The organism is Prosthecobacter sp. Pr1 (genome assembly GCF_057652315.1).
The window spans coordinates 1-115,343 of record NZ_JBYFBS010000011.1; the positions used below are offsets into that span (position 1 = coordinate 1).

General features: G+C 59.6%; 93 protein-coding genes, 1 tRNA gene and 2 pseudogenes (1 of these 96 running past the window's edge). 35 read left to right on the forward strand and 61 right to left on the reverse strand.

Annotation, left to right across the window (positions count from 1 at the left end; all coding sequences use genetic code 11):
- Positions 1-178: 178 nt before the first annotated feature.
- The 7 genes from AC24GY_RS17690 to AC24GY_RS17720 form a co-directional block, all read right to left on the reverse strand.
- Positions 179-1,654: a flavin monoamine oxidase family protein gene (locus AC24GY_RS17690; protein WP_487685842.1), complete on the reverse strand. Its 1,476-nt coding sequence runs from the start codon at positions 1,652-1,654 to the stop codon at positions 179-181.
- Positions 1,655-1,689: 35 nt separating this feature from the next.
- Positions 1,690-4,836, reverse strand: a complete 3,147-nt coding sequence (locus tag AC24GY_RS17695; RefSeq protein WP_487685844.1) for a DUF4838 domain-containing protein — start codon at positions 4,834-4,836, stop codon at positions 1,690-1,692.
- Positions 4,833-5,960: a sialidase family protein gene (locus tag AC24GY_RS17700; RefSeq protein ID WP_487685847.1), complete on the reverse strand. Its 1,128-nt coding sequence runs from the start codon at positions 5,958-5,960 to the stop codon at positions 4,833-4,835. The genes AC24GY_RS17695 and AC24GY_RS17700 overlap by 4 nt, the downstream gene beginning before the upstream one ends.
- A 44-nt stretch (positions 5,961-6,004) precedes the next feature.
- Entirely contained in the window at positions 6,005-6,901 is an 897-nt protein-coding gene (locus AC24GY_RS17705; protein ID WP_422317006.1) for a hypothetical protein, read from the reverse strand.
- Between the two features lie 57 nt (positions 6,902-6,958).
- The gene (locus tag AC24GY_RS17710; protein WP_487685850.1) at positions 6,959-7,240 is read right to left on the reverse strand and encodes a hypothetical protein; all 282 of its coding nucleotides are present in this window, start codon (positions 7,238-7,240) and stop codon (positions 6,959-6,961) included.
- A gap of 158 nt (positions 7,241-7,398) precedes the next feature.
- Positions 7,399-8,745, reverse strand: a complete 1,347-nt coding sequence (locus tag AC24GY_RS17715; RefSeq protein ID WP_487685853.1) for an SEL1-like repeat protein — start codon at positions 8,743-8,745, stop codon at positions 7,399-7,401.
- Positions 8,746-9,736: 991 nt separating this feature from the next.
- The gene (locus AC24GY_RS17720) at positions 9,737-10,018 is read right to left on the reverse strand and encodes a hypothetical protein (protein ID WP_487685856.1); all 282 of its coding nucleotides are present in this window, start codon (positions 10,016-10,018) and stop codon (positions 9,737-9,739) included.
- A 796-nt stretch (positions 10,019-10,814) separates the two neighbouring features.
- On the opposite strand from AC24GY_RS17720, the gene AC24GY_RS17725 reads away from it, so the two are divergent.
- The 3 genes and pseudogenes from AC24GY_RS17725 to AC24GY_RS17735 all read left to right on the forward strand — a co-directional run.
- Positions 10,815-12,005, forward strand: coding sequence for a tetratricopeptide repeat protein (locus AC24GY_RS17725; RefSeq protein ID WP_487685859.1), 1,191 nt, complete (start codon positions 10,815-10,817; stop codon positions 12,003-12,005).
- 385 nt (positions 12,006-12,390) lie between these two features.
- On the forward strand, positions 12,391-13,134 hold the full coding sequence (locus tag AC24GY_RS17730) for a hypothetical protein (protein WP_487685862.1): 744 nt from the start codon (positions 12,391-12,393) through the stop codon (positions 13,132-13,134).
- An 830-nt stretch (positions 13,135-13,964) separates the two neighbouring features.
- A pseudogene (locus tag AC24GY_RS17735) lies at positions 13,965-14,156 on the forward strand (cupin domain-containing protein); the annotation flags it as partial.
- Positions 14,157-14,585: 429 nt separating this feature from the next.
- Here the strand turns inward: AC24GY_RS17735 and AC24GY_RS17740 are convergent.
- The 8 genes from AC24GY_RS17740 to AC24GY_RS17775 form a co-directional block, all read right to left on the reverse strand.
- Complete coding sequence (locus tag AC24GY_RS17740; protein ID WP_487685865.1) at positions 14,586-15,704, reverse strand: DNA adenine methylase; 1,119 nt, start codon at positions 15,702-15,704, stop codon at positions 14,586-14,588.
- Between the two features lie 5 nt (positions 15,705-15,709).
- Positions 15,710-16,741 (reverse strand): hypothetical protein, encoded by a 1,032-nt coding sequence (locus AC24GY_RS17745; protein WP_487685868.1) that lies wholly within the window; start codon positions 16,739-16,741, stop codon positions 15,710-15,712.
- Entirely contained in the window at positions 16,728-18,593 is a 1,866-nt protein-coding gene (locus tag AC24GY_RS17750; protein WP_487685871.1) for an ORC-CDC6 family AAA ATPase, read from the reverse strand. The genes AC24GY_RS17745 and AC24GY_RS17750 overlap by 14 nt, the downstream gene beginning before the upstream one ends.
- Position 18,594: 1 nt before the next feature.
- On the reverse strand, positions 18,595-19,830 hold the full coding sequence (locus AC24GY_RS17755) for a metallophosphoesterase family protein (RefSeq protein ID WP_487685874.1): 1,236 nt from the start codon (positions 19,828-19,830) through the stop codon (positions 18,595-18,597).
- 309 nt (positions 19,831-20,139) lie between these two features.
- Positions 20,140-20,712, reverse strand: a complete 573-nt coding sequence (locus AC24GY_RS17760; protein WP_487685877.1) for a hypothetical protein — start codon at positions 20,710-20,712, stop codon at positions 20,140-20,142.
- A gap of 673 nt (positions 20,713-21,385) precedes the next feature.
- Positions 21,386-21,460, reverse strand: a tRNA-Cys gene (locus AC24GY_RS17765).
- Between the two features lie 624 nt (positions 21,461-22,084).
- Positions 22,085-23,224, reverse strand: coding sequence for a tRNA epoxyqueuosine(34) reductase QueG (gene queG / locus AC24GY_RS17770; RefSeq protein WP_487685880.1), 1,140 nt, complete (start codon positions 23,222-23,224; stop codon positions 22,085-22,087).
- A 995-nt stretch (positions 23,225-24,219) separates the two neighbouring features.
- Complete coding sequence (locus tag AC24GY_RS17775) at positions 24,220-25,986, reverse strand: dynamin family protein (RefSeq protein WP_487685883.1); 1,767 nt, start codon at positions 25,984-25,986, stop codon at positions 24,220-24,222.
- Positions 25,987-26,258: 272 nt separating this feature from the next.
- Between AC24GY_RS17775 and AC24GY_RS17780 the strand changes: the two genes are divergently transcribed.
- The 6 genes from AC24GY_RS17780 (at position 26,259) to mdoH (ending at position 38,137) form a co-directional block, all read left to right on the forward strand.
- On the forward strand, positions 26,259-27,257 hold the full coding sequence (locus AC24GY_RS17780) for a hypothetical protein (protein WP_487685886.1): 999 nt from the start codon (positions 26,259-26,261) through the stop codon (positions 27,255-27,257).
- 159 nt (positions 27,258-27,416) lie between these two features.
- Positions 27,417-32,822 carry a beta strand repeat-containing protein gene (locus AC24GY_RS17785; protein ID WP_487685888.1) on the forward strand — a complete coding sequence of 1,802 codons (5,406 nt, stop codon included), beginning with the start codon at positions 27,417-27,419 and terminating at the stop codon, positions 32,820-32,822.
- A 325-nt stretch (positions 32,823-33,147) separates the two neighbouring features.
- Positions 33,148-33,774 carry a tetratricopeptide repeat protein gene (locus AC24GY_RS17790; protein WP_487685891.1) on the forward strand — a complete coding sequence of 209 codons (627 nt, stop codon included), beginning with the start codon at positions 33,148-33,150 and terminating at the stop codon, positions 33,772-33,774.
- 152 nt (positions 33,775-33,926) lie between these two features.
- Entirely contained in the window at positions 33,927-35,264 is a 1,338-nt protein-coding gene (locus AC24GY_RS17795) for a DUF1501 domain-containing protein (RefSeq protein WP_487685894.1), read from the forward strand.
- A gap of 153 nt (positions 35,265-35,417) precedes the next feature.
- Positions 35,418-35,996, forward strand: a complete 579-nt coding sequence (locus tag AC24GY_RS17800) for a hypothetical protein (protein ID WP_422316112.1) — start codon at positions 35,418-35,420, stop codon at positions 35,994-35,996.
- A complete protein-coding gene (gene mdoH, locus AC24GY_RS17805; protein WP_487685897.1) occupies positions 35,993-38,137 on the forward strand; it encodes a glucans biosynthesis glucosyltransferase MdoH in 2,145 nt (714 codons plus the stop codon). Before AC24GY_RS17800 ends, mdoH begins: the two co-directional genes overlap by 4 nt.
- Positions 38,138-38,188: 51 nt before the next feature.
- Here the strand turns inward: mdoH and AC24GY_RS17810 are convergent, their stop codons facing one another.
- Entirely contained in the window at positions 38,189-38,395 is a 207-nt protein-coding gene (locus tag AC24GY_RS17810; protein WP_487685900.1) for a hypothetical protein, read from the reverse strand.
- A gap of 183 nt (positions 38,396-38,578) precedes the next feature.
- Positions 38,579-38,914, reverse strand: a complete 336-nt coding sequence (locus AC24GY_RS17815) for a hypothetical protein (RefSeq protein WP_487685903.1) — start codon at positions 38,912-38,914, stop codon at positions 38,579-38,581.
- Between the two features lie 133 nt (positions 38,915-39,047).
- On the opposite strand from AC24GY_RS17815, the gene AC24GY_RS17820 reads away from it, so the two are divergent.
- Together AC24GY_RS17820 and AC24GY_RS17825 are read left to right on the forward strand one after the other, a co-directional pair.
- A complete protein-coding gene (locus tag AC24GY_RS17820; protein ID WP_422316104.1) occupies positions 39,048-39,308 on the forward strand; it encodes an early set domain-containing protein in 261 nt (86 codons plus the stop codon).
- 102 nt (positions 39,309-39,410) lie between these two features.
- The gene (locus AC24GY_RS17825) at positions 39,411-40,610 is read left to right on the forward strand and encodes an FAD-dependent oxidoreductase (protein WP_487685906.1); all 1,200 of its coding nucleotides are present in this window, start codon (positions 39,411-39,413) and stop codon (positions 40,608-40,610) included.
- A 153-nt stretch (positions 40,611-40,763) separates the two neighbouring features.
- Here AC24GY_RS17825 and AC24GY_RS17830 read toward each other — a convergent pair whose 3' ends face one another.
- From AC24GY_RS17830 to ccsA, 7 genes are all read right to left on the reverse strand, one after another.
- Entirely contained in the window at positions 40,764-41,015 is a 252-nt protein-coding gene (locus AC24GY_RS17830; protein ID WP_487685909.1) for a hypothetical protein, read from the reverse strand.
- A 145-nt stretch (positions 41,016-41,160) separates the two neighbouring features.
- Positions 41,161-42,033 carry a YwqG family protein gene (locus AC24GY_RS17835; protein ID WP_487685912.1) on the reverse strand — a complete coding sequence of 291 codons (873 nt, stop codon included), beginning with the start codon at positions 42,031-42,033 and terminating at the stop codon, positions 41,161-41,163.
- Between the two features lie 88 nt (positions 42,034-42,121).
- The gene (hemC, locus tag AC24GY_RS17840) at positions 42,122-43,066 is read right to left on the reverse strand and encodes a hydroxymethylbilane synthase (protein WP_422316096.1); all 945 of its coding nucleotides are present in this window, start codon (positions 43,064-43,066) and stop codon (positions 42,122-42,124) included.
- A gap of 52 nt (positions 43,067-43,118) precedes the next feature.
- The gene (locus tag AC24GY_RS17845; RefSeq protein ID WP_487685915.1) at positions 43,119-43,673 is read right to left on the reverse strand and encodes a DUF6036 family nucleotidyltransferase; all 555 of its coding nucleotides are present in this window, start codon (positions 43,671-43,673) and stop codon (positions 43,119-43,121) included.
- Positions 43,639-44,028, reverse strand: coding sequence for a hypothetical protein (locus AC24GY_RS17850; RefSeq protein ID WP_487685918.1), 390 nt, complete (start codon positions 44,026-44,028; stop codon positions 43,639-43,641). The genes AC24GY_RS17845 and AC24GY_RS17850 overlap by 35 nt, the downstream gene beginning before the upstream one ends.
- Before the next feature lie 166 nt (positions 44,029-44,194).
- Positions 44,195-45,265: a glutamyl-tRNA reductase gene (gene hemA, locus AC24GY_RS17855; protein WP_422316090.1), complete on the reverse strand. Its 1,071-nt coding sequence runs from the start codon at positions 45,263-45,265 to the stop codon at positions 44,195-44,197.
- Positions 45,258-46,037, reverse strand: coding sequence for a cytochrome c biogenesis protein CcsA (ccsA, locus tag AC24GY_RS17860; protein WP_487685921.1), 780 nt, complete (start codon positions 46,035-46,037; stop codon positions 45,258-45,260). Before ccsA ends, hemA begins: the two co-directional genes overlap by 8 nt.
- 116 nt (positions 46,038-46,153) lie before the next feature.
- Between ccsA and AC24GY_RS17865 the strand changes: the two genes are divergently transcribed.
- Genes AC24GY_RS17865 through AC24GY_RS17875 form a run of 3 tightly spaced genes read left to right on the forward strand, consistent with a single transcriptional unit; the run spans position 46,154 to position 50,878 of the window.
- Positions 46,154-46,687, forward strand: coding sequence for an adenine phosphoribosyltransferase (locus tag AC24GY_RS17865; RefSeq protein ID WP_422316084.1), 534 nt, complete (start codon positions 46,154-46,156; stop codon positions 46,685-46,687).
- Between the two features lie 11 nt (positions 46,688-46,698).
- Entirely contained in the window at positions 46,699-49,494 is a 2,796-nt protein-coding gene (gene glnD, locus AC24GY_RS17870; protein WP_487685924.1) for a [protein-PII] uridylyltransferase, read from the forward strand.
- 43 nt (positions 49,495-49,537) lie between these two features.
- Positions 49,538-50,878 carry a sulfatase-like hydrolase/transferase gene (locus AC24GY_RS17875; RefSeq protein WP_487685926.1) on the forward strand — a complete coding sequence of 447 codons (1,341 nt, stop codon included), beginning with the start codon at positions 49,538-49,540 and terminating at the stop codon, positions 50,876-50,878.
- Positions 50,879-51,371: 493 nt separating this feature from the next.
- Here AC24GY_RS17875 and AC24GY_RS17880 read toward each other — a convergent pair whose 3' ends face one another.
- From AC24GY_RS17880 to rpmH, 6 genes and pseudogenes are all read right to left on the reverse strand, one after another.
- On the reverse strand, positions 51,372-52,967 hold the full coding sequence (locus AC24GY_RS17880) for a PTPDL family protein (RefSeq protein ID WP_487685930.1): 1,596 nt from the start codon (positions 52,965-52,967) through the stop codon (positions 51,372-51,374).
- Positions 52,968-53,100: 133 nt separating this feature from the next.
- On the reverse strand, positions 53,101-53,556 hold the full coding sequence (locus AC24GY_RS17885; RefSeq protein WP_487685932.1) for a Jag family protein: 456 nt from the start codon (positions 53,554-53,556) through the stop codon (positions 53,101-53,103).
- Positions 53,557-53,562: 6 nt separating this feature from the next.
- Positions 53,563-55,374 carry a YidC/Oxa1 family insertase periplasmic-domain containing protein gene (locus AC24GY_RS17890; RefSeq protein WP_487685934.1) on the reverse strand — a complete coding sequence of 604 codons (1,812 nt, stop codon included), beginning with the start codon at positions 55,372-55,374 and terminating at the stop codon, positions 53,563-53,565.
- A gap of 165 nt (positions 55,375-55,539) precedes the next feature.
- Positions 55,540-55,776: a membrane protein insertion efficiency factor YidD gene (yidD, locus tag AC24GY_RS17895; protein WP_397381316.1), complete on the reverse strand. Its 237-nt coding sequence runs from the start codon at positions 55,774-55,776 to the stop codon at positions 55,540-55,542.
- Entirely contained in the window at positions 55,773-56,144 is a 372-nt protein-coding gene (rnpA, locus tag AC24GY_RS17900; RefSeq protein ID WP_422316765.1) for a ribonuclease P protein component, read from the reverse strand. Before rnpA ends, yidD begins: the two co-directional genes overlap by 4 nt.
- Before the next feature lie 78 nt (positions 56,145-56,222).
- Positions 56,223-56,357, reverse strand: a pseudogene (gene rpmH, locus AC24GY_RS17905) (50S ribosomal protein L34); the annotation flags it as partial.
- 157 nt (positions 56,358-56,514) lie between these two features.
- On the opposite strand from rpmH, the gene AC24GY_RS17910 reads away from it, so the two are divergent.
- Positions 56,515-57,360 (forward strand): alpha/beta hydrolase, encoded by an 846-nt coding sequence (locus AC24GY_RS17910; protein ID WP_487685936.1) that lies wholly within the window; start codon positions 56,515-56,517, stop codon positions 57,358-57,360.
- 30 nt (positions 57,361-57,390) lie between these two features.
- Here the strand turns inward: AC24GY_RS17910 and AC24GY_RS17915 are convergent, their stop codons facing one another.
- The 3 genes from AC24GY_RS17915 to rplS form a co-directional block, all read right to left on the reverse strand.
- Entirely contained in the window at positions 57,391-61,137 is a 3,747-nt protein-coding gene (locus tag AC24GY_RS17915; protein ID WP_487685938.1) for a penicillin-binding transpeptidase domain-containing protein, read from the reverse strand.
- An 18-nt stretch (positions 61,138-61,155) separates the two neighbouring features.
- Complete coding sequence (locus tag AC24GY_RS17920) at positions 61,156-61,542, reverse strand: BlaI/MecI/CopY family transcriptional regulator (protein ID WP_487685940.1); 387 nt, start codon at positions 61,540-61,542, stop codon at positions 61,156-61,158.
- 460 nt (positions 61,543-62,002) lie between these two features.
- Positions 62,003-62,362 carry a 50S ribosomal protein L19 gene (rplS, locus tag AC24GY_RS17925; RefSeq protein WP_422321684.1) on the reverse strand — a complete coding sequence of 120 codons (360 nt, stop codon included), beginning with the start codon at positions 62,360-62,362 and terminating at the stop codon, positions 62,003-62,005.
- Between the two features lie 148 nt (positions 62,363-62,510).
- Between rplS and nadC the strand changes: the two genes are divergently transcribed.
- Positions 62,511-63,347: a carboxylating nicotinate-nucleotide diphosphorylase gene (gene nadC / locus AC24GY_RS17930; RefSeq protein ID WP_422321685.1), complete on the forward strand. Its 837-nt coding sequence runs from the start codon at positions 62,511-62,513 to the stop codon at positions 63,345-63,347.
- A 177-nt stretch (positions 63,348-63,524) separates the two neighbouring features.
- On the opposite strand, the gene AC24GY_RS17935 is transcribed toward nadC, so the two are convergent.
- Positions 63,525-64,379 carry a hypothetical protein gene (locus AC24GY_RS17935; RefSeq protein WP_487685943.1) on the reverse strand — a complete coding sequence of 285 codons (855 nt, stop codon included), beginning with the start codon at positions 64,377-64,379 and terminating at the stop codon, positions 63,525-63,527.
- Positions 64,313-64,606, reverse strand: coding sequence for an RNA polymerase sigma factor (locus tag AC24GY_RS17940; RefSeq protein ID WP_487685945.1), 294 nt, complete (start codon positions 64,604-64,606; stop codon positions 64,313-64,315). Before AC24GY_RS17940 ends, AC24GY_RS17935 begins: the two co-directional genes overlap by 67 nt.
- A gap of 151 nt (positions 64,607-64,757) precedes the next feature.
- On the opposite strand from AC24GY_RS17940, the gene infA reads away from it, so the two are divergent.
- From infA to AC24GY_RS17955, 3 genes are read left to right on the forward strand one after another with little or no spacing between them, the layout of a single operon-like run.
- Entirely contained in the window at positions 64,758-65,111 is a 354-nt protein-coding gene (gene infA / locus AC24GY_RS17945) for a translation initiation factor IF-1 (RefSeq protein ID WP_422323409.1), read from the forward strand.
- Positions 65,112-65,135: 24 nt separating this feature from the next.
- Positions 65,136-65,687, forward strand: a complete 552-nt coding sequence (locus AC24GY_RS17950; RefSeq protein ID WP_422323407.1) for a ribonuclease H-like domain-containing protein — start codon at positions 65,136-65,138, stop codon at positions 65,685-65,687.
- Complete coding sequence (locus AC24GY_RS17955) at positions 65,684-66,124, forward strand: DUF2238 domain-containing protein (protein ID WP_422323405.1); 441 nt, start codon at positions 65,684-65,686, stop codon at positions 66,122-66,124. The genes AC24GY_RS17950 and AC24GY_RS17955 overlap by 4 nt, the downstream gene beginning before the upstream one ends.
- Here the strand turns inward: AC24GY_RS17955 and AC24GY_RS17960 are convergent.
- Positions 66,100-66,336, reverse strand: coding sequence for a hypothetical protein (locus AC24GY_RS17960; protein WP_422323403.1), 237 nt, complete (start codon positions 66,334-66,336; stop codon positions 66,100-66,102). The genes AC24GY_RS17955 and AC24GY_RS17960 overlap by 25 nt on opposite strands.
- Positions 66,337-66,561: 225 nt before the next feature.
- Between AC24GY_RS17960 and AC24GY_RS17965 the strand changes: the two genes are divergently transcribed.
- Positions 66,562-67,980 carry a DUF1501 domain-containing protein gene (locus AC24GY_RS17965; protein WP_487685948.1) on the forward strand — a complete coding sequence of 473 codons (1,419 nt, stop codon included), beginning with the start codon at positions 66,562-66,564 and terminating at the stop codon, positions 67,978-67,980.
- Between the two features lie 154 nt (positions 67,981-68,134).
- Complete coding sequence (locus tag AC24GY_RS17970; RefSeq protein WP_487685950.1) at positions 68,135-68,725, forward strand: S1 family serine peptidase; 591 nt, start codon at positions 68,135-68,137, stop codon at positions 68,723-68,725.
- Positions 68,726-68,806: 81 nt separating this feature from the next.
- On the opposite strand, the gene AC24GY_RS17975 is transcribed toward AC24GY_RS17970, so the two are convergent.
- Positions 68,807-68,983 carry a helix-turn-helix transcriptional regulator gene (locus AC24GY_RS17975; protein WP_487685952.1) on the reverse strand — a complete coding sequence of 59 codons (177 nt, stop codon included), beginning with the start codon at positions 68,981-68,983 and terminating at the stop codon, positions 68,807-68,809.
- A gap of 218 nt (positions 68,984-69,201) precedes the next feature.
- On the opposite strand from AC24GY_RS17975, the gene glmS reads away from it, so the two are divergent.
- The 3 genes from glmS (at position 69,202) to AC24GY_RS17990 (ending at position 73,017) form a co-directional block, all read left to right on the forward strand.
- Complete coding sequence (glmS, locus tag AC24GY_RS17980; protein WP_487685954.1) at positions 69,202-71,055, forward strand: glutamine--fructose-6-phosphate transaminase (isomerizing); 1,854 nt, start codon at positions 69,202-69,204, stop codon at positions 71,053-71,055.
- 23 nt (positions 71,056-71,078) lie between these two features.
- The gene (locus tag AC24GY_RS17985) at positions 71,079-71,891 is read left to right on the forward strand and encodes a hypothetical protein (protein ID WP_422323395.1); all 813 of its coding nucleotides are present in this window, start codon (positions 71,079-71,081) and stop codon (positions 71,889-71,891) included.
- 76 nt (positions 71,892-71,967) lie between these two features.
- Positions 71,968-73,017 (forward strand): NAD(P)/FAD-dependent oxidoreductase, encoded by a 1,050-nt coding sequence (locus AC24GY_RS17990; protein WP_487685956.1) that lies wholly within the window; start codon positions 71,968-71,970, stop codon positions 73,015-73,017.
- 151 nt (positions 73,018-73,168) lie between these two features.
- Here the strand turns inward: AC24GY_RS17990 and AC24GY_RS17995 are convergent, their stop codons facing one another.
- Positions 73,169-74,635, reverse strand: a complete 1,467-nt coding sequence (locus tag AC24GY_RS17995) for a protein adenylyltransferase SelO (RefSeq protein ID WP_487685958.1) — start codon at positions 74,633-74,635, stop codon at positions 73,169-73,171.
- 114 nt (positions 74,636-74,749) lie between these two features.
- Between AC24GY_RS17995 and mnmM the strand changes: the two genes are divergently transcribed.
- The 4 genes from mnmM to AC24GY_RS18015 all read left to right on the forward strand — a co-directional run bounded on the left by mnmM (position 74,750) and on the right by AC24GY_RS18015 (position 79,076).
- The gene (gene mnmM / locus AC24GY_RS18000; RefSeq protein WP_487685961.1) at positions 74,750-75,349 is read left to right on the forward strand and encodes a tRNA 5-(aminomethyl)-2-thiouridylate-methyltransferase MnmM; all 600 of its coding nucleotides are present in this window, start codon (positions 74,750-74,752) and stop codon (positions 75,347-75,349) included.
- Positions 75,350-75,625: 276 nt separating this feature from the next.
- Positions 75,626-76,573: an AEC family transporter gene (locus tag AC24GY_RS18005; protein WP_487685963.1), complete on the forward strand. Its 948-nt coding sequence runs from the start codon at positions 75,626-75,628 to the stop codon at positions 76,571-76,573.
- Positions 76,570-77,475, forward strand: a complete 906-nt coding sequence (locus AC24GY_RS18010; RefSeq protein ID WP_487685966.1) for an EamA family transporter — start codon at positions 76,570-76,572, stop codon at positions 77,473-77,475. Before AC24GY_RS18005 ends, AC24GY_RS18010 begins: the two co-directional genes overlap by 4 nt.
- A 257-nt stretch (positions 77,476-77,732) precedes the next feature.
- On the forward strand, positions 77,733-79,076 hold the full coding sequence (locus AC24GY_RS18015; RefSeq protein ID WP_487685969.1) for a C40 family peptidase: 1,344 nt from the start codon (positions 77,733-77,735) through the stop codon (positions 79,074-79,076).
- A gap of 196 nt (positions 79,077-79,272) precedes the next feature.
- Here the strand turns inward: AC24GY_RS18015 and AC24GY_RS18020 are convergent, their stop codons facing one another.
- The 3 genes from AC24GY_RS18020 to AC24GY_RS18030 all read right to left on the reverse strand — a co-directional run bounded on the left by AC24GY_RS18020 (position 79,273) and on the right by AC24GY_RS18030 (position 83,031).
- A complete protein-coding gene (locus AC24GY_RS18020; protein ID WP_487685972.1) occupies positions 79,273-79,869 on the reverse strand; it encodes a hypothetical protein in 597 nt (198 codons plus the stop codon).
- Positions 79,870-81,054: 1,185 nt separating this feature from the next.
- Positions 81,055-81,654 carry a hypothetical protein gene (locus AC24GY_RS18025; RefSeq protein ID WP_487685975.1) on the reverse strand — a complete coding sequence of 200 codons (600 nt, stop codon included), beginning with the start codon at positions 81,652-81,654 and terminating at the stop codon, positions 81,055-81,057.
- 357 nt (positions 81,655-82,011) lie between these two features.
- Complete coding sequence (locus AC24GY_RS18030) at positions 82,012-83,031, reverse strand: dihydrodipicolinate synthase family protein (RefSeq protein ID WP_487685978.1); 1,020 nt, start codon at positions 83,029-83,031, stop codon at positions 82,012-82,014.
- A gap of 48 nt (positions 83,032-83,079) precedes the next feature.
- Between AC24GY_RS18030 and AC24GY_RS18035 the strand changes: the two genes are divergently transcribed.
- Positions 83,080-84,363 carry an SGNH/GDSL hydrolase family protein gene (locus AC24GY_RS18035; protein ID WP_487685981.1) on the forward strand — a complete coding sequence of 428 codons (1,284 nt, stop codon included), beginning with the start codon at positions 83,080-83,082 and terminating at the stop codon, positions 84,361-84,363.
- Positions 84,364-84,555: 192 nt separating this feature from the next.
- Positions 84,556-87,816 carry a tetratricopeptide repeat protein gene (locus AC24GY_RS18040; RefSeq protein WP_487685984.1) on the forward strand — a complete coding sequence of 1,087 codons (3,261 nt, stop codon included), beginning with the start codon at positions 84,556-84,558 and terminating at the stop codon, positions 87,814-87,816.
- Between the two features lie 119 nt (positions 87,817-87,935).
- Here the strand turns inward: AC24GY_RS18040 and AC24GY_RS18045 are convergent, their stop codons facing one another.
- The 20 genes from AC24GY_RS18045 to AC24GY_RS18140 form a co-directional block, all read right to left on the reverse strand.
- On the reverse strand, positions 87,936-89,012 hold the full coding sequence (locus AC24GY_RS18045; protein ID WP_487685987.1) for a COX15/CtaA family protein: 1,077 nt from the start codon (positions 89,010-89,012) through the stop codon (positions 87,936-87,938).
- Positions 89,013-89,106: 94 nt separating this feature from the next.
- Positions 89,107-89,919, reverse strand: coding sequence for a cytochrome c oxidase subunit II (locus AC24GY_RS18050; protein ID WP_422315738.1), 813 nt, complete (start codon positions 89,917-89,919; stop codon positions 89,107-89,109).
- 16 nt (positions 89,920-89,935) lie between these two features.
- Complete coding sequence (locus AC24GY_RS18055) at positions 89,936-90,139, reverse strand: hypothetical protein (RefSeq protein ID WP_422315740.1); 204 nt, start codon at positions 90,137-90,139, stop codon at positions 89,936-89,938.
- A gap of 5 nt (positions 90,140-90,144) precedes the next feature.
- Complete coding sequence (locus AC24GY_RS18060; protein ID WP_397383173.1) at positions 90,145-90,351, reverse strand: hypothetical protein; 207 nt, start codon at positions 90,349-90,351, stop codon at positions 90,145-90,147.
- Positions 90,352-90,368: 17 nt separating this feature from the next.
- Positions 90,369-90,701: a cytochrome C oxidase subunit IV family protein gene (locus AC24GY_RS18065; protein ID WP_422315744.1), complete on the reverse strand. Its 333-nt coding sequence runs from the start codon at positions 90,699-90,701 to the stop codon at positions 90,369-90,371.
- 21 nt (positions 90,702-90,722) lie between these two features.
- Complete coding sequence (locus tag AC24GY_RS18070) at positions 90,723-92,072, reverse strand: cytochrome c oxidase subunit 3 (protein WP_487685992.1); 1,350 nt, start codon at positions 92,070-92,072, stop codon at positions 90,723-90,725.
- A gap of 36 nt (positions 92,073-92,108) precedes the next feature.
- The gene (locus AC24GY_RS18075) at positions 92,109-94,070 is read right to left on the reverse strand and encodes a cytochrome c oxidase subunit I (protein WP_422315748.1); all 1,962 of its coding nucleotides are present in this window, start codon (positions 94,068-94,070) and stop codon (positions 92,109-92,111) included.
- 20 nt (positions 94,071-94,090) lie between these two features.
- Positions 94,091-94,834, reverse strand: a complete 744-nt coding sequence (locus AC24GY_RS18080; RefSeq protein ID WP_487685995.1) for a carboxypeptidase regulatory-like domain-containing protein — start codon at positions 94,832-94,834, stop codon at positions 94,091-94,093.
- Between the two features lie 71 nt (positions 94,835-94,905).
- Positions 94,906-95,625 (reverse strand): c-type cytochrome, encoded by a 720-nt coding sequence (locus AC24GY_RS18085; RefSeq protein WP_422315752.1) that lies wholly within the window; start codon positions 95,623-95,625, stop codon positions 94,906-94,908.
- Positions 95,626-95,651: 26 nt separating this feature from the next.
- The gene (locus AC24GY_RS18090) at positions 95,652-96,332 is read right to left on the reverse strand and encodes a cbb3-type cytochrome c oxidase subunit II (RefSeq protein WP_422315754.1); all 681 of its coding nucleotides are present in this window, start codon (positions 96,330-96,332) and stop codon (positions 95,652-95,654) included.
- Positions 96,329-97,816, reverse strand: a complete 1,488-nt coding sequence (locus tag AC24GY_RS18095) for a cbb3-type cytochrome c oxidase subunit I (RefSeq protein WP_422315756.1) — start codon at positions 97,814-97,816, stop codon at positions 96,329-96,331. Before AC24GY_RS18095 ends, AC24GY_RS18090 begins: the two co-directional genes overlap by 4 nt.
- A gap of 3 nt (positions 97,817-97,819) precedes the next feature.
- The gene (locus AC24GY_RS18100) at positions 97,820-98,320 is read right to left on the reverse strand and encodes a hypothetical protein (RefSeq protein ID WP_487685999.1); all 501 of its coding nucleotides are present in this window, start codon (positions 98,318-98,320) and stop codon (positions 97,820-97,822) included.
- A 14-nt stretch (positions 98,321-98,334) separates the two neighbouring features.
- A complete protein-coding gene (locus AC24GY_RS18105) occupies positions 98,335-99,651 on the reverse strand; it encodes a hypothetical protein (protein ID WP_487686001.1) in 1,317 nt (438 codons plus the stop codon).
- 24 nt (positions 99,652-99,675) lie between these two features.
- A complete protein-coding gene (locus AC24GY_RS18110) occupies positions 99,676-100,371 on the reverse strand; it encodes a c-type cytochrome (protein ID WP_487686004.1) in 696 nt (231 codons plus the stop codon).
- An 18-nt stretch (positions 100,372-100,389) separates the two neighbouring features.
- A complete protein-coding gene (locus AC24GY_RS18115; RefSeq protein WP_422315764.1) occupies positions 100,390-100,989 on the reverse strand; it encodes a DUF3341 domain-containing protein in 600 nt (199 codons plus the stop codon).
- Positions 100,990-101,011: 22 nt separating this feature from the next.
- Entirely contained in the window at positions 101,012-102,475 is a 1,464-nt protein-coding gene (gene nrfD, locus AC24GY_RS18120; protein WP_487686007.1) for an NrfD/PsrC family molybdoenzyme membrane anchor subunit, read from the reverse strand.
- 9 nt (positions 102,476-102,484) lie between these two features.
- Positions 102,485-105,799: a TAT-variant-translocated molybdopterin oxidoreductase gene (locus tag AC24GY_RS18125; protein WP_487686010.1), complete on the reverse strand. Its 3,315-nt coding sequence runs from the start codon at positions 105,797-105,799 to the stop codon at positions 102,485-102,487.
- Between the two features lie 24 nt (positions 105,800-105,823).
- Positions 105,824-106,630 (reverse strand): cytochrome c3 family protein, encoded by an 807-nt coding sequence (locus AC24GY_RS18130; protein WP_422315770.1) that lies wholly within the window; start codon positions 106,628-106,630, stop codon positions 105,824-105,826.
- Between the two features lie 176 nt (positions 106,631-106,806).
- Positions 106,807-107,853, reverse strand: coding sequence for a retropepsin-like aspartic protease (locus AC24GY_RS18135; protein ID WP_422315772.1), 1,047 nt, complete (start codon positions 107,851-107,853; stop codon positions 106,807-106,809).
- A gap of 64 nt (positions 107,854-107,917) precedes the next feature.
- Positions 107,918-108,811, reverse strand: coding sequence for an aspartyl protease family protein (locus AC24GY_RS18140; protein WP_487686014.1), 894 nt, complete (start codon positions 108,809-108,811; stop codon positions 107,918-107,920).
- A 139-nt stretch (positions 108,812-108,950) separates the two neighbouring features.
- On the opposite strand from AC24GY_RS18140, the gene AC24GY_RS18145 reads away from it, so the two are divergent.
- The 5 genes in view from AC24GY_RS18145 to AC24GY_RS18165 are tightly spaced (each overlapping or abutting the next) and all read left to right on the forward strand, a layout consistent with a single transcriptional unit that may run on beyond the window.
- Complete coding sequence (locus tag AC24GY_RS18145) at positions 108,951-110,249, forward strand: ABC transporter permease subunit (RefSeq protein ID WP_487686017.1); 1,299 nt, start codon at positions 108,951-108,953, stop codon at positions 110,247-110,249.
- On the forward strand, positions 110,249-111,769 hold the full coding sequence (locus tag AC24GY_RS18150; protein ID WP_487686019.1) for an ABC transporter permease subunit: 1,521 nt from the start codon (positions 110,249-110,251) through the stop codon (positions 111,767-111,769). Before AC24GY_RS18145 ends, AC24GY_RS18150 begins: the two co-directional genes overlap by 1 nt.
- Positions 111,766-113,826 carry an ABC transporter substrate-binding protein gene (locus tag AC24GY_RS18155; protein WP_487686021.1) on the forward strand — a complete coding sequence of 687 codons (2,061 nt, stop codon included), beginning with the start codon at positions 111,766-111,768 and terminating at the stop codon, positions 113,824-113,826. The genes AC24GY_RS18150 and AC24GY_RS18155 overlap by 4 nt, the downstream gene beginning before the upstream one ends.
- Positions 113,826-114,821 carry an ABC transporter ATP-binding protein gene (locus tag AC24GY_RS18160; protein WP_461524410.1) on the forward strand — a complete coding sequence of 332 codons (996 nt, stop codon included), beginning with the start codon at positions 113,826-113,828 and terminating at the stop codon, positions 114,819-114,821. Before AC24GY_RS18155 ends, AC24GY_RS18160 begins: the two co-directional genes overlap by 1 nt.
- A protein-coding gene (locus AC24GY_RS18165; RefSeq protein ID WP_487686024.1) for an ABC transporter ATP-binding protein crosses the window boundary here: on the forward strand, positions 114,818-115,343 show its 5' portion. 443 nt of this gene lie beyond the right edge of the window; only the first 526 of its 969 coding nucleotides appear in the window; it begins with the start codon at positions 114,818-114,820; its stop codon lies off the right edge, out of view. The genes AC24GY_RS18160 and AC24GY_RS18165 overlap by 4 nt, the downstream gene beginning before the upstream one ends.

The window sequence follows — 115,343 nt, forward strand, 5'->3', positions numbered from 1 at the left end:
CTCCGAGTCCGCAGCACTCCGCCCAACCGAGAAAGCGCCGCTATACCGAGCCGTTCTGGAGAAAACACCCGCCACGGATGAAGGCTCCTGGTCATGCGGAGCCGCAAGCCTAGGCGGAGTGCTGCGGGTTCGGAGGCCCGCGCTCCCAGCCCACTTTCTTCGATGCAAGCGCAATCCCTCACGCCGCATCAATCGCCAGCGTCACCCGCCGCGCGGACCTCGTAGCAGCATCCTGCCCCCACGGCAGATTGTCATACGCCGCTCCCGCAAAATGCACTCTTCCCACGGGCTGGATGAGGTACGGCCACACCTGCGCGAGCTTGCCCAGCGCAAAGGCATGCCTCTCACAGCCAAGCGCCAGCGGCTCCTCCTTCCACCACTCATGCACGATGACCTGCTCAATCGTGTCCTTGTTCTGGCCGGGGTAAAACTTGCGAAAAGCCGCCAGCGCATCCGCAGGGGCCAGCGCAGGCGGGCCGCTGCCCATGAGCACGCAGCTCTCACCCGCCACCTCGCCCGCGCATTCATAGACGAGCCCCATCGTGCTGTTCCCAGTTTCGAAATTGATGCTCGGCACGTTGTCGCCCTCCCAAAAACGCGTCTTCGCCTGCAGCACGATGCGCGACTGCATGCCCATCGGCGTGTGCTCCAGCGCAAACTTCTTCGTCTCCGGCCAGCCCGGCGAAACCTTGATGCCCGCGATCACCATCGGCGACACGCACATCACCGCGTAATCCCCCTTCACCACCTGCTCCTTCTTGTCCGGCCCTTCAGCAAAGGTCACCGTCACCCCATTCGCATCATGCTCCAGCACGGTGACCAAACAGTTCTTGCGCACGCGATCACCGAGACGCTGGGCAAAAGTGTCCGGCAGCAGCTGGTTGCCGCCTTTGAGACGAAACACCTCACGCTTGAACACCGGCAGCCCACGCATCTTCACAATGGACTCCTGCCAGATGCGATAGAGCGCGGAGACATCGCTCGCGGTGGCAGGCTTCTCCTTGCTGGTAAGTCGCGAGCCGCCGCAGTAGCTGCGCCCCGTTTCAGAAGCGCCCTGCTCCGCCAGCCAGTCACCCAGCACCACATGGTCCAGCTCATCCAGGCCGATGCCAAAAGGCTGGTACTCGTCTTTAAATTTGTCCGCCATGGGGCCAAAGTACAGGCGCGGCATGTTCTTCCACCCATGCTCCTGCATGTAGGCCACCTCGCGTTCGTTGAAGCCGAACTCGCGTTGCGTCTTCGCATCCGCCAGCTCCTCCTCCGTGCGCCATTTCCCGCGCACATTCGCATACATCTTCCGCCGCCGTTCATAGGCCAGCACTGGCAGGTCAAACTTCTGCACCCACTCGCGGTAGGTGTCGTAGCCCGGATTGGTGAACTGCTCCGCGCCCACATCCGCATACAGCCCATCCGGCAGCGGATCATAGATCGTCTTCACATGCCCGCCCGTGCGGCGCGATGCCTCCAGCACAGTCACATCATGTCCGCGCTCCATCAGATCAAACGCACAGCTCAAACCGCCGATGCCACCGCCGATGACGATGACTTTTTTCTTCTTCGCAGACTCCGCCTGCGCCGCCACACCCGCGAGCAAAGCCCCCGTGGTGGTTTGCAGCATTCGCCGACGTGTCAGGGCAGTGGGATTCGCGCGCATGCAGCAAGTACGCAGCAAATGCGCGCATCTTTGAATCACTGCCCGCGCGCCTTCTGCACCTCGGCGATGGATTTCAGGATGTTGTCCCGCCAGACGCCTTGCAGCTTGGCTGGCTCGGCGCGGTCCAAGGTGCTCATGGCTTCATCAAACTTGCCGCGCCGGGTCAGAATGCGCGCGATGCCCTGGAGCGCGGCGTATTCATCCGCACCGCCGATGCGTGTGCGGTCTGCCACGATGGCCTTATAAGCCGTGAGCGCCTGATCATCCTTCTGCAGATTGCGCTCGCGGTTCTGCGCCAGCGCGAGGAGAAGGGCATCGCGTGTGCGTGGTTCACTGGTCCATGGCAGTGCTGCACTAAGATCCGCCTCGGCCTTGTCACCTGCTTTGATGATCGAATAAGCGTAGCCGCGGGCGTGATACCCAGCGCCACGCTTCCAGAAAGGCCACTTGCCGAAGTCCTCGTTCGCAAATTGCGCGATGACCTCCGGCGCTTTGGCCAAGGCGAGCAGGTGCTGCATCTGCGCGGTCTTTTTCACCACATCGACAGGAATGCGCTCGATGATCGGACCAGCGTCCTTCCGGCTGAGCAGCGCAGCCTGCTCCAGCGCGGCGGCATTTTGCAGGTCGCTGCATTTTCCATCGGCCAGAGCGAGGAAGTCTGCGACTTTGCGTTTCTGCGTGGCGTCGCGGAAGCCGATGACGAAATCAGTGACGCTGGGGTCGGCGGGGAACACCTGGGATTTGCCATCATAAAAATGCGCGAACTTCATCGGCTCATGAAAGCCCTCGGTGCCGGTGGGTGAGAGGGCGCTGAGCTCCTGGCCGTCTTCCCGAATGCGCTGGCGGCAGAGATTGATGTGCCACGGCAGGCTTGGCGTCGGCTTGCGGCCGATGACCTGATGCAGCGGATCGTTTTCGTCCTGCGTGACAGGGATGCGAATCTCCACGGTCCAATGATCATCAGCGATGTGCGTGGCCACTTCCGCCTTTGAGTCCCAGCCGAACCACTGGCCACGCGACGCGCCACGGTCAAGATCCACGATGTGGCCCGCAGGACTGACGGCGAGCTGATAATACGAGTGCGTCTCGGTGGCGAGTTCGATCTCGATGGCATCGCCATGCCACAGCGCCTGATCCTCATTGCGCGTGGAGGTGGTGTTGGGCTTGTCGCCGGGAAGTTCATCGCAGCGAATCGCGAAATAAACGCTGCCGCCCTGCCAGCCTGCTTTGTAGGAAGTGCCAAAGGTCGGCACGCGTCCGGTGAGCAGCTCGCGGAATTTGCCTGTGGCGGCGGCAGGGCAGTTCTGCCAGTAGGCGTCGTCGAGTTTGCCATCGATGACGATGTCATGCGCGTCACCGACGAGCCGTACGGTGGGCACCGGACCGCGCTGCTGGCCGAGCTGCTGGGCTTTCATACGCATGCCTTTGAGAAAGTCATCGATGAGCGCGATGCGCCGCCCATAAACACTCGTGGCATCGGCTTTCGCCTGTGCTTTGGCAAACAGCGCGAGCGCCTCATCCGCCTGCGCCTTGTCGTCCTCCATCGCACTCCAATGCGCTTCGCAGTAAGTAAAAAAGTCCTGCATCTCCTGTGCGGCGGGACCGTAGAAGAGCCGGCAGTACTCGCGGAACATCGCGTCCACATCCGCGCTCTTGCCGCCCCAGTACATGCGCGCGGTGAAATAGACCATGAAGTGATTGAAGCCGATGCCAGCCTCCTTGAAATCCTGCCGTGCGGAGAGCCAGATGTCCTCGCCTTGAGAGATGCCTTTCGTGGCGTTCACAGAGTCGCCGATGGCATGCGGCGCGAAGAAGGGCAGGTACCAGCCGCGATCAGTGAAGGGATAGTTTTCAAAGTTCAGGATGGGGTTGTCCGTCTTCTTCACCCACGCCGCGCGCAGGGCTTCCGGCGCAGCCTCGCCCTCTGCCTTGCTGCCAGCTTTGTTCATCGGCCGCCGCCCACCGACGATGCAGACAATCACGTTGGGTTCGAGCTTGTCGATCTTCAACGGCGGCAGCGTGTACACGCCATACGCACAGTTCAGCACCTTCGCGCGAGGATGAGTTTTGGCGATCTCCTTTGCCACGCGATTCACGAAGTCCCACACGTAGTCGCTCAGCAGGCCGCGCTCATTGCGCTCCGGCGAGTCTTTGCCTTGGCACTTCTCGCACTGGCAGATGGAGGTGTAGCCATCCGGCGGCATGATGGAGACGGTCTTGAGCGGATAGGTGTCCAGCAGCGCGCGGGTGTAGCGCACGGTCTCGCGGAAGAGTTCCTCGTTGGAATAGCAGAGCTGGTTCTTGCTGTCGCCGGGGCGGTAGTCGCGCTTGCCGCCGTAGAGCGCGAACCACTCCGGGTGCGCGGCAAAAGTGGCGTCATTGCCCGTCATGCCGTCCATGCCATGAGCGATCTGATAATGGTCATCATTGCGCGTGCCGAGATGCATCATCCACATCGCCGTGTCATATCCCGCCGTGGAGAAACGGAAGTTGAACTGCCGCAGCGGGAAGTCCGGCTGCACGGTCTCATCGACCTTCGGCAGCGCGATGGTTTTCATGGTGGGCATCACTTCACCAAGCTCCCCCGGCAGGTACCAGCGCGCGCCCAGCTTGTAAAAGAACGCCGTCACGGCATTGAAACTGCCGCGTTCATCGAGGCCCCAGATCTCCAGCCACTCGTTCTTCGCCGTGGTGGTGCCGTCGGGCTTGCCGGTGTCTCCGGGCAGGCGCAGGCGGTTTTTGTACAGGCCGGGATTGGGCATGCCATACGGTGCGCCGACGATCTTCTCAAACTCAGCCCGGGCACGTGGGATGTCGCTGTTGCTCTTCGCCCAGGGCTCCGTGGGCACAAAGTCGCTGTCATCTCCCACCAGCGCCAGCCAGTCGCCGCCGGATTGCATGCGATACGCGCCATCCTTCAAGCCCTCCGCCTTTGCGGGATTCAAAGGGCTCACACCGATGAAGATCTTCACCGCCTTCCCGCTCGGCTGCGTGACGATGGGCAGTCGCGCTCCGCTGATCTTCTCAATGTTGGTGCGGAACTCCTGCGCCGCGACGCGCTGCATGCGCGTGGGATTTTCCGCCAGGATGATCTCCGCACGCGGCTGGCCGTTTTCCACGAGAACGGCATCCGCGGCATGCAGCGACGAGAGTGTGAGGAAGGCGGCGGCTAGGGCTCTCATGGCTTCACAAGGGCATCGGTGGTTTTCAGATTGAAGCGCACGCTCACGACGGAGTTCTTCTCCTTGCCGGGCGCGATCTTGATATAAGTCGTGGCAACGATGGTGCCGTCTGCCAGCAGCTCCATGCCGGGATAGCCGCAGTCGCCCACGCGTTCGGCATAGCTGTGAAGCAGCTTGATGCGGTACTGGCCGGGCCTGCCGTTCTTGATGTCGTCATAAGTTCCCACCCAGGCGACGAAGTGGCCCTTGGTCGGGCTGTTGAGCGCCTGATCACGGAAGGCCACGACCATGCGTCCGTCTTTCGTGAAGACACCGGCATGGCGGTCTCCGGTGAGTCCCCAGGGCGTGTTCACCGGCGTGCTCCAAGTTTTGCCTTCATCACGGCTGAACATCATGAGGCTGCGCTCCTTGTGCGTGTTTTCGCGCATCAGGCAGCAGAGCTCGGAACCATCCGGCGAACGAAACACAAAGGGTTCGCAGGGATTCTTTCCCTCGACGGCTGCGACGACATGCGGCTCGCTCCAGGTGAAACCGCCGTCTTTGCTGAGGGTTTGCAGCACTTCCAGCGGGGCCTTGTCTGCGCCGCCGGGCCCCCGGTGATAGAGGCCGAGGTACGCGCCGTCCTTGAGACGCACGATGCTGCTGAAGGTCATCACGCAGGGAAAGCCGAGTGGTGGCATCTCCTTCCACGTGCTGCCGCCGTCCTCGCTCATGATGCTCGGCATGCCAGGGCCTTTGCGCGTGCCCTTCGCAGCGGAAAACACCCACACTCGCTCCTTGCCCGCCGGATCGGTCATGCGGTAGATGCTGGGGCAGTTCAGATGCGTCTTGTAGCCCGGCGGCATGAGTTCGTCGATCCGCGTCCACGTCACGCCGCCATCATCGCTCCGCGACATCGGCCCCGCCGCGCCGCCGTGATTGATGCACCACACGCAGAGGATCGTCTTGCCGTCCGCGAGCAATGTCGTCGTCGGGTGCCCCTGATAAACCTCCGCCGTCCCCTGGGCGATGACGGTCTGGCGGTCCTTGTGTCCCGAAATGTCCGCGAGAGGCAGGTCAGGCCGGTCCTCGGCGGCGGAGTTCAGTACGGTGGCGAAAAGCAGGGCGGCGATTAGAGTGCGCATGGAGACACCTCAACGTTCCCCGCGCCCTCAAACTCGCGGCGGATTTACCTCTCGTTTTTCAGCTCGGAGGCCAGCGTGCGGGCCTGAGCCTCCCAAGTTTCCGGCGTGGCGCTGCCAAAGGCGGTGACCATGCGCCAGGTGCCGGTGAATCCGGCGGGCACGGTCTTCCCCTCAAAGCACTTCAGGTAAAACTTCCGGTAGGTGGGCGGCACATTCCAAATGGTGGACACATGCCCGCCCAGTTCCGGCGCCTGCAGCAGGCGGCTCACGGCAAACTGCCCGCTCTGCGGCTCATACACCGCCATCCAGTCCACGGGCTGGTTGATGTAAAACTTCCGCGCCACCTCCTTGTCATCGCGCAGCGGACCGGAGATGGTATTTTCTGGCATGGCATCATTTCCAGCCAGAAAGGCGCTGACCGTGGGCCGCCAGGCGTGCATGAAGTGGTACACCAGCTTCAGCGGCACGGCCTCGGCGGTGTGCACGGTGGTGGTTTCATGCAGACGGTGGTCCTTGATCTCGGTCACGTTGATCAGCTCAAAGGCGCGGATGCGTGACTTTCGCTCCAAACGAAACGCACCGCCTTTCATCTCTGCCATGGGTGCTTCGACTCGTTTGTCATCAAGGAAGAAGTCGAGTGACTGCAGCTTCTCGGGTTCGTTTTCCAGATGCGCGGTGCCGATGAAGCCGACATCGGGAAACGAGAACACGGTGCCGTAGGCGCTGCTCTCGGTGGTCATGGCCTTGCCACGGAAATCAATGCGGCCCGGAGTCCATTGCGTGGCCTGGCGCAGCAGCAGCGTCACATCCCCGCAGGTCACGGTGATGCGTGGCAGTTCGGGACCGAGATTGGGCTTGAAGGGTTCTTTGGCAGAAGCCAAAGCCGTGAGCGCGAGACCAAGTGCCAGCGATGGAAGAAGAGAGCGTGAAGAAACAAACATGCGCGATGACTACGCCGCAGCCGCGCGACCTTTCGTTTCAAACCTGCACCTGCGTCATTATTTTCGGAAGGACTTCAGGAAATTGAAGATCAGCCAGATCTGCGCAAAGCCCACGGCGATAAGCAGGATACCGAGCTCAATGGCATTGTCCTCCTTGGGCACCGCCAGCCGCAGAATGAACGCCAGCATAATCGCTCCGAGGACGGAGAGCACTGCTCCAAACGACCAGCTTCCAGCGGACTGCTCTGGAGTGGGGATGTGCGTGGGGTATCCGTCCTTGCTGAGATCGTCTGGGTCATCACTCATGGCGGTGCGCTGTGGCGGGTGGGCTGGACTCATAGAACGACCGTGTGGCATGGTGCCTCGTCGTGATTGCTCAAGAGCTCCCCGCATAAACGTTCGTACCTGCCTGAAACTTCCGAAGCACCGGACAATGGCGAAGATGCGATGGGCTCCCCTGCCTCTGTGCATTGAAATGAGCGGAGGTCGTGCTGTCTTTACTTCGCCGGTTCCGCCTTCTCCGATTTAACTTTTACGGGACCCAACTTCGCAGGCTTCCACTCGCGCTCCAGCCGCACGGCCTCGATGACTTGTTCGCGCGTCATGGACGCCTCCAGCGTGGCCTGATGGACAAAGGCGATGTCATGCCCTTGCTGAGATGCGAGGCGGCACCACTTCAGGGCTTCCACCGGGTTTTTCTCCATGCCTTCTCCCTTTTCATACATCAGGCTCAGGGCAAACTGCCCGTCGGCATCACCGCGCTCCGCCGCAGCGCGAAACAGCCTGGCGGCCTGAGCCTCATCTTTTGGCACGCCTTTGCCGCTGATGAGGCAGCCCGCAAGCCCGACTTGGGCAATGGGAAAATTTTGCTCCGCCGCTTTGCGAAACCATACGACAGCATCTGCGGTGTTCTGCGCCACGCCTATGCCCTCCAAGTAAGCCACAGCCAGCTTTGTCTGCGCAAGTGCATCTCCCTGCTCCGCCGCTTTTTGATACCAGGCCACGGCCTCGGCAGGATCCTTCGGCACGCCAGCGCCGTGCATGTAGCACTCGCCCATCTCGAGCTGCGCCAGTGCATACTTCTGCGCCGCCGACTTCTTGATGAGGCTGAGCCCCTGTTTCAGATCCTGAGCCACACCCGCGCCCAGGGAATAGGCCACGCCCAGCCGCAGCTGAGCTTCAGGGTCTTCCTTTTCCGCCGCTTTGCGGAACCATTTCACCGCTTCGACGAGATCCGGCGGCACTCGCAGGCCCTGGGCGTAGGTGATGCCGAGAAGCTTCTGCGCATTGAGATCGCCCTGCTCAGCGGCTTTGCGAAACCACTTCACGGCCTCCGCTGCGTCCTGCACCACTCCCTCGCCGTCAAAATAAGCCATGCCCAGTTCCAGCTGCGCATCCGCATCGCCACGCTGCGCCGCCTGGCGAAACCACCTCACGCCTTCGGCCATGTCCTTGGGCACGCTGGAGCCCAGGCTGTAGCAAACGCCGAGCTGTTTCATGGCCGCCACGTGATTCTGCGCCGCCGCCAGACGCAGCCATTTCACCGCCTCCGCTGCGTCCTGCGGCACCCCCGTTCCCAGCAGGTAGCACATGCCCAGCTGCCGCTGGGAATCCACATGGCCTTGGGCGATCGCCTTGCGAAACCACTCCACCGCCGCCGCTTCATTCTTGGGAACGCCGTTCCCTTTGGCGCAGCGCAGCCCCATGGCGTGCTGCGCCTCTGCATTCCCCTGCTCTGCCTCCGTGCGCGTCTCCTTCAGGCTTTTGGCCACGAGCGGTGCCGCCGCGCAAAACAAGCCTGCAAGCAGCACCACCCTAGTAATTTTTGTGGACTTGATGAACATAGATGCTTTTCCGGGAGCCGAATCGTTACGTGGGTCTTTTTTAGAGAGATTCCGCGCATGAGTCATGCCTTTTCTTCGGTGAAGTGCGCCCCTGTAACACTGACAGCCATGGCTTCATCCCTCCCTCTCTTTGGCATTCCACCGGTGCGGGCGGGAGGTTGGGAAGATCAAGAATCGTCATGGTCATTTTGGGGAACAGAAGGAAATTTTCTGTGTCGGATCCGGCAATCCTGCAGGTTGCTTGCGTTTTCGGAGGTGTCTTTTGGACGGCCACGGGTGGGAATGGGGCCTGCGGAACAGACGGGAATCAGGCCCTCAGTCCGTGCGGATTACCCCACCCTGATGTGAGCCGTGGGGGAAGTTTCTTTCTTGAGCTGCCATTTCGATTTAGTGGCTCTCAACTTTGACGCATGCCCGATGGGTACAACACGCGGTACCTCCAGATCTAAAAAACTTCTGTTTAGAAAAATGGTTTCTAGAGCCAATTGCTACGCCGTAGCTTCATGCGACGAGTGTGCAACCTCTTCACTTGCCCATGCCTATGGCCGGTCGCATGCAGTTCTGCTATGTTTTCGGGTTTCTGGTGAGTCTGGCTCCGCTCCTGGTGGGGGCACAGCCCACGCCCGTTCCGCATGTCATCATGCGGAAGGAGCGGGTGGAAGGGGAAGATCGCTCGGTTAAATACGTGGCCTGTTGTCTTGCCTGCGCTGGGTCGCATTGGGTGCCTGATGGTTTTGCGTCGGGTGCTGCTCAATTGAGGCCGGGCATGGTGTGGGACTTGGTTGAGGAGCTGACCGGGATTTGGAAGCCGGGGGTGGTGTGAGCGCAGCAGATGCGTGGCGGAACTCTTTGCAGCCGCCCGTTCTTGGCGCTGCGCGCTACGAAGGGCAGGCGTGCTGGTGACCGCAGTGTGTGGCGAAGGGGCTGGATTTGCTTTCCCGGACGTGTGTAGCCATATCCAGGGTCGCTGCGCTCTTTGCGCCGCGTCTCGTCAATCCGGACTGGTGCCGGTGATGGCGGGATTGGAGTTCTGGAAGACGCCGGCGTTGTAACCTGCTTTTTGCAGGGCGGCGCAGATCCTCTTCATGGTGATGCTCCCAGCGTCGTAGCTGATCCACACACCGCCCTGCACGACGCGGCCTTCCTTCACTCCGGAAAGGCGATCCAGAATCTTCTTCACTTCCTCCTCCTGGGCTTCGGTTTCCATGTTGTCGATCATGAGATCCAGCTCTTCCAAGCCGTTCTTGCGGGGGGTGGTTGCATCTTCAGACATGCCCAGAGATCGTGCGCGGAATGCAGGTTGGATGTGGTGGGTTCGCGCACCGAGGCGCTGCAAGCTACACACGCCCCACTTTCCGAGGCAAAGATGGTGTGAAAGTCGCCCCTCAAAACGCGGCTGAGCCTGAGCTTGGAGTGCCGGGCCTTGCCTACTCATGCGGCAATCCACTCTGCAGAGGGGCCGCCCTTTTGAGTGCCCCCTTGGCTTGAGTGTCATGCGCAGGCCGAGGGAGAACCCACCCGGGTTTGAAGGCTGCGAAGGATGGATCTTGGAATCAAATGTCTGGCATGAATGGCACTCAATTAAGGGTGTTGATCGTGAATTTTGAGCTGGTAACGCGCAGTCCGCGTGGCGGAGCTTATGGCAGACGCTGCTGGTGGCCGTATTGAGTGGCGAAGGCGCTGGATTTGATTTCCTGTCGTGTGTTGCCATACCCAGGGTCGCCTCGCTCAGGCTCGGCTGACCCTGGGCTGTAATCCGCAGCCCCTTTGGGGCTGGTGTGGGCAAGGTGGCGAAAGGATGAAAGAGAAAGTCTTCCCTGCAAGAACGCGCAGAGTGTCCAGCATCCCGGACCGACGACAACGCGCCTTAACTGAGTGCCATTCATGTCTGGCATCTTTTCCGGCATCTTTTCCTGATAAAGGAGCGGACATTGTCGTAGGCGCGGTCTATAACGTCAAAATCCGCCCGTTACTCTACCTTCAAGGTTCATTGCGCCAGGAAGACATGAAAGACCGCCGGACAAGCCAAGCTCAAAGCCCGCCCCTTTATGTTTTTAACCGCTCTCAAAATGAAGCTCGCCGCCTTCGTCGCGGTCGCCGGTATCGACACTGCCGAACTGCCCGGTGCCTCCCAAGAGTTCACGGACATTCTCACCGCGCTGAAGGCTGATCAGGACCAGTTTGTTAAAAGCCCGGGTGCCGGCCTGGATGTAGGCAAGTCTTTCAGCACCGCCGTCGAGAAAGTCCGCGCGCTGGCCCAGAAGAATGACAAGGACGCCGTGTATGCGCTGGCCCGTTGGGGAGTGCTCGGTGGATCGGACATCAACGAAGTCGCCGCGCTGTACCGCAGGGCCGCAGGCGCGGGCCAGATCCTTGCCAAGACTGAACTCTCTTTACTGCTGACGCAGACTGGTGCGAAGAACCCTAAGAAAGTGAAAGAAAGCATCAAGCTGATCCAAGAAGCTGAAGCCGCCGATGAAAAGATCGCACGTCGCATGCTGGCCCAGTTGTACCTGCAAGGTGTGACTGAAGGGAACAAGGGCAAGGTCGTGGTGGAAAAGAGCAGCGCCAAAGCGATGGCGCTGCTTGAAAAAGGTGAAAAGGCAGGGGACGGCAGAGCCACTCTTGGTCTCGCACAGATCTACTCCGTCGGAATCGAAGGCATCCCCCAGGACCATTCAAAGGCCCTGACGTATCTCGTCAAAGCTTGCAATCAGGGCAACGGAGAAGCCCTCAATACGTTTAGTCGTCGTCTGCTGAATGGCGATCCCGACACCCCGGAAAGTCCCAAACTCCTGGCAAAAGATGTGCCTGCCGTGCTGGAGATGCTCAATCAAGCCGCCGAAAAAGGTCTTGCTCCTGCGAATCTCATGCTCGGTCAGATCTATGAACAGGGTCTCGGCCCTGATGGCGCCGATGTGAAGCGCGATGTGCCCAAGGCCTTTGATCACTACATCAAGGCTGCCTACAGCAATGACGCCGAGTCTCTGTTCCGTCTCGGCAACGCCTGTGAAACGGGCATCCTCAAAGCCCCTGGCGACAAGGCGAACATTCTCATCCAGCCGGATCCCAAGAGAGCCCTGAACTTCTACCGTCTCGCAGCGGCAAACGGTCTGCAAGAGGCGTTCTTCAATCTTGGCGTGTTTTATGAAACCGGCATAGCCGTGGACAAAGATCTGGCCAAGGCTCGTGCATTCTTTTCGCGTGCGGCGCTGGGCGGGGTGGCTCAGGCGCAGAAGCGTCTGGACGCCCTCAAATAAATTTTGGGACATGCTGAACGATCTAAGCATGGCGGAGCGAATGGCAGACGCTGCTGGTCGGCATGGGGTGTGGAAGCGTGCTGGGTTTGCTTCCCGGTGACTGGATTATGTACCAGGGTAGCCTCGCTAAGGCTCGGCAACCCTTCGCTATGATACGCAGCCCCTTTGGGGCTGAGGTACTGCGGAGCGGAGTGGCAAAAGGTATCATTCAGCCGAGGAGATGCAGGGTGCGGGACATGGGCGAAACACTGAAGAACATCACGCCTTAACCGAGTGCCATTCATGCCTGGCATCTTGCTGAGGCGAATTTCAGGAGAATCTATAGAGCAGGTCGTGTTTGGTAGCAGGGCTTGACGTCAGTGCCCGCGTGTGGTCGAATGGCAGGATGAGAAGACTGCTTACCTTGGTCACGTTTTTTGCTTGCTCAGCTCTGGGACAGGCCCAGGAGATGTTCAGCCAATACGAGATACTGGCGCGCCAGTATGCGGCGTCCACGGGGCAACCCTATGAACTGTGCCTGAAGGCGCTGCAAATTGGGGCCTGGTGCAAGGCCAATCCGCAGGGTGGCACGGTGAACGGGCAGGTTTACGATGCGGAGGCCACGGCGGCTCAGCTGGCCGAAGCGAGGAGAATTTTGACCCCCAAACAGCCTGAGGTGCCGACGAAGCCTGCGTTTCCGACTCAGCCTGCGTTTCCGATGCAGCCTGAGGTGCCGACGCTGCCGCCCATCGGCAGTGGTGGTCTTTCAAACCGGCCTGCCGTCCCGGTGGGACGCAGCGCCAATGACCCCCGGCGCATGGCTGAGCAGCAGGCGCGGCAGCAGCGCCAGAATGCCGACCAGAATGTCAATCAGGGCGGGGGCGGCAACGCCCAGTCTTTCCGCTTTCTCCTCAAAGGCGATTTTGCAGGCTTCACAGGGACTCACACATTCACCATGGATAATGGCCAGGTGTGGCGGCAGGTGGACAACGTGGTGACCCGGCACTATCCGGTGATCCACAATCCGACGGCCATCCTCACCATCTATCGAAATAACAATACCGCAGGAACGACCGCCATCCTGGAAGTGGTGGGGGTGCCAGGAAGCGTGCAGGTGCAGCTGCAGCAGCCGATTATTCTGGTGAGGTGAGCGGGGTGTGGTGAGGCTAGGGAAGCGCTGATCAATCCTTCCACGCAGCTTGTCCAGAACTGTGTGCCTACGGAAGGAGCGGAAGACGGACCCGAAGAGAAGAGGGCTGCTGCTGTGTGCTTTGCAGTGGTTCGCGGAACTCATTTCCGGTGGCGGGGCTTGGGGATGTTCGGTTTTGCCGCAGAGGGGGGGAGAGATTGAGGAGGGTCCGGAAATTGGGGGAAGTGAGGGAGAGCGATGGTGGAGGCTTGGCATGCTGGACCTATCACTGATTTAAATTGCACCGCAGAGGCTGGAACGCCGCAGAGATTCCAGAATGGAGTGCCTACGGAAGGCACGGAAGATGGACCGGAGGAGGAGAGGGCTAGTGCTGTGTGCTTTGCAGTGGATCGCGGAACTCATTTCCGGTGACGGGGCTTGGGGACGTTCGGTTTGACGCAGAGGGGCAACGTGAGCAGAGGCGGCAGAGATTGAAGAGAGTTCGGGAAGTGGATGAGGTGAGGGAGAGCTGGCTGGCGATGGTGAATGGCTGGGCCCCTGCCAGGAGGCGGAGCTGCGGCGGGGAGAAAGGGAAGGTGCTGAGGTGAGGATGGAATGGGGAGGTGGGTGAGATTGGGAGGCTGGTAAAAGATTGGGGGTAAAAAATGCGGAGGAGAGGATGGGATCGGGTGATGGGTGAGCTTGCGAGGCTGGGTGTCTCGGCGACGTTGTGCCTGAGACCTTTTCCTTGCTTATCACGCGTCAGAAGTGGCTGTTCAGAGCCGGTGTAAGTGATTGAGGACGCGTGGTTTGGGCGGGGTCGCATACAAAATGCCTGGCATCTTTCCTTCGATGCCGATGGCAACATCATTGACCCCGTCCGCGCCAACTGGGTGGCCGGTGGAGCCTTTGTGACGCCCCCCGGCTGGTGGCACTCCCATCACAATGAAAGCGAGGAGGACGCCATCGTCCTGCCGGTGCAAGATGCGGGTCTGCACACCTACATGCAGACGCTCGACATCCAGTTTGCGCACGGGTATTGAGCGGGGATTCCGGTGTGTGTCGGTGAGCCCCTGATGGATTCTATCGAGCGTGACAGGAGTGGGCTGAATGCCTGGCATCTTGCCCAGCGGTTCGCGGAGCTCATTTCTGGTGGGGCGGGGCTTGGGGACGTTCGGCTTGCCGCAGAGGGGCAAAGAGGCAGAGGGGGCAGAGATTGAAGAGAGTCCGGAAAGTGGATGAAGTGCAGGACAGGCGGGCGAGGGTGAATGGCTGGGACCCTGCCAGGAGGCGGAGCTGCGTTGGGGGGAAAGGGAAGACGCTGAGGGCGTGGGTGAGCTTGGGGGCTGGGTGTCGACTGTTACGAGATCCTTGCCGCTCAGGCACCAAGGATGGACGACCGCAGCCGATGCGAGTTAATGGTAATGCTTGGTTTACGTCGAGGCCACCTCCAAAATGCCAAGCATCTTCTCTTAGAGCGGATCTAAAGTTAAAATCAATTCTGCGTGAGATCGGTAAGCTTGCCTGCCGCTTTCTTTACTCTGCCCATTACTCAGCCCACCTAAGCTACTAAATCTACTATTCACAACCGTTTGGCTAATCGAGAAGTACTTACTTGCAATCGAGGCAACTGCTTCGCCAGACAATCCATTTGAGCAGTCGTGCTCAGGAAAAGTAAAAATTGCTTTTGCACGCTGCCGGGCGACGCAAGATAATAACTCATCAACTGCTGCGGCAGAAGCACTACGCATACTGAAGCGTGATATTGGCCGTAGTGAAACACAAGGATACCTGCCAACACCTTTAACCTCGTCGCAATTGCCTGTGGCGATTGATTCCAAGACATGATAAAAGCGACTGTACTGAACACTTGAATAGGGAGGATCAATAAAAACTACATCTCCTGCGTTTAAGGATTTTGCAAAAACATTTGCATCTGCTACTTTTGTAGACCCGCAGCGTTTCGCATGCCGAGAAGAAAGAGTTTGGAAAGATGTTTTCGCCTTTGTAACAACATCCTTTGTCCAGGCATGTAACAGCCACTTCTTACCAGTAGGCGTGGGTTGAAAAGGCTGCGCTGTATGACCGGGTGATGCAGCGCATAGGCTCGCAGCCTCGATAAGTGCAGCGAGTGCCACTTTGCTTTCAACTGGTTGTTTCGGCAAGCTCATTCGAAGGGCATCAAGCCACATTGCTTGCAACGGACTAAAGTAATGCCCACCGTAGGCCTTTGTTAAGGGAAACCCTATTTGATCCTTACACCAAGACCGAACTTCTCGAACCTTACGCTTGGATATTGTGTCAATTTTTGGAACCTCAATCCGATCTAAAATACGCTGCGCCCGCTTTTTCCAATTCGTGAAACAAGAAGAAGATTCAATTGGGCAATCGCGTGAAATAATTGCGTCTGCTAGTTTTACCCCATAGTGCTGCAAATCGACTGCAAGGACTTGTACGTTGTATCGTTCGGCCACATGCATGGCAACTGCAGCCGAACCGGTAAATAGGTCGACAAATCGTGTCGCCCCTTGGAGTTTATCTTCAAGGATGTGTCCCAGTCCATTTCCGAGCATTGCTCGTTTGGAACCCATATATTTCATGAGTTCGCTCCCTCGGGGCTCTCTTCTACCAAGACAATTGGCTTTGTTGCTTCTATTGCACCAGCCACTGAAAAACCGGACACATCGCCGTTCGGACGTACATTTATTCTTCCGGCCTCCGGACTTTTTCGCCTTCTCACATGAAGTGAAACTATACCCACCTTGTTTAAAAACTTAGGCACTAATGAACTTGCCAAAACTAAAGGTTTTGGCCCATCCGGAACTAAAATAACATCACTGTCTAAATGCAATTCTCGGACCACTGAAGTTATACGAGAAAATGCATCTGGAAAATCGTCCACAGGCGCGATGAACTCCATTTTTGAGGCCGTAATAAGGTCGCGATTATCCTCTCTAACTCGTTTTAGGTACTCTGGCTTTACTCCGCCTATAAAACAGACAAGTCTTTGTGGATCTAATACTCTGTAGATTGCAGATGCCCGAATGCGATCGAAACCTAGGCCAAAAACATGTGTTCTTAATTTTGGGTTGATTGTTGGCGTGCCGCAGAAAAGTGTGACATCACTTATCCCTGCGGTTGGGAATTCCACTTCTGAATATTCCCCGCTGCAATACCACATATATAGGCGATCAGAGCTACGAAGCGTAGCCAACATAGTTTCAAAAAGCGAACAATACCACTTTCGAGGCATCGAGGAGTAATCAATGTGAACCAATATTCTTTTTGATTCATCGTTGCGCATCTTCAGCCTGATCTCCTCTGTGACCTCTCGGCAAAAGGCTTGTGCATCTTCATTCGAATAAAGCATTATAGGAATGCCATTTTCACGATAAAAAAGATCATTATCAGGTCTTGATTCGACCGTCCTGCTATCGGTGAATCCTGCCACTTTCCAAGTACAGGAAGGCTTCCCCTTGAAAGCTGATATTACTTTACTCGGCCAATACGAAGCTCTAGCTTCATAACCACTTGCGGATACAAATATTTTGTGTGCATCCCTATCTTCACGTGGGGATGATTCTAACCACTCTTTAAAGCGTTCGTTTGTAAGTCTAGTTAGCTTCATCGTTATTATTCTGTTCCGGTGAGGCTTCAACGAGCTGGAACTCAAGCTGCAATGTGCCAAGTGCCGTCTCTCTGTCCCTAATTGTCGTCGGGTTACGCGCTAAAAGCTTATTGCGCCCGAGTTCTTTAGCATTTCGTGATGTGAGCTTCAGCCCCGCACCTTTCCGCATAGGCAACCAATACTTCACTGCTACTAGGTGTGCCAACCTAAAATCAGAATACTCTGTAATGCCATAATACAAAGATTTATTGTCCACAAACAAAAAGCGATAGGCAACACCTAATTCAAGGGCCCCTCGGATGATGTTATTATCAAGCAATGCTTTCTGAACCGAAAAGTTAATACCAGATTCAATCATCTCTTGGTCTCCATGTACTTTGCGTTCCATCATATCTGCAACCATTGTCAGAATGCCCTCAAGCATTAACCCATACTCTGGAAGACCGGCCGCGCGTTCAAAATCTCGATCTGCGAAGTCAACTATTACACGATGTTGTCTTTTTGTGGTTAGAGATGTACTTTTAGCATCCTCAAATAAATCATTCATTATCTGAATGAATCGTCGTGGATTACCATCGGCCACCCGACGCACCATTGAAGGACCACAAAAAAATCCAGGAATACGATGCCCCTTTGATGCAAGCCTCTTCATGATCCGCATGTAATACACGGGACTGAATTTTTTGAAATCAGCGGCAATTCTTGCCGCGTTGTCTTTTAATTGTTCATACTTTCTTTGTCGTTCAACTGAAAATTCAGACACAATACCCTTAAGGATCGCTTCATCAGATGAAGAGTCAGGACCTATTTCTTCACGGAAATAATCTTTTGGCTCATCATCACCAACTTTTCCCAGAAAAGACTCCAAATTTAACCTAACCTCCTCCTTTTTGAAAATATCCAGACGGTGAAGTCTTTGAGAAGTTAAGCTATCCGCTAAATTTACAAAATCATCCGAATCCCATTTTAGATCAACTGAGCGGAAGTTAAAGTCATGCCCCCTTGCTTCCACATATTCGCCATCTACCATCGTCTCAAATGTCGTATACTTGTAGGGTAAAGTTGCGAGCTTCAGAATGATCGGCCGTTTTTCTGAACGCATAAAGGAATTGAAACATCTGAGATATTGCGGCTTGAGAAACTCCGCTTCATCGACACATGCGAGCCAATGTATTCTTTCTGGGTCAAGACCTAAACAACGGCATACAGGCGAGAGCACTACCCTGATCGGAGTGAATAAGTCTTTGGCAAATAAAGGCAGGCGAGTTTGCATGCCATCATGCCAAGGTTCCTGTTTAAAATAGTATAAATCAATTGCCTCGGCCAGATCATCCAGGCATGCGAATTCTTCTGTTTCAGAGCTGAGCCAAGTCGTTGCTAACTTTTGAAGAATTTTGGATTCGCCTACAATCCGATCTTTTGGACTGTCCCAAGTGGCGAGTATCAGTGCCTTTAACTCGACAATAAATGCTTTAGCTGCTGCACAATTAAAGGCGAATTGGAAATATTCAAGCCTCCGCGCACCATCCATGGAATCCTGAGGCATAGAAGCCATGAACTCCAAATGTAATGGCACATAAAAGCCAATGAATTTTTGACGAAGAGCGGCCAATGAGCCATCTGCGTTTTTTAATTGTGCCAAGCACGAATATGAAAGCATTCGCAAAATAGTTGTTTTGCCGCTTCCCCGAGAGCCTAGCACTATTTCGTGTTGTTCATTAAAAAAAGAAAGATAGTCAGAAGTCGGGAAGAACTCCTGAACAAGCTTCCCCTCATCATAAGTTTTAGCTTGCCCCTCACGAAAAGGATTAGCTCCGACGTATCCTTGTAAACGATGGCTTGCTGGTTCCATATTATTTTTTGACTAAAGCAATATCATCCTGTGGATAGCGGCCGATAACTCTAAAGCCTAGTGTAGGAGCAAGTTCTCCAAATAGATTATTAACTTGTTCGACAGAACAACATTTTAATACCGGTGACAGGCCATCAAATGTCCCTAACATCTTCAATGCCGGATCCGTTTCTGAGGCAATTTTAGAATTTAAAAAAATTAATGCCTCCGCACGTCGTTCTACTTCAGTAGCCACTTCTCCAAAGTGATTTTTTGGATCGAGAGGCGTTTCTGCTGTATTAGAAATAGGACGCCAGCCATCAGAAGATGAATACTGGTAGGAAACAACCGAACCAAACGCGCCGTCATTAGCAAGACGGCTTTCAAGCGTTATGAGATGAAAAAGGTTTGGGATTCGACCGCTGTCCCTGTGATGTGCATTTACTGCCAGACTGCCGGCACAAAAAAATGTCATCGGTTTTCGCCAGGGATTACGCATTTCCGTGAAAAGACGAGGGTGGTGTCTATGTCCATGGACGACAAGATCCACACCATGGGTTCCAAACAATTCGACTAACTCCGCACCTTCTTCTATGCATGAAATATCATTTATTGGTGCTGGATACGGGTAATTAAATGGGTGGTGATGAGTCATTGCTATTCGCCACCTGTGGTCGATAGCTTCTGATTCTATGGTGCTTTTAAACCACTGATATTGATCAGAGCCAAGTTTTCCATGGCGATGAAGCTGGTCTGCGCAGCAAAAATAGCCACTGTTTAAGACATAGAGAGAAAATGTGTCTCCTCGAAACACTCCACTTCCTGGCACAGGGCCATCGATTAAACTGCTCGGGTTGATACAAAGCAAACCTCCCATCTTGGCGGCAAGATGGTCATACAACGGCTCACTGGTGTTACTCCCTGCTTTAAGGGCGCTGATTTTCCAATCAACGTCATGATTACCGAAGGTATGAAAGACCTTGTCGGCAGGGACATTTAAATCGTGCGCTATTTTCTTAATAATTTCCATTGAGCCAGCAAATTCCGAGGGTGCTGCTATGGAAGTTAAATCTCCTGCGGCCAAAATGATGTCTGGTAGCGCTGAGGTTCGCTTGAGTGTGGCTACCAAGCTTGCAACCATCGGTTCACCAGCGTAATGGGTATTATCTGAGGATCCAAATTCTTTACTGACAGCCAGCTTCCCGAAATGTATGTCCGCAAGGACAAGTATTTTGATTAAACGAGGCTCTGTTGGCATACAGAAACCGTTAATGGTCCGTTTCTAAAGATAAACCTTTTTTTCAATTTAGGAGCGTCTTAACCCCTTTTTCCTTCCAAAAGGATGGATTCTTTGTGACCATTTTAAGGTTTTGTTGAAAAAAAGTGGAGTCGAGGGCGGGAATTGAACCCGCGCCTTTCCCTTTGGTACCTCGCCGTTCTCGATGCCCAGAGCCGGGGACGGTAGTAGAAGCGGAGAGGAGTCTCCGCGCTCCCTTCGACTGCTTTCGGTGCTTCACTCTCCCTTGTTTGCGCTCTTTTCCCAGTTACCCTTTCTCTGTTTGGGCCATCATGCCTGAAACAGACTGGCGAAGTCCGAGGCGGAAGAGAAGGACAGCCGAAACAGGCCCTGGAGGCCGACGGTGGTGGTGAGGCGGCCGTCCGCCACGCCACTGACGGGCCTTTCGACCTTGTTGAAACGGTAAGTCATCCGCGTCAGCATCTCGGGCGGGAGGACGGTTTCGAGACTGAAGGGGGTCGAGCGCTCTGCGAGCAAGACGTGATCTGAACCCGTCCAGTTGAAGGCGCGCAGCCAGGGGTGGAGCTCGACCCCTCGGTCGAGGATCTCGAAAGCCCGCCGCCCCTGACGCTCCTCGGGAGGATAGAGATCGGGGTGCTCAGCGATGAAATCATCGACCGTGAGGATGGCCCTGACGCGTATCTGCGAGAGGATGTGAAGGGCACCGTCTCGAACCGAAACGGGATAGACGATCTCTCCGGCCTTGACGCCGGCGCGGATGAAACTGGGCTGCGTGGTGTGCGGGCCGCCAAAGAGAAAGTCGATGTTTCTGCCGATGAGGTCGTGCTTTCTGGCGATCTTGATGCGGTCGCTGTTCCAAAGCACTGTGTAGGCATTGCTCATTGCAGGGGAAGCAGTTTGAGGTGGGGCGAACTGGATGAACGGTGAACCGATGGCGAGGTTTGCAGCCGCTTTATCGTGCTGGGTTTGGCCGTAAACGTCCGGAGCGTGGTGCTCATGGGTGTGGTTTTACATTCCGATGCGGTTGTGGGGCAATCAAAATGTGGTTTCGGCTGGGGACAATGGATGGCCAGTGGCAGCGTTGATGCACGGGTTGGCTCTGGGGCGGGGTGCCTGGGCTTCTGAGGGACCGGCCACCGGCCCAGTCAAAGCGCTGGTGAAGTGCCGGGGAGCGAAGGCTATCCGTGTGCTGCAATGCCTGAGAGCGGGACGCAGAACCCAGCGGCCTGCGGCGCCATGGCGGAGCAGACGCTGCTGGTACCCGGCGGCGTGTGGAGGGGCGCTGGGTTTGCTTCCCGGATTGGCTGTGAGAACCCAGGGTTGCCTCGCTGAGGCTCGGCGAACCCTGGGCTGAAATACGGAAGGCCGTTGGCCTTCAAGACGAGGATGTCGGTCTATCGCGCAAGTTTCAATCAAGCACCGGCCAGCGACCAAGTCAGCGATCAACAGGCAGCCAAGCTGCGAAGATCAGAAGCGGAGAAGCTGCGCAGCCGCGAAGCGAATCTCCGCGCTCCCTTCGAGAGCTTTCTGCGCTGAAACCCTTGTGAGGGTGGAGTGGAGGCGAGGGCGGGAATTGAACCCGCGCATACCGGTTTTGCAGACCAGTGCATTACCACTTTGCTACCTCGCCGTTCTCGATGTCGAGAGCCGGGGACGGTAGGGGGGAATGGGGGGATGTCAAGAAGAGCGGAGTTGACGGTGGTTTACGGTCGTTGACGGTGGTTTACGGTCGTTGACGGTGGTTTACGGTCGTTGACGGTGGTTTACGGTCGTTGACGGTCGTTGACGGTCGTTGACGGTTGTTGACGGTTGTTTACAGTTGTTGGACCAGAATGGAAGAGCCGGAGGGTGGGGCGGAGGCGCGTTCTCAAGGGAGAAGCACCTGAATTCATGCGACTGGATTGTGGAACGGAGGGCAACAGGGGAGTTTATTCGGGAGCTGTTTGCACGAACTACGTTTCCAGATTCCGGCTAAAGCCGGGACTACAATACGTGCGCTGGCTGGTTTCAGGTTTGGGGCGATGCGGAGCTTCCAGAACGGGCTAGGATCCCGAACTACGTACTCAGAGGAGCCGAAAGAGTGCGTGGCTGCTATCCGGGAGGAATAGCTGCCAACTGCTCCTTTTTTACGACGCGCAGCGACTTCGAATCTCTGCGATAGCCCAGTGGGCGTGTTCGGAGATGAAGGGGTGGGGGCCGATCCTGGATGCTGGATTCTAGATGCTGGATTCCAGAGGGGGCAGGAATGCCCCGGTTACTGGGGGTGGGTGCGGGACTGGATCTCGGCGATGGCCCAGGCGGCATGTTCTGCGATCAGCGGGTGTTCGTCTTGGGCGGCTTGCTCGAGGGCGGGGAGGTCGGCGGGGGTGCCGGTGTTGCCGAGGGCGACGCAGACGTTGCGGAGGAAGGCGGGGCGTTTGATGCGCTTGATGGGGGATTTGGCGAAGAGGGCGCGGAAGGTGTCGTCTGTGAGGGAGAGGAAGTCGCGGAGGGTGTGCGCAAATATGGTGGCGCGGGCCTGGAAGGTGGCCTCATGGGAGGCCTGGGCGTGGCGGTTCCAGGGGCAGGCGTCGAGGCAGGTGTCGCAGCCGTAGATGCGATCGCCGATGGCGTGGCGGAATTCGAGGGGGATGGGGCCTTTGCTCTCGATGGTGAGGTAGGAGATGCAGCGGCGGGCGTCCATGCGACGGGGGGCGGTGATGGCCTGGGTGGGGCAGGCGGTGATGCAGCGGGTGCATTTGCCGCAGTGATCGGTGGCGGGGGTGTCCGGGGGGAGATCGAGGGTGGTGAGGATGTCTGCGAGGAAGAACCAGGTGCCGAGGTGGCGGTGGATCTGCATGGTGCTCTTGCCGCCCCAGCCGAGGCCGGATTCGCTGGCGAAGTCGCGCTCGAGGACGGGGCCGGTGTCGACGTAGGGGCGCTGGGTGCCGCCGTGGGCGGTGAGGAAGTCTGCGAGGGTGCGGAGCTTGGCCTCGATGAGGTCGTGGTAGTCGTTGTTCCAGGCGTAGCGGGCGACTCGATACTGGGGGCTGGATGCTGGGGGCTGGATGCTGGGGGCGGAGGGGGGCGCGGAGGGAGTGGGTGTGGCGGGGGTTCCGGAGCCGGTAGGATACCGGCGCTCCCAGTCCGGAGGGGTGGGATAGGCGGTGCCGCCTTGGTAGTAGTTGAGGGCGAGGACGATGACGGATTTGGCGCCGGGGAGGACGAGGGTGGGATCGGTGCGGCGCTCGGGGTTGCGGGCGAGCCAGGCCATGTCGCCGTGTTTGCCTTCGGCGAGCCACTGCTGGAAGAGGGCGCGATGGGCGGCGGGCTGGGCGGGGGCGATGCGGCAGTCGTCAAAGCCGAGGGCGCGGGCCTGGGCGATGAGGGCGGACTTGAGGGCGGCGGGGGACACGGGGGAAGTCGGAGGCGGAGTTTACGGTGGTTGACGGTGGCTGAACTGTTGTTGACGGTTGTTTGGGGAGAGGGGCTGGGGGGTGGCGCGAGAGCTTTGAGGTGAGTTCGTTTGCCTGCTGGTCCTCGGCGCTGAGGGGAAGACTGAAAACTGAGAACTGAAAATTGGCGGAGCCGATAGCAGGGGGTGCTGGGTGTGGCGGGGAGTGACTGAGGCACTGATGTTAAACCGCAGAGACTGGACGGACGCAGAGATTTACTGACGGGAGCGGGAAGACGGGCTGATTTTACACCGCAGAGTTTGGAACGTCGCAGAGAAATGGCCTGAGTCGTTGAGCTGCCTTTGGGCTGGGGTGGCGCGAGAGCTTCGGGGTGAGTTCGTTGGCCTGCTGGTCCCTCGGCGCTGGGGGAGGACTGAAAACTGGGAACTGAAAATTGGCGGAGCCGATAGCAGGGGGGGCTGGGTGTGGCGAAGGGACTGATATGGGAGCTATGTGACCTGCAGGAGAGCTGGGCGAGTTTACGGCAACGCTGGCGAGCTGGCTAGTGATTCACGGGCGCACTGGCTTGCCGAATGCGGGGCTTTGGGAGGTGTTTGAAAATGCGCGATATCGCTGGCTGAGCTCCGTCAGGTTTGGGTGTGGCGGCGCTTTGTGTCACCGCTACGCGGTTCCACGACCTTGGGTGGGATGGGTTGATGCGGTTCCGTGGGCTGGCACCCAAGGCTACGGTTGTGCCAGCGCTACGCGCTTTCGGAGGAGAGGGCTTGGAGGACTTGTGGGGCGCTGTGGCAAGTGTCCGGCGTTGGCTGGCTTTCTACGCTGCAAGGACGGCGTGCGTTTTTGTGCGCCTGCGACGGCGATAGACCCGAAAATTCGGACCTGCGCAGCGGTTCCCTACCGGCGCTGGGGTTGGCGGATTGCGGGTGTGTTTGAGAGTGTCACGTGGGGACACAAAGGACGGAAGGGACTGCGAGGTGTTTGGGGGCTGTCGCTCTTACTTTCCGCCGGGGGGCATGAGGGCTTGGATCTGGTGGTCGATGACGGTGAAGGATTCGGCGAGGGTGCGGAGGCGGTCGACGTGGGTGGATTGCTCGCGCTCGAGGTGGGCGGCGTTGGCCTGGGCGGGATTGAGGGTGTCGAGGAACTTGGTGAAGGAGGCGGTGACGTCTTCGGTGACCTGCTTGGAGAGCATCTCGCGGAGGGTGGCGGAGGATTCTTCGAGCTTGTCGAGGATGGAATTGCGGGCGTTGGCGAGGCGGATCTGGGTGAGGAGGTAGACGACGCCGAGGAGGAGGAGGCCGGCGCCGAGGGCGATGGCGGCGCTGGTGAGATCGTCCAACCAACCGCAGAGGGCGGTGCCGATGATGATGGGGATGATGAGGCGGGGGAGCCAGCGGGCGGTGACGCGGGCGCTTTCGAGGCCGGGCTCGATGTCTTCATCGAGCTTGAGGCCGATGACGAAGCGGCGGAGGGAGGAGTCCACATGGGTGCCGAAGCGGCGGCGGAGCTCGCTTTCTTCTTCGCCGTAGTCATGGGAGGGGAGGACGACATCCGGGGGGAAGAGGATGCCACGGCCCTGGGCGTAGAGGAAGCGCTCGAACTGATGGACGTCTTCTTCGAGGACGAGGCTGACCTGACGCCAGCGGTCGCCGGTGCGGTGCTGGAGCTCCTGAAAGAGGCGGTGATCGAGGCTCTGAGGGCGGGCTCCGTTTTCGGCTTCGTCTTCCTCGGCTTCTTTGCGCTGAAAGGCTTTGCGGGTGGTGAGGGCATCGCTGGCGAGGCCGGCGACGCGCATGACGGACTCGTGGTAGTCGCGCTCGGTGGCATCGAGGGCGGGGAGGATTTTTTTCAGGGTGCGGTCGACCTGGAGTTCGCGCTCGGTTTGGAGTTCCTGGAGGACGACGGTCTTGCGCTTGGCCTGCTGCATGGTGGCCGTGTGGCGCGCGCGCATTTCATCGAGGATCTGGCGCGCGAGGCGCATGGTGCTGGCGAGCTTGTTGAGGCGGGCGGCATTGTGGCGGACGATGGAGGAGATGTGGGCCTCCAGGGCGTGGAAGCCGCTGTCCTGCAGGAGGCGCTCGCGCTCGATGCCGGCATTGCGGGCGAGGAAGGCTTTTTTGGCGGAGACGGCGTAGAGGGGGAAATCACGGCCAAAGCGCTGGCGCGTGAGCTGGCCCATGTAGTCGGTGATGACCTGGATCTCCTCGGGGCTGCGGAGATCGCTCTGCTGAAGGACGAAGATGACGTGGCGCATCCACTCGCGGTGGACTTTTTCCAAGAACTGCCAGGCGGAGGCGCCCCAGGGGTTCATGGCGGAGAAGACGAAGATGACGAGATCTGCGATGGGGACGAAGCGCTCGGTGATGAGCTGGTGCTCGTTTTCGACGGAGTTGGTGCCGGGGGTGTCGACGATGTGGAAGTCGCGGAGGAAATCGACGGGGGCGTAGACTTCATCCAGCGTGGGGGTGACGGGGACGACGCTGTGCTCCTCGCCATGGCGGAAGAAGAGGATCTTGCCGGTGGTGGGGACGACGCCGGTGCTGGAGAAATCCTGGCCGAAGAGGGCGTTGAGGAAGGTGGATTTGCCGACATTGACCTCGCCGACGACGACGAAGACGAAGGGTTCCTTGAGGGAGGCGATGAGATTGTCCAGGATGGCGGCGGATTCGCTGTCGCCGCCGGATTCACGCAGGGCTGCGGCCAGAGCCAGCAGGTCTGTGCCAATCCGTGAACGCAGTTCGAAATAGTCGTCGCCAATCATGAGGGGGGTGATGCAAAGTGTCGCGTGGTCACCGCACCGCAACCTTGCAGCACAGGTTTCCACTTATCGCAGCGTGGGGTGGGTGCAGATGTAAATGGAGTTTGTGAGGTGGAGTCCAGACCGCACACGCCGCGATGGGTGACGCGGGGGCTGGGGGAGGTGGAGGGAGCGCTGGTCGACAGGCAAGAGTGCCTGTCGTACTTTCCGGAGGCGGCAGAGGGCTTTGCACGTTTCTCTTTTCACTTCAAGCTCCCGGCACTACAGAGCAGGTCTTGACTGATCCGACTCCAGGCAGCGAACCTGCACACGCACGGCCCAAGCCGTGGTGGCTGTGGCCGCACGTGCTGAGCCTGGAGGCGCCAGTGGTGGCGGTGCTGTGGCAGGCGGCGCTGGCGCATGCGCATGGCATCCGGCTGACACCGCTCATGAATTTGGGGCTCGGGCTGGCGTGCTGGGTGGTTTATCTGCTGGACCGGACGCTGGATACGCTGGCGGTGAAAAATGTGGCGGAGCTGGATGTGCGGCATCAGTTTTACCACCGACACCGCCGTGTGCTGCTGCTGGGTGTGCTGCCGCCGGCGCTGCTGCTGCTGGGGTGGATGGCGCTGTATGTGATTCCCGAAGGCGTGCTGTGGCAGGCGGTGAGCCTGGCGCTGCTGGTGGCGCTGTATCTTGCCTCGTGGTCTGCGCAGGGCAGCCGTTTGTCGCGGGATGTGTTTGTGTCGTGCGCGGGGATGGGGGGGATCATGCTGATCTCGCGCATGCCGATTGCGAGCGGGTCGAAGTTTGCGCTGAGTCTGTTTGTGCTGGGGGTGATGGCGCTGTCTTTTCTGCGGCAGCTGGACATCCGCATGGGGAATGTGCTGCCGAAGGAGATGACTGCGGCGCTGCTGTTTGCGATGGGGTGCACGACGAGCACGCGGTTTTTTGCCATGCCAGAGACGATTGCGGAGCCGGTGCTGGAGTGTGTGCTGCTGACGCTGCTGTTTGCGTGCAATCTGCACGGCATCACCTGCCGCGAGGCCGGATTGCAGGATGACCGCAAGCACACGCGGCTGGTGCTGGGCACGCTGTTTTTTACGCTGGCGGTGCTGTGGGAAATCGAGCTGGGCGCGCTGGAGCACACGCTGCTGGGGCCTGCCCGCGCGGCGCTGGGTGCGGTGGTGCTGCACGCCGGGGTGCAGGGGCTGCGGCGTCGGTTTTCAGCAGACGCTTACCGGGTGCTGGCGGACCTGGCGCTGATCGTGCCGCTGCCACTGGCGTGGTGGTGAAAAGGGTGAGGTAAAGAGCTGCCACAGTGAGGTGTCGTGACGGACGCCACAGAGGTCTGCGAGCGGGTTTCAAACGAGGTTGAAGAGAGGGGAATGAAGGACTATGGCGAAAATCCCCCCCTCCCTTAAAGCGCCCCGCGCGCGTTCCGAAAAAGCCCCATGTCAGTCGTCTTGCGTCTTCGTCGTCTCGTACCTGCCTTCTCCGCCCTCAGCCTCCTGCTTGCCCAAACCACCGCATCTGCGGCGGTACTGGTGTATGCCGACGTGGATGGCACTGCCAACTGGAACACTTCTGAGCAAGCGTGGACCAATACCGGCACGCCGAGTGTGTGGATCTCCACCAGCAGCGCGGAGTTTTCGAATGGCAACAGCGCCAATGTGCTGACGCTGACCGAGGCGATCAATGCTGAGTCCATCACGCAGTCGGGAGCGGGAACGAAGACGAGCATCGGCGGCAGCGGTTTGACGCTCACACTTTCTGGTGGTGGTGCGAATCCTGTGGTGGCCAACAGCAGCGGAGCGGACCTCACGTTTGCCTCCGGACTAACGATTCAGCAGAATCCGACCACCGCAGGGGCGGCGCAACGGTGGAATGCGGCGGCGGGCTCCAACATCATCGTCAATGCCACGCTGAGCGGTGCGCTGACGGGCGGCTTGATCAAGGAGGGCGCAGGCGTGCTGCAGCTCAACGCGACCAACAACTACTCGGGCGCCACCTATCTCAGCGCAGGCGTGCTGCAGGTGGGGAATGCCACCGCGCTAGGGACCAGCACGCTGACGTTTCAGGGCGGCACGCTGCGCTACGGCGCGGCCATCAGCGGCGGTTTGTCCACTCAGTTTGCCGCGCTTTCGGGCAGCGCCGCCATTTTGGACACCCATGGGTTCGACATCACCCTCGGCAGCGCGGTCACGGGGACCGGCGGTTTGGTCAAGCAGGGCAGCGGCATCCTGACCACGACGGCGGGCAGCACCTACACGGGCGGCACCACGGTGGAGGCTGGCATTCTGCGCAGCGGGGCGGGCACAGGGGCCAATCCGTTTGGCGCCAATGGCAGCATGATCACGGTGAAAAACAGCGCCACACTGGACCTCAACTGGACCAATGCCGCCAACTACGCCTCCGCTTACCAGCTTACCATCGAGGGCAAGGGCGTGGCGGACACCTCGAACACGGTGTTTGGCGGTTACGTGGGCGCCTTGACCTCCTCCGGCACCTATAACAACACCTCCACCGCCTTTAGCAACATGCTGCTCACGGGAGATACCACCATCTCCGGCCGGATGGGCACCACCGGCCAGCGCTACGGCGTTCCGGCCAACATTGACGCCCGCGTGCGTGACTCCGGCGGCAACGTCATTGCCAATCAGTACTATACCCTCACCATCGTGAACGGCAATGCCATGAGCTGGCGCGGTGCCGCCGCCAACAATGTGTATGTGGGAGACATCCGGCTGGAGCAGAGCCGCGTGTGGGCGGACGCAGACAACTTCGGCGACAACAACTTCTCCCTCTACCTCAACGCCAACACTCTGAACGCCACCACCATCTGGGGCGAGCTGGGGAACTGGCTGGGCACCCGCACGGTGGCCAAGAAGACTGTCTTCAACGGCGGTCTGGTGGTGCTGGAAGGTTATCAAGGGTCCAGCTCGGGGAAGATCGACTACGGCACCGTCACCACGTTTACACTGAGCGGCCAGATGATGCTCAATGTCTCGGCGCTGGCCGACAACCGCATCTCCGCCACTTACTCGGTGCGTGATGCCAAGGTGACGGGCCAGATTACGGGGGCAGGCGGATTGCGCTACATCGGTGCCACGGCTGCGCTGACGGACTGGGACACCACGTATACCACCTCCACCACCATCAACCGCTACAGCGTGCTGTACCTCACCAACAGCGGCAATAACTTCACCGGCACCCTCAAGCTGGACAGCGGTGTCATCCGGATGTCCGACGGCACCGCCAGCGGTACGCTCGGCGGAGGCAGCAATGATTTCAGCTTCAACACCACCACGGCTCCCGCCATTCTGGATCTGTTTGGCACCAGCCAGAGCATCGGCGCATTGAATGGTGCCAGCGCCACGAACCACTTCGTGCAGAACAACCGGCAGAACACGACCTCCACCCTCACGGTGGGGAATGGTGGTGCCAGCGGCAACTTTGCCGGTGTGCTGCGTGACTACACCGCCCTGCCTGCTGACAACGCGGCCATCACCAATGAGGGTGCCACGAATGCCAAGCTCGCCTTGGTGAAGACCGGAGCTGGCCGGCAGATCCTGACGAACGTGAGCACCTACACGGGTGGCACCACCATCAACGGTGGCTCCTTGCAGATCGGCACCGGTGCCACCGGGCAGAGCACGGCACGTCTTGGCAATGGCTCCTTCACCGTTAACACTGGCGGCAGGCTGGAGGGCAACGGGATCATCGGCTTCACCGGGCTGACCAGCAGCGTGGCAACCGGCGGCACGCTCAGCATCGGCACCTTTAACCAGACCGGGCTGCAGTATCTCACCGTGGACGGCACGCTGAATGTGGCGGGCACGCTGTCGTTTGATCTGTGGGGCGTCAGCAGCGGCAGCGGCAGCCTAGCCAACAACGACTTCCTCACCTTTCTTACGGGCTCGTCCTTCAACCTTGGCAGCACGGGTGTGCTGGACATCACCGTCATGGCGGGTGCGGGAGACTCCACCACCTGGGCGTCGGGCACCTGGTTTCAGTTGTTTGATTTTGGCAATGTCGCGCTCGGAAACCGCAGCGTGGCACTGGACAACACGGCCAACTGGGTGCTGCCCGCGCTGAACAGCGGCCTGGTGGAGTGGGATTTCTCCCGTCTGGCCACGGAGGGCCGCATCTACGTGGTGGCCAAGGCGACCGCCCCGACTTTGGAATTTGATCCCGTCAAGTCCATCAGCGGCACGGCTGAGTGGAAGAACGACACGGGTTATCTTGCCTGGGACGACACCGACACCGCCGGCGTGTCGCTGCAGGCGTGGGTCACGGGTGCCAACGCCGTTTTCCAAAACGGTGCGTCGAACTCGCTCAACGTGGTCGAGAACATCTCCGCCAGCATCCTTTTCCAGTCTGCCACCGGCACCCTCACCACGATTGATTCCACCAATGGCAGCACGCTCACCCTCACCAGCAATAACCGTGTGGTGTCCAACACCAGCGGTGTGGCACTCACCTTTGGCAGCGGCCTCACGGTGGACCTCACCGGCACGGAGAAGGAATGGTATGCAGACGCCACCTCGCCCATCGTGGTGAACGGTGTCATCACCGGAGCCGTGGGCAGTTATGTGAGTGGCACCGTCACCGGCGGGCTGATCAAGAGCGGCGATGGAGTGCTGGAGCTGCGCGGAACGAACACCTACAGCGGTGTCACCCGTCTGCAGGGTGGTGCGGTGCTCGCCGTGGCTTCCGCCGCTTTTGGCACCAGCAAGGTGGTGTTTGAAGGAGGCACGCTGCGCTATGGTGCGGCCATCACCGGCGGGTATGCCAGCCAGTTTGCCCCGCTGAACTATGGGGGCATGGCAAGGCTGGACACCAACGGCTTCAATGTGACGCTGGACACCGCGCTGAGCGGCAGCAGCGGCCTGACCAAGCTGGGCACCGGCATCCTCACGGTGGTCGCAGGCAGCAGCTACACAGGTGGCACTGTGGTGGAAGCTGGTATTTTGAAGAGCGGCGCCACGGCTGCCGCGGCAACCAATCCCTTTGGTGCCAACGGCTCGCAGATCACGATCAAGAATGGTGCCACGCTGGATGTGAACTGGGCTGACGCCACCAACTACGGCGGCTCCGCCAAGTACAACCTGTTCGTGGAAGGCAAAGGCGTGGCGGACAGCTCAGGAACCATCGCGGGTGGTTATGTGGGTGCCGTGGTTTCCTCCGGAGCTGCCAGCATGACGTCGTCACCGTTCAACCTGATCACGATGACCGGGGACACCACCTTTGCGGGCCGCTACGTGGGCACCGGCGCGCGCTGGGGCATCACCAACATCAATGCCAACGGCTACAACATCACCTTCGTCAATGCCAACGGCCTGAGCTGGGCGGTCAGCACCGCAGGCAACGCGCAGAACGTGCGGGACATCTACATCGAGCAGGCGCACGTTTATGCGGACAGCACCTTCTTTGGGGACGACAACTACAGCATCATCATCAATGCCAGCAAGCCCGGCTCCACCCTCTTCCGCGGCGAGCTGCGCCGGTACAGCAGCTCCGGCACCATCACCAAGAAGATCACGCTCAACGGCGGCATCGTGCAGTATGAAGGCGAGCCCGCCGGAGGACTTGTGCCACGCACCTTCACGCTTGCGGGGCAGGTGACGCTGATGGACAACAACGCCATCGCCGCCAACCGCTTCAACAGCGCCAACGTCAGCCGCGACATCAAGATCACCGGCAAGATCACCGGCACGGGTGGTTTTGAATACCAAGGCAGCACCGGCAGCTACAACTACAACGGAACCACCCTCACCGACCGCTACAGCGTGCTCACGCTGACCAACGCCGCCAACGACTTCACCGGAGCGGTGAACCTCATTCGCGGCGTCATCCGCATGTCCGATGGCGCGGCGAACGGCAGCCTGGGCGCGAGCAGCAATGCGTTCAACTTCACCACGGCGGCGAACATCAGTGTACTGGATTTGTTTGGCACGAGCCAAAGCATCGGCGCGCTGAACGGCACCAGCGCCACCAACCACTTTGTGCAGAACAACCGCGCCAGCACCACGGCCACCCTGACGGTGGGCAATGGCGGTGCGAGCGGCAGCTTCGCCGGTGTGCTACGCGACTACGGCGCGCTGCCTGCAGGCAATGCCTCCATGAACGAGTCCACCTACACGGGCGACGGTGCCACGGGAGCGAAGCTGGCGCTGGTCAAGACCGGTGCTGGCACGCAGGTGCTCACCGGTGTGAACACCTTCAGCGGCGGCACGGTGGTGAATGGTGGTGTGCTGCAGGTGGGCAGCGGCAACACCGGGCAGAGCACCGCCACTCTGGGCACTGGCGGATTCACCGTCAACAATGGTGGCGTGCTTGCCGGCAACGGCAGCGTGGGTGTGGCAGGCACGCTGAACGTGGTGAACGTGGGCGGCACCCTGGCTCCGGGAACGAGCACGGAGACGGCTGCGCAACGGCTGGACATCTACGGCGGCCTCACGAGCAGCGGCATGCTGGGCTTTGAGCTGTTCAGCGTGACCCTCGGTACTGGCAGCGTGAACAACAGCAACTCGCTGAAGTTCTTTTCCAACGAGCAGATCACGCTGGGCGGCACGCTGGCCGTAAGCAACAACACCGGCACCGCCTCCAGCACCTGGACGGCAGGCACGTGGTTCCAGCTGGTGGACTGGAATGTCGTCTCGACTGGAAACCGCAGCGTGAACTTCACCGACATCAGCTTCCTGCCCACCCTGGCGGGCGGGCTGCAGTGGGATGTCAGCCAGTTCGCCACTGATGGACGCATCTACGTGGTGGTGCCGGAGCCGGGGCGCGCGGTGCTGCTGATGATGGGGATGATGCTTTGCGCTGTGCGCCGGCGACGTGGTCGCTGCGCATGAGGTTCAAAAAGATGCGAGGTCAGGAGGCGTCAACTTCGTGAAGGAGGAGCGATGGCCGCAGATGGACTTCGGAATCGCGTGTGTTTGCGGCGTGCTGCGGACTCGGAGGTCCAGGAGCGTTTTCTTCCTCGGAGTGATGGATGAATGAGAAAGCGCTGGCCGACAGACAAGAGTGTCTGTCGTACTCGACGCATGCAACCCGCCGGGAGCGAGTCACTCTGCTTTCCCCCGAACGCTTGATTAATTCAGAACCACGTGGACATCTTTCGGCCTTCTGCATGGTTGGATGAGTTCATGACGTCTTGTGTCATGTTCTGATCATCCTATGAAATCACTGCTCGCCGTCATCACCCTGTTTGTTCTCCCTTCGCTGCTCAGCGCCGCAGACACGCCCACCGAGCTCTTTAAGCAGGGGGTGGATTTTTTCTTTGCGGCGAAGCCGAAGGAGTCGGTGGCGGCTTTTGACAAGCTTATCGCGCTGGCACCGGAGTCGAAACCGCAGCTTTGGCAGCGTGGGCTTTCGCTGTATTATGCGGGTGATTTCAAAGGGGGGCGCGAGCAGTTTGAGGTGCACCAAACGGTGAACGGCAACGACGTCGAGAATGCCGCGTGGCATTTCCTTTGCATTGCGAAAGGGGAGGGCGTGGAGGCGGCGAGGAAGGTCTTCATTCCCATCGAAGGCGACAGCCGCATCCCGATGAAGCAGGTGCATGAGCTGTTTGCGGGGAAAGGCAGCGAGGAGGCCGTGCTGAAAGCCGCCGAGGAGGGCGACGGTGAGCGCCTGCGCAATCATCGGTGCTACGCGCATTTGTATCTGGGCTTGTATTTCGAAGCGATCGGCGAAGACGCGAAGGCGAAAGCACACATGCTCAAAGCCGCGAAGGATTTCTCCATGGACCACTACATGGGGCGTGTGGCGCAGGTGCATGTGAAGATCCGTGGGTGGGAGTGAGCGGGGCTCCATGCCCTCTTCCTCCCTTGGTATTTCGGCACACTTGCGCCTCTCTTGCGCATCATTGTGCCTGTCTTGGCAGAATGGCCTGCGGGCGTAACATGGCCCGCTCTTGCATGGTAGATTTGGATGTAACCCACTGAATCCGCACCATGAAAATGCATCGTCTCTGCTCCGGCAATCACAGCAATCTCTTCACGACCCCTCAGGGCCGGCGTGATTTCCTGCAGGTGGGAGCCATGGCGGGGCTGGGCCTCACGCTGCCGAATTTGCTCAAGCTACAGGCGGCAGATCTCGCGATGCCGGCGGTGGAGAGCTACAAGCCCATCGCGACTTCGATCATCCACATCTATCTGCCGGGCGGCATGGCGCAGCATGAGTCTTGGGATCCGAAGCCGTTTGCTTCGCCGGATTACCGCGGGCCATTCAATCCCATCAAAGGTGTGACGGGCGAATTCGTGGGCGGACAGTTTGCGAACATCGCCAAGATCTTGGACAAGATCACGCTGATCCGCTCCGTGACGCATGGGGAGGCGGCGCATGAGCGCGGGACGCACAACATGTTTACCGGCTACCGCCCGAGCCCAGCCATCAAGTTCCCGAGCTTCGGCTCCATCATTTCGCACGAGCAGGGACCGCGCAACAACCTGCCACCTTATGTGGCCGTGCCGAACATGATCGCGCCGGATCAAGGCAGCGGGTATATGAGCAGCGCCTTCGGCCCGTTTGCTCTGGGCAGCGATCCTGCAGACAAGGGATTCACGGTGCGCGATCTCGCCGCGCCGAAGGAGATCGATGCGAAGCGCTTTGACCGCCGCCGCAACCTGCTCTCCGCCGTGGACGAGCACTTCCGCACCACCGAGAAATCGGACGGCCTCAGCGCCATGGACAATTTCTACCAGGCTGCGTACAAGCTCATCAGCTCTGACAAAGCCCGCGAGGCCTTCAACCTCAACGCCGAGCCCGACAAGCTGCGCGATGAGTACGGCCGCAATGCCGCCGGTCAGCGCTTCCTGCTCTCCCGCCGCCTCGTGGAAGCCGGTGTGCGCATGGTGTCCGTGAACTACGGCAGCTGGGATCACCACTCCAACATCAAGGGTGCCTTTGAAAGCCAGGCTCCGCAGTTTGATGTGGCCTTTGCACGCCTGATCAAGGACCTCGATGAACGCGGCATGCTGGACACCACGCTGGTGCTTGTGAGTTCTGAATTTGGCCGCACGCCGCGCATCAACAGCACGAACGGTCGCGACCACTATCCGCGCGTCTTCTCCGTGGCCATGGCCGGTGGCGGTATCAAGAAAGGTTTTGTTTACGGCAAGTCCGACGCCCTGGGTGGCGAGCCGGATGAAAACCCCGTAGGCCCCGAAGATCTTGCCCGCACGATGTACCGCCTGCTCGGCATCAACGCCAGCAAGCGCATCATCGTCGAAAACGTGCGTCCCGTGGACATCGTGAACGGCGGTCGGTTGATCAATGAAGTGATCGCGTAAGTGGAAGGATCCGATGATTGGGTTCACCCGGGGCATCTTGCTCCGGGTGGTTTCCGTATGCGCTGAAGAGATCAAAATTGCGGAATCCGCAATCCTCCGCTTTCCTCGGCATCAAAACTGCGCATTCTCCATGCGGTTCGGATTTGAACCTACATGGAAGCAGTCAACATTCAGTTTGCCCCCGCGACTGGCACCGAGGAAGAATGGAACGAGGCGTATGCGCGCCTCGCCGATTACTTCCGTTCGTACCAGCTTCACAACCGCATCCGCCGTACGCAGCTTATTCTCGAAACCCTGCGCAACGCCGCCAAGGCCCATGCGAAGGATCCTTCGCGGACGCCGACGGCACACTCGATCGAGCAGGCGCGGTTCATGCTGCGCGAGTGGCTGGGCTCGATCTACAGCGATCTCAATCTCAATGAAGCGCAGCTGGAAGCCACGGGGCGGCTGGGCTTCCACCTCGCCGGCGGACCTTCGCGCTGGCCGCAGTTTTTCCTCGATGAACAGAACATGCCCGATGACATGGCGGAGGCCATGCGATCCGCCATTCGTACCTCCGGCCCCGGGATGCAGGTGAGCAAGATGACTCCACGTGACATCGACCTGGGCATGTTCACCGATGTGGCGGACGACACCTTTGACCGCCTCGGCCGCCATCCCATCCTGCGCTACTCGGTGCTTGTCATCATCGTGGGCAGCGTGCTGGGCTACCTTTACTCCCTCTTCGGATGAGCGCACCCATTGGCAGCCAGACCGCGAACATCGCGATGACCGCCGGGATGCCGCCCAAGCACATCTCGCGCACGCGTCGCGCCACGTTTTTCTCCCTTGTCGGCCTGGGCACCATCGTGGGTGCGTGGCTGTCCTACATTTTCCTTTCGGAAAACGGCATGCGGCTTTCAGAGTGGGGGCTGCTGCTGGTGTTCATCCCGCTGTACTACCAGCTCAATGTGGGCTTCTGGACGGCGCTCTTCGGCGTGTGGCTGATGAACCGCCCGAAGCCGGACTCGCTTAGCCTGTGGCTTTCCCTGACGGCGGAAGACTACGAGCAGCCCATCACGGCCAGCACCGCGATCATCATGCCGGTGTTCAATGAGGATGTGACGCGCGTGTATGAAGGCCTGCGCTCCATCTACCTCTCGCTGGAGGCCACGGGACAGGCGGCGAATTTCGACTTTTTCATCCTGAGCGACTCCGACAAGGCGAGCCAGTGGATCGAGGAAGAAACCGCGTGGCTGGAGCTCTGCAGGCAGCTCAAGGCGTTTGGCCGCATCTTCTACCGCCGCCGCCGCAAGCAGATCAACCGCAAGAGCGGCAACGTCTCCGACTTCTGCCGCCGCTGGGGCAAGCGCTACCGCTACATGGTGGTGCTGGATGCGGACAGCCTGATGTCCGGCGCGCTGCTCACCAGCCTGGTGCGCATCATGGAGAAGAATCCGGGCATCGGCATCGTGCAGACGTTTCCGAAGCAGATCGCGGCAGACACTCTGCTGGGGCGCGTGATGCAGTTTGCGCAGGCGCTTTACGGTCCGCCCTTCATGGCGGGGCTGGACTACTGGCAGTGCGGCGAGGCGAACTTCTGGGGGCACAACGCCATCCTGCGTCTTGCGCCGTTCATCGAGCACTGTGCGCTGCCGCCGCTGCCTGCCAATGCGCCCTTCGGCGGGCACATTCTCAGCCATGACTTTGTGGAGGCTGCGCTCATGCGCAAAGCCGGCTACGCTGTAAGGCTGCTGCCCACCACGCGTGGCAGCTATGAAGAAGGGCCGCCCACGCTGGTGGACATGCTCAAGCGTGACCGCCGCTGGTGCCAGGGCAACATGCAGCACCTCTGGCTGCTGTTTGCCAAAGGCTGGCACCCGATGAGCCGGATCAATTTCCTGCACGGCATCCTCAGCTACGTGAGCTCGCTGCTGTGGTTTCTGTTCCTTGTGCTGGCGACCCTGCTGGCCGCCACGCCGACGCCGCACGTGCAGCCGCAGGCCATCCTGGCCGAGCACATTCTGCTGGCCGTCACGGCGATGCTGATCTTCCTGCCGAAGACGGTGATCCTGCTGGATGAAGTCATCACAGGACGCATGTTTAAGCCGCTGAAACTGCGCCTGCTGACGTTTATCAGCAGCCTGCTGGACACGGTGGTCTTCACGCTCATGGCGCCGGTGCTGATGATCTTCCATTCGCGCTTCGTCGTTTACACCATCGTGGGCAAAAGCGTGAGCTGGGTGACCCAGCGCCGCAAGATCGACGGCGGCATCAATTGGAGCGAGATCATCTTCACCTTCCTCAGCGTGACGCTGCTGGGCCTTGCGTGGGGGGTGATCGGCTGGTTTGTCTCGAAGGCGTTCCTGATCTGGATCAGCCCCATCCTGTTCTCCCTGGTCATTTCCATCCTCGTGGCGGCCATGGTTTCCAGCGGGCGGAGCGGACGGCGCCTGGGCCTCTTCCTCACGCCGGAGGAGCATGAGCCGCCGACGGTGCTGAAAAACATGCAGCAAAATTTGGAGGAGATCAAAGACCGCATCCAGCTCTCTCCTGAACTGGAGCGCCACTATGGTCTCATGCAGGTCTGTTTGGATCCCTACGTGAACGGTTTGCACGTCAGCCTGCTTCGCCGCCGCCGCACCATCGAGGTGTCATCCGCCTACCTCAAGGAGATCAGCCACCGTCTGATCACACAGGGGCCGCAGACGCTGAACGCGCAGGAGTTGAAGGCGCTGATGCATGACACGGACACCGTGACCAATCTGCACTACCGCATCTGGAGCGCCGCTGACCATGAGCTGGCTCCGTTCTGGGCCACGGCCATTCGCCAGTACAACCTTGCCTCCACCAGCCCGTTCGCCCACACTTTGGCGAAGCAGGAAGTGGAGTGAAGCGGAGTGGTGTGGTGTGAGTGTTTCAGATATCCTCCTGACAGTGACCGCTTAGAAGCCGCCAAAGTTGCCACCAAAACCACCGCCGTTGCCGCCGCCACGGTAACCTCCCACGCTGCCGCGGTGATGGTGGTGGCCGTAACTGCTGTGATGGGAAGGACGGCGGTACGATCTGCCGCTGTGGTAAGGCACGATGCATGAACTTACTGAGCTCAGCGTGAGGATGGCCGTGCAGAGAACGAGGAGTTTTGTTTTCATTTGTTCAATGGTTTTAAAGCTGCAAGCGCAGGTCTATTCAAGGCATCGGCCCCCCATCTGCTTTGGACGAGACATAAGATGAGGGATGCGAGGCAGCCTATCAACCAACGAGCAGCGCCCCGAAAAGGGCGCTGCGAGTTGAAGTTTCAGAGCCAGCTGGATTCAGCCGTCTGAACTGGCGTCTTAGTGGTGATGAAAGCCACCCATGTGGCCCCCATGGAAACCGCCTACATGAGTGTAACCGCCGCGATAGCCACCAAAGCCTGGCCGATACCCAGTAAAGCCAGGGCGATAGCCGCTAAAGCCGGGCCGATAGCCGGTAAAGCCAGGACGACCGTAGTAGGGTGAACGGTAGCCGCCGTAGGCGTAGCCGGGGCGGGCGTAGTAGTTGTTGTAAACACCGTAGCCGCCCCAAGGGCGGTAGTAACCAGTGCTGGCGTAGCCGTAAGGCACGACGCAGGAACTGAGCGATCCAAGGGTAATGACCGCTGTGAGAAGCAGCATGAGTTTTGTTTTCATAATCACTGAGGGTTCACTGGGATTCGACGCTGGCACTGCGGCTGTATTCAAGAAATTGCACCCCTATGGCAGGATCGGGGCCGATGGATTCCAGCTTCCCATTCGCCGCTCTTCATGCCAGCATCCCTGCGCCATGAAGTCTATTCTCAGCCTTGCGTTTGTCTTTGCCTGCACCTGCACCTCCTTTGCGCAGAGAAGCGCGCCGATTGTTTCACCGGAGGTTCAGGACGATCACAGCGTGATCTTCCGCCTGCGGGCTCCCAAATCTCAAAGCGTTGCTTTGCGCGGACAGTGGCAAAAAGAACCCGTGCCGCTGACGAGGGACGCCGAGGGGCTGTGGAGCCTCAGCGTGCCGAACGTGCCCGCAGGCGTGTGGGAGATGAGCTCGCGATGATCGACCCTGTCAATCCGGCGCTGAAGCCGCAGCGCAATCCCACCTCCAACATCCTGCACATTCCGGGCACGCCGCCGAATCAATCCGTGTTTTCCTAAACTCATGCAGCCCCCTTTGCGCATCGCCATCGTTGGCTCTGGCACGGCCGGGCCTGCGGCGGCGATCTTCCTCGCGAGGGAGGGGCATGCGGTGACGCTTTTCGAGCGTGCGCCGCAAAAGCTGCCGGTGGGTGCGGGCTTCATGCTGCAGCCCACCGGCATGGCGGTGCTGCAGGAGCTGGGTCTCGCGGAAGAACTGCGGCCGCATATCGCCACGATTTCAAAGCTGTACTGCCGCACGAAGTCCGGGCGCACGCTGCTGCACCTGACTTATGAAGAACTCGGCAGCGGCCTCTTCGGTGCGGGCACGCATCGTGCCACGCTGCTGGATCTGCTGCTCGGTGCTGCGCAGAACGCAGGCGCCGAGGTGCTCTGGAACACGCACATCGCCAAGCTCACGCGTGATGCCACTCAGCGTCCCATGCTGCACGATGCCAATGGTGCAGGGCATGGCCCTTACGATCTGCTGCTGATCTGCGATGGGGCGCATTCCACGCTGCGGGATCAAAGCGGCGTGCCCGCACGCGTGAGCCGTTATCCCTGGGGCGCGCTGTGGTTTATCGGCAAGCGGACACCGGAGTTTGATCCGCAGGTGCTGTGGCAATGCGTCGGCAACACGCGCGAGCTCACCGGCTTTCTGCCCACCGGCACGCAGGACGATCTGCTCAGCCTGTTCTGGAGCATTCGCCTCGATCACATCGAGCGATGGCGGAAGACTCCGCTGGAAGATTGGAAGCGTGAGATCCTTGCCCTGGCCCCGCAGGCCGAAAGTTTTCTCAAGCAAATCGACTCGCATCAACAAGTCGCCACTGCGGCTTACCACGACGTGCGCATGAAGCAATGGCACGGCGAACGCGTGGCCATTCTCGGTGATGCCGCTCATGCGCTGAGTCCGCAACTCGGGCAGGGGGTGAACCTCGCGCTGATGGATGCGGCTGTGCTCGCGCAATCTCTCGCCACGCAAACATCCCTGCCCGCAGCCCTCGCGCAATATTCCAGCACGCGTCGGAAACACCTACGCTTTTACCAGTTCGCCACGCGATGGACGACGCCCTTTTTCCAGTCGGATCTTCTGCCGCTGGGGTGGTTGCGTGATCTGGTGTTTCCGATCATTCAAGGCATGCCGCCGCTGCGCCGCCAGATGACGGCGACGATGGCGGGTGGGAAGACGGGGCCGTTTAGCAGTCTCGAGATCATGCGCTAGTCTTTCTTTGATTCGTAGTCCTCCATTCATGCGCGATCTGAAGGCGCTGCTTCAAAGCTTGGAGGACTTCATCAAAAACAGCGCCCGGAGAGTGTCCGGGCACTGCGAAGAAATGCACAGGAGCTGACAGAATCCATCAGTTCAGGAAAGGTCTCAATGGTGATGGCCGCCGTGATGTCCGCCGTAGCTGCCACCACCGAAGCCGCCGTGGCCGCCATACCCGCGGCTACCACCGTAACCGGAGCGGCCGTAGCTGCTGTAGCCGCCGTACGAGGGGCGGTAGTAGGATCTGCTGTAGCCATATCCTCCCCCGTAACCGCCGCCGTAGCCATAAGGGGCGATGCATGAACTCAAAGAAGTCAGAGTGAGAATGGCCGTGAACAGAAGAACCAGTTTTGTTTTCATAAGTGAATAGTCCGACGCAGCTACTGCGGGTCTATTCAGTCAATCGCTGTGCATTACAAAAGGGGCGGTGGATTGCAGGGGCCTTTCCTGCCTGCAGGACCCCATGGTGCCTCGCCGTTTTTAGCTCCGTGACCATGCGGCACTGTTAGCAGCATTGAAACACCATCCATGCACGGCTGAAGTCTCCGGCCTTCATGTCCGACTCTCTCATCCAGAAATACAGCGTACCCACATCGCCCCACATCCAGCCTGTGTCGTCATCGGTGTCGAGTTGCAGCAGGAGTTTCCATTCGCTGGCTCCGGCGCGGAGTTCTTCCACCCGCGGGTTCTTGTAGCCCTCGGGACCGCCGACATAGATGCCATTTGAGGCCAGCTGGCACTCCAGCTCCATGTCATCTCCCTGCACCGGAGTGGGAAAGCCCAGCACTTGATGCCGCGTCCGTTCGCCAAACACTTCCTGGCGGTAGTTGGTGTAAGCGTCACCATCGCGCTTCCAGTCAAACTCGGCGCTCGGCAGCCGCGGTGTATCCGGCAGCAGTTCGATGCGCTCAGCTTGCACAGGCTTGCGCTGATAAATAAACTCCTCGGGCAAACCCTCTGGGGCACTGCGTTCAGGAAGGGACCTGCAGTCCGCCTGTGTATGAACGACCTGCCAGCCTTCAACATCTTTCGGATCAAAACCCCACACGCCCTGCTCCTGATCGTAGAAAAAGAACAGAAAACCCGTCGCAGGCAGGCTTGAAGCCATCGCAGAGTGAACCTCTGCCAGATCAAGCTGCGCGAGAAATGCCTGCGGCTTTCCGCCATATTGAGGCCACGCTGTGTCAGAAGGCATCTGTGGCAGACCGCCCAGCCGTGAAAACCCCGCTGCACCGTGGGGTGCCAGCAGGACCGCCGGCTGTGCCAGTGCAGCAAACCGTGCTTTGATGGACGCCCGGTCAGCCTTTCCCGTCTCGGAGACGTTCGACGCCGATGCTTCGCCTCCAAATAATCCCAACAAGCGCTTCAGCCAGTGCATCCATTTCTTTGGAGCTGCCCAACACTGCAAGCAAGCAACGGTTCTGGCAGCAGTCACTATGAATGGCTGCTTCCGAATCTCAGAAAAGTCAGAGCATGCCGGCCAGATCTGCGGCGAGCTGCGCGGCTTCGTGCACGGGACGCCGGGCCTCGCGCTCGACGGGTGGCAGGGCGAGATCGGCTTCGTTGAAGACGCGCACGGCCATGTGGAGCTGGCCGTCTTTGATCCAGGTGTGGGCACCCACGGGGGTCTGGCAGCCGGCGCCGAGGATCTTTAGAAATTCGCGCTCGGCGGTGATGCGGGATTCGGTTTCGGCGTGGTTGAGCGCGCGGATGGCTTTGATCGTTGCTTCATCTCCTGCGCGGCATTCGATGGCGATGGCGCCCTGCCCGGCGGCGGGGAGGAATTTCACGGGATCGAGCACCAGGCCGTAGAGCGTGTGGGTGTCGATGTGGATGCGGCTCAGGTTCGCATTGAGCAGGCCCAGGCGCAGCAGGCCGGCGGCGGCGAGCAGCACGGCATCGAGCGCATTTTCACCGAGCACTTTTTTCACGCGGGTGGGGACGTTGCCGCGGATCTCGACAATCTGGACGTCGGGGCGCAGGAACTTGAGCTGCGCGGCGCGGCGCACACTGCTGGTGCCGACGCGCGCGCCCTGGGGCAGGGTTTCGAGGGTGTAGGGATGTGCGCTGACGAGAACGTCCTCAATGGCGGCACGTGGAAGAACGGCGGCGATGGTGAAGCCGGCGGCGAGATCGCTGGGCACGTCCTTGAGGCTGTGCACGGCGGCGTCGATCTGGCTGTCTGCGAGCGCGATTTCGAGCTCCTTGATGAAGATGCCTTTGTCCACCTGCGCCACGTCGCTGAACTCGGAGAAGCGGAGGTCCTGGCGTTTGTCACCGCTGGTCTGGATGATCTGGCGCTCGATCTGCAGATGCGGATGCGCGGTCTGCAGGTCTGCCGTGACCATTTTTGTCTGAGTGAGTGCCAGCTCGCTGCCGCGGGTGCCGAGGATGATTTTTGCGGGGGTCATGGTGGGGTTCCCAGCTTTTCACGTACCGGGGCGGGACGCAAGGAATGCTCGCTCAGGTTTGCGCCCGAACTTGTGCCATGCTGCGCTCCACTTTTTCCCGGTCTGCGGCAACGAGCGGGTTGGCCGCATGAAGCTCCTCCAGCCGTGTCCAGGTGATGATGCCGGTGCCCAGCAGGGCACGCACCCAGACGATGTCCTTGGGACGCCCGGCGTAGAGTTTGTTGTAGGCGACGTCACAAACATCCAGAACGTGCAAAACGAGGCCTTCTGGGAGAATGATCTGATGCGCCCGCTCTTTCCAACCTGGCGGCGTACAGCGCACGGTGTCAGGAGTGGCATAGTCAGCATAGACCAGTTCTGTGTCCCGAAACTCACTCTCCGCTCCGATAAAACGATCCACCAGCATGCTGTCGAAATACAGGATGGGCAGGTTCTGCGGGACGAAGTCAAAATCCACGGAGAAGCGCAGTTCCCCGGGAAGTTCCGGGTGCAAGGCCGCCACAGCCCCGGATCCAATGACATAGGCATCCGTCAGCGCTGGCACACACCACTTGAGTTTGCGGGCGACTTTCTCAAGATCTGCCAGCGTAAGCTCTTTGCCGTACATCTTCGTTTTCTTCCGGGGTGATGAAGGGGCTGCCGTGAAAAGGCGAGGAGGACCGCAGCCGCTGGCCTTCGTCATCCGCAGCTTCCAAAATGTCGCAAATCTGTCCGATATTGGACCGCTCCAAGAGCTCAAGCCATTCTGCCTGGGGTCGATAGAGAGCCGATTTCCTGGCCGCAAGGCGCTCTTTGGCTGTTTGAATCAAATCAGGATTCTCACGCAGCCGTGCCGCCACCATTTTGCCGCGCTGCCATTGCATCCAGTCCTGCACCAGATAGTTCGGCGGCAGGTCGAGCCAAGGCGGAAACATCGGGACTTCATCCGATGCACTCTGCGGTGTCTCGATTGCGACTGACATGGTGCGAAGATGCACCGGGTGGGTGTCTGCGGCAAGCCCGGCTTCGCAGGCTCGGCTAGTCTGGCGCTATTCTGCAATCCAGGCTTCGGCTGTGCCTTTATGGACGTTCGCCCGGATTCCGGCTGAAGCCGGTACTACGGAACAGCGGTGGGTGATGCGGGACCAGTCAGGCGAGCTTCAGACCGCCGCTGCCGGGGGATTTGAGGAAGCCGTATTTTTCGAGCTGCTCTTCGATGATGCGCTCGCAGGAGGCGAGCTGGCGGAGGCGCTCGCGGCGGCCTTCGTCGGCGATGGCCTGGAGGGCGTCGATGTCGTAGAGATAGACGCCTTCGATGTTGTTCACGGCGGGGTCCACGTCACGGGGCACGGCGATGTCGATGATGAGCAGGGGCTCCCAGCGGCGCTTGCGCATGACCTGATCGATCTGCTCGGGCTTGATGACAAAATGGGGGGCGCTGGTGCTGGAGATGATGACGTCCACCTCGTGCAGGGCGTGCTCCCATTCGTCGAACTTCATGGCGCGGCCCTTCATCTCGGTGGCGAGTTCCACGGCTTTGTCGTAGCTGCGGTTGGAGACGATGATGCTCTTGGCGCCGCGTGAGAGCAGGCTCTGCGCGCAGGTGCGGCTCATTTCGCCGGCGCCGACGAGCATGACGCGGCACTCTTTGAGATCGTGGACTTTTTCCGCCAGATCCACGGCGACGCTGCCCACGCTGGTGGAGCCGCGCTGGATGGTGGTCTCATTGCGCACCTTTTTGCCGACGGTGAAGGCCTGCTGAAAGAGCTTATTGAGTGAGCGGCTGGTGGTGCCGGTGTCGAGGGCGACTTTGTAGGCGGCTTTGACCTGGCCGAAGATTTCCGTCTCGCCGAGCACCATGGAGTCGAGCCCGCTGACCACGCGGAAAAGATGCCGCGCGGCCTCGGCGGAATCGAGATTGTAAAGCACCAGGGCTTCTGCGTGCTCGGGCTGAAGTTCGAAGCGTTCGATGAGGTATTGGCGCAGGGCAGCGTGGCCCTCCTTGCCGCTGGGCAGGGCGTGCGTGGCGTAGAGCTCCACGCGATTGCAGGTGCTGAGGACGACGCTTTCTTCAAATCCTGGCAGCCCGCGCACCTGCTGCACGGCCAAAGGCACCTGCGCCTCGGGAAACGCGAGGCGCTCACGCACCTCGACGGGGGTGGTTTTGTAGTTCAGGCCTACACAGACGAGGCCGCTGCGAATGTCCGTCGGCTCAGGCATGCGTGACGATCCACAATGAGATGAACGGCAGGATGAAGCCGATGACGGCCAGCCACGCGGTCTTGCGCGGGGAGGTGAAATGTTTCCACATCAGGAGGGAGATGACCGCATACAGGGCCCAGACGATCCAGGCGAAGACGACGTGGCCGGTCTTTGTCATGGGCAGATGCAGGGCAAAGGAAATGCCGAGCGCGATGCTCAGCAGCAGCAGGCCGAGGCGCACGGTGCGCTGGATGGCGTGCGCGAGTCCCTGGATGGGCGGCAACTGGTAAAACAGGCCGCCGATCTGGTGCCGCTTCAGCATGCGCTCCTGCACGAGGTACATCACGCCCGTGATGCAGGCCAGGGCGAAGGCCGCGTAGGAGATGAGGGCGAGCGCGATATGCAGCTCCACCAGCGCATTGATGGGTCCCTTGGGATTGTAGGGAGCGAAGCCGTTCGTGAACGCCATCACCTGCATGAGGGTGACGAGCGGCGAGGTGAAAACCCCCAGCAGCGACAGGCGGAAGGCCGGGCCGACGAGGAAATAGAGCAGCACAATGCTCCAGGCGATGAAGACCAGAATGTCCGGCAGGCTGCGAATGGGGCACTGCCGCACCTCCTCACCGCGCAGAAAGATGAAGCCGGTCTGCAGGGCAAAACCCAGCGCCATGAGGAAGAACTGCGCCCGCGCCTGCTTCCAGGCACCGGCCTTGAGCGCCAGCAATGCCTGCACGAGCGCGCCCACAAAGATGAGGGTGGCGGCAAGAAGCAGTTGCTGAGAGGCAGGCATTGGATCGGGGGGCGGACATTCGTGGTCTTGTGACGTTTCTGCAAGGGTGAAGGCAATTCTGGGCGCAATGTTCCCATCGCTTGCGCATCCCCGCATCTCCTCCATGATCGCAGGGCATGGCTCCCGACATTCTCGACAGCATCCGCCGCACGATCCGCGACGTGCCTGATTTCCCCAATCCCGGCATTCTTTTCAAGGACATCACTCCGGTGCTGGCGAATCCGACGCTGCTGGCGCAGACGATTGATGGCATGATAGAGGCCACGGGAATCACGGAGGTGGACAAGGTCGTCGGGATCGACGCCCGGGGTTTCATCTTTGGGGCGCTGATCGCCGAGCGCTTGGGCGCGGGATTCATTCCGGTGCGCAAGAAGGGCAAGCTGCCCTGGCAGACGCGGGGGATTGATTACTCGCTGGAATACGGCACGAACTCGGTGGAGATGCACCTGGATGCCATCTCGCCGGGGGAAACGGTGCTGCTGGCGGACGATTTGCTCGCCACGGGCGGGACGGCGGCGGCGGCGCTGCACCTCATTGAGCAGGCGGGCGGCAAGGTCCTGGGCAGCACGTTTTTCATTGAACTGGCGTTCCTGGGCGGGCGCGAAAAAGTGAATGATTCCGGCCCGGTTCACGCACTGATCACCTACTGACTTCTGCTGAAATGACCGAACGCGACTACCTGCGGCACCTGAACAAGAGCGCGCAGAAATTTTTTCCGCCCGAGGACAAGCTGCCGCGTGGACGCACCGAAACGCTGCGCCAGGCGAAGCGTTTTCTCAAGATCAAGGAGCAGCGCATCAAGCAGCGGCACCGCTCCGGCAGCTTTAGCGGAGCGGAAATCTGCCGCATGCGCTCGGATGTGATGGATTTCCTGGTGCGCATCCTGTGGGAGGAGTCGCTGTCGACACTGGACCCTGCGGTGCGTGCCAAGCTCAATGTCAGTGTGATCGCCCACGGCGGCTATGGCCGGCGGGTGATGAGTCCGGGCAGCGATGTGGACCTCACTTTCATGTTTCCCGGCAACAGCGGCAGGGTTTCCACCGAAGTCGTGCAGCTGATCCGCGACTACCTGCTCTACTTCTACGATTTGAAGCTCAAGGTGGGCCATGGCTCACGCTGCGTGGGCGAGTGCATCAAGCTGGCCAATGAGAGCATGGAGACCAAGACGGCGCTGATGGAGGCGCGCCTCGTCACAGGCCAGAAGACGGCTTTTGAGGAGTTCCGGTCCCGTTTTGACAAGGAATGCATGGACGGGCAGGAGGGGGACTTTTTGAAGCTGCGGCAGATCGATCTGAACAGCCGCCATACGAAGTATGAGAACACCCCCTTTGTGCAGGAGCCGCATGTGAAAAACGGCTGCGGGGGGCTGCGCGACTACCAGAACCTGATCTGGATGACGTACGCGCGGCACCGCACGCTGAACCCGAAGGATCTGGTGGCGCTCGGCCTGATCTCCAAGGCGGGCTGGAAGGAGGTGGAGCAGGGGTATGAATTCATCCTGCGTGTGCGCAATGAAATGCACTACACCGAAAAGCGGGCCGAAGACCTCTTGACTCTGCGCCTGCAGGGGCCGGTGGCCACGCACCTGGGCTACCGCCACAAACGCATCCTGCGCCGCATCGAGGCGCTGATGCACGGCTACTACACGGCCACGCGCGACATTTTGCAGCGCAGCAATGAGGTGATGGACCGCTTCCATCTGGAGGCGCTGGAAACCCGCAAGGAGAGCAAGCTCATGGGCTTCATCGCACGGCGGAAGGCTGAGAAGGAGCAGGAGAGCTTCGACGGCTTCAACCGCAAGCATGAGCGGCTCTATGCGGAAAGCCCGACGATCTTCAAGGATGATCCGGAGCGCATGATGCGCCTCTTTCTCCACACGCAAAAGCGCCACCTGCGCCTCAGCCCGGATTTGTTTCAGCTCATTCAGGACAACTTCCGCCTGGTGGACACCAGCTTCCGCTACAGCAAGGCGAACCGCGAGACGTTTGAGACGATTCTCTCCCACAAAGGGGATGCGGCGCGCACGCTGCGGCAGATGCACCGCGTGGGCTTCATCGGCAGGTACATGCCGGAGTTTGGTGCTCTCACCAATCTGGTGCAGCATGAGTTCTTCCATCTCTACACGGCGGATGAGCACACGCTGCGCACCATCGACAAACTTGATGAGCTGAGTGATCCCACCCTGAAAGGCGTGGACCTCTTTCAGCAGCTGTTTCACGATCTGCAGCAGCCGTATGTGCTGTATCTCGCCCTCCTGCTCCATGACGCAGGCCGTGCGGCCAACAAGAAGACGCACAGCGATGAAAGCACCACGCTGGCCGCCGCCGTCTCCCGCCGGCTGCAGATTAAAGGTGAGCGCCGCAGGCTGCTGCTCTTTCTGGTGGACAATCACCTGCTGATGTACCGCACCGCAACGACGAAGAGCCTGGATGATCCGCAGGTCATCGAGGAGTTCGTCAGCATCGTGCGCACGAAGGAGAATCTGGACACGCTGCTGCTCATGACCTATGCGGACTCGAAGGGCACCAGCGACAAGAGCTGGTCGGGCTACAAGGAGGCGTCCATCCGCCAGCTCTATCACAGCGCGCTGCGTTTCATGAACGCGCCGGCGGATTTCATGCGCAATGTGCAGGTGCCGCTGGAGGATCTGAAAAAGGAGGTGCTGCGACGCCTTGGGGCCGGCTATGAAGCGGAAGTGGACGCGCACTTCCGCCACATGCCGCCCTCCTACTTCAATTTCCGCGAGGCCGATCTCATCGCCACGCATCTGCGCCAGTTCCGGCAGTTCTTTGAGCAGCTCATCCGTGAAGAGGCTGCGGCAGGACTGCTGCCTGTCATGGTCTGGGAGGATCACGTGGACCAGGGTTACAGCGAGCTCACCGTCGTCTGCTGGGACCGCCACCTGCTCCTGGCGCGCATCTCCGGCGCCCTGGCGGCGGAAAGCATCAACATTCTCAGCGCGGATCTCTACCAGCGCGCCGACCACCTGGTGCTGGACACCTTCCGCGTCTGCAACACGAACTTCGCCGCCGTCACCACCAAGAGCGCCCGCGCACGTATCGAGGAATCTGTGCGCAAAGCCTTCAGCGGGCAGACCTTTGATTTCGGGGATGCGATCACCCAGAAGCTGGGCAAGTCGATCACGATGCTGGATGAGATCGGCGCGGAGATCCCGCAGCGCATCTACGTGAACAACCACCTCTCGCCGGACCAGACGGTGCTGGAGCTGCAGCTGGTGGACCGCCTCGGGCTGTTGTATGACATCTTCATGGCCATCGGCCGCCTCGGGCACAACGTGACGCATGCACGCATCAGCACGGAAAAGGGGGTGGCCATCGACGCCATTTACGTGCAGGACGAGCACAGCCAGAAAATCACCGACCGCGAGAAACTGGACGAACTGGCCGCCGCCGTGACGGAGGCTGCGCACCTGCGGTTGAGCTCCGCCAAGGAGTGATCTGCTGATACATTTGCCGCACTGCAGCGTTCGGAGAGCGCCCATGAAGCTCTCCGAACTCCTGCTCTGCTTTGCCGCTGCGCTGCTCTCATCCGCCCATGCTGCGGATGCGGGCAAGCCCAACATCCTCATCTTTTATCTCGATGACATGGGCTGGGCGCAGCCTGGTGCCTATGGTGGGAAAATGGCTCCCACGCCGAACATGGATGCCCTGGCCGCTGGCGGCGTGCGCTTCACCAACGGTTATTCCTCGGGCTGCGTGTGCTCGCCGGGCCGGGTGGGTCTGATGACGGGCCGCTACCAGGCGCGCACCGGCCATGATGCCAATCCCACCAAAGCAGGCCGCGAGCTGCTGCTGAGCGAGACCACGCTGGCGCAGCACCTTCAAACCGCAGGCTACACCACGGGCATCGTGGGCAAATGGCACCTTGGCGACACCAGCCCGGAGTTCATGCCAGCGGCACGTGGGTTTGACTTTGCCATGGGTACTGTGGGCAATCTTGGTGAAGGCAAAGGGCCTTCGTTTTATCGCGGCAAAGAGCTGGTGGAAGACTTGGCGGGTGCGCCGGTCACTTCACCCGTTTATGCACGGGAGTCGGTGAATTTCATGGAGGCGAATCAGGCCAAGCCCTGGTTTCTCATGCTGTCCTTCAACGCCGTGCACAGTCCGCACGTGGCTTCGGAGAAATGGCTGGAAAAATTCAAGCACCTGCCGAAGCACGATGCGGCCTACGCTGCGCTCGCTGCAGAGGCGGACGAAGCCATCGGCACGGTGATGACGAAGCTGCGCGAGATGAAGCAGGAGGAAAACACGCTCATTTTCCTCATCAGTGACAACGGCGGAGCCTATCAAAACGCTGAGATGGGCGGGCTGCGCGGGCACAAGTGGTTCGTGTGGGAAGGCGGCATCCGTGTGTCATGGATGGCCGCGTGGAAGGGGCACATTCCTGCGGGCCGTGTCAGTGATGAGCCGGTGATTCAGCTCGATGTCCTGCCAACGGCTCTCGCCGCGGCGGGTGCAACGACTTCCATTCCACTCGATGGCGTGAACCTGCTGCCTTTGCTGGAAGGCAAGGCCGACAAGCTGGCCCCGCGTGAACTTTACTTCCGCTTCGGTGTGCAGCAGGCCGTGCGTCAGGGAGACTGGAAACTTGTGAAGGCCAGCAAAGACATGCCGCCCATGCTGGTGAACCTGGCCACCGATCCCGGTGAGCAAACCGACCTCAGCGCCAAGGAGCCGGAGAAAGCTAAGGCGCTGCAAAAGCTCTTCGACCAATGGAACGCCACCATGCAGGCACCCCGCTGGGAGGACCCACGCTGGAATGGCGAAGAGAGCCGCAAGGCTGGCAAGAAAGAGAAGCGGAAGAAGAAGGCGAAGGAGTAGCGCGAGGCTGAAGGCTCCACTCTGGACTGCATTGGCCTGGAGCGTTTTGAATTATTTTATAGCCCTTTTGACTCCTGCCATCGTGCGGACTCAAAGCCAATCCCCTCACCCCAGCCCTTTGACTTCGTCTATCTCCGCTGCGCTCCGGTTCCCCGAAGAAAAGGGTTCAGTGTCGTCGTATGCCAGGGGCAGGGAGAGGGAGAACCGCTTTTGGCGGCCCTGATTTCAGCGGACACGTAATTACTTAAAACGCTGTAGAGAAAATTTTCTCCATCACCTCTGAGACAGAATCGAATCTCGATTCGACTTCCAAACGGAGTGTCGCCAAGCGCGATATTCGGGAACAATTGGGGAAATTCAAAGGCGACTCTACCGTGCGATGGCTGTGGCCGCAGCTCGGTCTGAGCCCCCCATGAAGCACGGGGAAAAAGAAAATGCCGCTCTGGATTCTGCGAATCCGGAGCGGCATGAATTCAGCCCATAGGGCCTGCGGTTACTTTTTCTTCTTGCCGCCGAGGAGGGTGAGAAGGAGCACCAGTGCGACCACACCAATGCCGATGAGGATCATGTTCATCATGCTCATGCCTTCTGCCTCTGGGGCAGGCGCAGGTGCTGCTGCCTGAGGCTGGGCGTAGCCGGGCTGCTGAGGCTGCTGCGCATATCCAGGCTGCTGAGGCTGGCCGTAGCCGGGCTGCTGGGGTTGCTGAGGATAACCGGGCTGCTGAGGCTGGCCGACAGGAGGAACGGCACCCGGCTGGGCTGGGTAGCCATTGGGCTGGCCTGCAGGCATGGCTCCTGGCGCCGGGGCGGCACCGGGTACAGCAGCAGGGGCGGGAGTGCCCCCAGCAGCAGCGGCGGCGAGGGCGGCAGCCACTTTGTCGTCCATGCCAGGTTCAGCCGTGCCAGCGATGGCTGAGGAGCCGCCGGCGGCACCAGCGGCGGCAGGCTGCGTCTGCCCCTGCGGGGTGTTCACCTGCTGGGCAAAGTAGGCGTGGCGTGCACGGTAGTTGGTGAAGACGCTGCGGTAGAATTCCTTGCTTTTGGCATCGGCGTTGGCGGCGGCGGCTTCGCCTTCCATGATGGCCTCACCCATCTTGGTGAGTTCGGCCTTGTCCTTGCCAGCCTTGGCATCGGCACGGATCATGCGTTGGATGGCTTCGTTGGTCTTGGTGATGACGGCAAGGTCGAGACTGGTCAGAGCATCCTTGGCTTCGGCGATGGACTTGCCGAGGGCCTTCAAGCTCTCCAGATCGTACTTGTAAGGGGTGTACCATCTGCTGGTCTTGCGCTCCTGTTCGTAGGTGGAGAGCCAGGCGTCCCTTTCCTTCTTGATGGCGTCCTTCATCCGTGTCAGGTCGGGCTCGATGAGCTTTTTGATGCCCTCCTCACGGATCCTCTGCAAGGCAGGCTGGTCCTGAATCATCTGCGCGACCTGCTTGTCGTACTTGGTCAAAACTTCGAGGATCTCCGCGACGGCCTTGGAATAATAGACGGAGGCGGTGTTGCCGCTGGCGGGGTCGTTGAGTTTGTCGAATTCCTTGAGCGCGCCGGTGAAGTCCTTGGCCTGGATTTTCTCCAGCATCGCCGCACGGATGGAGAAAGCCTTGATGTTGAGGCTTTCCGCCTTGGCCTCTTCACGGGTGAGCCATTTGCCTTCGAGCTTCACGCCGCCAGCCACGACCTTTTCTTTTTCCAGCTGAGCTTCGGAGATCATTTTTTCCACTTCCGCAGCTTCCTTCGTGCCGGGGTAGCGGTTCACGAAGGGACGCAGGCGGTCCTGAATGAGCTGCTCATACTTTTCCGCCGACATCAGGTCCGGGGTGGGAACGGCCTTTCGAATTTCGATAATTTCCACTTCTTCCGGCTTTTGCTTGAGGATGCCCCCTTCCGCGATGTCGGTGCGCGGGATGTCCTTTTCATCCATGATCTTCGGAGTCAGGTGATACCGCATCCGGATGGAGGTGGGCGTCTCGGAGAGAATATTGCCTTCCAGCTTTTTGCCGTCTTTGAGGGTCACGATGTCGGCGTGCAAAAATCCGGCGCTGCTGGCAAGGGCAAAGACGACAGACTGGTAGCGGCTCAATTTCATGGGAATGCAGGGTTGGATAAGAGAAGGGGATTAGCAGGCGCGCGGCAATTTGCGCGGGTTACGAGAAATAACTCAAAACCATACCGCGAGTAAAGAACGAAGCTCATTTTCCTCCGTGCGAAGGGGAAATGGACTAGCTGGAGCGGCGTTTGAGCACGATGCGCTTGAAGCGGGCACTGCCGTCCTGGCTCACGCTCATGACTTCGGGGTCGTTGACGAAGACGTTGTGGATGAGGCGGCGGTAGTAGCTGTTCATCGGCGGGAGGTCCGCGTTCTGGCCGGTGGCGCGCACGCGGTCGCCGAGCTCCTTGGCACGAGCGACCATCTTGTCCTCACGCATGGAGCGGTAAAATTCCACGTCCACGCGGACGCGCGGGGCGTCCTTGATGTGGCGCTGCAGGACGCGGTTTACCAGGTACTGGATGTCTTCGAGAGTCTCTCCGCGGCGGCCGATGAGGGCGTCCGAATCATCTGTGAGCACCTGCAACGTGGGGCCGTCAGGGCCGTTGTCCTCCTCGATCTGGACCACGAAGCCCAGATAGCCGAGCATCGTGTCAAGAATATGGCGTGAGTGTTCGAGGGGTGTCATGGATCTCTAGCCTCCCAGACGTGGCGGTTTCGGGCCTTTTTTCTTGTTATCTTTTGAGGGTGCTCCCGAGTTGAAGAAGGGGTTTTGAGCCGGTGCGGCTTTGGCTGCGGGCTTGAGCGCTACTTTCTCAAGCTTGGGCTCGGGCATGTAAAGTTTCATGATCCGGGTCTGGAAGACGCTGAAAATGTTCTGGGTGGACCAGTAAAGCGCCAGGGCGGCGGCGAAGTCATAGCTGATCCAGAGGAAGAACAGGGGCATCAGCATGAAGATGCGCTGCTGGGTCTTGTCCACCGTCGCAGGCTGCGGGGTGAGCTTCATCTGGGCCACCATGGTGAGGCCCATGATGATGGGCAGGGGGTTGATGTTGAAACCCAGCAACTGGCCCTGGGTGTCTGCGGCAGCCAGATCCCGGACCCACCAGAAGGACTGGCCGCGAAGCTCGGCCGCCACTTCCAGCACGCTGTAGAGACCGATGAAGATGGGGAACTGCAGGAACAAGGGGAGGCAGCCACCCAGCGGATTCACACCGTAGTCCTTGTAGAGCTTCATGGTCTCCATCTGCTGCTGCTGCGGATTGTCCTTGTACTTCTCCTGCAGCTCTTTCATGAGCGGACCGAGGAGGCCCATGCGCTTCATGGTCATGGTGGATTTCGCATGAATCGGCCAGAGGCAGAGACGGACGAAAATCGTCAGAAGGATGACCGCCAGACCCCAGCTGCCGCTGATGTTGTGCATCCAGCGCATGACTTTGGAGAGGGCGATGCTGACGATCTTGAAGTAGCCGTAAAACATCGCGTAGCTGCGCTGGTGGCCGATGCGGCTGAGGCGGTCGTATTCCTTCGGGCCGAGGTAGATCTGGTAATTTTCCGTGACCGAGGCACCCGGGGCGAGATCCACCACCGGCAGGCTCATGGCGGCATCGTAGGTGAAGTCTTCGATCTCCGCCTTGCCCACGCTGGCTGCATCAATCGGCTGTGCGAGTTTGCGGCGGCCAGCCCAGAGCTTGGCGGGGGCATCCTTCTCCGCCATGCGGGTGACGATATGGGTGTAGAAGCGGCTCATCACGCCTGCGTAGCGCAGTGCATTGAAGGATTGGCGGTACTCCGTCGGCGCAGCGCTGAAGAAGCCCTTGCCAAAGTATTTCGACAGCTCGTGGTCTGTGTCCCCAGCGTTGTTCCAGAAGAAGCCGTCATAGCGTCCTTCGTCATGCTTCAGAGCGGTGGCAGCGCCAGTGTAGAGGTAGTATTCCTCAGAGCGATGCTGCGCAGTGCCGGTGTTTTTGAGGGTGATCTTGAGATCGATGAGATGCTCGTCTCCTTCCGGGCCTTCGGTCAGGGTGTACTTTTTAGTCACCACGATCCCTTCGGCGGTGGTGCCTTCGAAGGTGGCGCTCTTGTCGCTCTTTTCGGTCAGCTTGTAGGCCAGGGCATCCATGCCGGAGGCTTCGCGACGCAGGGCGCCGATGGCTTCCAGGCCGTTCTTGTTCAGGGTCACCTGATCCGTGCCGGCCAGTGCGGCGCGGGCGATGCCGCCGCCTTTGGAGGTGAGTTCAAACGTGACGGTGCCCACTTTGATGGAGTGAGTTTCCACCGGCACTGCGGCAGCCACGGGAGCCGCAGGCGCTGCGGGTGTGACGCCGGGGGCGGGGGTCGCGGCTGAAGGTGCTGCGGGTGTTTCCGCCGCTTTTTTAGCGGCCTGCTCCTGCTTGATGCGCGCGGCCTCGGCCTGGGCGAGCTTCTGATTTTCCTGCACGTAGTACAGGTTTACCCCCGCGAGGATGACGCAGAGCGTCACGATGATCCAACTTTTGCGGTCCATGAAATTTTTTAGCTTTGGGTGAGAGAGGTTTTTGTGAAAATGCGGGTCTCCTAGGTCAGGGCGGAGACACGGCTGGGGAGCAAGGGCGAAAGCAGACGGACAAATGGCGAGCGACCCCCGTCTGCGCGACTACATTGTCTGGCAAAATTCGTCATGCGGGTTTGGTCATTTCTTGTCCGGCACGGGATCATGCCCGTGACCACCCCAGGGATGACAGCGGCCGATGCGGCAGAGGCCGAGCCAGCAGCCGCGTAGAACGCCGTGGGTTTCCACGGCCTGGAGAAAGTACCGCGAGCAAGTCGGGGTGTAGCGGCATCCGGAGCCGGGACCGCCAATGGCGTGAATGACGGGGGAGATGAACACTTGATAGCCGCGGATGAAAATTCGGATGAGCCATTTCATGGTGCGGGCGGGGCAGGGAGCTTCTGGGTGAGCAGATTCATGCGCCGAGCCAGCCGCAGCCAGTCACTTTCCAGTTCGGCGAGCGTGGCTTTGGGGGCACGCCAGCGGGCGATGATCACCATCTGCCAGCCGGGAGCGATCTCCGCGCGGTGTGCACGCACGATCTCGCGCAGCAGACGGCGGATGCGGTTGCGTACGACGGCGTTGCCCAGCTTGCCCCCGGTGATGAGGCCAAACTGGAACTCCTTCAGCGCTTCCACACGCAAAGCACCCAGCACCAGAAATTTTCCGGCCTGGCTGCTGCCCTGCGTTTTGACCCGTGCGAAATCGCACGCGAGTTTCATCCGCAGGCTTGAGGGAAGGCGCATGATAAGGAGCGCGCCGCAGCAGAATTAGGTGTGCTGCTGGGTGTGACGCTTGAAGTGGAGTTCCACGCCCTTTGGCAGGAGGCGTTTGCGTCCGGCGCGACGACGGCGGCGCAGGATGTCGCGACCATTTGCGGTCTTCGTGCGTGCGCGGAAACCAAACTGCTGCTTGCGCGTGCGCTTGGAAGGCTGGTAGGTCCTGAATGTCTTTGGCATGGGCGTGTGGGGTGGTGAAAGGGAAAGTGGGAGCTCAGACCGGACAAATCACGGCCTCCCCTCGAAAAGGGGGCGCGAAACTAGCGGGAGTCTTTGATTTGTCAATCATGCGATGATTTCCAGTAAACTTCGGTTTTCTCAACGTTACATTCGACCCATGATCCGACCCTTTCTCGCCAGCCTCTTTTTGCCTCTTGCCCTCTGCGCCGCCGACACTCCCGCAGCCCTCCCGCTGTGGCCAAATGGAGCCCCCGGTTCTGAAGCACGGGCGGCCGAGCCGGAGAAAATCGAGGGCAGCAATGTGTGCAACGTGCACAAGCCCACGATCACCCCGTACGTTCCTGCTGCGGACAAATCCACCGGCACCGCCGTCATCATCTGTCCCGGCGGCGGTCACTCCAAGCTCTGTCTAGGGCATGAAGGCTACGCCTTGGCGGAATGGTTCCGTGATCACGGCATCGCGGCTTTTGTGCTGAAATACCGCCTGGCCCGTGAACCCGGCAGCACCTACACCATTCAGGACCATGCCATGGCGGACGCCCGCCGGGCCATCCGCACGGTGCGCAGCCGGGCCGCCGAGTGGCACATCCAGCCGGATCGCATCGGCATCCTCGGCTTCTCCGCCGGGGGCGAGCTGGCCGCTTTTGCCGCCATGACGAATGATCCGGGCCAGAAAGACGCCGCTGATCCCATTGAGCAGCAGAGCAGCCGTCCGGATTTCCAGGGCCTCATCTACCCCGGCACCTCCGGGCTCTTCAATGCCACCAAGGGCATGCCTCCGCTTTTCATTGCCGCGGGCTATAGCGACCGCCCGGACATCTCCGAAGGCATGGCGACGCTCTACCTCAAATACAAGGCCGCCGGTGTGAAAGCGGAGATGCACATCTTCGCCAATGCCGGCCACGGCTTCGGGTACAAGGCGGATGCCAAGCCGAGTGCGGCGGCGAGATGGCCGATGCGGTTTACGGAGTGGCTGACGGACAGTGGGCTGCTGAAGCAGTGAAAGCTGCGCAGTGGCCGCCGTTTGTCATCGCTAGTGCTGCTGTGCTCTGACCCACAAAGTCTGCTGCATGCGAGTGCCGCTTCCCAAGCTGCGTCGCAGAGCTTTTTCCGAATCGGCGCTGAGATCTTGATGGAGACGGTTCAACGGAAATGGCATGTCGAGTGTGGGGGCGGAAGGCGGTGCTTGCACTCTGTCTCTGTACTGGAGTGGTTGCGGCCGGAAGGTTGGCTGGTACTCGCGTTCATCTGATGAGATCGTTGGGTGAAGTGTTTGCAAGGCTATGCCGATCGCAGGCCGTGCGGACTCACTCTGAGAGAGGCTCTTTCCAGGATATTCAGGAGTCAGCCTGCCCGCAGGACGTGGTTCCTGAGATTCATCTGGTGCGATCAGAATGGACGGTTTTCTCTGGCGAATGGTCACGGTCACATGCTCGCCATCTGAAGCGTGGATGTGGACCTCGCAGTGACCGGCGGCAGCGTAGGTGCGCTGAAATGGCTCCGGAGGGGCGGGCCAGTCCGCTGCAATGTCTTCAACCGCAGGTGGTTCCCACAGCAGCGAGGGCCTTGATGCAAACGGGTCCGCTTTTGCAGGAGAACAGTGCGAGTCCAAAAGCCAGAGGCGCAGGTCCGCCCGTGACGTCCTAAAATGAAACTCCGGCACGCTTTTCATCTGGCGCTCCGAATTCCTATCCCCAAGACCAAACGGGCGGGCGCTAGCTGGCAGGTCTGCCAGGAGTCCGGCTTGTTTCAAAGCTGCCCACCGGTTAGCCAGCGCAGGCTTCATGCGTATTTCAGCATCGCCCTGCGGACGGATTTGAGCCTGGTCTGCGGACTTGGGTTGAGTGGCTGGTTTTTGATCAGATGGCTCGGCCTTCACCTCGATCACGGACACCTGATCCAGAGCCGCGAAGTCAATGGCTGGTTCAACCATGGCTTCTCCGGAAAAGTCCCCGCTTTTGAAAAGCTTCACGCGTCCCAGATGCAGATCGGGCGGAAAAACTCCGCCTTCACCCGAAGTGTACACGTTGGACTCAGCGGTGATTGCGGCATGACGGCTGAGGAAACGGAGATGCAGCTGAAGAGGGCCGTCCTGAGCCGAATGCTCACCACTCAGAATCCCCTGCTCCACTGTCCCTTCGACCCTGGCCGAGACGAGGCAGAGCTTGTCCGTGAGCAGAATCACCTTCGTCGTGTGGGGCTTTGGCTCGGCCGTCCTTCCCACCAAACCCAACGATGTGATCACCGGGCTGTTGGCCACGATGCCGTCGAGCGAACCTTTGTCGATTACAAGGCTGTGAGACGAAGCGCTGGAGCTTCGGCTGATCACCTTGGCAGTCGTTTTATTGATGATCTGAAGCGGCTTGGGATCGAATTTGAAATAGGACTTCGGCTGCGCCTCCACGCTCTTTTCCTCCACCGGTTTCACTTCACCGGAACCATCCAGAGGCAGCGCCAGCGCTTCTTCCACGATGCGCTTCGCAACGGGGCCGCAATCGCCGCCACCGGTCTTGGCCCCATTCTTGATGATGGCAAAAGCGATTCTTGGATTTTCAAAGGGAGCGAAACCGATGAACCAGCCGTGATTGTCTTCCTGCTTCGTGCCGTTTGCATCCGTGCGCCAATTTTGAGCGGTGCCGGTTTTGCCGGCGATCACCACTTGATCGCTCCGGGCCGGACGACCGGTGCCGGAGTCGCTGTTCACCGCGAGGCGCATGCCTTCGCGCAGCGGTTCCAGTTCGGCGGCAGTCAGCATTCCCTGCGTCAAATCCACCCGCCATTTACCTGGCTCTTCTGGTTTGACGATAACGGGCTGCGGCACCTTGCCGCCAGTGCCCACCGTGGCCGCGAGCACCGCCATTTGCAGCGGCGTGGCCATGACAAAACCCTGGCCGATGGAGGTGTTGGCCGTGTATCCATGCGACCATTGTTCCTTGGGGTGATGTTGTTTCAGCCAGGAGGGGCCTGGCAGGATGCCCTCGTCCTCTTCATCTGTGATGCCATAGGCGCTGCCAAAGCCGATCTTGCGGCCCATGGTTTCGATCTGGTCGATGCCTGCCGCGTTGCCAAACTGATACCAGTAACAATTGCAGCTCACGGCCAGAGCCTCGCTCATTCCCAGCAGGCCATGCCCGCCGCCGTTTTGACTGTGGATCCAGCAGTGCATGGCTTTGCTGCCATAAGTCACGGTGCCGGTGCAGTTGAACTTTTGCCCGGTGATCCCCGCCACACCGCCTGCCAGCCCGGGGAGCAATTTGTAGGTGGAGCCCGGGGAGAAGCCTTTCACACAGCGGTTGAGCAGAGGCACATCTCGGTCGCCCAGATAAGTCTCCCAATTTTTCCTGGCAATGGAGGGAATGAACAGGTTTGGGTCAAAGCTGGGCAGCGAAACGGCGGCCAGAATTTCTCCGGTACGTGGATCCAGCACAACTGCGGCACCGCGCGTGACGCCGGCTTCCTTCATGGCCTGATCAGCGAGAGACTGCACACGCATGTCGAGGGTCAGAGCCACGTCCTTGCCCGTCGCTAGCGCTGCATTGTGCTGCTTTTCCAAAGCGGCCCCACCATAAATCTGCACGTGCTCTTCATCGGGGCTGCGAGTGTAACCGACCATATGAGCAGCGAGAGTCTTCAGCGGATAATTCCGCGCTTTCTCCTTCGTGCTTTCCGCCAGCACCACGCCGTTGCGATCCAGAATGCGACCGCGAAGCACGGAGTCCTCGATGGCATGCAGCATGGCCACGGGCAGAGTGACAAGGAGGGCGCAGCCTGCGAGTCCGGCAATCCAGCGCAGATTGAGGCCTTCGCGGCGGCGTTGGGGATCAAGGATGGCTTGCACTCGTGCTTCGACGGGGGCGCAGCGGGTGATGGTGAGAGCGCAGAGTGACAGGCCTGGAGCGAGGCGGTTGTGACGGCTGAGATCGAGCAGGGACTGCGCGTAGTCGCTGGCACGCACGCCGTGGCGCAGCACGGCATCGTCGCAGGCGCGCTCCTGATCGGCGCGCAGTGCACGGAAGGTCAGCCAGACGAGAGGATTGAACCAATGAAGGGCTTTCACCCATTGCGCGGCCCAGAGAGCGAGAGGATCGCCGCGTTTCAAATGGGCGAGTTCGTGCAGAAGGACACCGCATTGTTTCTCTGGGCACCAGGTTTCAAATCCCGAAGGCAGCAGCAGGCGTGGTCGCAGGACACCCCAGACCATCGGCACGGAATCGCTGGGGCCGAGAAGCACCTGTGGCATGCGTTTCAATCCAAGCTCACTCGCGGTCTGTTCCAGCAGGGCGCATTCACCCGGCTTCAGCGTAGCCTCCAGGCGATGCAGACGCCATGCGCTGCGTCCCAGCCGCAGCAGCAGCAGGCCAGCGATGAGCATCCACATCACAGGCAAAAATTCTACCACATCCTGCCATGAAATATTCCAAGAAAAGGAAGTGCTCGAAGGAGCCTGGGCTGGCACAGGCATGGCAGGCCCGGCTGCAGGCACTGTGAAATCGAGGTCTTCGGATAATGGGAAAAATTCGGCGTTTTCACTGACCGGCTTCAACTCCATCATGGGCCGGTCCAGAGTGGTGGACGTTTGTGGCAGCACATGCCATGCAGGAAGCACCCACATCGCCAAGGGTAGAACGGCCAGCGTGGTGATGGCGGTGATCCACAGGGCGTAGCGGCGCGCGGCGGCTGTGCGGCGTAACCTGAGGCCGAGGAGCAGCGCCACAAGCAGCACCGCCGCACCTTTGAGTGTGGTGTGGGAAAGGAGATCGAGCAAGAGTGTCGTGTTCATGAGGGGTGCGGTTGAAAATCAGCGGCCTTCGCGTTTTGCTTCATCGATGAGCTTCTGGATGCGCGCGGTCTGCTCATCCGTGAGTGCGGCGTCTTTGCGGGTGAGGTGGGCGGCGAGCGCTTCGTCCACTGCGCCGCCGAAGAAGGTGTCGAGCACCAGTTTCAGGGCATTCAGGCCCGCATGGGCTTTGGACTGCGCGGGGGCGTAAATGACTTCGCGGCCTTCTTTGCGCAGGCGCTTCACATGGCCCTTCTCCTCCAGGATGTGCATGAGCCGGCGGACGGCCATGTCTGTGGGTGGGTCTGGCAGCTGGGCCTGGACCGTGGCTACCGTGGCGCTGCCCTCCGCGTGGAGGACGTTCATGATCTGGCGCTCGCGCCGGGAAAGATTAGTGGTGTCGGACATTTCGCTATTTTTTTAGCGAATGGAAACCGACTTGGCAAGTGCAAACAAGAAAAATTTAACGAATTGGGACGCTGATTTGATTTTTCATTAAGCGCCGACCAGCTCGCGGAAAGCGACGGATAGCCATTTATCGCTGATCTAGAACGATTTATGCAAATTTATAGTCCTCTTAACTCTTGCCATCGTGCGGCACAAAGCGAGTCCCCTCACCCTAACCTCTCCCCAAAGGAGGTCTTGGACATTGCTGTACCATCCGGTGGGGAGAGGAGATTCGCTCAATGTCCGCACGATGTTATGACCAAGAAGACTATGAAGTTATTTAAAATGCTCCAACTGAGTCCACGGGGATCCTCGACTGCTTCGTCAGCTCGATCTGGCAATGCGTTTTGAAACACGCTCAATCACAAAAAAAGGGAGGGCTTTGCAGCCCTCCCTTTTCAAAAACTTCGACAGTCGGAAATTAGTTTTCGCTCTGGGCGAGTTCTTTCACGGACATGGCTTCCTTACCCTGGCGCTGACGGAGGTAGTGCAGGCGGGCGCGACGCACTTTGCCGTTCTTGGTCACTTCGACCTTGGCCACCTTCGGGCTGTGCAGCGGGAAAACACGCTCCACGCCTTCGCCATAGGAAATTTTGCGGACGGTGAAGGCTTCGTTGATGCCGTGGCCTTTGCGGGCGATAACGATGCCTGCGAAAATCTGGATACGCTCTTTATCGCCTTCCACGACTCGCGTGTGGACCTTGACGCTGTCACCCACGGTGAAAGTGGTGACTTCCTTTTTCAGCTGCTCTTGATTGATCTTTTCGATGATGTTGCTCATGACACGCTCCTATGGCCACGCTACGCAAGGCCATGAATCAGTCAGGCCGGGGGCGAGGGGCGGGGAAGATGTAGAGTTTTTAAAATTTGGCAACCTGTTTTTCCCCGTACTGGAAACCTCACCGCTCCGGCCTATCCTCGGGGTACCCATGGAACCCTCTGTTTTAGCCCTGATCCGCGCCGCCATTGCCGAAGATGTCGGCACGGGAGACGTCACCTCCCTTTACTTCACGCCAGCCGATTCACGCTCCCGGGCCGAGATCGTCGCCCGTGAGCCCGGCATCGTTTCCGGGGCTGAAATCGCCGTGACCGTCTTCAAGGAAATCGATCCGACGCTGGAGGTGGAGGTCTGCATTCCTGATGGCAGCCCCTTTGTGCGGGGCAGCATCCTCATGAAGGCCGCCGGCAGCACGCGTTCCCTGCTCACGGCCGAGCGCACGGCGCTGAATTTTCTCCAGCGTCTCTGCGGTGTGGCTGCGCAAACGCAACGCTACGTGGAAGCGGTGAAGCCGCACCCGGTGCAGGTGTGGGACACGCGGAAAACGACTCCTGGCTGGCGTTTGATCGAAAAAGCCGCTGTGAAAGACGGTGGCGGCACCAACCACCGCATGGGCCTGTATGACCATGCCATGGTCAAGGACAACCACCTGGCGGCCAACAGCGACCTGACTTCCCTGCAGGCCGCCATTCATAAACTGCGTGCGGAGCGCCCGGGTGTGCGCGTGCAGTTGGAAGCAGACACGCTGGATCAGGTGGCTGGCTTCCTGACGCTGGAAGGTGTGGACATGCTGCTGCTGGACAACATGGGGCCTGAAAAACTGCGCGAGGCGGTGAAACTGGTGAACGGCAAGCTCTGGCTGGAGGCCAGCGGTGGCATCACGATCGAAACGATCAAGGATGTTGCGGCCACGGGTGTGAACGCAATTTCTGTGGGGGCGCTGACGCATTCATCGCGTGCGCTGGATCTGGGGTTGGATTTGTATTGAGCGCCTTCGGAGCGCGGAATTTATTCCGCAGCAGGTCGCCTGCGCTCAGTGGGCGGAACTTGCATGGAGAACTTTGCCAATACGAAGACTTCGGCTGAGAGAAAGAAAGAGCGGCAGGAAAGTTTCGGAGCTGTGTGCGTTTGAGGAGTGCTGCGGAATCAATTCCGCGCTCCACAGCTACTTTTTGGAATCCGTCTTCACCGGCTCGTACTGCCAGGTCCAGTCGCCGAGGTACATGTGGCTCCGCATGGCCACGCCGTTCTTGTTCACCTGGCCTTCGTCGTTTTTGCCATCCATGCCAACGCACCACAGCGTGTAACGACCCGCTGCTGTCATGCGGTAGTGCATTTCCCTGCCATCCCAGGGATCCTGCGGAACAGCGGGGGTAAACTCGGGCACGAGCTCCTGCAGCGCCGCAGGATAGCAGGCGTTCTTTAAATAAAAGCGCTCCAGTGCGATGGCCGCCAGCACCTGATGCTGGCGCGCCTGCACCATCGCGGCATTGGCACATACCGTGGTGAGGGCCGGCAGCGCCATGCGGGGCAATAAGTAGTCTGGGTGCAGCAGCCTACTCTCGTTAGCGTCCAATTCCGCCTTCATGGCCCCGCCCCCTTTGAGTGCCGCCCTGATCCCCCCGTCGCGCAGAGGAAGAATCGCGTGCTTCCATTCCATCTCCGCGATCACGCTCATCCAGTGGTGGAACAAACCGCCCGGCACAAACTTGATCCGGCGTAGTGACAGACTGATGATTACATCGCCAAAGTCAGGGAGATCCTTGTAGGACATCATTTTCTTGTCCGCAGCGTTCTGCATAAAGCCCAGGGAACTCACCGCGCAGGCACGCTCCCCACGGAATGCCTGCAGCAGGACCTTGTCCAGATCATGGGATCTGATCAGGCCTTGCAGAGTCTGCAGTTCTGCGTCCGTAAAGAGTCTCTGGCGCAGGCCTTCCCAAAGGCTCTCATTCACCATCGTCTCCGCAGCGAAGCCCACCAGACAGCCGAGGAGCAGAGGCTCGGCCTCGTAGGCCAAGGCGATTTTCTCCGCAGCCAGTCGATGGCGTGGTGGTGCGCCAGCCGCAGGAGCCAGGCGCGCAGGTTGGCGATGCCCGGCGGGATGGTCTGACGTGCCAGCTTGATGAAAAACTCCTGCAGCAGGTCCTTGGCGTCCGCCTCGTTGCCGGTGAAACTGGTGAAATAGTGGAACAGGCCCGCCGCATGGGCATCGTAGAGTTCGGGCAGTGTCGGGGCGGCGGGCATGCGAGGGGGGAGTTTCACGGACAGGACGGATGGCGGCGAGATTTTTGTCTGTCCGAATTTGACAGCGCGGGCTTCCCCGCCAGTCACGGCACAAAATTACCCTTGTAATCCCCGCGTGTGGGAGCATCCTCAAACCCTACTTTTTTTACGCATGTCACGTCCCCCCAATCGCGGCCCATCACGCAGTGGCCCAAATCGCGGTCCTTCACGCGGCGGCCCCCGCCGCCCCAGCGGTCCGCCCCGCTTCGTCCCACCACCACGTCCGCCGGAGCCTGTGGACGCCGGCAAGCAGAAGGAAGAAGCCATCGAACTCGAAGGCACCATCGCCGCCGTGCTCGCGGGCACCATGTTCCGAGTGAAGCTGCGCAACGGCCACGAAGTGCTGGCTCATATCTCCGGCAAGATGCGCAAGAAATTCATCCGTCTCGTCATCGGCGATGCGGTGAAGATCGAAATGTCCCCTTACGACATGGACAAGGCGCGCATCGTTTATCGCATCGGCTAAGCTGACGCAGGCCCACGCGATCTCATGGCTGGAGACATTGTTTATTTCGACCTCGAAACACGCCGCACCGCGAACGATGTCGGCGGCTGGGGCAACAAGCACATGATGGGCATCTCCGTGGCCTGCACGTTCAGCACCAAGCAGAACGAGTACAGCATCTACACGCAGGAAGAGACCCCGGATCTCATCCGCCAGCTCAAGAACGCCGATCTCGTTGTCGGCTTCAATCACATCGGCTTTGACTACGAAGTGCTCAAAGGTCACGATCTGCTCTTTGATTCAGCCGATCTTCCGCACAGCCTGGATCTGCTGATCGACCTCGAAAAGGTGCTCGGCCACCGCATCAAGCTCGACGCCGTGGCCGCTGCCACGCTGGGCATGGGCAAGACCGCTGACGGTCTGGACGCTCTCAAATGGTGGCAGCAGGGGGAGGTGGCGAAGATCGCCGAATACTGCTGCTACGACGTGAAGGTGACCAAGTGCGTGCATGAGTACGGCATGGAGCACGGCCACGTGAAGTACCACGACCGCAATGGCCGCGAGCAGACAGCCAAGGTGAACTGGAAGCCGGTATGACACCGCTGCTCCGCCTGCTCCTGCGCGCCGGCTGGGCACCTCTGGCGGTCCTGATTTTTCATCAGAAGATCATGCGCGCACCCTGGCGGCAGCAGCTGGATTTCGTCATGCATTACAGCGGCGGGGTCGCCATCTCGTTCTTCATCTGGCATGCGCTGGACTGTTTTGCGCATTGGTTTGGCAGCCTGACCCCGTTCGCCCGCTACCTCTTCACCTTTGCGCTCGCCTGCACGGTGGGATTGTTTTGGGAGTTCGCGGAACTTTTTTCCGATGTGGTGTTTGGCTCGCACATCCAGCATAGCGTGCGCGAAACGATGCGCGATCTGATCGCGGATGCTACGGGTGCGCTCACCACGCTGACGCTGACGTGGATGGTGCGCTGCTTTACTGTGAAGCGTGAGGCCAAGGCGGATCAGCCGCCGGCAAGCCAGGTCTGAAAGGCCGCTTCCGCACGCTGCAGCATCTCGGCCTGATTGCGGCGCAGATCGCTGAACTGATTCCACGCGGTCAGATCCTGCTTGGAGCCGGTGCCTTCGATCTCGGCGATGAACTCCGTGACCAGATCCAGCTTGTCGCTGTGCTGCTCACGCAGGTAGGTTTTGCAGGCCACGCCCGTCTCATGCAGTCGATTTTTGGTTCCCAGTGCCATGGGTATTCATCCGATGTTCTATGGGGTCGGCAACCGTTTTTGTGAGCCTCGCCCCCCTACAAAAATCAACCATCCTTGTTCATCAGTCCTCAATCGCGCACACCTGCGGTGCTCCAACATCCCAGAGATTGACGATTGTCGAACATTCGATTTTTGATTGTTGAAGTGCCGAGCCCCCAAACACTCCCGCAATCTCAGCCTTCATGCGCACGTTTCATCCACCGCATGACCACCCCTGCCTTCCTTGACGTCTCCCGCCGCCAGTTTTTCCGGCAGTCCGGGCTGGGACTGGGCTCGATGGCGCTGGGGTCCTTGCTGGCACGGGATCTTCCGGCTGCCGCCGCGCTGGCGGGTCCGAGGCCGCACTTCGCGCCGAGGGCCAAGCACATCATTTATCTGCACATGATCGGCGCGCCGTCGCAGCTGGATCTCTACGACTACAAGCCGCTGCTGCAGAAGATGGATGGGCAGACCTGCCCGGCGGAGCTGACGAAAGGCAAACGCTTTGCCTTCATCGGCGGGGAGCTGAAGCTGGCGGGCACGGAGTTTAAATTTCAGCGGCATGGCCAGAGCGGCCTGGAGCTGAGCGAGCTGCTGCCGCACCTGGGGACCGTGGCAGATGACATCTGCGTGGTGAAGTCTCTGCACACGAATGAGATCAATCACGCCCCGGCGCAGATGTTTCTGCACACGGGCTTTGGCCAGGGTGGCCGACCCAGCCTGGGGGCATGGGTCACCTACGGACTCGGCACTGAGAACCGCGACCTGCCCGCCTACGTGGTGCTCCAGTCCGGACCTCCGGGCGGCGCGGGCTCCACGCTGTGGAGCACTGGCTTCCTGCCCAGCGTGTACCAAGGGATCCCGTTTCGCGGCAGCGGCGAGCCCGTGCTCTTTCTTGGCAATCCGCCGGGACAAAGCACGAAAGACCGCCGCCATGTGCTGGATGCGGTGAAGTCGCTCAATGAACAGCAGCTCGACATTGTGGGAGATCCGGAGATCGCCACGCGCATCAGCCAGTATGAAATGGCCTACCGCATGCAGACCAGCGTGCCGGAGCTGATGGACATCACCCGGGAGAACCAGGCCACGCTGGACATGTACGGTGCGCAGCCCGGGAAGGCCTCCTTTGCGAACAACTGCCTGCTGGCCCGCCGTCTGATCGAGCGCGGCGTGCGGATGGTGCAGCTGTTTGATTCCGACTGGGACCACCACGGCGGGCTCAAGCGCGCCCTCTCTGCCAAAGCGAAGGACGTGGACCAACCCATGGCCGCACTGGTGCGCGATCTCAAACAACGTGGGCTGCTGGATGAAACTCTGGTGATCTGGGGCGGCGAATTTGGCCGCACCCCGCTGCGCCAGGGCGCGAATGGCGATGGCGTCAAAACCTCTCCCGGCCGCGACCACCACAAGGATGCTTACACGATGTGGATGGCCGGCGGTGGCACCAAGCCCGGCACCGTGTATGGCAAGACGGACGACTTCGGCTTCAACATCGCCGAAAACCCGGTACACACCCACGACCTCAACGCCACCGTCTTAAATCTGCTCGGCCTCGACCATGAACGCCTGACCTTCCGGTATCAAGGGCGCGACTTCCGGCTGACGGACGTGCATGGGGAGCTGGTGCCGGGGATTTTGGGGTGAGGGGACTCCGTTCTTTCAGATCATTCCGAATGAAACTCACCGACAGGACGATGAGCGAACCCAATGTGCAGGGTATGCCTACCAAACACATGGCAGTAAAGCTGCCTGCAAACTTCACGATCTGTTCACCCTCTTCACTGCTCGGCCGAGAAATATGAAAACACTCCTCACACTCTTTCTACTTTTGGGAACTTCGATTTTGATCGCCCAAGACGCGGGGAAAAATCATGCGGCCCCGAAATACACCACACTTTTGGGGCAGGATCTCTCAGGTTCGGGCTTCCATTTTATGATCGGCGAGAAGCGCTACCTTGCCTGCTCACTTCACCAATTTGAAGGAAAGGCTCCGGTTGTCATGGGATCCATGGATTTTGACACCCCCATCAAGATCACAGGACGGGTTTACTCTGGAAAGGACATGCAGGTGCTCACCTACGTTTCCGCTGAACTCGACAAGCTAGGCCCCTTAACCTTCGACCCCAAGGTGACACCCGCAATCAATGACAAGGTCTACTGCTACAATTTTGATGAGAGCTTTGAAGGTACAATTGTCGCGATTGATCCTGATAAGCGGAACTACTCCGTGAGGATGTCCAAGCCCTATCCAGCCGGTGGCAATAGCGGATCGCCGGTTCTTAGCGCGGTAACCGGGACTGTCATTGGCGTTCTGCTATCCGCGAATGATGCCGAGGCAGCTACCACTGTTGGGTTCGAGCTCTTGATGCCAGAAAAGAAGGCAGAATAAGACCGTGGGAGACAGAGAGGGAGCCATGGCGGACGCGATTAGCAGCAACAGCGGCGGGTCAGCTCCATGAGAAACTCCCCGTCAAATCAGCGGCTTGGGCACCAGCGCCAGCACCATCAGCACCTTGGAGATCTTCATGCCCATGCGGATGGCGATGGTTTCAGGCGATTTCCCCCGGGCGAAGAGGGTCTGAATCTCCTTCTCTTTCGGGGTCAGGCTGTCTTTCTCTTTCTTGGGTGGGGTGGGTTTGTTTGTCATGTAAATGCTGACACCGCGACCGCTGTCCGCGTTCATTGACCGGTTTTTGATGGCTCTGCACCCGTGCCACACTCCTTTCCGGCCTGAACTCAGGCCGGACTTTGTTTTACTAAAGAAAAATGTGGTTCACCACGAACTGCTGGCGTGGGTTCTGCGAGGGGGTATCGTATTGCCCTGCCATTTTAGGCAGGGTCTTTTACCCCTTTTTTTACTCTCTCATGTGCGGAATCGTTGGATACATCGGCAATCGTCAGGCCAGCTCCATCCTCTTGGATGGGCTGCGTCGTCTGGAATATCGCGGCTATGACTCGGCCGGCATGGCCCTCAATGGCGGCGGCGAGAACCTCCGGATCGTGAAACGCGCCGGTCGGATCGACAACCTGCGCCAAGCTGTCACGGAAGCAAATCCGCTGGGCACCATGGGCATCTCCCACACCCGCTGGGCCACTCACGGACCCGCGACGGACGTGAACGCCCACCCGCACCCGGACCAGTCCGGCAAGCTGGTGCTGGTGCACAATGGCGTGATCGAGAACTACCAGACGCTGCGCGATCAGCTGATCGCCAAAGGCCACACCTTTCATTCTCAAACGGATACGGAGGTGCTCTCCCATCTGGTGGGCACCTATTTTGATGAATCGAAGGAGCCGGACGGCACACTGCGCCTGGTGAACGCCCTCAAAGCCGCACTGGCCCGGGTGAAGGGCACCTACGGCATCGCCGTCATGCATGGGGATCTCCCCGGCGTCATCGTCGGCGCCCGCCTGGGCAGCCCGCTGATCGTCGGACTCGGCAAGCACGAGCATTTCCTGGCCAGCGACGTGTCCGCCGTGGTGGCCCACACGCGGGACGTGGTTTACCTGAACGACTACGACATCGTCACCATCACCAAAGACAGCTATGACGTGCAGTCCCACCAGGGCGTGCCCGCCGAGGTGAAGGTGAGCCGCGTGGAGTTCAGCGCGGATGACGCCGAGAAGGGTGAGTTCCCGCACTTCATGCTCAAGGAGATCTACGAGCAGCCCAATTCCCTGCGCAATGCGATGCGGGGCCGCCTTTCCCGCGACGAGTGCACCGCCATCATGGGCGGCCTGAACATGAGCCCGAAGGAGCTGGTGCAGATCGACCGCATCATCCTTGCCGGCTGCGGCACGGCTTACCATGCCGCCATGGTGGGTGAGTATTTGATCGAATCCCTCGCCCGTGTGCCGACGGAGGTGGAGATCGCCAGTGAATTCCGCTACCGCAATGTGCCCACGAACAAGAACACGCTGCAGTTTGTCATGAGCCAGAGCGGCGAAACGATCGACACGCTCGCGGCCATGCGGGAAGGCCAGCGCAAGGGCATCCGCTGCCTGGGCATCGTGAACACCGTGGGCAGCACCATCGCCCGTGAGAGCGACGGGGGTGTGTACATCCACGCCGGACCGGAAATCGGTGTGGCGGCCACGAAGACCTTCACCTCCCAAGTCACCATTCTGACCCTGCTGAGCCTCCTCCTCGGCCGCATCCACCACCTTTCCAGCGTGGACGGCCTGGAAATGATCGACCAGCTCGAAGCGATGCCGGACAAGATCGCGCAGATCCTGAAGCAGGCGGACAAGATCAAGGCCATCGCCGAGAAGCATTGCAATGCCGAGGGCATGCTCTTCATGGGCCGCCAGATGAACTACCCGGTGGCGCTGGAAGGCGCGCTGAAGATGAAGGAAATCAGCTACATCTACGCCAGCGGTCACCCGAGCGCGGAGCTGAAGCACGGCGTCATCGCCCTGGTGAAGCCGGACATGCCTTCCGTGTTCATAGCCCCGGGGGATGCCGTCTTCGACAAGAACGTGAGCAACATCGAGGAAGTGCGCGCCCGCAAAGGCCCCGTAATCGCCGTGACCACTGAAGGCCGCACGGAGCTGGAGCGCATCACCGATGATGTGATCTACGTGCCGGACTGCCCGTCCTACCTGACGCCGATTTTGAATGTGGTTCCGCTGCAGCTTTTGTCCTATTACACGGCCGTCGCACGCGGGTGTGATGTCGATAAACCAAGAAATCTCGCCAAAAGTGTTACAGTGGAGTAAAGTAATGTCGTTCGCCCCCCATCATGTCCGCTCCCCCGTCACGCTCCCGCCGTACGATTTGCCTCGTAGCGCTGGGGCTGTGCCTGGGTGGAATGCCTGCTGGGGCTGATGAACCCGCTCTGGACGACGCCGCACCCTCCATCATTCTGAGAGATCAGACACCGGCGGATTTCCTGGATCTGATCGGCCAGCGCACGAAGGCGCGGTGGCGACTGCTGTTTCGTCCGCCACCGCCCACGCCGCCCACGGATCGCGGGCGTGCCGCGCTGCTTCTCGGCGGTCTGATGGCAGACAGCTTCCTCATCTGGCAGGCGGGGGATTCCCAGCAGTTCCGCAACAACAACCAGGAAGTGCTCAGCTACTGCCGCATGCTGGGTCTGGGTGAAAAACTCCTGCCCCGCCTCATGGCCCAGGGCAAAATGGCGGAAAGCAATGAGTGGAAGGAGCTCCGCAGCGAGATCGTGGACAGCCACCAGGTGCTGATCCGCATGCTGCGGGAGCAGAAGGACGACGACCTGGCGGTCCTGATCGATCTGGGGCTCTGGCTGCGACTGTTGGAGATCGTCTCCAGCGTGGTGGTGGAAAATGACACCGTGGAAGTGCGGCCTTTGTGCATCGGCTCACCCGTGATCCTTCAGGAAATCCGCGATGACTACAACCGGCTGGGCATGCCCAAGCATGAAGAGCCCATGATCAAGCACATCGGCGCCGCCATTGAAGAAATCAGCGCCCTCTGGCGCAGCGCCATTCCCGCCGCCCCCACGGCGGAGCAGGTCACCAAGACCCATGAGAAGCTCAAGGAGATCATGCAGGTGATGCTGGAAAAGCAGCCTTGAGCTGCCGTTTGTTTTTTGCGTGCCTGTGAATGACTCGGCCATGATTTCGGGCTAAAGGCCCCGCACTCCTTTCGTCATGCCACCCCGCATCCTCATCATCGGCCAGGGACTCGCCGGCACGGCGCTGGCGTGGTGTTTGTGGGAGCGTGGGGTGCCGTTTGTCATCGTGGATCGCGACGAAGCACTCACCTGTTCGAAGGTGGCGGCGGGTTTGATCACGCCGATCACGGGCATGCGATTGACGGTCAGCTGGCGTTATACAATGTTTTACCGTGAGGCCTTGGGCTTCTACCGCCGCTGCGGCCAGCGTCTGGGGCAGCGCTGCTTCTTCCCGCGCGGCTACGTACGGCTGCTCAAAAACGAGGCAGAAATCGCCAAATGGCACAAGCGCCGGCGGGATCCCGACATGCAGCCCTTCCTGCACCCGCAGGCGCCGAAGCTGGATGCGGAGGTCATTCACGATCCTGCGAATGGTTTCCAGCAGCGCCATGCTGCCTGGTTGGATACCCCCACCTACCTCGAAGCCAGCCGCAGGTTCTTCGCAGAACTCGGAGCCTGGATGCAGGCGGACGTGCAGCCCAGTGAGGTGCGTGACGACGACACCGGCGTGGAGTGGCAGGGCCAGCGCTTCTCCCACGTGATCTGGGCGCAGGGCTGGAGCGCGGCAAAGCACCCTCTTTTCAACTGGGTGCCGTTTCAGTCTGCACGCGGCACTATTCTGACGGTTCAGGCCGATATGCGCGGCGAGCAGCGCATTCTCAACCGCGGCTGCTGGCTGCTACCGCGCCCGGACGGCAGCCTGCGTGCCGGATCGACCTACGAATGGAAGTTTGATGATCCGCACACGCCTGCGCCGGAGCAGGTGAAGCAACTGGAAGCCAATTTGAGCAGCCTGCTCAAGGTACCTGCCTCGATTACTGCCATGCAGACGGCGGTGCGGCCTATCATCAAGAACCAGCAGGCGCTCATGGGCACACACCCCGCGCATCCGCGTGTCGCTTTTCTCAATGGCCTCGGCTCCAAAGGCTCTTTGAGGAGTCCCTGGCTGGCCCGGCACCTTGTCGAGCATTTGCTGGATGGTGGTGCGCTGGATCCGGAGCTGGATCTGCAGCGGAATCAGATTTGAGCGTGAAGGCCTTTTTCGTGGGGGGGTGTTTTGCTTGTCCATGTCCTGAAGATGGCTTCGCCAAACGGCCCGGCTTTGGAGGCATCGAGTTATGGATGGTTTCCACGCGCTCAGGGTCGGGCGGGCTGTCGCCACACCCAACCCACGGTCCTCACGTGCCGCAAAACGTTTGATAGGCACCGGGTGCCAGACCGGAGGGCGTGGTGAATTCAGACTGGATCTCACGGTCCTCGTACGGCTTCGCCAGCACCTCCAGCAGGCGCTGCATGACGCTCAAATCGCTGCGCTCCACGGCGGCGGCGAGCGCTTCTTCCACCTTGTGATTGCGGGGGATCACGGCGGGATTGTGCGTGCGCATGTGCTGCTGCACTTCGTTTGCAGACTGCGGCTGAAGTTTCAAACGGGCCTGCCATTGCGCGTGCCAGGAGGCGAAGGCGGGATTCTGCTGTGGAGGGGTTTCTGCGGGGTTTAACGCGCGGAAGGTGTTGGTGAAATCGGCCTTTTGGTCTTTCATCCACATCAGCAGCGCTTCGATCAACGCCTTGTCTTCGGCTTCTTCGGTAAAGAGCCCCAGCTTGGACCGCATGCCGGTGAGCCAGTGGCCTTCAAAGGTCGTCTTGAAACTTTCGATGGCCGCATTGGCCAGCTCCACGGCCTGCTTTTCATCGGCATGAAGCAGGGGCAGCAGGGCCTCCGCCAGACGGGCGAGGTTCCACTGGGCGATCTGCGGCTGGTTGCCGTAGGCGTAGCGGCCATTGCGGTCAATGGAGCTGAACACGGTGGCCGGATCAAAGGCATCCATGAAGGCACAGGGGCCATAGTCGATGGTCTCGCCGCTGAGCGCCACGTTGTCAGTGTTCATGACGCCGTGAATGAAGCCGACGCACTGCCATTGGGCGATGAGGCGGGCCTGGCGTTCCATCACACCTTCGAGCAGCGCGAGGTAGGGAGAGGCGGAGGCGGCGAGTTCGGGATAATGGCGCTGCAGGGTGTGATCGGCGAGGGCTTGGAGGGCGGCTTGATCTCTGTGCGCCGCGGCCCATTCGAAGGTGCCCACGCGGATGTGGCTGGCGGCGATGCGGGTGAGCACGGCGCCCGGCAGCGACTCCTGGCGAAAGACTTTCTCGCCGGTGGTGACGACTGCAAGGCTGCGGGTGGTGGGAATGCCGAGCGCGTGCATGGCCCCGCTGATGATGTATTCGCGCAGCATGGGCCCCAGAGCCGCACGGCCGTCTCCGCGCCGTGAGAAGGGCGTGGGGCCGGAGCCTTTGAGCTGCACATCGTAGCGCTCTCCCGTGGGCGTGATTTGTTCTCCCAACAGGATGGCGCGGCCATCGCCGAGGCCGGTGAAATGGCCGTACTGGTGGCCTGCGTAGGCTTGGGCAAGTGGCTCCGAGCCCTCGGGAATTTCGTTGCCTGCGAAGATCGTTGCCTGTTCTGCCAAAGCTGGGGCATTCAACCCCAGGGATTGTGCCAGCGCGTGATTGAAGACGATCATGCGGGGCTCCCTTACCGGCGTGGGGTCCAGATGCTCGTGGAGCATCGTGGGCAGTCGGGCGTAAGAGTTGTCGAAATTCCAGCCGGATGAGTTGGGATTGGTGGGGGCAGACGCAGACATGGAGAGGATACGCCTTCATGCGCCATCCGGAGCGGCAAGTCTACTGCGCAGACCATCTCAGGGATCGTACCATCCAGCGCTTTATTCCGCCGGTGAAGTCTCTATTCTCCGCGCATGCTTCCTCCCAAACCCCACCTCGCCAGCCCGAATGGCGGCCTGCCCTCGTCTGTGCTGTGGGCGCAGCTGATGCTGAAGGACCGGCTGCGGCCGGGCGACATCGCGGTGGATGCAACGATGGGGAACGGGCATGACACCTTGTTTTTAACCCAGTGCGTGAGCCCTGGCGGGCATGTGTTTGCCTTTGATGTGCAGGCGACGGCCCTGGTGGAGACAGCGAAGCGTGTGCCGGCGGAGATGACGACGCTGATTCACTCCGGGCATGAAACGATGCGCGAGAAGGTGCCAGCTGAGCACCATGGGAAGATCAGCGCGATCATGTTTAATCTCGGCTATTTGCCGGGGACGGACAAGACGCTCATCACCCACACGGAGACGACGATGATCGCGGTGCAGGCGGCGTTGGAGCTGCTGAGACCGGGGGGGCTGCTCACCATCGCGGTGTATCCTGGGCACGAAGGCGGAGCTGAGGAGGGGCGGAGCATCGCGGTGTGGGCGGCAGCGCTGGAATCCCGGCGCTATGAGGTGCAGCATTTGCGGCCGATCAACCGTGCGGCTTCACCGCCGGAGCTGTGGGTGGTGTGGAAGCGGGGGTGATGAAGTGAGGGACGGTGGTCTCCGTTGATCAGCGGGCCGCAAACACGCTGGCAGACAATCAATTCTACATCGACCGGCAAGGCGCCCGTTCGCTGAAGCGGCAGCACAGGATGACTTGCATGCAGCGGGTGCTTGCGGGAGCGCTGGTCGACAGGCAGGAGTGTCTGTCGTACTTCTGACAGAAGAAAAATACAGATACTCTTGTGTGCCAAGGGCACTCCCTTCCCTGAGGTACTTGCGGAAACCCGCATCTCCGCCTAGCTGGAGGCCGCGCGCATGGCCAACCTCGACTACCTCAGCATTCTCTCCGTGGCCGTGCCAGTCTATCTCACGATGGGCGCCGGGGCGCTGGCCCGCAAGACGGGGCTGCTGAAGCCGGAGGCGGATGTGAGCCTGATGAAGCTCTCTGTGATGATGCTCACGCCGGCGCTGATCATTGAGCGCGTGGTGGGAAATCCTGCGGTGATGCGGCTGCCGCCGGTGCTGATTGCCGCCGGGCTGGGCTATGGGCTCATCGTGTTTGGCATCGCGCTCACGTATTTCGTGGCACCGCTGATCGGCCTGAAGAAAGGCGAAGGCCGCCGCACGTTCAGCGTGGCCTGCGGGCTGCAAAATTACGGCTTCGTGGCCATACCCATCGTCACAGCCTTGTTTCCAGACAAAGGCACGCTGGGGGTGCTTTTCACCTTCACGCTCGGCGTGGAGCTGGCGTGCTGGACTGCGGGCGTCGGGCTGCTGACGGGCTTGGACAAGGCCCCGTGGCGGCTGGCGCTGAATGCGCCGGTGCTCACCATTTTGATCTCGCTGCTGCTGAATTTCACCGGCCTGCATGCCCATGTGCCGCAGGTGGCGCACAACACCTTTGCCATGCTGGGCGCCTGCGCGGTGCCGCTGGCCGTGCTGCTCATCGGCGCCTCCATCGCGGATCTCTGGGGACAGGGGGCCATGCAGTGGAAGGTGGCAGTCGTCAGTCCCATTTTGCGTCTGGGCATCATCCCCGTCGCCTTTCTGCTGGCGGCCTACCATCTGCCGATCAGCCTGGAATTGAAGCGCGTCATCGTCGTGCAGGGCGCGATGCCCTCCGCCGTGTTTAACATCATGATCGCACGCCTCTACGGGGGGCATGCATCCACCGCCGTGCAGGTCGTGATGGCCACCACCATCGTGAGCTGCGTTACCACGCCTCTTGTCATCGCCTGGGGGCTGAAACTGGTCGGCTCATGAATCTTCCCTGGTATTTGCTCTTCCCGCTTGGCTCCGCCGTCGGCTACGCGATCGCGTCCTTGCTGCTGAAAAAAGCGCTCACAGAGGGAGCACACCCGATGGCGTGCTTTCACATCAACAACTGGACCAGCACGCTGGCCTTTCTGCCGCTCGCTTTCTTTGAAACGCAGCCCGTGCACTGGACGGAATGGTACCTGCCGATCGGACTGGGCACGCTGTTTTTCATTGGGGGCTGGTTCACTTTCATCGCCATGCAGCGCGGGGATGTGTCGCTCGTCACACCGGTGCTGGGATCGAAGGTGGTGTTTGTCGCGCTGGGTGCCAGCCTGTTCATCACCGACAGCATGAAGCCGCTGATGTGGGTGGCTGCCATCATCACCACGGGCGGCATCTTCCTCATGAGTGCGACCGATTTCAAAACGCCGAAAGGCGCGCGGCTGGCCGGTCCGGTGGTCATGGCGCTCATCAGCGCCGCACTCTACGCCTTTGCCGATGTGTTCCTGCAAAAATGGGCGCCCTCATTCGGCCCGAAGACCTTTCTGGCTCTCCTGTCTGGCACCACCGGCGTGCTCTCACTCCTCTCGATGACGCTGCTGCCCAATCGCCCGCCGATCCCGTGGAATCGCGCCACACAGTGGTCCATCGGTGGCAGCACCTTGATCGCCGCGCAATCGATGACCTTGGGTCTTTCGCTCGCTTACTTCAATGACGCCGTCGGCGTGAACGTGGTGTACGCCACGCGCGGCATGTGGAGCCTTGCCGTCGTCGCGCTGCTCGGGCCGCTGCTGGGCAACCGCGAACGCCATGAGTCCGGCAAAGCCTACGGCATCCGCATCGTCGCCGCGCTGCTGCTCATGGCGGGAGTGCTCTGCGCGGTGATCTCGCGCATGCAGACCAAGTAGCTCCGTTTCTGGGGAATGGGGAGTCCGTGGCTGAGCGCTGATTTGTGCTTATTCGCGCCCATTTCTCTGCATCCGTGCTAAACTTACAGCTGTCAGCACCGGCACATTCAGCTTGCCGGATTAATTAATAAGGAAAGCGGGGCATCGAGAAACGATTCATTCCTGCTTTCCCGCTTCCGCCTCAGAAAATGGATTTGATCAGTTTGGCCCACCGGGGCGTCTAACCAAGCGACATCAACTCCCAGCCCCCGAAACTCATGCACACTTTACTGCGATTCCTGCTGGTCATGCTTCTGGCAGCAGGCACGGGCTCTCCGCTGCTTGCAGCCACGACTTCCACCCAGGGGAAAAAGTCTTCCCAGTCGGCAACCAGCTCCAAAAAGAGAGCGCCCGCCAAGTCTGATTCCACGCCGGCCAAAGCCGAAAGCACCCCGGCGAAAAAGACGCCTCCGCCCGAACCCGTCAACGAAGATCCCCCCACCGTTGTCCCCACGCCGGCGGCAGTTTCCACCCTCAGCATCGAGGACATCAGTGGTTTCGAACATTATCCCAAGCAGATTCAAAGCCTCGTGCAGAGCTGCCTGGCGCTCACGCATCTGGATCTCGGCTACCTTTACGGTTCTCATGAACCCAGCAAGGGTGGCATGGACTGCTCCGGCACCATTTATCACGTGCTGCACTTTCAGGGCCTGAAGGACGTGCCGCGCCAGTCCGACGAAATGTGCAACTGGGTGGACAAGAAAAGCCACCTCTCACTCACCCCCACCGCCGCCAGCTTTGACAGCGAAGAATTCGCCAACCTCAAACCCGGCGACCTGCTCTTCTGGACCAACTCCCTTGAAACCACGCGCAAGCTGCCTGTGACCCACGTCATGATCTACCTCGGCAAGCTCAAGAAAAGCGGCAAACGCGTCGTCTTCGGTTCCAGCGACGGCCGCAGCTACATGGGCGAGCGCCGCAGCGGCGTCAGCGTCTTCGACTTCAGCCTGCCCAAGCCCGAAAGCACCAAGCACTTCTATGGCTACGGGCCGACGCCGGGGCTGCTGCCTGCTGAGCCTGAGAAGCCGGTGATTGCGGCGGTGACGCCGCCTGTTCCTGCGCCAGCGTCCACGCCGAAAGAGACTGCGGTGTCCAAAGAAGCAGCGACACCGAAGAAAACGGCTGCGGTGAAAGAAACGCCTGCACCGAAGGAGCCTGTGGTAGTCAAAGAACCCCCGGCAACCAAGGCAGCCTCTGCGGCCAAGGAAACGCCCGCCCCGAAACTGGTGGCATCTGTGGCCAAAGAAAAAGAGGTGCCCGCACTCACGAAGCCCGACGCCAAAGAATCGTCCGCAGTTAAGGAGGAAGTGCGCAAAGCCGTGGTCATCACCACCGAAACGCCATCAAACTCGGCGACCAAGAAAACGGTCGTAGCCGATGCCAAGAGCGACGCTCCCTCCAAAGCCACCACCGCCAAACCCAAAACAACGGCAACCAAGAAGCGTTCGACCAATGTTGCTTCTACCACTCGTAGGCGCACTCCTGCCGCACCGCCGAAGAGCGTGTTTGAGCAGAAGATGGATCGCGCGGTGAGTTCGGTACGGCGGTTTTTTCAGCAGTGATGCGGCGGGCGGACGTTTGCGAGCACGGGTTTTTAAAATCCTCTAGGAGGCTTCTGCCTGCGAGTTTTCGGATTACTTCTCGTCGGCATTTCGTCAATTTTTGCTTACTGGACCCATTCCCGAGGAAACGCCTAATATACAAAGCTGAGCAACCGCCGTCTTTTTACGCGATCCGGCGTTGGCTGAAGTGAAGTGATTAGGCCACGGTTGATGAGGTCACAGTTTCGAGCTGGATGACTTGTGCATAGTTTCTGAACGCTTGTTTTCGGCACAGCATCCGAATGCGTTTTGCGAAGGGCATCTCGATGTGCTTCACAGTATATGGGACTGATATGATTCGCTCGTCGGGATTGGTGCGATCTCGCTCAATAAAAATACCTTCGAGGTAGGGCATTCGAATCGGCGTTAATTCAATGGTCATAATAAGAACTCCCCCCGATCCTCGCCTAAGATTTTGGCGCTTATAATAAAGATAAATCTCATTTGAGCGAACAAATCCTCGGCCATCACCTCTGGTGACGAACGTGTCGTTGCTGTTGTGATGCTCATACTGGAAAAACAACTCCTCCCCTCTTTGCTTGAGCCGAATAATTTCACGATGGTTTGCCCCTGACTCTGGAGTTCTGAGGTCTTTATAGGACGCGATCCAATAACCAGTTAATGTAAAAAAGGATTGTGACTCGATGACTCGATTCTGGATGCTCTTCACAATGAGCAAGAAGATACGAACTACAGCAAGGGTAGCGAGAGAGATTATCAGCTTATTGCCAATATCCTGAATGAGTGGATTCATTGCGTAAAGTAGAAGTGAACTAACGACCCATCCTCAGCGAGCCTGCGCACGGACGCACAGGTGCAACGGCGATGTTTCCGCCGAGTTCGCTGCAGCGCATGGTTGGCATCATGGTCGTTCAAAGGCTCTGAATTGAAAATGCTTCTGTCCGTATAAGCGTTCGCCTCTGATTGTCGGAGGTCATTGCAGCCAATAATCCCTCTATGAATGAGATAACTTGCTGTGGTCTCAACTCATCTGCGGGAATCTCCAAGTAAATATCGCGGAGCCGGACAAAGTCTTGGTATCTGTCGTGACAAATCTCAGTGGCTGTTGAAGACCATATGCGAAATAAATCCGAGCGAGGATGCGCGATGCTCGCGGTGAACCGCTCAAGGTCCAAAAGTTCTTCTAGTTTCATGGGGCATGGGCGTGGGGCATGAATGAGGCATAACATCTCGGATCAGGCGGCGGCGGGCGGGAAGCGTCGATGACACGACAGATGTCGTTCGAGCGGTTGCCTGTATCCGCTTCGTTCTCCTTTGGTCGATTCCCAGTGGTTCATTCGCGGGGTATCGGTGCCAGAGGCCGTGTCCTCTGTCTATTTACGACAACTGGACGTGGTTTAGGAACTGTCAGGCCAACCGATGCCTGACAAAGAAATGTAGTGGCATCCTTCTCAGTGAACGTCGTCTGGCATGTGGTCAACTCTGACAAAGCACACACTCTAAACTTCTTGGAACGCCAATACTTTGCCCTCTGCTCATCACGCATCGTAGTCGTCCCGAATGCAGTCGGAAACTTTACTCTGGAGAGAGCAACGGCGGCGAACTTTTTGTTCGGCTCCGTGTAGTAGAGCTTCAAGGAGAAGGGAAAATATGCTTGAATGTCCTGCTTTAGCCAACCCAAATGAACCTCGGTGAAGTTCGTTAACTCGTGAATGTGGGCCAGTGTGACACGATCAACAATCACGGCATCGTAGCCATTATGCCAGCAATGTATAGCTAGATAGGCTGCTAATACCCTATGCTGTCTCCGATAGTATTCTTGGTATGCTTGATCAGGCTTGGCCATTTAGAGGATATGTGTTGTGGTTGGGCGAACGTCCCGAATCAGGCGACGGCGAGCGGGAAGCGCCGATGACACGACAGGTGCCATTCGAGCCGTTGCCTGCATCAGTTTTGTTCGGCTCCTGTTTGGAACGGTTCATTTGTCGAGATCAAGTTTTCGAGGCACGATCGGCACGGTCACCGCCTGTGCAACTTCGATGCGCTCCTCCAAGAGCTGACCGTCTAGCGTAAATCTCTGCTCAATTCGGATGTTGGTGACCTGCTTCCAGTGGCGGTCACTAGATAGGTTCTCCGTGTTCTCGACTACTTGCTTGCGAGTCGCCTCCCAGACTTGCCAAAGAAATGCCGCTATGCCAAGAATATCAGCAACGTGCCCAATAACCTCCCATCCCGTCTCGTGTTGCACACCAACGGCTCCTGAACGTCCATGCTGAGACCCAAAGCCCCAAACGAACTTGCTGGATTCACTTGACCACGGACTCGGATGAGTGGTGTGTCTGGCAATGTTCTCTGCTAATGCAGGTAGAAGTTCAGTTGGCTGACAGAGGTGCCGGATCACCTCATACTCTGAACCATACATATATGCACTACACTCAACTCGATCAAACTGGTCTGGGAAGCTTCCCTCCATTACAGGTCGGAGCTTCAGGGAACAAACCTGATCTACAGGTAATCCGGCAAGGTCAGCGAAGACTCTAATCCGTGAAATAATAGACTCTGCGTTCTGGTTCTTCATCGCGGTAGAGTTTGTTAGCCGGTTGAATCTTTCGAATAAGTCGACTGCGTGCGGGAAGCGTCGATGACACGACAGATGCCATACAGTCGTCGCCTGCCTGCATCTGTTTCAATTGCCAATATTTTTCCTAAGTCATATATTGTTATCTTGTGCAAGACTACCAAAATTGTCGATTCATACGCAAGAAATTAATTTGCACAAATTTATCGGATAGCGCGTCTTCCAACGCCGCTTGCCACTAGGCAGGTGCCATGCCTGGAGGAACATTTGCGCACGGCTATCCGGCAACAACAGATGCCGCCACGCACCGAGAACAACATTCTTCGTGCCGAACGAAGGCAGTGCACGGAGCGGAACTCACCGCAGCCACTCGTCACGATGGGCCGCGACAAACGCATCGTCATTCAAATGAGGATAGGCGGCGTACACGCGGTCGATTTCTTCAAGCTGGCCGGGGCTGAGGGATTCGTGTTCGTCGAGGCACCAGAGGCCTTCGAGGAGGCCCTGGCGGCGGAGGACTTCGTGGAGGCCGGCGATGCAGCCGTGGTAGGCGTTGGCGGAATCGAAGAATGCGGCGTTGCTGTCGGTGACTTCGATGCCGAGGCGGAGCAGGTCGGAGGTGGCTTCGGTATTGCGGCATTGCTCCAGAAGCTGCACGGCGCGCTGGGTCCAGACGGACCAGTGGCCGAGGAGGCCGCCGACGATGCGGCGCTCTTTTCCGGCGATGCGATAGGGGGTGAGAAAGTCGGCGACGATGTTGTCGTCGTTGCCGGTGTAGAGGGCGATGTCATCGCGCCCGGCCTCCATGACGGCGCGGACGACGTCGAGGGTTTGATAGCGGTTGAACGGGGCCATCTTGATGGCGACGATGTTTTCGATCTCCGCAAAGCGACGCCAGAAGGAGTAGGGCAGCACGCGGCCACCGACGCTGGGTTGCAGATAGAAGCCGACGATGGGCAGCACCTCGGCCACGGCGCGGCAGTGTGCGATGCGTTCATCCTCGGTGGCCGCAGGCAGCGCGCCGAGGCTGAGGAGTCCGGCGTGGTAGCCGAGCTCGCGCAGCAGCTCGGCTTCACCGACGGCCTGTGGCGTAGCACCACAGATGCCGCCGATGCGCACGAGAGGTTTTCCCGAGCGGTCCATTTCTTCCTTCGCGAGTTCGAGCACGGGCTTGAACAGGCCGATCTGCGGATCGCGAATGGCAAACTGGGTGGTGTGCACGCCGACGGCGAGGCCGCCGACGCCGGCGGCGATGTAGTAGCGCGAGAGAGCGCGCTGCCGCCGTTCATCGAGCCTGCGCTGCACGGTGAGCGCGAGCGGATGGGCGGGGATGGCGATGCCGTGGTGGAGTGGGGAGCGAAAGTCGAAGTTGTTCATGAAATTTTGCTTCGCATGCTTACGGCTCAACCTTTCAACCGAGTCCATATGCTGCGCCACTTCCTGTTTCTGCTTTTTGCCACTGCCACTCTTCATGCTGCGGATGAGTTCCCGCTCGTGCCTGCGCAGGAGTGCCATCCGCGCAACGGTCTGCCGAACTTCTTTGCGAAGGCGAACACGGCGGGTGCAGAGATCAAGATCGGGTATCTGGGTGGATCGATTACGGCGCAGCCGGGCTGGAGGCCGAAGACGCTGGCGTATTTCCAGCAGACGTATCCGAAGGCGAAGTTCAGCGAGATCAATGCGGCCATTGGTGGCACAGGCTCGGACCTGGGTGTGTTTCGTTTGAAGCAGGATGTGCTGGATCACAAGCCTGACCTGATGTTCGTGGAGTTTGCGGTGAATGACGGCGGTGCTTCTCCGGAGCAGATCTTTCGCTGCATGGAGGGCATCGTGCGGCAGACGTGGAAGGCGCTGCCGGAGTGCGACATCTGCTTTGTGTACACGGTGACCGAAGCGCTGGTGCCTGCGATGCTGGAAGGGAAGTTTCAGCGCTCCGCGAGTGCGATGGAAAAGATCGCTGATCACTACGGCATCCCGACGATTCACATGGGCATGGAAGTGGCGAAGCTGGCGAAGGAAGGCAAGCTGGTGTGGAAGGCGAAGCTGCCGAAGACGGACGAGGAGAAGAAGGCGCTGGAAGGGAAATTCGTCTTCGCGCCGGACAGCGTGCATCCGCATGTGGAAACCGGACATGAGCTGTATTTGGCGGCCATTGTGCGTTCGCAGGAGCCGATCAAGGCGGCTTCAAAAACGCCGGGCGCGCATGTGCTGGGCGCACCGTTCATCGCCACGAATTACGAGCAGGCCAAGCTGTTGCCGATCACCGTTGCGACACTTTCCAAAGGCTTCACGCTGCTGGATCCCAAGACCGATGATTTCGGAAAACGCTGGGCCAACCGCATGACCACGCTGCACAAAGGCTCGCAGCCGGGCGAGACGATCACCTTCAAGTTCAAGGGTACGCGCTGCTCCATCTATGACATCATCGGGCCGGATTGCGGGCAGGTGATCGTCACGCTGGATGATCAGCCTACGAAGATCGTGCCGCGCTTTGACGCCTACTGCACCTACCACCGCCTCAGCGCGCTGGTGATCGGCACCGATCTGGAAGACAAAGTGCACACGGTGAAGATCGAGATCGATGCGAAGCAGCCAGACAAGGCGGCCATCCTCGCGAAGAACGGCAACAAGATCGACAAGCCGGAACGCTTTGATGCCACCGCCTTTTACCCTGGGGCCATCCTGATGGTGGGTGAGCTGGTGCCGTAGCGAGCTCTGGCGGGCCATCGCTCGTCCTTGCGCGTAAAATGCTCCTCACATCCTTTCCTTCTCCATGAATGAATATTCCTCATGGATGAGGAGTTGGGTGAACCGCTGTTAAGAGTCGTTTGAACCCTGATTCAATACCGCGAACCGAAGCAAGTCATATCTTTATGGAAATAATAATATGCACTGTTTCCTATGAGCCACGACCCTGCCCGCGTCGAGCAGCTCTTCAACGAGGCGCTCGAACGTGCAAACCACATTGAGCGCCATGTCTTTCTCACAGGAGCATGTGGGAACGATACGGCGTTGTGGAATGAGGTCTGGGACAGGCTGCGCAATCACCCGGGCAATGGTGGACAGCAGCGCCGCACGCGAGGGATCCGCGTGCCTAAATCCCCCAGCCACGGGGCCTTGGAAGAGAAGCCGGGGGACATGATCGGCCCTTACCGGCTGCTGCAAATCATTGAAGACAGCACGAGCAGCACCATGTGGATGGCGGAGCGAAACGCACGCGTGGCGGAGTTCGTGACCATCAAGATCATCGCCGCAGCCGCGAACGACTTTTTGATCCGCTATGAAGCCCAGAAGCATGCGCTGGCGCTGCTGGATCACCCCGACATCGCCAGGCCGCACGCCTGTGGCATGACCCCCGGCGGCAGGCCCTACCTCGTCACGGAGCTGCTGCATGGGACGCCCATCACCCAGTTTTGCGACGATCAAAAGCTGTCGCTGCTGACGCGCATTCGCTTGTTCATCCAGGTCTGCGATGCCATCCATCACGCCCACCAGAAAGGCGTGGTGCATGGGGACATCAAGCCTGCCAACCTGCTCGTCCGATGGGGCGATCAAGGGCAGCCATTGCTGAAGGTGACGGACTTTGGCATCGCGAAGGCGATGAACCACGCACTCGTCACACCCACGGGGCAGCTGCGGGCACCTGCCTCGTACCTGTCTCCCGAGCACGTGGCCGCCAAGGCGATCGATGCACGCACGGACATCTATGCGCTGGGCATGCTGCTGTATGAAATGATCACGGGAAGACTGCCGATTCCCACTCCCAGAGACGCGGCTGAGCACCTGAATGGGGTGAAGAAGGTGGTGTGTGAGACGCTGGTGGAAAAGCCGTCCGCCCTGCTACGCACGCTGCCCAAGGCACAGCTCACGGGTCTTGCTTTGAACCGCAAGCTGGAGACCGCCACCTATCCTGAACTCATGGAGGAGCATTTCGACTGGGTGGTGATGCGGGCCTTGGAAAAGCGGCCTGAAAGCCGGTACCCGAGCGTGGATGCAATGGAGAATGATTTTCTACGCTACCTCAAAGAAGCGGCGGCTCAGGAGGAAAAGCCGGCAGTCCAGGGTACTGCGCTGGGCAATTTTATCAGTGAGCACCGGGGATTGTTTGCTCTCGCTGCGATACTGGTGCTGCTGGTGGCCGGCGGCATGGCGGTGATGGGCTGGCTGCTGGTGAAGGAGAAGCAGGAAGAAGCACGCGTGACCGTGAAACAAAAGGCTGAGTCCTATTCCATGACCTCCCGCTTTCTGCAGGAGATGTTTGCCTTTCTAACGCCGGAAACCGTGAAGGGAAAAGACACCACGCTGGTGAAAGGCATGCTGGACGCGGCGGTCGAACACCTGGACGCGCTGGCTGACAACCCTGAGTCCGGAGCGCGGGCGCAGGAGACGATCGGGCTGACCTATCTGGCGCTGTCACAACCGCTGGATGCGCAGAGGCAGTTTCAGGGAGCCCTTGAGAAGCGGAAGCTGGCGCTCGGGGGCACGCATCGGGACACGCTGCGCTCCATGCGGCAACTGGCGACCGCCATGGAGGCCGAAGGCCGGTATGTGGATGCGGAGACACTGCTGCGCAGGACCTTGAGCTCCCAGCAAAAAACTCTGGGTCCGGACCACCCGGACACTTTTGTGACGATCTCGGTGCTGGCGGCGGTCTGTGATGACCAAGAGAAGCATCTGGAGGCCGAGACTTTGTTTCTCAATCTCTATCAAGTGCAGAAGCGTGTTCTCGGGGCGGACCACCTCGATACCTTGGCGACGCTCGGCAATCTGGCGAATTCATGCACCCTGCAAGGCAAACATGCCGAAGCCATGAAACGACGTGGCGAGCAGGTGGATGGGATGAAACGTGCATTGGGAGCCAGTGATCCGCGCACCCTCATCACGATGAACATTGCAGCCCAGGCCTGTGAAAAGGGCGGCATGCCATCGGACGCGGAGAAGCTGTACTTCGGCGCGCTGGAGATCTTGAAAAAGTCACTTGGTGCGGAGCACCCTGACACCTTGGTGCAGGCAGACGAGGTGGCGCTGATGCTGGGACGCCGCGGGCGGCATGTGGAAGCGCTGAGGCTGCACCACGAATGCCTGGACGCCAAACGCCGCATGCTTGGCCCAAAGGACCCGCAGACACTTTTTTCGATGAAGAACCTGGCGAACGAGTATGAGGCGCAGGGCAGGCAAGCCGAAGCCGAAGCTTCCCAGCAGCATGTGCTGGAGACTTTGAAAACGGCTTTTCCTCCGGAGCATCCTGAAATCCTCGCGCAGATGGACACCGTCGCCCAAGTGTATGACAGCCACGGGCGCTTTGCCGAAGCCACGAAACTCCGGCAGGAATCTCTGGTGGTGAAACGGCGTGTGCTGGGCGCCACGCATGTACAAACTCTGCACTCGATGCAACAGCTGGCCGCCTCGCTCGATGCGGATGGCAAACATGCGCAAGCCACCACGCTTCAGCTTGAGACGCTGGAAATCATGAAGACGGCCTACGGGCCGGGCGACCCTGATGTGCTGGCGCAGATGCATGCGATGGCGGCCATGCATGACCGGCATGGTGACCATGCGCAGGCGGAAAAGATCTACCAAGATCTGCTGCAGATTCAGCAGCGCGTCCTTGGCGTTGAACATGCGGACACAATCGCCACGCTGTCCGGCCTGGCAGCAACGCAGCGGCATGCAGGCCGGCTTGAAGAGGCCGAGGCCCTGTATCAGCAGGTGCTGGAACTGCAGCGCAAGCGCACGCCCGCAGACACTGCCGCAGTGGCCGCCGCCTCCGCAGACCTTGGGAGCTTGTGGCTGCAAACCGGACAATCGGCCAAGGCGGAGCCGCTGCTGCGTGACTGCCTGGAGCAGTGCTTCAAACAACAGCCTGAGCACTGGCTGCGCTTCAATGTCGAGAGCCTGCTGGGGGGAGCGCTGCTGCATCAGAAAAAATACACCGAGGCAGGACCGCTGCTGCAATCTGGCTACGAGGGGCTGAACGCACACGCGGGCATGCTTGCGATTCAGGATCGCTTTCGGCTGCGCAACGCCATCGAACGCCTCGCTCAATTCAACGATGCCACCGGCAATGCTGCGCAAGCAGCGCAGTGGCGGCAGAAGCTCGCCGAGTTTGATCAGCCGCGGGTTGTCTCGGGCACCCCGAAACTCAGCATGAGCACGAAGTAGGGACGTTTACAGTTGCTGACCGTGGTTGACGGCAGACATCCAGAAGATGTGAAGTCTGCGCGCCGTGTTGCAGCGCTGTTTATGATGGAGGACCACCTCTGCGTTATCGCAGACAAAGCTCAAGCATCGTCCACTTCGTCTGCACGACGGCATAGCCGGTCACCCCAGAAGGTGGCGACAAGCAGACTGCTGAGAGCTAGGAGGCCCAGGCCATTGAGGACATGGAAGTTGGTGACCCAGAAGCTTTTGCCGGTCAGGATCACGAAGATGCCCAGCGCCACCTGCACCGTGGGCATGAACAGCAGCAGCGTGGCGACAGGGCGCATCTGCGGCAGCGTGGCCAGCCAGCGCCGCGCATGCACCGCGACGAAGATGATCAGCAAGGCGACGGTGAAGCCCCAGTATTTGTGGGCAAAGAGAAGAAACACATCCGGTGGCTGAAGCGGCGGCAGCCACTGGCCCTTGGTGGTGAGAATGTCGCTCGCGGCCAGATGTGTGCGCTGGGTGTGGCGCAGGCTGGCGCCGAGAACCAGCTGGCCGAACACACAGAGAAACAATGCCAGCGACCAGATGCGTGCCCTGGCGGCTTCTTTGAGTGTGAGAACGAGGCGGCCTTCCGTCCAAGTGCGGGAGGATGCGAAGGCGATGAACACCAGCAGGCAGTAGAACAACTGACCGAGCGTGCCATGCGTGACGCCCAGCGGATCCGACATTTTCAAGACCCGCAAACCACCGAGTGAAGCCTGCAGCACGACCAGCAACAACGCGAGGGTGGTCAGGCCGCGCAGCAAGGGCCAGCGCTGGCTGTACCATTTCAGAACGAGCCAGGAAAAGCCGAGAGTCCCGATGAACGCAGCGGTCCCAACGGATCCCATGTAGATCAGCACCAAGAAGCCCATGGAACAAAGGATGATGCCGACACCCTCCATCAAGCCGGGCTTGAACTTGGCAAACTGCCAGAAGTAGAGGCCAAGCACCAGAAAACCGATGGTGGTGGCAAGCCAGCGGTGCCCATGCTCAAGCAGCAGAGCAGGCACTTTGTACCAGCCTTCAGGATTGAGCTTGCCGTAGCACAGCGGCCAGTCCGGCACCGCGAGTCCGACGTCTTCCGTGGTCACCGCAGCGCCCCACCAGATCAACACCACGCCGACGGCGAGCGTGAACAGAGCATAGCGATGAAAAGCACGGGAGGGCATGTCGGTCAGATCAGAAACGTGCGGCAAAAGCAGAAGGGCAAAATAATGAGGTCATTATTTTGCCCTTCGGTTCAACCATCCAGAAGGATGGAAATTAGTGAGCGGCAGGCTTCGGCGCAGCGGCTTCGGCGTCTTTGGTTTTCTTGCTCGCGGCATCGGACTGCTCTTTGGCCCAGGCGTCATATTCGGCGGCGGGAACCACCTCGAGAATGGCCTTCATCTGGGCGTGGCCTGGGCCGCAAAGCTGACCGCAGATGATGTCCCAGCTGCCTTCCTTGACCGGCTTGAACCACATGTGGCTCTTCACGCCAGGCGTCGCATCCTGCGCAGCACGCATCGGCACGAGCGCGAGATTGTGAATCACGTCCTTGCTGGCCACGTCCACGATGACCGGGCGGCCCACAGGGAGCTTCATGGTACCAGGATTGACGAAGTCGTCCTTGCCGTTGGGGTCGTGCAGGTCCTTGCCCATGGTGTTGGTGCCGCCGTCCACGTTGCGGAGATCCCAAGTGCTGAGCATCATGTCGGTGCCTGGGTATTGGAAGTTCCAGAGGAACTTCTCGCCCAGTGCGCGCATGCGGATGGTGTCGGGGGAGGTGGGATATTCGTCGGCCTGACGGGACCAGAGCGGGAAGGCGAAGCCGAGCAGGAGAATGGCTTCAACGATGACCACGCCGATTTCGATGTGCGTGGTCGCATGACCACGGAAGCCATGGTAGTCGGCACGTGCGGTCTTCTGTTTGCGGAAGCGATAGAAGGCGATGGCGAGATAAATGGACCAGCCCACGCCGAGCACGACCATGACCCAGTGGACAAAGCCCAGCATGTGGTCAACAAGGCCGCCGTGTTCTGAGGCGTTTGCGGTCTGGCCCATCCAGACATTGATAGAATCGAGTTTAAGGGTCATAAGCTAGAAGGGGAATTCAGGCGGAAGCGGTGGTGAGGTCCTGATGCGCACGCTGACGACGCACAAAGGAAAAAACGAAACAGGCGGCGCAGATGAACATGAAGGCGAGCATGCCCAGCATGAAAAGAATGGCGAAGCCCTGGGCCTGTCCGACAAGGCTGCCTTTGTCGGCCATGCAGGTGGCGCAGGCGAGAACGGAGGATGGAAGTGCGGGAATCATGTGGTTCAGACGATGATGGTGCGCATTTTTTTGATCACGTACCACACGCCATAGAACAGCAGGGCCAGGCAGAGCAGGCCCGCGTAGTTTTTGAGGGGTGCGGCACCGGCGGCAGCGGCGTCTTCAGGCATGAAATGCATCCACAGCCAGAACGCGGCATCGCACAAGATGGCGAAGACGAGAAAGACGATGTGGAAGTGCTTGAGCGACATGGCTGAGGTGCGGGGAACTACTGCTGTTCGACAGGGGCGTAGAAGCCTTTGAACTGGAGAGGGTCTTCGTGGGAGAAGATGAAGAGCGCGAAAAGGACGACCGCCAGCACCACGGTGAAGAGGAGGATCTTGTAGATCATGCTGCGCTCATGATTGAGATGCATGAAGATCAGCGCCACGAGCGTGGCCTTGATCGTCGCCAGAATCATGCCGACGAGGATGTTCAAGCTGTGGGTGGGCAGCTCCACATAGGAGAGCCACACGGTGGCTCCGCTGGCGAGGATCAGGATGCCTCCGATAATGAGGTACCATTTGATCGATTTCTGGATTGCTTCGATGTTGTCGGCCATGGCAGTGAAAAGGGTGAGTGATTACAGGAGGTACAACAGCGGGAAGAGGAAGATCCACACGAGATCGACGAAGTGCCAGAAGAGGCCGCCGACTTCGACGCGATTGGCGAGATGTTCGGGATCCTGGCGCAGGCGCTTGCCGTCAAACGCAAGGAAGTAGAGGAGCACCAGCGCACCGGCGATCACGTGCAGACCGTGCAGACCGGTGAGTGTGAAGTAGATGGCGTAGTAGGTGTTCAGCTTCGGCGTGAAGTTGGAGAAGAAAGTGAAGTCCTTCTTTTCCAGCACCACCGTGGGGTGATGGGCGTGGGCATCGCCGTGACCACCGGCAGGAGCATGAGCTTCAGCACCATGCGCATCGCCATGGGCGGCACCTGCAGCAGGAGGCTCAGCGGAATTCAGTTTGAAGAAGAGGGACTCTTTCTGCAGCGTGGCCGAACGGGACTTGTCACGGGTTGGATAGTCCTTCTCGAATTTGGTGATGTGGTGGTCACGGTTTTCAACGAAGGCCTTCTGCCAGGCTTCACCCAGGTAGCGGTGATCGAAAGCGAGGGACTTCTCAGACTGGGCGACGCCGCGTGCATCGACGCCGTCGACTTCGATGGTCATCTTGTCATCGGCCAGCTTGCCAGTGGCGGTGGTGCCGTCGCGGAAGGTGATGGTGGTGTCGGTGTAGGCAAAAATTTCGGAGGGCTTCACCGCGAACTTGATCGGGGCGGTGGCGATGAGCTTGATGGAAACCGTGCCCTTTTTGGCTTCTTGCGCCTTTTTGACGGCTTCTGCGCTGAGAGCCTTGAACGAAGCTTCATCCAAGGTGATTTCCTGACCGCCTTCGGTTTTGAACTTCGGAGCCGTGCCCTCGATGAACGGGAGGACGTGGCCGATTGGATCAGCGGTCACGGCGCTTGTCTTGAGCGGAACGGAGAGATTGAACTCCGTTGCACCCTCAAACTTCACCTGATAGCCATGAGGAAGATGGCCGGTGAGCATCGTGCCGTCCGTCAGTTTCACGGCGTAGTGGGCAAACTTGGCCTTGTACTCAAGGGACTTGTTGAACATGAAGACCCCCGCGCAAATCACGGTGATGGCCATGTTGATGCGGTACCAGCCAAACTTGCGCAGCTTGAGCATGGCCCAGGCCATGACGACCGTCACGGAGGAGGCGATGAGCACGACGGTGTTGATGAAACCGAGCGTCACATCCAGATCATGCACCGGCCATGGATAGTCGGCACCGACACGAAGGAAGATGTAGGCGGAGAACAAGCCGCCGAAGAGCATGACTTCCGAGGCAAGGAAGAGCCAGATACCGATCTTGGCATTGTAAAGACCGGTGTCTGGACGGGCGTGAACTGTGTAAGGGATGTCCATTGAAGTAGTCGCGGTGCGCGGTTGGAAGTTCGCGGTTTAGTGATGAGCCTGGGCTTTTTCAGCGACGGCTTTGAGGTCGGGTTTGCCGGGTTCGGACTCCCACTGCGGATAGAAGTCGGTGGCGTGGCCAGGAACGCTGTACTCGTAGGGACCACGATGGGCGACCGGATCAAAGAGGAAGTTGCCGTGCGGAGGAGGCGTGGGTGTGGCCCATTCCATGGTGGTGGCATCCCATGGATTGTCACTGGTGGCCTTTTTGCCGCCCTTGAGGCTGAACCAGAAGTTGATGATGAAGGGCACCTGGCCAAGCGCGAGGATGAAGGCACCGACGGACATCACGATGTTGAGGGACAGCATGTTGTCAGGGATGTCCAAGCCGAAGAAGGCGCCGACCTCGTGGGTCAGGGAGGTGGTCCAGTGGGACATGCCGCTGGTGTTTTCGAAGTACTTGCCGCCGTCATACCAGCGGCGGTGGAAGCCGGCCAAGCCCTGAACAAACATGGGGGCGAACACGAGATTCATGCCGAGGAGCGAAGGCCAGAAGTGCAGTTTGCCGAGCTTGTCGTTCATGAAGCGGCCGGTGAATTTCGGGAACCAGTGATAGACGCCGGCGAAGAGGGCGAAGATTGTTCCAGGAGCGACAACGTAGTGGAAATGGCCGATCACGTAATAGGTGTCGTGCAAGGCGAGATCGATGAACGAGAATGCCAGAGGCAGACCCGTGAGACCACCGATACCGAACATGGGCAGGAAGGCGGAGGCAAAAAGCATCTGCGTGTTGAAGCGGATGGAACCGCCCCAGAGAGACACCATCAAGCAAGTCAGCAGCACCACGGACGGCACCGAGATGAGAACGGTGGTGATCTGGAAGTAGGTGGACATCATGGTGCCCATGCCGGTGAGGTACATGTGGTGGGCCCAGACGAGGAAGCTGAGGAAACCGAGCGTGAGCACGGAATACACCATGGACTTGTACCCCCAGAGCGGACGACGAGCATTGCAGGGAATGATGTCCGTCAGGATGGCGAATGCAGGAAGAATGAGCACGTACACCTCAGGATGGGCGAGGAACCAGAAGAGATGCTGATAGAGCAGCGGGCTGCCACCACCGGAGATGTCGAGGTGCTTGCCACCTTCCATCAGGCCGGTAGGCAGGTAGAACGAGGAACCGAACACGCGGTCAGAGAGCTGCAGGATGGCCGCCACTTCGAGGGGTGGGAAAGCAAGCAGGAGCAGGAAGGCGGTGACGAACATCGCCCAGCAGAAGAAGGGCATCTTCATCCATGCCATGCCTTTGGTGCGCAGGTTGATGATGGTGGCGATGAAATTGACGGAGCCGAGGAGGGAGGCGGAGATGTTGAACACCATCGCCATGAGCCACCACATGTGGCCGTGGCTCCAGATACTTGTCACGCCGATGTTGGTCGTGGAGGCGAGGGGCGAATACATCGTCCAGCCGGTCTGCACCGGGCCGGTGCCGACGAAGAAGCTGTACATCATCAGAATGCAGCTGATGAAGAAGAACCAGTAGCTCATCATGTTCAGGCGGGGGAACGCCATGTCGATGGTGCCGATCTGGAGAGGCATGACGAAGTTGCCGAAGGCGGCGAAGCCAAGTGGCACGATGCCGAAGAACACCATGACCGTGCCGTGCATGGCACCGAGCATGTTGTACAATTCACCGTTCAGCGAACCGTCGGCGTTCAGCCAGCGGCCAAACATCTGCTCAAAAAGGTCTCCGATGAGGGGCAGGTGACGAATCACTTCGACCGCCGGCACCGGGATGCCCGGATAGGCGATGCTCCAGCGCATGAGCAGCATGAGGAAGAAGCCAAAGAGAAGGAAGATCAGGCCGGTGAGACCATACTGCAGACCGATGGTCTTGTGATCCGTGGAGAAGATGTACTTCCAGACGAAGCTCTGTTCATGATGCCCGTGTGCATGGTCGTCATGCGAGTGGTCGTGGGCGTGATCGTGAGTGGTGGCGGCGGCGCTCATAGGCTGGTGGTCAAAAGGGATCAGAGGGGGTGGGCGTTCGCGAAGTCGAACTCGAAATCAGCGGTGGCCTTGCCGCCACGGACGGTGACGGTGTGGGTGATGCTTTGCGAAAACTGCGGATGCCAGGCTTCAACGACGTATTCGCCATCGGCGAGCGCACGGGAGATGGAGAAACGGCCGTCGGTGCCGGAGACTGCACTGTGCGCACCTTCGTGCACAAAGACCCAGGCGTTCATCCAACGGTGCACATCGCATTCAAGGCGGTAGATGCCCGGAGTGTTGAAGGTCTTCACATTTTCGTCGCCACGAGAAGGCTGCCCGAAGTTATCGATGTTAGCACCTTTGCCCTGGGCATCGTAACGAGCGATGCGGATGTTGTGGAAGGTCAGGTCACTGTTGTGAAAGCGAACTTCCTGCCCGGCTTGGATGGACACGGTGTGCGGTACGAACTCGCACTTCGTCTGGTCCACCAAAGGAGCAGCGGAGACGTTGCTGGCGCGCTGGCTGCCGCGCACGGTGATCACGGTGTCAGCGAGAGAGCCATCCGCAGCCACTTTCCATGTGGAATCAGTGATGTCGCCATGGCCGGTGCAAAAGGGATTGCCACCGACATCGACAACTTTGCGCAGTGCCGCAGCATTGGCACCTTTGAGCGTCACCTTGCCGGTGATGCTGGGAGTTTCGGCGATCTGGACGGCAGGAGCGAGCTTCACCTCGGCGGCAGCTTCAGGCATCTTGCCGCAGCTTACGTTCGCGATCAGCATGACGGCTCCGAAGGCAGCCCAAGGTGCCTGGCGGGAGACGGTTTGCTTCACACGGGTCATTGCAGTTGAAATTACTTGGCGGCAGGTGCAGCGGCAGCAGTCGCGCCAGGGCCGGCGGGGATGTCACCTGGGACATTCTTTTTAGCGAAAGGCTCCAGTTCGGTAACAGTCCACTGGGAGGCGCGTTTTTCTTCATCGCGCACCTTCTGCACCATTTCCTTGGTGATCATGGAGCCTTCATTACCCCAGGAGTTACGAACGAAAGTCAGCACGTTGGCGAGATCCTGGGAGGACATGGCCGCACCGAAGGCCTGCATGCCGCCGGGGGTGTTGAAGCCCTGGCCGTTCACGGTGACGGGGCCGGTGAGGCCGTGCTGCACGATGCGGATCAGACGCTCGGTACCACCGAGGACGTACTCGGATTTGGCGAGGGGAGGGAACTGGCCGGGAAGTCCGCCGCCATTGCCCTGATGGCAACCACCGCAGACGGAATAACCGCTGGCGCCTTTTTTCATGGCCAAGGCGAAAGGATCAAGCGCAGCTCCGGCTCCGGCTCCGCCCGGGCGTGGGTCTCCGCCACCAGCGGCGGCAAAGGGATTGCTGACGTTGAAGCTCCAGCCGCCGGTCATCGGGCCAAGCTGGCCACCGGCGATGATGGCAACGAGCATGAGCAAAAACATCGCCCACAGGGGAGCGGGCTGGCTTTCGGGAGCGAGATCTTCCTTCTCGCGCTTCACGGCGGAGTGAAGGCGATCAAGATCGGTGCTGTCTGGATGGGCGGGTGCGCTCATGGGGGCGTGCGGGTCGCGAGAGGGGGCTACTTTTTGGCGGGAGAGGCAGCGACGGCTGCGCTCTGTCCGGGGACGGGATAATCCTTTTTCAGGGAGAGAAGGTATTCGACGAGGCGTTCGGCTTCTTTCGTCGGAACGACTTCATAACCGGCAGGCGGCGCAAACTTCTTCGGCAGCTTCAGGGCACGTTCGGAAACGGGGCCTTGAATTTTTTGCAGGGTGAAGAGGCCGGTGTAGGCGGGCATCGTGCTCCAATCGTGGATGGAGCGCGGTGAGTAGAGGTGCTGATAAAGAGCGGCCGCCGATGGTGCACGCCAGCCGTAGTTGGCGAGGTCAGGTCCGACACGCTGGATGCCGAGCAGGGCGTATTTCTCACCGAGGTAGTCACCCAGAACGTTGGAACGAGCTGGAGTGGTGGGGCGGGCTTCCTGATCCTGACCCCAGCCTTTGTACCAGCCATCCAGGCCGAGCTGAACCGGACGAATCATCTGTGTGTGGCACTGATTGCAGCCTTCACGGATGTAAACGAGCTGGCCCTGGCCATTGACGGGGGCAGGTGGGAAGAATCCTTCGACGCCGTCCTTGTCCTTGTCATAAGCGACAGGGGTGAGCTGCTCGTACTGCATCGCCGGAAGAACGATGAGACACAGCCATGGCAGCCCGAAAGAGGCGGCGAGACCGAGAATGAATGTGCGGAAGTTCGTCATGCGTGGGCTTCGTGGGGAAGAGCTTGATCGCCGTGGTCGTGTTCAAGCAGGGTAGGTGCCGAACTGCGGCGACCCAGGCCTGCGACCATGAGCAGAAGGTGAAGAAGGAACATGAAATTGGAGAAGCTGATGAGGCCCCAGGCCACCGCACGTGAGACCACGTAAGGGCGGGAATTGATGACGTGGTTCATGAAGGTCTGGTCCCAATGCTCAGGATCGTTCAGATCTGCACCCTGCTGCCAGCCGGCCACGAGGCTCATGATGACGATGGTGCCGATGCCGTAGACCGAGAACCAGAAGTGATTGCGGATCAGGCGGACGCTGAGCCATTCACAACCGGAGAGGCGGGGAACGATGTAGTAGATGGCACCAAACACGCACATGCTGAAGAAGCCATACAAGCTGACCACCTGAAACGAATACCATGACTGGGTGAACTGCAGGTTGGCACCGGTCCAGAAGGCGGAATTCAGGGCAAGAACCAGACCGGACACAGGATAGAACAGGGCTCCGAAGAAGATGAAACGCAACGTGGGGCTGGCGGCCACAGAGCTATGCTTGCCGAGGGTGGTGAGGTGGTGATTGAGACCCACAAGACCCACTGGAATCAGCAAGAGCACGCCGGCGCAGGCACCGACCGAAGACATCCAGGCTGGCAGAGGGCCACCCATGTATTTCTGCATGCCGGTCCAACCGCCAAGGATGGCGAGGCTCCAGAAACCAGCGGAGGCCAGCTGTGCCGAAGCGATGGGCTGTCCGGTGATTTTTGGAATGAAGTAATAAGCCGAGCCGACACCCACGGGGACGAAGAAGAGCAGGATCACCGCGTGGATGTACCAAGCATCGATGCCAGCGCCGATGGCACCCAGGCCTGGCAGGCAATGGAGGGCGACGTTGGCGGTGATGAAGATCCATGGGAACCAGAAGCAGGCGCCGAGGATGTACCACGTGCTGACCATGAAGCCTTCGGGACGGAAGGCGCGGCCAAACATGCGGGCGATCGGCCAGGCATAGCAGAGGAAGCAGGCCAGCAGCACGGGCCAGACGAACTTCGGCATTTCAAGCCACTCGATCGAGGTGCTCTTGCCCATGAGGATGGCGAGGATGCCGAAGGTGATGGTGATGTTCCAAAACACGCCGGCGGTGATGAGGAGGGTCTTGCCACCCTTCAGTTCCTGACCGGAGCGGCGTGCCATGATCCACAGCATCACGCCCAAAGCGGCCTGAATGCCCCAACCATAGACGAGCGCATTGATGTGCGCAGGCTGCAGGCGGCCATAAGTGATGTACGGGCAGTCTCCCAGAAACTCAGGTTCCACCAGCTTGATCGCGGCGAGAACGCCGAGCAGCGTGGAGAGCATGAGCCAGAAGGCTCCATTGGTGAAGAGGAAGAGCACAGGTCCTTTCACCGACTTGTCGATCGCCGCGCGGCGAAGATTGTCGGCCTGAAGGTCCGTGTCAGGAGTGGCGGGAGTGGTCTGCATGACTTACTTGGGCGAAGCGGGTGCGGCAGGGGCTGGTGCAGGAGCTGCGGGTACGGCGGGGATCGGAGGTGCGGAGCCAGCAGGAGCAGCGGGGACCGAAGGAACAAACGTCGTGGGAATCGGAGGCGCAGGGTTTGAGGGAGCAGCAGGAGCCGGGGCTGGAGCTGCGGGAGCGGCAGCAGCGGCCTGTTTGAGCTGCGTGGGTGATCCCGGGACAACCTGGGTGCTGACGCCGGGCTTCTTGGCGCCAAGTACGGCGAGCGTCTTCGTAAAGACCGCGTTCTTCTTGGTCTCATCGTTCAGACCCAGCTTGGCGATGCTTTCTGACTGCGCCTTGAGGATCTCAGCGGTGTAGTCGCGGCGTTCCTGTTCACGCGGGTCAAAGCCCTGCTTCGAATCAGTGATGGACTGGATGAGGATGAAGAGCAGGGCGAAGCCTGCGAAGGCTCCGAGCACCCACACAAAGGTGGCACCGGCTTTTTTAGGTTGATCGGGCTGCGACATGGAAAATCGGGGAATCAGTTGATGACGTTCACGGACTCGAGGAGGCGCGGATCACGCCATGGATACAGGCTGTATTTGGCCAGGCCACGGAGGTAGAGGAAACCCATGATGCCAAAGACGGCGCAGAAAGCGGCGATGTCCTGCACCCAGGCATACGGAGCCAGGACGCCGAGGCCAAGGGACGGGCCACGCTCAGGGATGACATTCCAATAGATGTCCACCACGTGCATGAAGAGGATCCAGATACAGCCAAGGCTGATCACCACGGGGTTCTTTTTGCGCTGCTGGGAGAGCAGGAAAAGGAAGGGAACGATGAAATGCCCGAGGAGAATGAAGATGGAAACAGCCTGCCAGCCTTCCGTGTTACGGATGAGGTAGAAACGGGTTTCTTCCGTGATGTTGGCGTACCAGATCAGGAAATACTGGCTGAAGGAAATATAGGCCCAGAACACCGTGAAGGCGAAGAGCAGCTTGCCCATGAGATGGTAATGCTCATCTGTGACGACCTTCTGCAGGTAGCCCAAGCTGCGCAGCCAGGTGACGACCAGAATCGACAGCGCCATGGAGGCCCAGGCACAGCCGGCAAAGATGTACACGCCCCACATGGTGGAAAACCAATTGTAGTCCAAACCCACAAGCCAGTCGAAGGCGGCAAAAGTGACGGTCAGGGCGAAAGGCAGCAGGACGATGCAGGAGAACTGACGGGACCAGATGGTGTGTTTGATGTCGCCATCCTGCTCCTGCTGGAGTGATTTGCCACGCAGGGTGCGGGCAATGAACCAGAGGATGAGGAAGTAGAGTGCAAAGCGGGTGTACCAGGAGAACCAAGTGTTCAGGTTCATGTAACCGAACTTGGTCACAAGCACATGCAGATGGGGATTTTCCACGGCCATGTGATGCAGCGCCTGCTTCACGGTCGTTGGATGATCGGCATGGGCGGCATGTTCCGCAGCGGTGCGATGGTGGCCCATCCACTCATAGAGCGGCTTGTTCACCGCAGTGATGAGAAGGGGAGAGGCAAGAATGGCCAGAGGGACCACCATGTTGGCCAAGTTTTCCCAGATGCGGCGCACGGCAACGCCCCAGCTCGAATTGGAGGCGCTGTGGAGGAGGATCCAGAAGCAGCCGCCGACCACGAAGGTGAAGCAGAAGAAGACGGCGAACAGCCAGGAATAGGCAAAGGTGTCCGTTTTCGTGAAGAAGAACCAAAGGGAAGCCAGGAAACCGAGCCCGCCGAAGAGGCCGAGCGTGTTGATAAGCTTGCCGCCCTTGGCTGGTTCGAATTTTTCTCCGCCCTGGGGCAGATCGTTAAATGTGACGTGGTGACTCATGCCGGGATTCGCGTGATCGTGCCGTTACTGGAGGGGAAGGGTGACGCCAGACTCTTTAGCGGCGATTTGCAGAGAGCGGATGTAGGCCACAATGGCCCAGCGGTCGCGCAAAGTGATGTTGCCGCCGTAGCTGCCCATGAGGCCTTTGCCGTTGGTGATGACATCAAAGATGGCACCATCCGCACGGTAGGCGGCGGCATTGGCAGCATCCAGATTGCCAGGCTGCTGAAAGTTGAAGGCGGTGAGGATGCCGTATTTGGAGGTCACACCCTTGCCGTTGCCGGAGGTGCCGTGGCAGATGGCGCAGTTGATGTTGTAGCGCTGCTCCCCGCGCTTGATGAACTCCGCATTGAAGACAGAGGGATCGCTGGTGATTTCTTCCGGCAGACCGTCGCCGTAGAAGTCACCGACTTTACCGGTGTCGTAGTAACCCAGACCGCTGGTGAAAGCGACGCGGGCGGGCTTGGCCTTAGGACCAACTGCATCAACCGCAGCGACGGCGGGGATTTCGAAACCCATCGGCAGGGTGCCTTTGACCGGGAGGCGGGCTCCGCGGCCATCCGCAAAGAATTCGGTGCCGACCTGGTATTTCACCTTGGCCTGATGATCCATGTCCGGGATGACTTCGAGCGGCGGCAGTTCAGATTTGCTGCCACGGAAACCAAACGCGCTCACGACGATCGCGATGACGAAAAGATAGCTGAGAAAGAAGTACTTCATGGTGCGGGTAAGCGAGGCTTAGATTTCGTCCTCCACGAGTTCGATGTTCTTGCCGCCGACTTTTTCGAGAAGACTCTTGGTGCCTTCCTGGGAGAATTTAGGATCGCGGGCTTCGATGCAGACGAAGAAACCGTCGTCCGAGAACTTGCCGAAGTTCTTGGAAACAAAAAGAGGGTGGTTCCAGCGTGGCAGGCCGATGAGCGCCAGCAGGCCGAACAGGGTGGTGAAGGCGCTGAAGAGAATCGTCAGCTCAAACATCACCGGGAAGAACGCCGGAAGGGTCCAGATGTCGGTGGGCTTGCCCTGCACAACCGTCGGATAGGTTTCGACGATCTTTTGGAGGAAACCAAGGCCGATGCTGCTCCAGAAATTGGTCTGAGTGATCGTTTCCAGAGTGAAGGCGACCGCAGTTCCGGTGATGCCACCGCAGAAGACAAACATGGGCAGCTTGGAGCGTGGGTTGCCCATCGCCTCATCCATTCCATGGATAGGGAAGGGCGAATGCACGTCCCAGCGCTGGTAGCCGGCATCGCGCACATGCTCGGCGGCATGGTAGAGATCCTTCACGCTGTCAAATTCAGCGAGGTAGCCGTGGACTCGTTTGAGGGTGGTGCTCACAGTCAGGGTTCAGTTTAAAATGTTAGGCGGCAACGGGTTTGGCGACGTGACGGTCGGGGTAGTCCATGAGGTCTTCCTCCTGGATGCCCTTCTCAGCGTGGTCGTCCTGGTGCGGGTTCGACTGTGGGAGCACCCCTTTAACTTCGCCGATGGCGATGACAGGCAGGAAGCGCAGGAACAGCAGGAACAGCATCATGAAGAAGCCGAAGGTGCCGAGGAAGGTGTACTTATCGACCCAGGTGGCCTCATAGACGCCCCAGGAGCCCGGCGTCATGTGACGCTCCAGGGTGGTGGCGATGATGACGTAGCGTTCGAACCACATGCCGGCGTTCACGAACATGCAGACAATCATGACGACCCACACATTGTGGCGGCACCAGCGGCTCCAGAAGAGCTGCGGAGCAAACACGTTGCAGCTGAACATCCAGTAGTAGGCCCAGGTGGAAGGACCGGTGAGACCACGCAGCGTGAAGGCGGCAGCTTCATACGGATTGGCGCTGTAGTAGGCCACGAAGAGCTCCATGCAGTAGGCGTAACCGACGATCGTACCCGTGAGGAGGATGATCTTGGCCATGTTGTCCACGTGCTTGGCCGTGATGAGGTCATCCAGGCCGTAGATGCGGCGCACAGGAAGCATGAGGGTCAGCACCATCGCGAAACCACCGAAGATGGCGCCTGCGACGAAGTAGGGAGGGAAGATGGTGGTGTGCCAGCCGGGAACGATGGAGGTGGCGAAGTCGAAGGACACGACGGAGTGCACGGAGAGCACCAGCGGTGTGGAGAGAGCGGCCAGAAGCATGTAGGCGGTCTCATAATGGCTCCAGTGGCGGTTGCCACCGCGCCAGCCGAGGGCGAACAGGCCGTAGAGGAACTTCTTCAAGCCCGGGCGGCAACGGTCACGCAGCGTGGCAAGGTCTGGCACGAGACCCAGGAACCAGAACACTGCGGAAACGCTGAAGTAAGTCGAAACGGCGAACACGTCCCAGAGCAGGGGAGATTTGAAGTTCTGCCAGATGGCGTTGGCGTTCGGAATTGGCGCGAGGAACCACACCATCCAGACACGACCGACGTGGAAGGCCGGGAACAAACCGGCGCACATCACGGCGAAGATCGTCATGGCTTCCGCAGCACGGTTCACGGAGGTGCGCCACTTCTGGCGGGTGAGGAACAAAATGGCGGAAATGAGTGTACCGGCGTGGCCGATACCGATCCAGAACACGAAGTTGGTGATGTCCCAAGCCCAGGCGACCGGCTGCTTCTGACCCCAGACACCGACGCCGGTGGAGATGAGGTAGGTAAAGCAGAAGACCATCAGTCCGGTGAGCAACACGGAAGGCACAAACAGGATCCACCAGAGGGCGGGCTGCTTGTTTTCCACGATGCCGCAGATGCGGTTCGTGATCCACGAATAGGAGCGGTTGTTCAACACCAGCGGCTCGCGTTCGAGAATGCGCGGGGTGTTAGATGCTGTAGCGGAGGCGTCCATGTGTCCGGGTTAGTATTGATTGTTGCTCCACACGGCGATGTTCTCTGCGCCGGGCATGTTCTTGTTCGGATTGCGCAGACGGGCGAGGTAGCTCGTGCGAGGGCGGGTGCCGATGTACTTGAGCAGCTGGTAGTTGCGGGGCGATTCCGGGATGCTCTTCGTTGGATCCTTGAGATCTTCGTAGCCCTTGATCTGGACGATGGCGCTGTTTCTGTCGGCCAAGTCCCCGAAGACGATCGCTTCTGCCGGGCAGGACTGCTGGCAGGCGGTTTTGACAGTGTCGGTCGGCACGCGGAAGTCCTTGGAGTCGCGCTGCACCTGCTTCTGCAGAATCTTGGCGGATTCGAGGCGCTGCACGCAGTAGGTGCACTTCTCGATGACACCACGCATACGGACGGTGACGTTCGGATTGCGCTGAAGGCGGATGCTTTCGTCCTCACGCTTCTCACCCAGAGGGCCGGCGTAAAGATTGCCGACTTTCATGCCGAGCACGGTGGTGTCGATCAGCGGGTTGCGCTTGTTGTAGTCGAACCAGTTGAAGCGGCGGGCGGTGTAAGGGCAGTTGTTCGCGCAGTAGCGGGTGCCGATGCAGCGGTTGTAAGCCATGGCGTTGAGGCCATCTGGCGTATGGACGGTGGCGTTCACCGGGCAGACGGTTTCGCACGGAGCGGATTCGCACTGCTGGCAGGCCAGCGGCTGGTGCACCATTTCGGCGTTTTCCAGCTGCTCAGGCGTGGCGTTGTCTTCGGCCCAGGTGCTTTCCTGTTCGACTTCGTTCTTGCCCCACTTTGGCACGGCGAAGTAGCGATCCATGCGGATCCACTGCATCACGCGTCCTTTGCGGACCTGATCTTTGCCGACGACTGGAATGTTGTTTTCGCTCTGGCAGGCGACGAGGCAAGCCGTGCAACCGATGCACTTGCTCAGATCGATGGACATGCCCCACTGGTGCTGCTTCTCGTAGTCGAAGCCGTCCGGGTTCTCTTCGGATTTCACCCCGACCTGGCCTTTGTAGAAGGAAATGTTTTCCGGGATGTGGCTGTCCATGCCGGTCTTCTGGGCGAAGGCCACATCTTTGTTGAAGGTGTCGAGGGTACCTTCACGGTACACCGCACGGCCTTCCATGGTGTTCTGGCTCTGCGTGATCGCCAGTTCAGCGATGGTGGGGAGCACTTCGATCTTGGCACCACTCAGGACGAACGTGCCGGGCTTCGTGCGCAAAACGTAAGCGTTCACGCCGCGGTCAGCACTGACCATGCCAACACCGATCTGGCCGTAGCCCAGAGGCAGGGTAATGGAATTGGACACATGCCCGGGAGCTTCGATGGCGGGGATTTCGATCGAAATATCACCAACGGTAATTTTGACGTGCTGGCCTTCCTTGAGGCCCAGACGGCGGAAGGTGACGGAGCCAATCCAAGCCGCGTTTTCCCAAGTGAGTTTCGTCACTGGATCCGGAGCTTCCTGAAGCCAGGCGTTGTTGACGTAGCGGCCGTCATAGACGCTGGAGTCGGCGACGAGGACGACTTCGAGCGCATCGTCCGTCGGAGCGACGACAGGCGCAGCCTTGGCGAGGATGCCAGCAACGGCGGCGACATTCGGAGCCGTGGTCGCCTTGGCGTAAGCGGAGCCTTTGAGGAAGCCGTCACGCAGGGTGAAATTCCATTTCTTTTCGTCGAGGCTGCCAGCCACGGTGGCGAAAGTATCGCGCACGGCGGTGTAGGCGGCGTCTTCGGCGGGGGCAGCAGGTGCGGCACCGGCGGCGGCTGGCGCAGCAGCTTCGACCGGACCCAGCTTTTTGCGGCCAAGCAGGGCAAGCAGAACTTCCACACGGCTTGCACCGTCATAGAGAGGAGCGATCATCGGCTGGACGATCGAGTAGGTGCCATCAGCGGCACGTACATCTCCCCAAACTTCAAGGTAGTGGGCAGCTGGAATGTGCAGCGCAGCCTGACGAGAAGTGACGTTTTTCTGCGTGCCGACGTGAATGAGCTTCACGCCCTTGTCTGCCACAAGTTTGGCCAGTGCGGTAGCGTCTGGCCCGTCGTAGTAGAGGCTGGAAGGAGTCAGCGATAGGAGGGTCTTGACCTGACCGCCGGCAATTGCCGTCTGCAGATCGGCGAAGGTGCCGAGTTCAGGGGAAGGAGCGCCTTGAAGCAGATCGATCGTCGAACCGTAAGCGCCAAGGGCGTTGTTGATCGAAGCGACCAGCGCATGCACTTCCGCGCCGTAGCGGGAACCGGCGAGGACGACGGCCTTGCCTTTGTTGTCGATCAAATCACGCACGGCAGGTGCGATCCACTCTTTGAGGCTGGCGGGCGCGGTGTCGGCCAGAGCCTTGGCGGAGGCGTCTCCCAGCTGAGCAGCGATCACAGCTGCGGCCACAGGGATGAGACTTGCCGCGATCGGTTTGCGGTGATCGGCCATGCCGCCGGTCAGCGTGTAGCGATTTTCCAAGACGTAGAGGCGGTTCATTTCCGCTTCGGTCGTTTCCTTTGTCTTGGCACGATGCTTGGTGAAAGCAGAGATGGGCTCGCCTGCCACGGGGTCCACCCCGAGGAAGTCGCAGTCCAGGGAGAAAATGCGCATCGCGGAGCCGAGCTTCACGAAGGGCTTCACATCGGCGCCCAGCACTTCCTTGTTGGCAGCGGCCTGGCCTTCGCCACCCACGGCTTCGTATTGGAACAGTTTGATCTGCGGGAAGGCAGCCTTCACCTCGCCCAGCAGGCGCTGGTAGGTCGGGGAAGTCGAGCCGCCCATCACGATGCCAAGGCTGGCACCCGAGGACTTTTTCGCTTCATCAATGGCTGCGGCGAGCAGTTCGTTCGCCTTGGCCCAGGAAAGTTCTTTGCCAGCGCCCATCGGCTTCTGGGAGCGCTCAGGATCGTACAGATCCAGCACGGAGGCCTGTGCAAAGCTGTTAAGCCCTCCACCCAGCGGGTGAAGCGGATTGCCAGCAAGGTGCGTTGGACGACCTTCATGCGTGGTGACCACCAGAGGCACAGCACCACCGTTTTGGGGCATCGTGGTTGCGTACAGGAGCGACTTGCCCGGCACCATCCATTCGACGTGCTGGGTGTAAGGCAGGATGTTGACGAGGGGACGGCGGCAGCTGGCCAGACCCATCATGCCCACGCTGGCACCCATGATCTTCAAAAATTCACGACGGCTGTTCTCACGCTCTTCGTCGTTCAGGCTGTCTCCCGCAGGGAATTCCTGGCCCAGATTTTTCAAGAAATCTTCACGACGGTCCAATTCGGCGACACTGCGCCAATAGCGCTTGGCGTTCTGCGGCTCCTCAGGATGCTTCCAAATACGTTTCATGTGTCAGTAAAAGGGGCGCGGGGGTTAGCGATGGCAGGTGGTGCAGGATTCCGGCGGCTGAATCTGCCAGTGCTTCTTGATCTGGGTGCCCACTTCAGTCTGGGTCACGTTTTTACCGTAGGTTTTCTCCGCGAGAGCGACGATCTGTTCAAGATTGTCAGCTTTGGCACCTTCACCGCCGATGGTGGTGGCGATCTCGGCTGCTGGAACCTTCTTGTCGATAAGAGTCTTGTAGAACTCGTTGCGCTTCAGGTCGCTGGGCTGGTAGTCCAGCTTGGTGACGAACTCGAGAGGGCGGAGGTTCTTCTCAGGATTGCGGTGGCAGTCAAGGCACCAGCCCATGGACTGCGACTGATCGTGGCGGACGACTTCCATTTCGTTGATCTTGCCATGGCAGGAAACGCAGGAGATGCCGCGGTTGAGATGCGCGCTGTGATTGAAGTAAACGTAGTCAGGCGCCTTGTGGACCTTGACCCATGGGATGGACTTGCCGGTTTCGTTGGCTTTGATCACCATCTCCAGCTTGGGAGAATTGCTGCGGATGTTGCCTTTGCCCGGGCCATGGCAGTTGAAGCAGGTCTGGTTGGTCGGCACGTTCGAGTGACTGGAGGTCTCCACGAAGCTGTGACAGTACCGGCAGTCGAGCGCGAGCTGTCCTGCATGAATCTTGTGTGAGAATGGCACCGGCTGCGTCGGTTCATAACCTACGCGAGTGTATTTCGGTGTGAAGTAGTAGGCAATGCCGACACTCACGCCGAAGGCAATGAACACGACGGCAATGGCGAGCTTGAGCGGCAGCCAGTTGGTCCAACGCGGAAAAAAGTTACCCATAGAAAGTGTCGGCAGATGAGCTTGTGAAAAATTTCACAAGGAAGTCCAGAATAGGGAGACGTGAGCAGGTTTGCAACCGTCATCTTGATTTTTTTGAACTTTTGTATGCAATCCTTGTCTATTGCGATTCTGTCGCAAAAAAAGCTGCTGGAGCGCGTTTTTCCCGCCTCTGGGGTTCAACCCCACTCGACCCAGAGTACATTGTGCTCAAAATCCAAGGTTACACGATAGTCCTCCAGCAGATAGGTGCCGAGACGTGACGGCCCGGGCATAACATCCACCTGCGCAAAGGGGTAATAGGATCCGAACAGGCCGAGCGCCTTGAACTCCAGCACGCGCACATTTGCCTCCTTCGGAGTCTGCGCGCCACCGACGCCCGTAATCAGGTAGTTTCCTCCCACGTCCCAACCGCCATTCTTGTAACCCAGCACCTCGGCGACGCGGCGGTCCAGTTGCACGCCGAAAACAGAACCTGAATCGACCACGGCCTCCCAGGAAAGCTTGCTGTATTTGAGCAAAGTCGTTGGCACGCCGTGTTTCATGCTGAGGCTGGCCTTGTGCATGTGCTTGCGCACCTGACCTGGAAAACTGCGGGTAATGCCAAACTCAAACTCCTCCTTCAAAAAATCGAGGGTCGCATACTTGCAGTTCCTGGCCAGCATGTTCACGCCAAGAAGGGAGACCCCCAAATGCTCCTTGAGAATGCCCGCACCCAGAGTCGTTCGCTGCATGCGGACGATGCAGGGCAGGTTTTCCAGACGCCAGGTGCCGATTTGAAGCGTCGGGATGATGGCGGCCATGCCTGGTACGTTTTCCAGCACTCCCGCCATGGTGGGCCTCACCTGCGGCACCGTGCGCATGCCGTACTCCACCGCTTGTTCAGCATCGAACACGCTCATGGCCGCCCCGGTGTCGAGCATGTACTTGGTCGGTTTGTGGCCATTGAGGCTGACTTTGAGATACGGGATGCCCCTCTCATAGTACATGGGCATCTTGACCACCCCCTCAGGCGGCGGAACGCTGTTCGTTCGTATGTTGAAGCCGCCTTTGCTCGCGGGCTTGAGTTCGGAGGCTGAGATCGCCTGCGCCTGCAACTGCTTCTGCACCGTCTCTGGCACCGCCTCTCTTTTCACCGCGAACGAATCGGCACACCCGGGGAGACAGGCCAGGGCGACGGTCGTCAGCGCCATTCTTAGGATGATGGTGAAATGCAGACCATTCATGATACGCAAGCCTTCCGTTGGGGATTGCCACTGTCAACCAGCAGCGCTCACAAGAGTTGCGTTCTCACCGCTCCAGCCAGAGCACATTGCTGCGAAAATCCACCGTCAATCGCGTGCCCTGCCAGAACCGTGAACCGATGCGCTTTGGGCCGGGCATGACATACAGGGTGGCTCCCGGATGAGTCTCCCCGCACAGTGTGGCCGCAGGAACTTGGATCGTGCGCGCACCCACCTGATCCGCCCGCACGCTGCCGCCGACGCCGCTCAAGATCAAACCTTCGCCCATGCCCATGCCATCGTGCGCATGGCCCAGACGGGCGGCAGTGCTTTGATCGATCACGATGCCCCAGGTCGAACCCGAATCCACCACCGCGTCCCAGGAGATGCCGCCGGAGCTGACCCGGATGACGGGCATGCCGTTCACCCAGCGCAAGGGCGTACGCGTCACCACACCCCGAGTGGGCTGAAACGTATTAGAGAATCCCAGCTCCACCGTGTTGCGCTGGTAGTCGATGGTCAGAAAGCTGCAGTGCCGGCGCAAGTGATCCATGCCGAGGATGGCGCTGCCCAGCCCATTGGGCCGAAAGCTGGAAATGCCACGCACCAAGCACCGCACGTTTGTAGCGTGCCATTGGCCGAGATCCATGGTGCTCATCACCGCCTGGCTGGCTCCTGCGGTACCATGAACGCCGCGAATCTGCAGCCGGTGCCCGCCGGAGGGGAGAAGACCGCAGTCCGTGGCCACATCGGGCTCGAAGACGCTCAGCGTTGCGCCGGTGTCCAGGAGCAGAGAAATGGGGCGCTGGCCGTTGATGCTGGCCATGATGTGCGGCGTTCCCGCACGCAGCTGCATCGGCACCGCCACATCCGCCCCGGGATTCTGCGGCCCCATCGGCAGAAACGGCATCATGCACGATGACATCAAACACGCGATCAGAAGGGCGAAGAACGTTTTCATGCGGCTGACACATGAATACCTCCTTTCCGCACCTGTGCATCCGGTGCTTTTGCCATGAGGCATGACGATTCGTTCAAATCACACACAAATCCTTGTGCCCAGCAGCGTATTATCGGAGATTTCCTTTTTGCCGACCTGAATGACAGCCTACCTGATTCGACGCCTATTGCTCATCCCGCCGACTCTCATCGGCATGACGTTGGTGGTGTTTTTGATCATTCGCTTCACTCCTGGGGGCCCGATGGAGCAGGCTCTGCTGGAAGCACGCATGAAAAGCGACGGGCAGCGCGGCGGCACGAACCGTCAGCAATCCAGCGGCCTGACCCCTGCACAGCTGCTGAAACTGCAGGAGCAGTACGGACATGATAAACCCTTCCTGATCGCCTATGCCTCATGGCTGGGCGCCTGGCCGAAAGAGACAAATCGTTCCCGCGCTGAATACGCCGAGGGCAAAACGGAAACGGAAGTCAAAATCCCCGGCACCGCGAGCCTGGTGGTGGTGAAGCGGACGGCCCAGAACACTGCGGAGATCATGCCAAGCAAGGAAGTGGACTCCTCCTCGTGGAGAGCCCGCATCATCACGCCGGAGCAGCAAAAGATCGAATGGGAGAAGGTGAATCCCGGCCAGAAACTCGACAAACCCCAGCCATACGTGGCGCTCATCTATCAGCCGAAATTCGCCGGAGTGCTGGAGGGCAATCTCGGTGACTCCACGCGCTACAGTGAACCGGTGTGGACGATGATGAAGCGACGGTTTCCGATTTCTCTGTTCTACGGCATCACCTCCATTCTGCTGACTTACCTGGTATGTGTGCCGCTGGGTGTCTTGAAGGCCATCAAGCATCGCACTCCCACAGACACCGCCACCTCGGTGCTGATCTTCTTTGGCTATGCGATTCCTGAATTCGTGCTCGGCGTGTTTTTGATGGTGATCTTCGCCGCACGGCTGCGCTGGTTTCCGCTGGAAGGTTTTGTGAGCGTCAATTTCGCGGAACTCAGCTTCTTCGGCAAAATCTACGATCTCCTTCATCACGCCTTCCTGCCGCTGTGCTGCTACATGGTCGGCAGCTTCGCGGGATTGACGATGCTGGTGAAAAACAACCTGCTCGACCAGCTTGCGAGCGATTACGTGCGGACTGCGGTGGCCAAGGGCGTGGAGTTCAAACGCGCCGTCATCGGGCATGCTTTGCGAAACTCCTTCATCCCTGTGGCTGCCACGATGGGCCAGGCGCTCACGGTGCTCGTGGCCGGCAGCTTCCTCGTGGAACGTATTTTTGACATCGATGGATTCGGCCTCATGGGATTCAACGCCTTGCTGGAAAAGGATTATCCCATCGTCATGGCCACCGTCACCGTGAGCGGACTGCTGCTCATGCTCGGCAACCTGCTTTCCGACATGATCACCGCACGACTGGATCCCCGCATTCGATTTGAGTGATGAACCGCAAACTCTCCATCGCAGCCATCACCCTCGGTGCTCTTGCCATTCTCGGCGAGTTGTGCGGCATCTTGATTCCCACCGTTTCCTGGTTCTTCGACAATGGTCGTACCTTTGGCTGGGTCAGCTCGGTGCTGCTGATCGTCGGCGGCATTCTCGGTCTGCGGTTCCTGCCGCGTGAGATCCGCTGGACGCCGGTGACCTTGCAGCGTTTCCGCCGTTTCCGCAGCATTGGCCGCGGCTGGTGGTCGTTCCGCATTCTGCTGGTGCTGATCGCCCTGGCGATGCTGGATCAGGCCCTGGTGGGCAAGCGGGCGCTGCTGGTGCGCTGCGATGGTAAAACGTATTTCCCCGCGTTCTCCCAGAAGCGTTATCAGGCGCAGGACTTTGGCCTCGCTGGGGAGCAGGAGGCGAACTATCGCGAACTGAAGGAGCGCCTGAACAAGGAGAAGCGCGGCTTCGTATGGATGCCGCTGGTGCCATGGGACCCGGTGCTGGACACGGACTCGCTGCAATCGATCACGCTGGAGCAGCGTGGTGGCGTGTGGTTCAAGCCGGGTGATGCCGAGCCCTATTCGGGACGCGCGCAGCAGTTCTATGCGGATGTGCCGACGCAAAAGCACACGGACACACGTTTCCGCAAAGGCCTGCCAGATGGAGAGTCGCTGGGCTACTCACGCACTGGCGCGCTGGCGCTTTCCGCCTACTACAAGGCTGGGGTGAAAGACCGTGAAAAATGGACCGGTGAGATGCCGCAGGAGGAGTTTGAGAAAGCAGCGGTCACCTCCTATGAAATGATCATTTATCCGGCGATTCCACCGTTGTGGAAGGCAGGTCATTACCTCGGCACGGACAGCCGTGGCTGGGATGTGCTGGCGCAGATTTATGGCGGATGGCAGCTCAACCTGAAGGCGATTTTGCTGTTCATTCTTTTCACCTACGGTGTTGGCATCATCATCGGTTTGCTGATGGGTTTTCTCGGCGGCTTTTTTGACATCGCCATGCAGCGTTTCATCGAGATTCTCGATGAGCTGCCCTTCCTCTACATCGTGATGATCCTGATCAGCATCATCGGCGTGGCCAACATGAACCTGCTGATTCTCCTGGGTGTGATCTGCTTCTTCTCCTGGACGAGCCTGACCTACTCGCTGCGTGCGCTGGCTTACAAGGAAAAGGAGCGTGACTACATCGCCGCCGCCCGCCTGCAAGGAGCGAGCACCTGGCGCATCCTCACGCGCTACCTGCTGCCGAACATGCTCGCCACCATCGTGACAAAAATCCCCTTCAGCGTCGCCGCCATCATTTCATCGCTCACCGCACTGGCGTTCCTTGGCTTTGGCCTGCCGGAAACTTATCCGCAGTGGGGCTGGCTGTTTGACGACGGCACCAGCCACCTTTCCGCCGTGTGGATCTCCATCTCGATGTTCAGCGTGATGGTCTTCATCCTTCTGCTCGTCACATTTGTCGGTGAAGCGCTGCGTGAGGCGTTCGATCCGAAGAAGTTCACCACCTATCAATGAAGCTCGCTGTTCCCCGTTTGCTGTTGGCTTTTACCACCGCCGCCATCTTTGGCGGTGCGCTGCATGCCGCAGATTTTCCGCCGTATGATGGCACCAAGGAGCGCGAGGCCTTTTGGAGCTTCTATAACAAGAAGGTGCTCGCAGGACTGCAGGGTCAGGAGAAGAAACTGCCCGAATTGATCGCGAAGGAAGCTGACGCAGCGAAGAAAGCGGAGCTGGAGGCCCAGCTCACCGCGACACGCGAACGCCTGAAGAAGCCGGAGTACTTCACCTTCGCCAAACCGGAGGATGTCCCGGCAGATTTGAAATGGGAGAACGGCATGGATGAGCCGGAGATCGGTGACTCCCATGCCAAGAAAGGCGGTACGATGCGCCAGTATGTTCTCTCGTTTCCTCCCACGCTCCGTGTACTCGGCGAGAACAGCAACAGCTCCTTCCGCGGCTACCAGTACGACGATGTGGAGATGGCGTTGATCAGCCTGCATCCGGAAACCGGGCGCGTGATTCCTGCGATAGCGAAAGAGTGGGCCGTGGCCCCGGACAATCGCACGGTGTATTTCCGCATCGACCCGGATGCGACCTTCTCCGACGGCACGCCGATCGAGGCGGACGACTTCTTCAACCAGTTCTACATGCAGCTCAGCGAGTACCCGAAGAACCCCTTCGGCAATCAGTGGTATGGGGAGAACTACGCGAACATCACGCGCTACGATGCGCGCACGTTGTCCATCTCGCTCACGGAGCCCAAGCCGCTTGCGGCTTATTATGTGAACACCACTCCCATGTCCCGCCGTTTCTACAGCGAGTTTGGACCGGACTTTGAACAACGCTATCAGTGGCGCTGCCGGCCGACCTCCGGGCCCTATGTGATCCGCGAGGAGGACATCCATTTCGGTCGCGACATCGCTCTTACACGCGTGAAAAACTGGTGGGCACGGGACAAAAAATTTTCCCGCTATCGCTACAACGTCGATCACATCGTTTATCGTGTCGTGCGTTTGCAGGAGAAGGTGATGGAGCTGTTCCGGCAGGGCGAACTGGACGTCGAAGAGCTCATGATGGGCATCCCGGAATACTGGTATGAAAAGCTGGAGATCCCCGAGGTGCACAAGGGCTACATCCACAAGGCGAAGTTCTACAACGTCTGGCCGGGCTCTCACGCGGGCCTGTGGCTGAACTGTGCGGTGGCACCGCTGAACAACAAGGAGGTGCGCCTGGGCCTCAGCTACGCCACGAACTACCAGAAGGTGATCGACTTCGATCTGCGCGGCGACTTTCAGCGCCTCAATTGCTTCAGCAAAGGCTTCCCGCTCATCGGCGATCCGCCCATCACTGCGAGGCCCTTCGATGTGCAGCTGGCGCGTGAGCATTTCGCCAAAGCCGGATACACCAAGCTCGGCAATGACGGCGTACTGGTGAATGACAAAGGCGAGCGCCTGTCCGTGACCATCCTGCATCGCAAGGTGGAGATCATTCAAAAGGTCATGCAGCGGCTCAAAGAGGAGGCGATCAAAGCCGGCGTGGAATACAAACTCGAAGGCCTCGAAAGCACGTCCTATTTCCAGAAGGCCACGCAGAAGAAGCATCAGATCGCGTCCGTGGCTTTCAGCGTGACGCCGCCGATTCCTGATCACTACCAGGCCTGGCATTCGAAGGATGCGTTCATGGAAGACGGCAAAACGCCGAAGCCGAACACCAACAACCTCTGCAGTTTCGCCGATCCGCGCATGGACAAATTCTGCGAGGACGAACGCCACGCGACGACGATCGAGGAGATCCGCAAAGCCTCCTGGGGTGCGGACCAGATCATCTACGACGAGGCCGCATGGATTCCCGCCTATGAACAGAACTACTACCGCTGCGCCTACTGGCGCTGGGTGAAGTGGCCGGAGAAAACCTTCAACGTCGCTGTCAGCGAACTGCCGATGTCCAACCACGTGCACTGGATCGACGAAGATGTGAAACGTGAAACCGAAGCCGCGATGCGCGCCGGAAAAACCTTCCCCGAAACTGATCAGGTCTTCGATCACAACCTCAAAGCAGGAGGAACCAAGTAATGCCAACACCTCTGCTCGAAGTCCGCAATTTGCGCGTCGGTTTCCAGACCGATGAAGGTTTGCTAACCGCCGTCGATGGGGTCGATTTTGTCCTTGAAGCCGGCAAGACACTCGGAGTCGTCGGTGAAAGCGGCTGCGGCAAAAGCGTGACGGCCATGAGCCTGATGCGTCTGCTGCCACAGCCTGCCGGGCGCATTCTCAGCGGCGAAGTACTCCTCGAAGGCCGCGATCTCACGAAGCTGCCGATCGACGCCATGCGGAAGATTCGCGGCAATGACATCGCGATGATCTTTCAGGAGCCGATGACGGCCCTGAATCCTGTGCAGCCTGTCGGCATGCAGATCATTGAGGCGATTCAGCTGCATGAACCCACCACACCTGCCAAGGCGCTCAGGCGCGCTGTTGAACTCATGGAATGGGTCGGCATCCCTGCGCCCGAACAGCGTGTGAACGAGTATCCGCACCAGCTCAGCGGCGGCATGCGCCAGCGCGTGATGATCGCCATGGCGCTCTCCTGCCATCCGAAGGTCCTCATTGCCGACGAGCCGACCACGGCACTGGATGTCACCGTTCAGGCACAGATCCTCGACCTCCTGAAACGTCTGCAAAACGAAACGGGAATGGCGGTCATTTTGATCACCCATGACCTCGGTGTGATCGCTGAAACCTGCGATGACGTCGCCGTCATGTATGCGGGTCGCATCGTCGAACGCGGACCGGTGTATCCGATTTTCGCCAAACCACAGCACCCCTATACGCAGGGTCTCATCCGCTGCCTGCCAAAGCTTGATCATCCGCCCAAGACGACGCTGCCCGTCATCCCGGGCATGGTTCCCAGCCTCAGGGACATGCCTGCAGGCTGCCGCTTTGCCTCGCGCTGTCCGAACCCGCACAGCACCGATGTTTTAAACACCCGCCAGCCCTGGAAAGAATGCGGCAGCGGCCATGGTGTGGAAGCCTGCGCGTGCTTTGCCTCTCAAATCTCCGCGTCATGAGCCTTCTCTCCGTTCAAAATCTCAAGATGCACTTCCCGGTGCGTGGCGGTGTGTTTTACACCACCCAGGCTGTGTGCAAGGCTGTGGATGGTGTGAGCTTCGAGCTGAAAGCAGGCGAAACGCTGGGCCTCGTCGGTGAAAGCGGCTGTGGGAAGTCCACGGTGGCCCGCTCCGTGGTGCGACTGCTCAAGCCCACCTCGGGCAATGTGATCTTCAATGGCCACGACATCTCCACGCAGTCACAGAGCGCGCTGCGCAGCCAGCGCCGTGAAATGCAGATGATCTTCCAGGATCCTGCCGAGTCGCTCAATCCAAGGCACACCATCGGGCAGATCTTGGAGGAACCCTTCATCATTCAGAAGATGGGGACTCGCGCAGAACGGGCGGAATGGTCCGTCGAGCTGCTCAAGCGTGTCGGTTTGCCGGCAGATGCCATGCATCGCTATTCCTTCGAATTCAGCGGCGGTCAGCGGCAGCGCATTGGCATCGCGCGTGCGATCGCCTTGAATCCCAAGCTCATTG

Coding starts and splice junctions, on each gene's coding strand:
- AC24GY_RS18150 (WP_487686019.1), top strand. CDS start 110,249: ATGAACCGCAAACTCTCCATCGCAGCCATCACCCTCGGTGCTCTTGCC.
- ccsA (WP_487685921.1), bottom strand. CDS start 46,037: ATGCCTGCCTCTCAGCAACTGCTTCTTGCCGCCACCCTCATCTTTGTG.
- AC24GY_RS17815 (WP_487685903.1), bottom strand. CDS start 38,914: ATGAAAACAAAACTCATGCTGCTTCTCACAGCGGTCATTACCCTTGGA.
- AC24GY_RS17785 (WP_487685888.1), top strand. CDS start 27,417: ATGTCAGTCGTCTTGCGTCTTCGTCGTCTCGTACCTGCCTTCTCCGCC.
- AC24GY_RS17995 (WP_487685958.1), bottom strand. CDS start 74,635: ATGTCTGCGTCTGCCCCCACCAATCCCAACTCATCCGGCTGGAATTTC.
- AC24GY_RS18105 (WP_487686001.1), bottom strand. CDS start 99,651: ATGAGTCACCACGTCACATTTAACGATCTGCCCCAGGGCGGAGAAAAA.
- AC24GY_RS17990 (WP_487685956.1), top strand. CDS start 71,968: ATGCCACCCCGCATCCTCATCATCGGCCAGGGACTCGCCGGCACGGCG.
- AC24GY_RS17845 (WP_487685915.1), bottom strand. CDS start 43,673: ATGTACGGCAAAGAGCTTACGCTGGCAGATCTTGAGAAAGTCGCCCGC.
- AC24GY_RS17800 (WP_422316112.1), top strand. CDS start 35,418: ATGGAAGCAGTCAACATTCAGTTTGCCCCCGCGACTGGCACCGAGGAA.
- mdoH (WP_487685897.1), top strand. CDS start 35,993: ATGAGCGCACCCATTGGCAGCCAGACCGCGAACATCGCGATGACCGCC.
- AC24GY_RS18155 (WP_487686021.1), top strand. CDS start 111,766: ATGAAGCTCGCTGTTCCCCGTTTGCTGTTGGCTTTTACCACCGCCGCC.
- rplS (WP_422321684.1), bottom strand. CDS start 62,362: ATGAGCAACATCATCGAAAAGATCAATCAAGAGCAGCTGAAAAAGGAA.
- AC24GY_RS17725 (WP_487685859.1), top strand. CDS start 10,815: ATGAAGCTCGCCGCCTTCGTCGCGGTCGCCGGTATCGACACTGCCGAA.
- AC24GY_RS18065 (WP_422315744.1), bottom strand. CDS start 90,701: ATGGCCGACAACATCGAAGCAATCCAGAAATCGATCAAATGGTACCTC.
- AC24GY_RS18030 (WP_487685978.1), bottom strand. CDS start 83,031: ATGAACAACTTCGACTTTCGCTCCCCACTCCACCACGGCATCGCCATC.
- AC24GY_RS18090 (WP_422315754.1), bottom strand. CDS start 96,332: ATGACGAACTTCCGCACATTCATTCTCGGTCTCGCCGCCTCTTTCGGG.
- AC24GY_RS18010 (WP_487685966.1), top strand. CDS start 76,570: ATGAATCTTCCCTGGTATTTGCTCTTCCCGCTTGGCTCCGCCGTCGGC.
- AC24GY_RS17960 (WP_422323403.1), bottom strand. CDS start 66,336: ATGGCACTGGGAACCAAAAATCGACTGCATGAGACGGGCGTGGCCTGC.
- AC24GY_RS17850 (WP_487685918.1), bottom strand. CDS start 44,028: ATGTCAGTCGCAATCGAGACACCGCAGAGTGCATCGGATGAAGTCCCG.
- AC24GY_RS17950 (WP_422323407.1), top strand. CDS start 65,136: ATGGCTGGAGACATTGTTTATTTCGACCTCGAAACACGCCGCACCGCG.
- AC24GY_RS18125 (WP_487686010.1), bottom strand. CDS start 105,799: ATGAAACGTATTTGGAAGCATCCTGAGGAGCCGCAGAACGCCAAGCGC.
- AC24GY_RS17695 (WP_487685844.1), bottom strand. CDS start 4,836: ATGAGAGCCCTAGCCGCCGCCTTCCTCACACTCTCGTCGCTGCATGCC.
- AC24GY_RS17760 (WP_487685877.1), bottom strand. CDS start 20,712: ATGAGCAATGCCTACACAGTGCTTTGGAACAGCGACCGCATCAAGATC.
- nrfD (WP_487686007.1), bottom strand. CDS start 102,475: ATGGACGCCTCCGCTACAGCATCTAACACCCCGCGCATTCTCGAACGC.
- AC24GY_RS17700 (WP_487685847.1), bottom strand. CDS start 5,960: ATGCGCACTCTAATCGCCGCCCTGCTTTTCGCCACCGTACTGAACTCC.
- AC24GY_RS18080 (WP_487685995.1), bottom strand. CDS start 94,834: ATGCTGATCGCGAACGTAAGCTGCGGCAAGATGCCTGAAGCTGCCGCC.
- AC24GY_RS17975 (WP_487685952.1), bottom strand. CDS start 68,983: ATGACAAACAAACCCACCCCACCCAAGAAAGAGAAAGACAGCCTGACC.
- AC24GY_RS17720 (WP_487685856.1), bottom strand. CDS start 10,018: ATGTCTGAAGATGCAACCACCCCCCGCAAGAACGGCTTGGAAGAGCTG.
- AC24GY_RS18160 (WP_461524410.1), top strand. CDS start 113,826: ATGCCAACACCTCTGCTCGAAGTCCGCAATTTGCGCGTCGGTTTCCAG.
- glnD (WP_487685924.1), top strand. CDS start 46,699: ATGACCGAACGCGACTACCTGCGGCACCTGAACAAGAGCGCGCAGAAA.
- AC24GY_RS18095 (WP_422315756.1), bottom strand. CDS start 97,816: ATGCAGACCACTCCCGCCACTCCTGACACGGACCTTCAGGCCGACAAT.
- AC24GY_RS17750 (WP_487685871.1), bottom strand. CDS start 18,593: ATGGAACCAGCAAGCCATCGTTTACAAGGATACGTCGGAGCTAATCCT.
- AC24GY_RS18045 (WP_487685987.1), bottom strand. CDS start 89,012: ATGCCCTCCCGTGCTTTTCATCGCTATGCTCTGTTCACGCTCGCCGTC.
- AC24GY_RS17775 (WP_487685883.1), bottom strand. CDS start 25,986: ATGATTGGCGACGACTATTTCGAACTGCGTTCACGGATTGGCACAGAC.
- AC24GY_RS18055 (WP_422315740.1), bottom strand. CDS start 90,139: ATGATTCCCGCACTTCCATCCTCCGTTCTCGCCTGCGCCACCTGCATG.
- AC24GY_RS18100 (WP_487685999.1), bottom strand. CDS start 98,320: ATGTCGCAGCCCGATCAACCTAAAAAAGCCGGTGCCACCTTTGTGTGG.
- AC24GY_RS17985 (WP_422323395.1), top strand. CDS start 71,079: ATGTCCGCTCCCCCGTCACGCTCCCGCCGTACGATTTGCCTCGTAGCG.
- AC24GY_RS18110 (WP_487686004.1), bottom strand. CDS start 100,371: ATGAAGTACTTCTTTCTCAGCTATCTTTTCGTCATCGCGATCGTCGTG.
- hemC (WP_422316096.1), bottom strand. CDS start 43,066: ATGACCCCCGCAAAAATCATCCTCGGCACCCGCGGCAGCGAGCTGGCA.
- AC24GY_RS18020 (WP_487685972.1), bottom strand. CDS start 79,869: ATGAATCCACTCATTCAGGATATTGGCAATAAGCTGATAATCTCTCTC.
- AC24GY_RS17810 (WP_487685900.1), bottom strand. CDS start 38,395: ATGAAAACAAAACTCCTCGTTCTCTGCACGGCCATCCTCACGCTGAGC.
- AC24GY_RS17875 (WP_487685926.1), top strand. CDS start 49,538: ATGAAGCTCTCCGAACTCCTGCTCTGCTTTGCCGCTGCGCTGCTCTCA.
- AC24GY_RS17890 (WP_487685934.1), bottom strand. CDS start 55,374: ATGGACCGCAAAAGTTGGATCATCGTGACGCTCTGCGTCATCCTCGCG.
- AC24GY_RS17795 (WP_487685894.1), top strand. CDS start 33,927: ATGAAAATGCATCGTCTCTGCTCCGGCAATCACAGCAATCTCTTCACG.
- rnpA (WP_422316765.1), bottom strand. CDS start 56,144: ATGCGCCTTCCCTCAAGCCTGCGGATGAAACTCGCGTGCGATTTCGCA.
- AC24GY_RS18040 (WP_487685984.1), top strand. CDS start 84,556: ATGAGCCACGACCCTGCCCGCGTCGAGCAGCTCTTCAACGAGGCGCTC.
- AC24GY_RS17705 (WP_422317006.1), bottom strand. CDS start 6,901: ATGTTTGTTTCTTCACGCTCTCTTCTTCCATCGCTGGCACTTGGTCTC.
- AC24GY_RS18130 (WP_422315770.1), bottom strand. CDS start 106,630: ATGGGTAACTTTTTTCCGCGTTGGACCAACTGGCTGCCGCTCAAGCTC.
- AC24GY_RS17915 (WP_487685938.1), bottom strand. CDS start 61,137: ATGAACACGACACTCTTGCTCGATCTCCTTTCCCACACCACACTCAAA.
- AC24GY_RS17790 (WP_487685891.1), top strand. CDS start 33,148: ATGAAATCACTGCTCGCCGTCATCACCCTGTTTGTTCTCCCTTCGCTG.
- AC24GY_RS17940 (WP_487685945.1), bottom strand. CDS start 64,606: ATGCCCGCCGCCCCGACACTGCCCGAACTCTACGATGCCCATGCGGCG.
- AC24GY_RS18135 (WP_422315772.1), bottom strand. CDS start 107,853: ATGAATGGTCTGCATTTCACCATCATCCTAAGAATGGCGCTGACGACC.
- AC24GY_RS17910 (WP_487685936.1), top strand. CDS start 56,515: ATGATCCGACCCTTTCTCGCCAGCCTCTTTTTGCCTCTTGCCCTCTGC.
- mnmM (WP_487685961.1), top strand. CDS start 74,750: ATGCTTCCTCCCAAACCCCACCTCGCCAGCCCGAATGGCGGCCTGCCC.
- AC24GY_RS17885 (WP_487685932.1), bottom strand. CDS start 53,556: ATGACACCCCTCGAACACTCACGCCATATTCTTGACACGATGCTCGGC.
- AC24GY_RS17865 (WP_422316084.1), top strand. CDS start 46,154: ATGGCTCCCGACATTCTCGACAGCATCCGCCGCACGATCCGCGACGTG.
- yidD (WP_397381316.1), bottom strand. CDS start 55,776: ATGAAATGGCTCATCCGAATTTTCATCCGCGGCTATCAAGTGTTCATC.
- AC24GY_RS18050 (WP_422315738.1), bottom strand. CDS start 89,919: ATGACCCTTAAACTCGATTCTATCAATGTCTGGATGGGCCAGACCGCA.
- infA (WP_422323409.1), top strand. CDS start 64,758: ATGTCACGTCCCCCCAATCGCGGCCCATCACGCAGTGGCCCAAATCGC.
- AC24GY_RS18145 (WP_487686017.1), top strand. CDS start 108,951: ATGACAGCCTACCTGATTCGACGCCTATTGCTCATCCCGCCGACTCTC.
- AC24GY_RS17740 (WP_487685865.1), bottom strand. CDS start 15,704: ATGGGTTCCAAACGAGCAATGCTCGGAAATGGACTGGGACACATCCTT.
- AC24GY_RS18085 (WP_422315752.1), bottom strand. CDS start 95,625: ATGAGCGCACCCGCCCATCCAGACAGCACCGATCTTGATCGCCTTCAC.
- AC24GY_RS18025 (WP_487685975.1), bottom strand. CDS start 81,654: ATGAAGAACCAGAACGCAGAGTCTATTATTTCACGGATTAGAGTCTTC.
- AC24GY_RS17835 (WP_487685912.1), bottom strand. CDS start 42,033: ATGCACTGGCTGAAGCGCTTGTTGGGATTATTTGGAGGCGAAGCATCG.
- hemA (WP_422316090.1), bottom strand. CDS start 45,265: ATGCCTGAGCCGACGGACATTCGCAGCGGCCTCGTCTGTGTAGGCCTG.
- AC24GY_RS17970 (WP_487685950.1), top strand. CDS start 68,135: ATGAAAACACTCCTCACACTCTTTCTACTTTTGGGAACTTCGATTTTG.
- AC24GY_RS18005 (WP_487685963.1), top strand. CDS start 75,626: ATGGCCAACCTCGACTACCTCAGCATTCTCTCCGTGGCCGTGCCAGTC.
- AC24GY_RS17965 (WP_487685948.1), top strand. CDS start 66,562: ATGACCACCCCTGCCTTCCTTGACGTCTCCCGCCGCCAGTTTTTCCGG.
- AC24GY_RS17955 (WP_422323405.1), top strand. CDS start 65,684: ATGACACCGCTGCTCCGCCTGCTCCTGCGCGCCGGCTGGGCACCTCTG.
- AC24GY_RS17825 (WP_487685906.1), top strand. CDS start 39,411: ATGCAGCCCCCTTTGCGCATCGCCATCGTTGGCTCTGGCACGGCCGGG.
- AC24GY_RS18140 (WP_487686014.1), bottom strand. CDS start 108,811: ATGAAAACGTTCTTCGCCCTTCTGATCGCGTGTTTGATGTCATCGTGC.
- AC24GY_RS17920 (WP_487685940.1), bottom strand. CDS start 61,542: ATGTCCGACACCACTAATCTTTCCCGGCGCGAGCGCCAGATCATGAAC.
- glmS (WP_487685954.1), top strand. CDS start 69,202: ATGTGCGGAATCGTTGGATACATCGGCAATCGTCAGGCCAGCTCCATC.
- AC24GY_RS17745 (WP_487685868.1), bottom strand. CDS start 16,741: ATGAAGCTAACTAGACTTACAAACGAACGCTTTAAAGAGTGGTTAGAA.
- AC24GY_RS17820 (WP_422316104.1), top strand. CDS start 39,048: ATGAAGTCTATTCTCAGCCTTGCGTTTGTCTTTGCCTGCACCTGCACC.
- AC24GY_RS18015 (WP_487685969.1), top strand. CDS start 77,733: ATGCACACTTTACTGCGATTCCTGCTGGTCATGCTTCTGGCAGCAGGC.
- AC24GY_RS18060 (WP_397383173.1), bottom strand. CDS start 90,351: ATGTCGCTCAAGCACTTCCACATCGTCTTTCTCGTCTTCGCCATCTTG.
- AC24GY_RS18035 (WP_487685981.1), top strand. CDS start 83,080: ATGCTGCGCCACTTCCTGTTTCTGCTTTTTGCCACTGCCACTCTTCAT.
- AC24GY_RS17755 (WP_487685874.1), bottom strand. CDS start 19,830: ATGCCAACAGAGCCTCGTTTAATCAAAATACTTGTCCTTGCGGACATA.
- AC24GY_RS17690 (WP_487685842.1), bottom strand. CDS start 1,654: ATGCGCGCGAATCCCACTGCCCTGACACGTCGGCGAATGCTGCAAACC.
- AC24GY_RS17715 (WP_487685853.1), bottom strand. CDS start 8,745: ATGTTCATCAAGTCCACAAAAATTACTAGGGTGGTGCTGCTTGCAGGC.
- AC24GY_RS17710 (WP_487685850.1), bottom strand. CDS start 7,240: ATGAGTCCAGCCCACCCGCCACAGCGCACCGCCATGAGTGATGACCCA.
- nadC (WP_422321685.1), top strand. CDS start 62,511: ATGGAACCCTCTGTTTTAGCCCTGATCCGCGCCGCCATTGCCGAAGAT.
- AC24GY_RS17880 (WP_487685930.1), bottom strand. CDS start 52,967: ATGAAATTGAGCCGCTACCAGTCTGTCGTCTTTGCCCTTGCCAGCAGC.
- AC24GY_RS17730 (WP_487685862.1), top strand. CDS start 12,391: ATGAGAAGACTGCTTACCTTGGTCACGTTTTTTGCTTGCTCAGCTCTG.
- AC24GY_RS17830 (WP_487685909.1), bottom strand. CDS start 41,015: ATGAAAACAAAACTGGTTCTTCTGTTCACGGCCATTCTCACTCTGACT.
- AC24GY_RS18070 (WP_487685992.1), bottom strand. CDS start 92,072: ATGGACATCCCTTACACAGTTCACGCCCGTCCAGACACCGGTCTTTAC.
- AC24GY_RS18075 (WP_422315748.1), bottom strand. CDS start 94,070: ATGAGCGCCGCCGCCACCACTCACGATCACGCCCACGACCACTCGCAT.